At 57.6% G+C, this 114,333-nt stretch carries 102 protein-coding genes, 3 tRNA genes, 3 pseudogenes and 1 riboswitch (1 of these 109 only partly in view); of the genes and pseudogenes, 62 read left to right on the plus strand and 46 right to left on the minus strand.

Annotated features, from left to right (window positions below; all coding sequences use genetic code 11):
- From BHU62_RS11550 to clbS, 8 genes are all read left to right on the plus strand, one after another.
- Window positions 1-1,462, plus strand: a 1,462-nt coding sequence (locus tag BHU62_RS11550) for a SagB/ThcOx family dehydrogenase (protein ID WP_073532137.1), incomplete at its 5' end; no start/stop codon positions are given.
- The gene (gene clbL, locus BHU62_RS11555; protein ID WP_073532138.1) at window positions 1,455-2,918 is read left to right on the plus strand and encodes a colibactin biosynthesis amidase ClbL; all 1,464 of its coding nucleotides are present in this window, start codon (window positions 1,455-1,457) and stop codon (window positions 2,916-2,918) included. The genes BHU62_RS11550 and clbL, both read left to right, overlap by 8 nt.
- Before the next feature lie 61 nt (window positions 2,919-2,979).
- Window positions 2,980-4,419 carry a precolibactin export MATE transporter ClbM gene (clbM, locus tag BHU62_RS11560; RefSeq protein ID WP_073532139.1) on the plus strand — a complete coding sequence of 480 codons (1,440 nt, stop codon included), beginning with the start codon at window positions 2,980-2,982 and terminating at the stop codon, window positions 4,417-4,419.
- Window positions 4,416-8,783: a colibactin non-ribosomal peptide synthetase ClbN gene (gene clbN, locus BHU62_RS11565; protein ID WP_073532140.1), complete on the plus strand. Its 4,368-nt coding sequence runs from the start codon at window positions 4,416-4,418 to the stop codon at window positions 8,781-8,783. The genes clbM and clbN overlap by 4 nt, the downstream gene beginning before the upstream one ends.
- A gap of 29 nt (window positions 8,784-8,812) precedes the next feature.
- Window positions 8,813-11,272, plus strand: coding sequence for a colibactin polyketide synthase ClbO (gene clbO / locus BHU62_RS11570; protein WP_073532141.1), 2,460 nt, complete (start codon window positions 8,813-8,815; stop codon window positions 11,270-11,272).
- Between the two features lie 12 nt (window positions 11,273-11,284).
- On the plus strand, window positions 11,285-12,799 hold the full coding sequence (gene clbP, locus BHU62_RS11575) for a precolibactin peptidase ClbP (RefSeq protein ID WP_139282275.1): 1,515 nt from the start codon (window positions 11,285-11,287) through the stop codon (window positions 12,797-12,799).
- Complete coding sequence (gene clbQ, locus BHU62_RS11580) at window positions 12,792-13,499, plus strand: colibactin biosynthesis thioesterase ClbQ (protein ID WP_073532143.1); 708 nt, start codon at window positions 12,792-12,794, stop codon at window positions 13,497-13,499. Before clbP ends, clbQ begins: the two co-directional genes overlap by 8 nt.
- A gap of 45 nt (window positions 13,500-13,544) precedes the next feature.
- Window positions 13,545-14,057, plus strand: a complete 513-nt coding sequence (clbS, locus tag BHU62_RS11585; protein ID WP_073532144.1) for a colibactin self-protection protein ClbS — start codon at window positions 13,545-13,547, stop codon at window positions 14,055-14,057.
- A gap of 323 nt (window positions 14,058-14,380) precedes the next feature.
- Here the strand turns inward: clbS and BHU62_RS11590 are convergent.
- A tRNA-Asn gene (locus tag BHU62_RS11590) sits at window positions 14,381-14,456 on the minus strand.
- A gap of 62 nt (window positions 14,457-14,518) precedes the next feature.
- On the opposite strand from BHU62_RS11590, the gene BHU62_RS24930 reads away from it, so the two are divergent.
- Both BHU62_RS24930 and nac read left to right on the plus strand, forming a co-directional pair.
- Window positions 14,519-14,749 (plus strand): hypothetical protein, encoded by a 231-nt coding sequence (locus tag BHU62_RS24930; RefSeq protein WP_139282276.1) that lies wholly within the window; start codon window positions 14,519-14,521, stop codon window positions 14,747-14,749.
- 47 nt (window positions 14,750-14,796) lie between these two features.
- On the plus strand, window positions 14,797-15,720 hold the full coding sequence (gene nac, locus BHU62_RS11595; RefSeq protein ID WP_073532145.1) for a nitrogen assimilation transcriptional regulator NAC: 924 nt from the start codon (window positions 14,797-14,799) through the stop codon (window positions 15,718-15,720).
- A 38-nt stretch (window positions 15,721-15,758) separates the two neighbouring features.
- Here nac and BHU62_RS11600 read toward each other — a convergent pair whose 3' ends face one another.
- Together BHU62_RS11600 and opgB are read right to left on the minus strand one after the other, a co-directional pair.
- Window positions 15,759-17,222 carry an AMP nucleosidase gene (locus BHU62_RS11600; RefSeq protein WP_073532146.1) on the minus strand — a complete coding sequence of 488 codons (1,464 nt, stop codon included), beginning with the start codon at window positions 17,220-17,222 and terminating at the stop codon, window positions 15,759-15,761.
- 138 nt (window positions 17,223-17,360) lie between these two features.
- Window positions 17,361-19,664: a phosphatidylglycerol--membrane-oligosaccharide glycerophosphotransferase gene (gene opgB / locus BHU62_RS11605; protein ID WP_073532147.1), complete on the minus strand. Its 2,304-nt coding sequence runs from the start codon at window positions 19,662-19,664 to the stop codon at window positions 17,361-17,363.
- A 273-nt stretch (window positions 19,665-19,937) separates the two neighbouring features.
- Between opgB and BHU62_RS11610 the strand changes: the two genes are divergently transcribed.
- Window positions 19,938-20,678 (plus strand): transporter substrate-binding domain-containing protein, encoded by a 741-nt coding sequence (locus tag BHU62_RS11610; protein WP_073532148.1) that lies wholly within the window; start codon window positions 19,938-19,940, stop codon window positions 20,676-20,678.
- Here BHU62_RS11610 and BHU62_RS11615 read toward each other — a convergent pair whose 3' ends face one another.
- The 4 genes from BHU62_RS11615 to tenA are packed head-to-tail and all read right to left on the minus strand — an operon-like array spanning window position 20,679 to window position 23,834.
- Window positions 20,679-21,614, minus strand: a complete 936-nt coding sequence (locus tag BHU62_RS11615; RefSeq protein ID WP_073532149.1) for an ABC transporter substrate-binding protein — start codon at window positions 21,612-21,614, stop codon at window positions 20,679-20,681.
- 35 nt (window positions 21,615-21,649) lie between these two features.
- Window positions 21,650-22,417, minus strand: a complete 768-nt coding sequence (locus BHU62_RS11620) for an ABC transporter permease (RefSeq protein WP_073532150.1) — start codon at window positions 22,415-22,417, stop codon at window positions 21,650-21,652.
- Window positions 22,414-23,154 (minus strand): ABC transporter ATP-binding protein, encoded by a 741-nt coding sequence (locus BHU62_RS11625; RefSeq protein WP_073532151.1) that lies wholly within the window; start codon window positions 23,152-23,154, stop codon window positions 22,414-22,416. Before BHU62_RS11625 ends, BHU62_RS11620 begins: the two co-directional genes overlap by 4 nt.
- Window positions 23,151-23,834: a thiaminase II gene (tenA, locus tag BHU62_RS11630; RefSeq protein ID WP_060439568.1), complete on the minus strand. Its 684-nt coding sequence runs from the start codon at window positions 23,832-23,834 to the stop codon at window positions 23,151-23,153. Before tenA ends, BHU62_RS11625 begins: the two co-directional genes overlap by 4 nt.
- A 62-nt stretch (window positions 23,835-23,896) precedes the next feature.
- A riboswitch (TPP riboswitch) is annotated at window positions 23,897-23,999 on the minus strand.
- A 150-nt stretch (window positions 24,000-24,149) separates the two neighbouring features.
- Between tenA and BHU62_RS11635 the strand changes: the two genes are divergently transcribed.
- The 4 genes from BHU62_RS11635 to gap all read left to right on the plus strand — a co-directional run bounded on the left by BHU62_RS11635 (window position 24,150) and on the right by gap (window position 28,109).
- Window positions 24,150-25,172 carry an LLM class flavin-dependent oxidoreductase gene (locus BHU62_RS11635; RefSeq protein WP_073532152.1) on the plus strand — a complete coding sequence of 341 codons (1,023 nt, stop codon included), beginning with the start codon at window positions 24,150-24,152 and terminating at the stop codon, window positions 25,170-25,172.
- 13 nt (window positions 25,173-25,185) lie between these two features.
- Window positions 25,186-25,920: an SDR family NAD(P)-dependent oxidoreductase gene (locus BHU62_RS11640; protein ID WP_073532153.1), complete on the plus strand. Its 735-nt coding sequence runs from the start codon at window positions 25,186-25,188 to the stop codon at window positions 25,918-25,920.
- A 126-nt stretch (window positions 25,921-26,046) separates the two neighbouring features.
- Window positions 26,047-27,021: a GlxA family transcriptional regulator gene (locus BHU62_RS11645; RefSeq protein WP_073532284.1), complete on the plus strand. Its 975-nt coding sequence runs from the start codon at window positions 26,047-26,049 to the stop codon at window positions 27,019-27,021.
- Window positions 27,022-27,098: 77 nt separating this feature from the next.
- Window positions 27,099-28,109 carry a type I glyceraldehyde-3-phosphate dehydrogenase gene (gene gap, locus BHU62_RS11650; protein ID WP_073532154.1) on the plus strand — a complete coding sequence of 337 codons (1,011 nt, stop codon included), beginning with the start codon at window positions 27,099-27,101 and terminating at the stop codon, window positions 28,107-28,109.
- Window positions 28,110-28,160: 51 nt separating this feature from the next.
- On the opposite strand, the pseudogene BHU62_RS25395 reads toward gap, so the two are convergent.
- Window positions 28,161-28,508, minus strand: a pseudogene (locus tag BHU62_RS25395) (IS3 family transposase); the annotation flags it as partial.
- A gap of 250 nt (window positions 28,509-28,758) precedes the next feature.
- Here BHU62_RS25395 and BHU62_RS11665 point away from each other — a divergent pair.
- From BHU62_RS11665 to accD, 23 genes and pseudogenes are all read left to right on the plus strand, one after another.
- Window positions 28,759-29,673, plus strand: coding sequence for a LysR family transcriptional regulator (locus BHU62_RS11665; protein ID WP_073532156.1), 915 nt, complete (start codon window positions 28,759-28,761; stop codon window positions 29,671-29,673).
- 19 nt (window positions 29,674-29,692) lie between these two features.
- Window positions 29,693-29,980 (plus strand): annotated as a pseudogene (locus BHU62_RS11670) (hypothetical protein); the annotation flags it as partial.
- A 602-nt stretch (window positions 29,981-30,582) separates the two neighbouring features.
- Entirely contained in the window at window positions 30,583-30,990 is a 408-nt protein-coding gene (locus BHU62_RS11675; protein ID WP_073532158.1) for a hypothetical protein, read from the plus strand.
- A 279-nt stretch (window positions 30,991-31,269) separates the two neighbouring features.
- Window positions 31,270-31,554 carry a hypothetical protein gene (locus BHU62_RS11680; RefSeq protein ID WP_073532159.1) on the plus strand — a complete coding sequence of 95 codons (285 nt, stop codon included), beginning with the start codon at window positions 31,270-31,272 and terminating at the stop codon, window positions 31,552-31,554.
- Between the two features lie 106 nt (window positions 31,555-31,660).
- Window positions 31,661-32,329 (plus strand): hypothetical protein, encoded by a 669-nt coding sequence (locus BHU62_RS11685; RefSeq protein ID WP_073532160.1) that lies wholly within the window; start codon window positions 31,661-31,663, stop codon window positions 32,327-32,329.
- Window positions 32,322-33,071 carry an SDR family NAD(P)-dependent oxidoreductase gene (locus tag BHU62_RS11690; protein ID WP_073532161.1) on the plus strand — a complete coding sequence of 250 codons (750 nt, stop codon included), beginning with the start codon at window positions 32,322-32,324 and terminating at the stop codon, window positions 33,069-33,071. Before BHU62_RS11685 ends, BHU62_RS11690 begins: the two co-directional genes overlap by 8 nt.
- Before the next feature lie 20 nt (window positions 33,072-33,091).
- Window positions 33,092-35,296, plus strand: a complete 2,205-nt coding sequence (locus BHU62_RS11695) for a beta-ketoacyl-[acyl-carrier-protein] synthase family protein (protein ID WP_078062048.1) — start codon at window positions 33,092-33,094, stop codon at window positions 35,294-35,296.
- A 122-nt stretch (window positions 35,297-35,418) separates the two neighbouring features.
- Window positions 35,419-35,751 (plus strand): hypothetical protein, encoded by a 333-nt coding sequence (locus BHU62_RS11700; RefSeq protein WP_078062049.1) that lies wholly within the window; start codon window positions 35,419-35,421, stop codon window positions 35,749-35,751.
- Window position 35,752: 1 nt separating this feature from the next.
- Window positions 35,753-36,580, plus strand: a complete 828-nt coding sequence (locus BHU62_RS11705; protein ID WP_073532164.1) for a transglutaminase domain-containing protein — start codon at window positions 35,753-35,755, stop codon at window positions 36,578-36,580.
- Complete coding sequence (locus tag BHU62_RS11710) at window positions 36,580-36,975, plus strand: hypothetical protein (RefSeq protein WP_073532165.1); 396 nt, start codon at window positions 36,580-36,582, stop codon at window positions 36,973-36,975. Before BHU62_RS11705 ends, BHU62_RS11710 begins: the two co-directional genes overlap by 1 nt.
- 293 nt (window positions 36,976-37,268) lie before the next feature.
- Window positions 37,269-38,894, plus strand: coding sequence for a phenylalanine aminomutase (D-beta-phenylalanine forming) (locus BHU62_RS11715; protein WP_088776053.1), 1,626 nt, complete (start codon window positions 37,269-37,271; stop codon window positions 38,892-38,894).
- Between the two features lie 108 nt (window positions 38,895-39,002).
- Window positions 39,003-39,272 carry a hypothetical protein gene (locus BHU62_RS11720; protein ID WP_073532166.1) on the plus strand — a complete coding sequence of 90 codons (270 nt, stop codon included), beginning with the start codon at window positions 39,003-39,005 and terminating at the stop codon, window positions 39,270-39,272.
- Window positions 39,259-40,827: an AMP-binding protein gene (locus tag BHU62_RS11725; protein WP_078062050.1), complete on the plus strand. Its 1,569-nt coding sequence runs from the start codon at window positions 39,259-39,261 to the stop codon at window positions 40,825-40,827. Before BHU62_RS11720 ends, BHU62_RS11725 begins: the two co-directional genes overlap by 14 nt.
- Window positions 40,828-40,915: 88 nt before the next feature.
- On the plus strand, window positions 40,916-42,604 hold the full coding sequence (locus BHU62_RS11730; protein ID WP_073532168.1) for a non-ribosomal peptide synthetase: 1,689 nt from the start codon (window positions 40,916-40,918) through the stop codon (window positions 42,602-42,604).
- A gap of 194 nt (window positions 42,605-42,798) precedes the next feature.
- A complete protein-coding gene (locus BHU62_RS11735; protein WP_073532169.1) occupies window positions 42,799-43,206 on the plus strand; it encodes an ester cyclase in 408 nt (135 codons plus the stop codon).
- A 57-nt stretch (window positions 43,207-43,263) separates the two neighbouring features.
- Window positions 43,264-45,897, plus strand: a complete 2,634-nt coding sequence (locus tag BHU62_RS11740) for a polyketide synthase (RefSeq protein ID WP_073532170.1) — start codon at window positions 43,264-43,266, stop codon at window positions 45,895-45,897.
- A complete protein-coding gene (locus BHU62_RS11745) occupies window positions 45,890-46,204 on the plus strand; it encodes a Dabb family protein (RefSeq protein ID WP_073532171.1) in 315 nt (104 codons plus the stop codon). The genes BHU62_RS11740 and BHU62_RS11745 overlap by 8 nt, the downstream gene beginning before the upstream one ends.
- Window positions 46,201-49,104 (plus strand): beta-ketoacyl synthase N-terminal-like domain-containing protein, encoded by a 2,904-nt coding sequence (locus tag BHU62_RS11750; protein ID WP_073532172.1) that lies wholly within the window; start codon window positions 46,201-46,203, stop codon window positions 49,102-49,104. The genes BHU62_RS11745 and BHU62_RS11750 overlap by 4 nt, the downstream gene beginning before the upstream one ends.
- Before the next feature lie 22 nt (window positions 49,105-49,126).
- Window positions 49,127-50,851 carry a non-ribosomal peptide synthetase gene (locus tag BHU62_RS11755; RefSeq protein WP_073532173.1) on the plus strand — a complete coding sequence of 575 codons (1,725 nt, stop codon included), beginning with the start codon at window positions 49,127-49,129 and terminating at the stop codon, window positions 50,849-50,851.
- A 70-nt stretch (window positions 50,852-50,921) separates the two neighbouring features.
- Window positions 50,922-52,109 (plus strand): MFS transporter, encoded by a 1,188-nt coding sequence (locus BHU62_RS11760; protein ID WP_073532174.1) that lies wholly within the window; start codon window positions 50,922-50,924, stop codon window positions 52,107-52,109.
- Window positions 52,110-52,191: 82 nt separating this feature from the next.
- Window positions 52,192-52,905 carry a 4'-phosphopantetheinyl transferase family protein gene (locus BHU62_RS11765; RefSeq protein WP_073532175.1) on the plus strand — a complete coding sequence of 238 codons (714 nt, stop codon included), beginning with the start codon at window positions 52,192-52,194 and terminating at the stop codon, window positions 52,903-52,905.
- Between the two features lie 167 nt (window positions 52,906-53,072).
- Window positions 53,073-53,954, plus strand: coding sequence for a hypothetical protein (locus BHU62_RS11770; RefSeq protein WP_073532176.1), 882 nt, complete (start codon window positions 53,073-53,075; stop codon window positions 53,952-53,954).
- 536 nt (window positions 53,955-54,490) lie between these two features.
- A complete protein-coding gene (gene accD, locus BHU62_RS11775; protein WP_073532177.1) occupies window positions 54,491-55,405 on the plus strand; it encodes an acetyl-CoA carboxylase, carboxyltransferase subunit beta in 915 nt (304 codons plus the stop codon).
- Between the two features lie 286 nt (window positions 55,406-55,691).
- On the opposite strand, the pseudogene BHU62_RS25400 reads toward accD, so the two are convergent.
- The 3 genes and pseudogenes from BHU62_RS25400 to mtfA form a co-directional block, all read right to left on the minus strand.
- A pseudogene (locus tag BHU62_RS25400) lies at window positions 55,692-55,886 on the minus strand (Arm DNA-binding domain-containing protein); the annotation flags it as partial.
- A 110-nt stretch (window positions 55,887-55,996) separates the two neighbouring features.
- Window positions 55,997-56,072: transfer RNA gene (locus BHU62_RS11785), tRNA-Asn, on the minus strand.
- A 99-nt stretch (window positions 56,073-56,171) separates the two neighbouring features.
- Window positions 56,172-56,972, minus strand: a complete 801-nt coding sequence (gene mtfA / locus BHU62_RS11790; protein ID WP_073532178.1) for a DgsA anti-repressor MtfA — start codon at window positions 56,970-56,972, stop codon at window positions 56,172-56,174.
- A gap of 92 nt (window positions 56,973-57,064) precedes the next feature.
- Between mtfA and BHU62_RS11795 the strand changes: the two genes are divergently transcribed.
- Both BHU62_RS11795 and BHU62_RS11800 read left to right on the plus strand, forming a co-directional pair.
- A tRNA-Ser gene (locus BHU62_RS11795) sits at window positions 57,065-57,154 on the plus strand.
- Between the two features lie 280 nt (window positions 57,155-57,434).
- Window positions 57,435-58,115 carry a helix-turn-helix domain-containing protein gene (locus tag BHU62_RS11800; protein ID WP_073532179.1) on the plus strand — a complete coding sequence of 227 codons (681 nt, stop codon included), beginning with the start codon at window positions 57,435-57,437 and terminating at the stop codon, window positions 58,113-58,115.
- A gap of 9 nt (window positions 58,116-58,124) precedes the next feature.
- On the opposite strand, the gene BHU62_RS11805 is transcribed toward BHU62_RS11800, so the two are convergent.
- On the minus strand, window positions 58,125-58,559 hold the full coding sequence (locus BHU62_RS11805; RefSeq protein ID WP_073532180.1) for a DoxX family protein: 435 nt from the start codon (window positions 58,557-58,559) through the stop codon (window positions 58,125-58,127).
- Between the two features lie 217 nt (window positions 58,560-58,776).
- On the opposite strand from BHU62_RS11805, the gene BHU62_RS11810 reads away from it, so the two are divergent.
- The 3 genes from BHU62_RS11810 (at window position 58,777) to BHU62_RS11820 (ending at window position 61,010) form a co-directional block, all read left to right on the plus strand.
- Window positions 58,777-58,977, plus strand: a complete 201-nt coding sequence (locus BHU62_RS11810; RefSeq protein WP_073532181.1) for a hypothetical protein — start codon at window positions 58,777-58,779, stop codon at window positions 58,975-58,977.
- Between the two features lie 86 nt (window positions 58,978-59,063).
- Window positions 59,064-59,462: a type II secretion system pilot lipoprotein GspS gene (gene gspS, locus BHU62_RS11815; RefSeq protein ID WP_073532182.1), complete on the plus strand. Its 399-nt coding sequence runs from the start codon at window positions 59,064-59,066 to the stop codon at window positions 59,460-59,462.
- A 114-nt stretch (window positions 59,463-59,576) separates the two neighbouring features.
- Window positions 59,577-61,010, plus strand: coding sequence for an EmmdR/YeeO family multidrug/toxin efflux MATE transporter (locus BHU62_RS11820; RefSeq protein WP_073532183.1), 1,434 nt, complete (start codon window positions 59,577-59,579; stop codon window positions 61,008-61,010).
- A gap of 31 nt (window positions 61,011-61,041) precedes the next feature.
- On the opposite strand, the gene BHU62_RS11825 is transcribed toward BHU62_RS11820, so the two are convergent.
- The 4 genes from BHU62_RS11825 to pqqU all read right to left on the minus strand — a co-directional run bounded on the left by BHU62_RS11825 (window position 61,042) and on the right by pqqU (window position 66,276).
- Window positions 61,042-61,221 (minus strand): hypothetical protein, encoded by a 180-nt coding sequence (locus tag BHU62_RS11825; RefSeq protein ID WP_073532184.1) that lies wholly within the window; start codon window positions 61,219-61,221, stop codon window positions 61,042-61,044.
- A complete protein-coding gene (locus tag BHU62_RS11830) occupies window positions 61,218-61,403 on the minus strand; it encodes a hypothetical protein (protein WP_073532185.1) in 186 nt (61 codons plus the stop codon). The genes BHU62_RS11825 and BHU62_RS11830 overlap by 4 nt, the downstream gene beginning before the upstream one ends.
- A 214-nt stretch (window positions 61,404-61,617) precedes the next feature.
- Window positions 61,618-63,990, minus strand: coding sequence for a glucose/quinate/shikimate family membrane-bound PQQ-dependent dehydrogenase (locus BHU62_RS11835; protein WP_073532186.1), 2,373 nt, complete (start codon window positions 63,988-63,990; stop codon window positions 61,618-61,620).
- Between the two features lie 147 nt (window positions 63,991-64,137).
- Window positions 64,138-66,276, minus strand: coding sequence for a TonB-dependent receptor PqqU (gene pqqU, locus BHU62_RS11840; protein ID WP_415915709.1), 2,139 nt, complete (start codon window positions 66,274-66,276; stop codon window positions 64,138-64,140).
- Window positions 66,277-66,583: 307 nt separating this feature from the next.
- On the opposite strand from pqqU, the gene BHU62_RS11845 reads away from it, so the two are divergent.
- A complete protein-coding gene (locus BHU62_RS11845; protein WP_073532187.1) occupies window positions 66,584-67,573 on the plus strand; it encodes an aldo/keto reductase in 990 nt (329 codons plus the stop codon).
- On the opposite strand, the gene BHU62_RS11850 is transcribed toward BHU62_RS11845, so the two are convergent.
- Window positions 67,570-68,463 (minus strand): LysR family transcriptional regulator, encoded by an 894-nt coding sequence (locus BHU62_RS11850; protein WP_073532287.1) that lies wholly within the window; start codon window positions 68,461-68,463, stop codon window positions 67,570-67,572. The two genes, BHU62_RS11845 and BHU62_RS11850, sit on opposite strands and share 4 nt — an antisense overlap.
- Before the next feature lie 173 nt (window positions 68,464-68,636).
- Between BHU62_RS11850 and BHU62_RS11855 the strand changes: the two genes are divergently transcribed.
- On the plus strand, window positions 68,637-69,032 hold the full coding sequence (locus tag BHU62_RS11855) for a cupin domain-containing protein (protein WP_073532188.1): 396 nt from the start codon (window positions 68,637-68,639) through the stop codon (window positions 69,030-69,032).
- 6 nt (window positions 69,033-69,038) lie between these two features.
- Here the strand turns inward: BHU62_RS11855 and BHU62_RS11860 are convergent, their stop codons facing one another.
- From BHU62_RS11860 to gabD, 3 genes are all read right to left on the minus strand, one after another.
- Window positions 69,039-69,407: a glyoxalase superfamily protein gene (locus BHU62_RS11860; RefSeq protein WP_165384357.1), complete on the minus strand. Its 369-nt coding sequence runs from the start codon at window positions 69,405-69,407 to the stop codon at window positions 69,039-69,041.
- Window positions 69,408-69,429: 22 nt separating this feature from the next.
- On the minus strand, window positions 69,430-69,843 hold the full coding sequence (locus BHU62_RS11865; RefSeq protein ID WP_073532189.1) for a GyrI-like domain-containing protein: 414 nt from the start codon (window positions 69,841-69,843) through the stop codon (window positions 69,430-69,432).
- A 101-nt stretch (window positions 69,844-69,944) separates the two neighbouring features.
- Entirely contained in the window at window positions 69,945-71,420 is a 1,476-nt protein-coding gene (gene gabD, locus BHU62_RS11870; RefSeq protein WP_073532190.1) for an NADP-dependent succinate-semialdehyde dehydrogenase, read from the minus strand.
- Between the two features lie 210 nt (window positions 71,421-71,630).
- Between gabD and BHU62_RS11875 the strand changes: the two genes are divergently transcribed.
- From BHU62_RS11875 to BHU62_RS11895, 5 genes are all read left to right on the plus strand, one after another.
- A complete protein-coding gene (locus BHU62_RS11875; protein WP_073532191.1) occupies window positions 71,631-71,849 on the plus strand; it encodes a glycogen synthesis protein in 219 nt (72 codons plus the stop codon).
- Window positions 71,850-72,073: 224 nt separating this feature from the next.
- Entirely contained in the window at window positions 72,074-72,871 is a 798-nt protein-coding gene (locus tag BHU62_RS11880; RefSeq protein WP_073532192.1) for an alpha/beta hydrolase, read from the plus strand.
- A gap of 1 nt (window position 72,872) precedes the next feature.
- Window positions 72,873-73,244: a RidA family protein gene (locus tag BHU62_RS11885; RefSeq protein ID WP_049201377.1), complete on the plus strand. Its 372-nt coding sequence runs from the start codon at window positions 72,873-72,875 to the stop codon at window positions 73,242-73,244.
- A 58-nt stretch (window positions 73,245-73,302) separates the two neighbouring features.
- The gene (locus BHU62_RS11890) at window positions 73,303-74,490 is read left to right on the plus strand and encodes an aromatic amino acid transaminase (protein ID WP_073532193.1); all 1,188 of its coding nucleotides are present in this window, start codon (window positions 73,303-73,305) and stop codon (window positions 74,488-74,490) included.
- A gap of 20 nt (window positions 74,491-74,510) precedes the next feature.
- Window positions 74,511-75,908 (plus strand): amino acid permease, encoded by a 1,398-nt coding sequence (locus BHU62_RS11895; protein WP_073532194.1) that lies wholly within the window; start codon window positions 74,511-74,513, stop codon window positions 75,906-75,908.
- A 39-nt stretch (window positions 75,909-75,947) separates the two neighbouring features.
- Here BHU62_RS11895 and paaY read toward each other — a convergent pair whose 3' ends face one another.
- The 13 genes from paaY to paaA all read right to left on the minus strand — a co-directional run bounded on the left by paaY (window position 75,948) and on the right by paaA (window position 87,238).
- Complete coding sequence (gene paaY, locus BHU62_RS11900; RefSeq protein ID WP_073532195.1) at window positions 75,948-76,544, minus strand: phenylacetic acid degradation protein PaaY; 597 nt, start codon at window positions 76,542-76,544, stop codon at window positions 75,948-75,950.
- A 12-nt stretch (window positions 76,545-76,556) separates the two neighbouring features.
- Window positions 76,557-77,495, minus strand: a complete 939-nt coding sequence (gene paaX / locus BHU62_RS11905) for a phenylacetic acid degradation operon negative regulatory protein PaaX (RefSeq protein WP_073532196.1) — start codon at window positions 77,493-77,495, stop codon at window positions 76,557-76,559.
- Window positions 77,496-77,573: 78 nt separating this feature from the next.
- Window positions 77,574-78,881 carry a phenylacetate--CoA ligase PaaK gene (paaK, locus tag BHU62_RS11910; RefSeq protein WP_073532197.1) on the minus strand — a complete coding sequence of 436 codons (1,308 nt, stop codon included), beginning with the start codon at window positions 78,879-78,881 and terminating at the stop codon, window positions 77,574-77,576.
- Between the two features lie 15 nt (window positions 78,882-78,896).
- On the minus strand, window positions 78,897-80,102 hold the full coding sequence (gene pcaF / locus BHU62_RS11915; protein WP_073532198.1) for a 3-oxoadipyl-CoA thiolase: 1,206 nt from the start codon (window positions 80,100-80,102) through the stop codon (window positions 78,897-78,899).
- Window positions 80,099-80,539 (minus strand): hydroxyphenylacetyl-CoA thioesterase PaaI, encoded by a 441-nt coding sequence (paaI, locus tag BHU62_RS11920; protein ID WP_073532199.1) that lies wholly within the window; start codon window positions 80,537-80,539, stop codon window positions 80,099-80,101. Before paaI ends, pcaF begins: the two co-directional genes overlap by 4 nt.
- Window positions 80,536-82,065: a 3-hydroxyacyl-CoA dehydrogenase gene (locus BHU62_RS11925; protein WP_073532200.1), complete on the minus strand. Its 1,530-nt coding sequence runs from the start codon at window positions 82,063-82,065 to the stop codon at window positions 80,536-80,538. Before BHU62_RS11925 ends, paaI begins: the two co-directional genes overlap by 4 nt.
- 2 nt (window positions 82,066-82,067) lie before the next feature.
- Window positions 82,068-82,859: a 2-(1,2-epoxy-1,2-dihydrophenyl)acetyl-CoA isomerase PaaG gene (gene paaG / locus BHU62_RS11930; protein ID WP_073532201.1), complete on the minus strand. Its 792-nt coding sequence runs from the start codon at window positions 82,857-82,859 to the stop codon at window positions 82,068-82,070.
- Between the two features lie 3 nt (window positions 82,860-82,862).
- Window positions 82,863-83,636, minus strand: a complete 774-nt coding sequence (gene paaF, locus BHU62_RS11935) for a 2,3-dehydroadipyl-CoA hydratase PaaF (protein WP_073532202.1) — start codon at window positions 83,634-83,636, stop codon at window positions 82,863-82,865.
- Between the two features lie 8 nt (window positions 83,637-83,644).
- The gene (paaE, locus tag BHU62_RS11940) at window positions 83,645-84,703 is read right to left on the minus strand and encodes a 1,2-phenylacetyl-CoA epoxidase subunit PaaE (RefSeq protein WP_073532203.1); all 1,059 of its coding nucleotides are present in this window, start codon (window positions 84,701-84,703) and stop codon (window positions 83,645-83,647) included.
- 13 nt (window positions 84,704-84,716) lie between these two features.
- The gene (gene paaD, locus BHU62_RS11945; RefSeq protein WP_073532204.1) at window positions 84,717-85,214 is read right to left on the minus strand and encodes a 1,2-phenylacetyl-CoA epoxidase subunit PaaD; all 498 of its coding nucleotides are present in this window, start codon (window positions 85,212-85,214) and stop codon (window positions 84,717-84,719) included.
- A 9-nt stretch (window positions 85,215-85,223) separates the two neighbouring features.
- Entirely contained in the window at window positions 85,224-85,982 is a 759-nt protein-coding gene (gene paaC / locus BHU62_RS11950; RefSeq protein WP_073532205.1) for a 1,2-phenylacetyl-CoA epoxidase subunit PaaC, read from the minus strand.
- An 8-nt stretch (window positions 85,983-85,990) separates the two neighbouring features.
- Window positions 85,991-86,278, minus strand: a complete 288-nt coding sequence (gene paaB / locus BHU62_RS11955; RefSeq protein WP_073532206.1) for a 1,2-phenylacetyl-CoA epoxidase subunit PaaB — start codon at window positions 86,276-86,278, stop codon at window positions 85,991-85,993.
- Window positions 86,279-86,299: 21 nt separating this feature from the next.
- Entirely contained in the window at window positions 86,300-87,238 is a 939-nt protein-coding gene (gene paaA / locus BHU62_RS11960) for a 1,2-phenylacetyl-CoA epoxidase subunit PaaA (protein ID WP_201788370.1), read from the minus strand.
- A gap of 317 nt (window positions 87,239-87,555) precedes the next feature.
- On the opposite strand from paaA, the gene paaZ reads away from it, so the two are divergent.
- A complete protein-coding gene (gene paaZ / locus BHU62_RS11965; RefSeq protein ID WP_073532208.1) occupies window positions 87,556-89,622 on the plus strand; it encodes a phenylacetic acid degradation bifunctional protein PaaZ in 2,067 nt (688 codons plus the stop codon).
- Between the two features lie 41 nt (window positions 89,623-89,663).
- Here paaZ and BHU62_RS11970 read toward each other — a convergent pair whose 3' ends face one another.
- Window positions 89,664-90,557 carry a Kdo hydroxylase family protein gene (locus BHU62_RS11970; RefSeq protein ID WP_073532209.1) on the minus strand — a complete coding sequence of 298 codons (894 nt, stop codon included), beginning with the start codon at window positions 90,555-90,557 and terminating at the stop codon, window positions 89,664-89,666.
- Window positions 90,558-91,052: 495 nt separating this feature from the next.
- Window positions 91,053-92,606: a sensor domain-containing diguanylate cyclase gene (locus BHU62_RS11975; protein WP_073532210.1), complete on the minus strand. Its 1,554-nt coding sequence runs from the start codon at window positions 92,604-92,606 to the stop codon at window positions 91,053-91,055.
- Window positions 92,607-92,769: 163 nt separating this feature from the next.
- Between BHU62_RS11975 and BHU62_RS11980 the strand changes: the two genes are divergently transcribed.
- Complete coding sequence (locus BHU62_RS11980; protein ID WP_073532211.1) at window positions 92,770-92,964, plus strand: hypothetical protein; 195 nt, start codon at window positions 92,770-92,772, stop codon at window positions 92,962-92,964.
- A 16-nt stretch (window positions 92,965-92,980) separates the two neighbouring features.
- Here the strand turns inward: BHU62_RS11980 and BHU62_RS11985 are convergent, their stop codons facing one another.
- Entirely contained in the window at window positions 92,981-93,400 is a 420-nt protein-coding gene (locus tag BHU62_RS11985) for a VOC family protein (RefSeq protein ID WP_073532212.1), read from the minus strand.
- Between the two features lie 817 nt (window positions 93,401-94,217).
- Here BHU62_RS11985 and BHU62_RS11990 point away from each other — a divergent pair.
- From BHU62_RS11990 to BHU62_RS12000, 3 genes are all read left to right on the plus strand, one after another.
- A complete protein-coding gene (locus BHU62_RS11990; protein ID WP_073532213.1) occupies window positions 94,218-94,415 on the plus strand; it encodes a glycine zipper domain-containing protein in 198 nt (65 codons plus the stop codon).
- 14 nt (window positions 94,416-94,429) lie between these two features.
- A complete protein-coding gene (locus BHU62_RS11995) occupies window positions 94,430-94,678 on the plus strand; it encodes a GlsB/YeaQ/YmgE family stress response membrane protein (RefSeq protein WP_073532214.1) in 249 nt (82 codons plus the stop codon).
- A 95-nt stretch (window positions 94,679-94,773) separates the two neighbouring features.
- Window positions 94,774-95,163, plus strand: coding sequence for a YidB family protein (locus BHU62_RS12000; RefSeq protein ID WP_073532215.1), 390 nt, complete (start codon window positions 94,774-94,776; stop codon window positions 95,161-95,163).
- A gap of 3 nt (window positions 95,164-95,166) precedes the next feature.
- Here the strand turns inward: BHU62_RS12000 and BHU62_RS12005 are convergent, their stop codons facing one another.
- Window positions 95,167-96,099: a LysR family transcriptional regulator gene (locus BHU62_RS12005; protein ID WP_073532216.1), complete on the minus strand. Its 933-nt coding sequence runs from the start codon at window positions 96,097-96,099 to the stop codon at window positions 95,167-95,169.
- Window positions 96,100-96,209: 110 nt separating this feature from the next.
- Here BHU62_RS12005 and BHU62_RS12010 point away from each other — a divergent pair, with 110 nt between their 5' ends.
- Window positions 96,210-97,262, plus strand: a complete 1,053-nt coding sequence (locus BHU62_RS12010) for an SDR family oxidoreductase (protein WP_073532217.1) — start codon at window positions 96,210-96,212, stop codon at window positions 97,260-97,262.
- Between the two features lie 44 nt (window positions 97,263-97,306).
- On the opposite strand, the gene BHU62_RS12015 is transcribed toward BHU62_RS12010, so the two are convergent.
- The 3 genes from BHU62_RS12015 to BHU62_RS12030 all read right to left on the minus strand — a co-directional run bounded on the left by BHU62_RS12015 (window position 97,307) and on the right by BHU62_RS12030 (window position 99,574).
- Window positions 97,307-98,314, minus strand: coding sequence for an NAD(P)H-quinone oxidoreductase (locus BHU62_RS12015; protein WP_073532218.1), 1,008 nt, complete (start codon window positions 98,312-98,314; stop codon window positions 97,307-97,309).
- Between the two features lie 162 nt (window positions 98,315-98,476).
- Entirely contained in the window at window positions 98,477-98,686 is a 210-nt protein-coding gene (locus tag BHU62_RS12020) for a hypothetical protein (RefSeq protein WP_073532219.1), read from the minus strand.
- 510 nt (window positions 98,687-99,196) lie between these two features.
- On the minus strand, window positions 99,197-99,574 hold the full coding sequence (locus BHU62_RS12030; protein ID WP_073532221.1) for a hypothetical protein: 378 nt from the start codon (window positions 99,572-99,574) through the stop codon (window positions 99,197-99,199).
- Between the two features lie 366 nt (window positions 99,575-99,940).
- Here BHU62_RS12030 and cspE point away from each other — a divergent pair, with 366 nt between their 5' ends.
- Both cspE and dsrB read left to right on the plus strand, forming a co-directional pair.
- The gene (gene cspE, locus BHU62_RS12035; RefSeq protein ID WP_049201327.1) at window positions 99,941-100,153 is read left to right on the plus strand and encodes a transcription antiterminator/RNA stability regulator CspE; all 213 of its coding nucleotides are present in this window, start codon (window positions 99,941-99,943) and stop codon (window positions 100,151-100,153) included.
- Between the two features lie 317 nt (window positions 100,154-100,470).
- The gene (gene dsrB / locus BHU62_RS12040) at window positions 100,471-100,671 is read left to right on the plus strand and encodes a protein DsrB (RefSeq protein ID WP_073532222.1); all 201 of its coding nucleotides are present in this window, start codon (window positions 100,471-100,473) and stop codon (window positions 100,669-100,671) included.
- Between the two features lie 217 nt (window positions 100,672-100,888).
- Here dsrB and rcsA read toward each other — a convergent pair whose 3' ends face one another.
- Window positions 100,889-101,518, minus strand: coding sequence for a transcriptional regulator RcsA (gene rcsA, locus BHU62_RS12045; RefSeq protein ID WP_073532223.1), 630 nt, complete (start codon window positions 101,516-101,518; stop codon window positions 100,889-100,891).
- Window positions 101,519-102,316: 798 nt separating this feature from the next.
- Between rcsA and BHU62_RS12050 the strand changes: the two genes are divergently transcribed.
- Window positions 102,317-102,958, plus strand: coding sequence for a GNAT family N-acetyltransferase (locus tag BHU62_RS12050; protein WP_078062052.1), 642 nt, complete (start codon window positions 102,317-102,319; stop codon window positions 102,956-102,958).
- A 10-nt stretch (window positions 102,959-102,968) separates the two neighbouring features.
- On the opposite strand, the gene BHU62_RS12055 is transcribed toward BHU62_RS12050, so the two are convergent.
- A complete protein-coding gene (locus BHU62_RS12055; RefSeq protein ID WP_073532225.1) occupies window positions 102,969-104,384 on the minus strand; it encodes a pyridoxal phosphate-dependent decarboxylase family protein in 1,416 nt (471 codons plus the stop codon).
- A 101-nt stretch (window positions 104,385-104,485) separates the two neighbouring features.
- Between BHU62_RS12055 and BHU62_RS12060 the strand changes: the two genes are divergently transcribed.
- A complete protein-coding gene (locus tag BHU62_RS12060) occupies window positions 104,486-105,361 on the plus strand; it encodes a LysR substrate-binding domain-containing protein (RefSeq protein WP_073532226.1) in 876 nt (291 codons plus the stop codon).
- Here the strand turns inward: BHU62_RS12060 and BHU62_RS12065 are convergent.
- Together BHU62_RS12065 and BHU62_RS12070 are read right to left on the minus strand one after the other, a co-directional pair.
- The gene (locus tag BHU62_RS12065; RefSeq protein WP_073532227.1) at window positions 105,358-106,743 is read right to left on the minus strand and encodes a CoA transferase; all 1,386 of its coding nucleotides are present in this window, start codon (window positions 106,741-106,743) and stop codon (window positions 105,358-105,360) included. The two genes, BHU62_RS12060 and BHU62_RS12065, sit on opposite strands and share 4 nt — an antisense overlap.
- A 61-nt stretch (window positions 106,744-106,804) precedes the next feature.
- Window positions 106,805-108,988, minus strand: coding sequence for a glycoside hydrolase (locus BHU62_RS12070; RefSeq protein ID WP_073532228.1), 2,184 nt, complete (start codon window positions 108,986-108,988; stop codon window positions 106,805-106,807).
- A 499-nt stretch (window positions 108,989-109,487) separates the two neighbouring features.
- Here BHU62_RS12070 and BHU62_RS12075 point away from each other — a divergent pair, with 499 nt between their 5' ends.
- Complete coding sequence (locus BHU62_RS12075) at window positions 109,488-110,186, plus strand: MgtC family protein (RefSeq protein ID WP_025303346.1); 699 nt, start codon at window positions 109,488-109,490, stop codon at window positions 110,184-110,186.
- 243 nt (window positions 110,187-110,429) lie between these two features.
- Window positions 110,430-113,129 (plus strand): magnesium-translocating P-type ATPase, encoded by a 2,700-nt coding sequence (mgtA, locus tag BHU62_RS12080; RefSeq protein WP_073532229.1) that lies wholly within the window; start codon window positions 110,430-110,432, stop codon window positions 113,127-113,129.
- 48 nt (window positions 113,130-113,177) lie between these two features.
- Here mgtA and BHU62_RS12085 read toward each other — a convergent pair whose 3' ends face one another.
- Window positions 113,178-113,951, minus strand: a complete 774-nt coding sequence (locus tag BHU62_RS12085; protein WP_073532230.1) for a DUF3307 domain-containing protein — start codon at window positions 113,949-113,951, stop codon at window positions 113,178-113,180.
- 2 nt (window positions 113,952-113,953) lie between these two features.
- A protein-coding gene (locus tag BHU62_RS12090; protein ID WP_073532231.1) for a hypothetical protein crosses the window boundary here: on the minus strand, window positions 113,954-114,333 show its 3' portion. The gene runs 217 nt beyond the window's last position; 380 of the gene's 597 nt are visible here — the last part of the coding sequence; the start codon falls outside the window, past its right edge — the gene reads right to left on this strand; its stop codon occupies window positions 113,954-113,956.

Below are 114,333 nucleotides of genomic sequence, written 5' to 3' on the forward strand. Positions count from 1 at the left end.
TGTCGAATTAGGTGAGATCGAGCGCTGCATTGCTCGCCATCCTGATGTAGAGCAGTCGGTGGTGGTGGCGGTGGGCAATGCGCAACATCGTCGGCTGGTCGCTTTTGCCAAACTGCACGATCGCCACAAAGCGCAGGCATTGCACGCCAGGGAGGCCGAGGCCGCAGCGCTGGAGCAGGGCATTATTGTGAATCCGGCGCAGCGCCTGGCGTTCAAGCTCAAGGAATCGCATATTCGCGTGCTGAATGGTCCGGGCATTGCGTTGACGGTACCGGCGGATAGCGCACGTTACATCAAACGCCGCAGTTATCGCCATTTCAGCGGACAAAAAACCACGCTGGCACAGTTGGGGCAACTGCTGTCGGGCTTGGGGCAGATGCGTCTGCCTGGTCTGCCTTTTGCCAAGTATGCCTATGCGTCCGCCGGGGGGTTATACCCGGTGCAAACCTACGTGTACCTGCATCCTGAAAAAATCGAAGAAGGGGTTTCCGGTATTTACTACTTCAACCCGCGTGAGGGCAGCCTGATGCCGGTGGCGCCAGAGGTGGTGTTGAACAGCGCTTTCCACGCCGGTCCCAATCAGTCTATTGCCGATCGGGCGGCATTCACGCTGTTTATGGTGGCCGATATGGCGGCGATCGCGCCGCTCTATGGACAAGAGGCCGGTTGGCACTTCTCAGTGATGGAAGCCGGCACCCTCTGCCATTTACTGGAGGACGATGCGCCGCGTTACGGATTGGGGCTGTGTCAACTGGGGATGGCGGACTTTTCCGCGGTGGCATCGCACTTCCAACTATCGCCGCACCATCGCTATGTCCACTGCACCGTGGGGGGCGCGCTAGGGCAAGACGCGGGCAGCGCCGCCGCCTTGATGCGCGATTTCTCCACCTATGAGAAACCGAGCGAAACTGCCGCGCCGGTGGACATGCAGGGCTACAAAGACGCCATGCTTCACAGCCTGCGTCAGCAACTACCTGACTATATGCTGCCGAGCAACGTGGTGCTGGCGACCGATTTTCCCTTGACCGCCAACGGCAAGTTGGATCGACAAAAGTTGCAGCAGCAGGGCGAACAAATTGCCCACCAGCGCGACGGCGTGGCCCCTATTCAGGCGGACGGCGCGCTGCAACAGCGGCTGGTGGCGCTCTGGCAGGAGGTGCTCGGGGTGAGCGACGTGTCGATCGAGGACGACTTCTTCTCGCTGGGGGGCAGTTCTATCGAGTTAGTGCGCATTCAGCAGGCGCTGGAGGCACTTATCGGGCAGGAGATCCCCATTGTCGACCTGTTCCGTCTGCCAACCATTGCGGATGTGGCGCGTTATCTCAATGACCAACGGCACAACCTGCCTGAAGCCAGCGATGTCGTGCTGGCACAGGCCGAGGCGTCGCAGGTCGGTGCCGCGCGCGAGAATCTGGCGCTGCGGCGTAAGCGCGCTCAACAGGGAGGAAAGGGCGATGAGTGAGCAGAGCTACCGTAGTGCAGGGACGCTGTTGGCGCAGCTGGCGTCCGGGGAAATAACCTCCGTGGCGTTGGTGAATCACTATTTTGCTCGCATGGCGCAATTTAACGAGTCGTTGAACGCGGTGGTGCAGCAGCACCATGCGTTGGCGCTGGAGGCCGCCGCGCGCGCCGATCGCGAACGGCTGGAGGGGCGCGCGACGGGCGTGCTGCACGGATTGCCCTGCACCGTTAAGGAATCGTTTGACGTACAGGGGTGGTTAACCACGTCCGGCGCCCGCCATCTGAAAGATAACCGGGCGACGCAGGATGCTCCTTCTATCGCACGCCTGCGCGCTGCCGGGGCGATCCTGATGGGCAAAACCAATGTGCCGATGATGACCGCAGATTGGCAAACCTATAACGATCTGTACGGCACCACCCATAACCTGTGGGATAGGCAACGTTCACCCGGCGGATCGTCCGGGGGGGCTGCGGTGGCGCTGGCGGCGGATTTCACCCCCGTGGAGTTTGGCAGCGATCTGTTTGGCTCAATGCGCATTCCTGCACACTACACCGGCGTCTATGCCCATCGCTGTAGCCTGGGGTTGATGTCGGTCAGAGGACATGTGCCCGGCGGTGGCCCGCAAGCGACGAATGAGCCGGATCTCTCGACGGCGGGGCCCATGGCGCGCAGCGCGGCGGATCTGCGTCTGATGATGCGCGCGCTGAGCGCATTCTGGGTGGAACCGCCGCGTATTCCCGATTTTAGCCGTTATCAGGCCAAAACAAACTACCGCGTGTGCACGTGGTTTGGCGCACCCCACCATGAGATAGACCAACAGATCGCACAGCGTTTTCAATCATTTATCGAAAAGTTACGCGCACAGCCAGGCGTGGAGGTTGATGACGCTATGCCCGCCGACATCGATCCCGACGCGCTGTTTGATATGGCTGTCAAACTCAGCGGCCGACTGGTAGGCACGGCGCTCAATGGTCGCCAGCGCCTTACCGCCGGGCTGGCGGCGCTGGGCTTCAAGCTGGTGGGCAAGCTGGCGGATGTGCCTGAGGGGATGACGAGCTATTACCAGGGCATGCTGAACGACAGCGACGAACAGCTGCACACAGACAAACTCCGCCGCGAATACAGCCGGGTGATAGAAACCCTTTTCGCCCGTTATGACGTGTTGTTGACACCCGTCAGCCCGGTGCTGGCCTTTGCGCACATGCAGCAGCCGGTGCGTAAGCGCAAGCTTATCGTCAACGGCGAACCGCAGGATTACAACGAACATCTGTTCTGGAACATGTTGGCAACGGTTTTTGGTTTGCCTGCCACCGTCTACCCATTGGCGAAAACGACGGATGAACTGCCGTGCGGCATACAAATCATCTCCGGGCATTTTCACGATGATGTGACGATTAACTTTGCGGAGTTCTGCGAAAGCATCAGTGGCGGATTCACGGCGCCGGAAGGGTATTAAAGGCGGATATCGGTGACAGCGTCGCTAAAGGTGCGGCGCTTTTAATGAATAAGGAGCAGGTATGACGGTGAATAAGCTTGAGCCAGACAGCGGCACGCCGAACGATGAGCGGTTCGCGGTGGCGGGGATGTTTGACGGCTCGCTGTACAGATTACTCCTGCGCATGGCGTTGCCGATGTTTGTCGGTATGTTGACGCAGGTGACCTATGCCATTGCCGATATTTTTTGGCTGAGCCACATTGATGTCGCCAACAGCGGCATCATTGCTGGCGTGGGGCTGATTTTTCCCGTGGGGATGGGGTTATTCGCCATCGCCAACGGCATTCAAATCGGTATGGGATCGTTGCTGTCCCGCACCATCGGCATGCAGCGGTTGGATCGGGCGCAGCAGATTTTGTCGGTCGGTATCACCATCGCGCTATTTTTCGCGGTCGTGATCGCCGTGCTCGGCTATGTTTATGCGCAACCGCTACTGCGCGCGCTGGGGGCCACGGAGAGCATCATTGGCTACGCGGCGGACTTCTATTACTACTCGCTGCCGACCGTGTTCAGCATCATGTTGATTGGCGTCATGATGGGGTTGTTTCAGGGCGCGGGCAAGATCATGGTCATCATGAAGGCCTCGTTGCTGGGGGCGCTGGTGAATATCGTGCTCGATCCCATCATGATCTTTGTGTTCGATTTTGGTGTGAAAGGGGTGGCGTTGGCGTCGTTGCTGGCGCAACTGAGTGTGGTCGCCTATTTCCTCTACGCATTGATGAGGCTACGCCTCGGGCTGAGCGTGCGCATTGCATTACGGCCATTCTCCTGGCAAACCTACCGGGAGTTTCTCTCCGTCGGCTTGGCGCAGATGCTGATGCAACTGATCATTTCGATCGGCATCGTGATTTATAATTTTTTCATTGTCAGGTTGGACGTCAACGCGATGGCGGCATTTACGCTGACTGGTCGTATCGACTATTTCATCATGACGCCGATGCTGGCGATCGCCGCCGCGCTGCTGACCGTGGTGGGCCAGAACTGGGGGCGCGGCAATGTTACCCGCACGCTGGATGCCTATTGGGCCGCCGTCGCGCTGGCCTTCTCGATCGTTCTGGTACTGGCCGTCGCGCATATTGCGCTGGCACCCTGGATCTATCCCCTGTTTACCCACGTTGGCGCCGTCAGTGACTACGCGGTGCTGCAAACCCGCATTATGGCGCTGGCGCTGCCCTTTATCGCTGTCAGCATGTTGGCCAGCGAGTATTATCAGGCTATCGCCAAGCCATGGTATTCGGTGTTGCTGACGCTGATGCGTCACGTGTTTATTTCTGTCCCCGCCGTATACCTGCTGGCGTTTGTGTTGGATATGCGTATTACCGGCGTCTATTTTGGGGCGATGAGCGGCACTTTCGTGGCTGCGTTGTTGGCATGGCGTCTGCTGCGGATTTCACCGCGCCTGCTGCGATGGAATCAGGAGACAGTACGCGCCCAGCACCCTGACATGGAGGTGGCGCCATGACGCTGGGCAATCCGTTGTTGTGGCCACAGCAACAGTGCCACATCATTGACCAACTGTATCCTCATAGCGGCGTAAACACCATTGGCGGTGTGGTCGCCATTGAGGGGATTGTCGATTTGCCCCGGCTGCACGCGGCCATCCAGTCCGCCATTCGGCAATTTGATGCGTTGCGCATGTGGTTTGTCATGGGTGAGGGCGGTGAGGTGGTCAGTCAGGTGCAGCCTTATCGCTGGCGTGATATCCGCCATTTGACCTTTGCCCCGGACAGTGCTGAGCAGCGCTCACGCTCGGCGGCGAGCGAGGCATTCGTCGATAAATGGCTCAGCCGGCCGTTTACGCCGCTGGAGAACGATCTGTTTGAGTTCGTCACCTTTACGTGCGGCGAGCAGCACAGCGGCTATTTCTTTAAAGCCCACCATGGCATTGCCGATGGTTGGTCAATGGCGCTGTTGTCAAACCACGTCAAAAGAGCGTATGAACAGCCGGACACAGCGGATGATGCGCCGCCAGCCTATAGTGCATTTTTGGCGCAGCAGCAGTCTTATCAAAGGTCGTCGCGCTTCGCCGTCGATCGCGACTGGTGGCAGGGTTATATCGACGAATACCGCGACTGCTTTCCGGACAATTCCCCTATCGTTGCTACTGAGGGCATCAGTTGCTCCACCTGGCTCGAACCGGCCATGATTAACCGCCTCTACGGGCTGTGCGATCGTTATCGGTGTACGCTTAACACACTGTTTATTGCGCTGTTCGCCCTTTATCGCGCCAGAGTATGGGGGGAGGAAAAAGGCGTGTTAGGCGTGCCGTTAGCCAACCGGCATTCTCGCGAGGCGCGACGTTGCTTTGGCATGTTTACCAATCATCTGTCGCTGGCTTATCGACTGACGCGTACGGCTCGTTTCAGTGAACTGGTCGTCTTTTTCCAACGCGAACTGGAACGCGGCTTTAAGCACAGTAAATACCCCATTACCTTATTCAATCAGGATTTGGCGGAACGCGGCGGCGGACAGCTGCGGGCATTTGATTATTGCGTTAACTATTATAACTTTACCTATGAACGCCACATTGCGGGGGCCGCGCAGTACGTGGAGAGTTACTACAGCGGCGCGCAGTCCTACAAACTACAGATTGTTTTGCAAACTGTTAATAATCATAAAGAAAGCCTTAGGTTGAGTCTGGAGGCACTGCGCAGCGCCTTCACACCGCGCCAACTGACCGCGATAAAAAATGGCCTGCTGGATTTGGTCACGGCACTGGATGCACAGCCCGACGCCCGTTTAGGCGAGCTCGACGTCTATCCTGCGCCGCGCATCGCGTTGGCGGGCTGCGCAGCCCGGCCCGTGTTTTCTTCCCTGTTTGCGGCACAGGTTGCGGAACACGGCGATCGCACGGCGTTGTTCGATAATGAACAGTCTTTGACCTACCGGCAGTTGGACGAAGGCGTTGAGCAGGTGGCGCATTATCTACGCCAGCTCGGGATCGGGCGCGGTCAGGTGGTGGGGATTGCAGCCGAACACAGCGCCCAAACGGTGATGGCCATTTACGGTGTCTTGCGCTGTGGCGCGGCGTTTCTGCCACTCAATCCCGGGTTACCAACGGCGCGCCTGCACGCCATGTGCTGTAAAGCGCAGGTGGCGCATATCCTTTACGATCCGGCGATGCATGAACTGGCGCAGGCACTGGCGTTTCCCGCGACCAGCTTGACCGTGGCCTCAACGACCCCGGTGCTTGCTAGCGAGCCTTGGTCCGTCATTGAGCCGCAGGATCTGGCCTATGTGCTGTTTACCTCCGGATCGACCGGCGAGCCTAAGGGAGTGCAGGTCTCTCATGGCAATCTGGCTAACTATCTCCATTTCGCCGCCGAACGTTACTTTACAGCGCAGGACCGGGCTGCGCTCTACTCTTCGTTGTCCTTCGATCTGACCATCACCACGCTGTTCGCCCCCTTGTGTGTGGGCGCGAGCATCAGCGTTTGTCGGCACGCTGAGAGTGAAGCACTGCTGCGTATGGCCGTGGCTGAACAGCCCAACTCGGCTATCAAGCTTACACCTGCGCACCTGCAGCTGTTGTGTGTGGCTGGCATCGGCAGCGATCGGATTCGTACCCTGGTGGTCGGCGGGGAGGATTTCAAACGGGATCTGGCGCGTAAGGCGGCCGATCTCTTTCCTCAGGCCGCGATCTATAACGAATATGGGCCGACAGAAGCCACTGTGGGCTGCATGATCTATCGCTACACCGGGCAGGAAGCTGAGTCTTCGTTGCCCATCGGTGTGGCGATCGACGGCTGTCAGGTGGCGATTTGCTCCCCCTGGGGTTGCCCGGTGCCGGAAGGCGAGGCCGGCGAATTGGTGATTTACGGCGCGTCAGTGACGCAGGGATATATCGACGCGCCGCAACAAACGGCCGCAGCCTACCTTAATGATGCCAATGGGGTGACGATCGGTTACCGCAGCGGCGATATCGGTTACGCCATGGCCCCCGATATGCTGGCTTATCAGGGGCGTGATGACGATCAGATCAAAATCAACGGTTACCGCATTGAGCTGCGCGAAATCGAGCAAGCGCTGTTGAGCGCGCCTCTGGTGGAAAGTGCGGCGGTGGCGGTGATTGATGATGCGCAGGGGCAGCACAGCGGGTTGCTGGCCTGCGTGACGCCGTCATCCGTTGATGTGGCGGCCGTGATGCAACACCTGCGGCAACAATTGCCTACCTACATGCAGCCCCGTCAGTGTTGCGCCATCGCTCAACTGCCACTGTCGCTCAATGGCAAGGTGGACGTGCGCCAGATAGCCGCCGTGGCCCGAAGCGCCGCGCCTGCGCCGGGGGGTGAGCCGCAAGGGGACACGGCGATAAGGCGTGCGGTGCGGGCCTGCGTGGAGGGGGCGCTGGAGCAAACCGCGTTCGATGATGACGAAAACCTCTATGTCCTGGGATTGGACTCCATCAAGAGTATCCAGATTGCGGCGCAGCTCAGACGCCACGGCAGGACTATGCCAGCGGTACAGGTGATGGAATGTGGCACGGTGAACGCCATCTGCGTCTTTCTCGCCAATCATGCAACGGTGCCTCAATCCGCGCAGCATGACCTCAATACCCGCATCGATCTGCCCGCGTTGCGTTGGTTTGAGCAGTTGGCGTTGCCTGTGCCTGATGTTTATAACCATGTCATTGTGCTGCAAGCGTTACCGGGCTGTTCGATTGAACAGTTACACGACAGGCTGCATGCGTTAATCCAGCAGCAGCCCGCCTTGCGCAGTGCGCTCGACGCTGATGGACGGTTGCGGGTATGCGATCCTGATGCGTGCTATCCCAACGGGGCGCTAACGGAATACCCGGCGGGGCAGTGGACATTGGCGGCGGTGATCGCTCAGTGCAATAGCGCGCTCGATGTGACAAGCGGTCGCGTCTTCACGGCTGCCCTGTTGCGGGCCCCGCAGCCGGCGTCCAGCCGATTGGTGCTGTGTGCCCATCACCTGTGCGTGGATATGCACTCTTGGTATCTGATCCTCAGCGCGCTGGATGCCGCCAACGCCGTCAATGGCGTCAGCAACAGCGGCATCCTGCACTGGAACGACTATCTGGCGAGCAAAACGGTAGACGTCGGCACGCACAACAACTGGCGCGCGGTATGCCAAACGCCGCCGCCGCATTTCCCGTCCGTGTCACCGGCGGATGAGGCATTGCCTCGTACGCGCGCCTGGCGTGAAGACTTTCGCCACCCCTGCGTCGGCAGGCTGTTTGAATCCCGTGGAGATACCGCGTACAGCGCTGAAACCTATGTGCTGACGGCGCTGGCGCTGGCGCTGCGTCACTACAGCGATGAGGCGTGTTGCCGTATCGAGATGGAAGGGATGGGGCGCGGCTGCTGGCCCGATGAGCCTGATGTTGCGGACACGGTTGGGTGGTTCACCATGTTTTATCCTTGGGTGATCCCACTGCAGGGCGATGTGGCGACACTGTTGCCTGCGATCGCTGCCGATTTGGCAAAACGCACACACGGCGGGGGAGATTATGGCCTGCTGCAGATGCGCCATGCGCCGGAGGGCCTTCATGCGCAAGGCGTCCGAGTGAACTACATCGGCGTACAGGCGCAACCTCCGCTCCGCCATTTTCATATTGATCATTTGCATAGCGACATCTATACCGCGCCGGAGAACGCGCTTGGCTGCGTGCTGGAGTGGAATATTGCGCGCTCGGCGGCGGATGGCCTCTCCTTCCATTGCCGTTACGATCCTGCGCGCATTGCGTTAAATGACGTGCAACTGCTGCTGACGCGTTACAAGAACAGCCTCACTGCGCTGGATGCCTGGTTACGCCAACACTGCGCCACGCCGACGGGCACACCGACGCTGTGGGCGCTATGAACACGATGCCAACCCTTAAGGAACAAACAATGGCAAAGGATGAATTTACCTGCGGCCCGTTGGACGTTGCCATTATTGGCATGAGCGGCCGTTTTTCCGGTGCGGAGTCAGTGCCGGAGTGGTGGGACAAACTGTTGGCAGGCGAGGCGCTTACCCAGCCGACATGCACTGCAGATGACAGCGGGAACCCTTGGATCAGGCTGCGCAATATGATTGCCGATCCCTATGACTTCGATGCGGCATTCTTCAATATTCCGCCCGGCGAAGCCCTGTTGATGGATCCACAGCAACGGGTGTTTCTGGAGTGCTGTTACAACGCGCTCGAGCATGCGGGCTATATTCCCACGCAGCTTAAGCGGGTCGGCGTCTATGGAGCGGCCTATGCCAATAACTATTTTATCGACCGCGTTTATCCGTACCTGAAGAAGAGCGGAGATCGCCGCTATCTACAGGCGCAGATTGGCAACGAAAAGGATTACCTGTGCGCCCAGGTTGCCTACAAGCTGGGGTTTACCGGACCGGCGGTGAGCGTACAGACCGCTTGTTCCAGCTCGTTGGTGGCGGCGCATCTGGCGTGTGAAGGACTATTGGCTTTTCAAGCCGATGTTGCGTTGGCAGGTGGCGTCACCCTGGGCTTTTTACAGGCGGATGGCTACAGTCCGCAAGGCGATAAGTTGGTGTCGCAAGACGGACACTGCGCCCCTTTTAGCGCCGACGCGACCGGCACCGTATACAGCAGTGGTGCGGGCGTGGTGGTGCTGAAACGTCTCGAGGATGCGCTGCGCGATCGGGACAGGGTGTATGCGGTGATCAAGGGGGGCGCGGTGAATAACGACGGCGCGCGCCGATTGGGGTTTGTCGCCCCCAGCGTTGAGGGGCAGGTGGAGGTGATCAACACGGCGCTTGCCGCCGCCGAAGTCGCGCCGACCGATATCGCACTGATCGAAACGCACGGTACCGGCACCCCGTTGGGCGATGAGATTGAGTTGGAAGCGCTGTATCGGGTTTTCGCACCGGCATGCGCGCCGCACAGCATTCAGCTGGGTGCGGTCAAAGCCAACCTGGGGCATTTGGGGGTCGCTTCCGGTATCGTCAGCTTAATGAAAACCGCACTGACGCTGCATACCGGCGTAGTTCCCTCGCAGATCAACCTGGTACATAAGCATAAAAGGCTGTTGCAGCCGAGCTCGCCATTTTATCTCAGTGATTTAGTGACATCTGTACCGCAAACGAAACGGATTCATGCTGCCGTCAGTTCATTCGGGCTGGGGGGGACCAACGCACAGTTGATTTTGCAAAACTGGTGTGAGACGCCTGCACAAGCGGCGCAATGTAATGAGCGGCGCCTGTTTTTCTTTAGCGCCAAAACGGCATCGGCACTTAGACAACAGCTGGATGTTCATCACCATGCGCTGGCGACCTATGCCGAGGAAGATAAGGATCGCGTCGCCTACACGCTCGCGCAGCGTCGGGCGCATTTTCCGTATCGCTGCGCGTTGGCAGCGCACAGCCTGGCGGCGTTGTGCGCAAGTCTGGCGGAGCGGCGGCATGCCGACATGCCTTTTACGCCCATCAGTGCGGAAAACACCGTGGTGTTCCTCTATCCGGATCGGGACGATGCGCTGGAGAGTACCATGGCATACCTGCTTGCTCGTCAACCTGACTTGTGCAGTCGGCACCAGCGCTTATCCCACGACGTTGCGCAAATCTGCGTGCCGGCAGATTGGACACCCGCGTTGCGCCAGTTTATCCAGCAGGTGAGCCTTAGCGAATGGCTGATCGGACAAGGGATCTCGCCGGCGCAACACATCGGCTACCAGACGGGCGCAGCGGCGGCGCAGTATGTTGCGCGCACCCTATCACTGGATAACGCCGTTCAGCAGGTGATCGCGGCTGAGACGACACCGGGACAGATGTTAGCCGACAACAGCGACCTGCGTGAAACATTGGCCAATCTGGCGCTGACAGCGGGAACGCTGATGCTGGAAATCGGTCGTGCGGGGACGTTTTCCGCGTTGTATCACCAGCATGCGCAGTGGGTGGGGCAAACGGTGTTTTTCCCCGTGCTGGATACGGATACGCCTGAGGATGTTTTGCCGTTGTTGGCGGCGCTGTGGCAGCGAGGTGCAACGGTTCGCTTACCGGAAATGCATACCGCGCAGACTATCGGTTTACCCGGTTATTCGTTTGATCGCATCCGGTACGAAATTCAGGCCAGCGAAACGGAAGAAAGTGCGACGTTGCCGGTGAGTTATTTATCAGTCAGCGATTTTGTGGAAAAAACCTGGCGTTCGTTGTTATGCATTGATCGTTATGACGAACAAACGGTCATTTTCGAATACGGTGCGACCTCGATGCACATTATTTCTTTCGTCAATAGCTGCAACCACATTTATAAAATCGGACTGTCCGCTGCAGATATCTATGCCAGACCTGGTATCCGCGAGCACAGTGAATATATCTCCGAATGTGTTGATGATGTTTTATAGGGCGTTCACAGGATGACAACGATGGGACACATAAAACGTAAAGCGTTATATCGCCTCGCGTGCTGCGTGCTGCTGTTTATTTCTGCCATGGGCGCACTGGCGCAAGAACATGATCCCGTCGGTGCGCAAGATGAGCGCCTGGCGGCATTAATTCACCAGCGGATGCTGGAGGCCAAGGTTCCGGCGCTTTCCGTGAGTGTGACCATTGCGGGGGCGCGTGAGCGATTTGTCTACGGTTTTGCCGACGTGGCCGGCAAAAAAGCGAATGCGCTCGACGAGGTGTATGAGCTGGGATCGATGAGTAAGGCGTTCACCGGGCTGGTTTTGCAATCGCTGATGCGGGAGGGCAAACTCCGTCAGGAGGATGATATCGCTACTTATCTTCCAGATATGCGTTTGAGTTATAAGGGAAAACCTATCACCCTGACCGTGGCTGATTTCCTTTATCATACGTCGGGCTTGCCGTTTTCGACACTGGCACGGTTGGAAACGCCTATGCCGGGGATCGCTGTGGCGCAGCAACTGCGCGACGAGAATTTGCTGTTTGCGCCAGGTACGCAGTTTTACTATGCCTCTGCTAACTATGACGTGTTGGGGGCGGTCATTGAAAAAGTGACGGGAAAAACGTTTGCAGAGGCCATTGCAGAACGCATCACGCTGCCGCTGGGCATGTCCTCCACCGTGGCGGCGAGTGGCGACGTGACCATCGCCAACAAGGCGAACGGCTATAAACTGGGATTCGGCAAACCCGTTCTGTTCTCCGCCCCCCTTGCCCGTAACCATGTTCCTGCCGCCTATATTCATAGCACGCTACCGGATATGGAGATATGGATAGATGCATGGTTGCGGAGAAATGCCGTGCCAGCCACGCTGCGTGACGCGATGGATAACAGCTGGCGGGGTAATAGCGATGTCCCTTTCACCGCAGACAACCGGATATTATATGCCAGCGGCTGGTTTATCGACCAGAATCAAGGCCCTTACATCAGCCACGGAGGGCAGAATCCGAATTTTTCTTCCTGTATTGCATTGCGGCCGGAGCAGCAGATTGGCATTGTTGCGCTGGCAAATATGAATTCGAACCTGATATTGCAACTCTGCGCGGATATCGATAATTATCTGCGTATTAACAAGTACGCTGACGGTGCCGGTGATGCGATTGCCGCCAGCGACACCCTCTTTACCTACCTCGCGTTGTTGCTGTGTTGCTTGGTGGCGGCGGTGGTGGTGCGCGTGGCTTACCGTCTTTATCGCGCAACTGTCCGCAGCGCTGGAAAACAGCGGCGCCTACGCCTACGCGTGCGCGACTACGCCATTACCTTGGCGGTGCCCGTGTTCGTGGCCGCGGTGCTCTGTGCCGCACCGGGCGTATTTTCTCCAGGACTCGACTGGCGTTTTATCCTGCTATGGGGGCCATCGAGCGTGTTGGCGGTGCCAATCGGGATTGTTCTGTTGGCTTTCGTCTTGACATTAAATCATCAAATTAAACGAATTTTATTACACAGCAAGGAGCGGGGTGATGAGTAATATCAGTTTGTATTGTTTGCCATATTCAGGCGGATCTGCCGCCATGTACTATAAATGGCGTAGCGTGCTGTCGGACAATATCACCTTGCGGCCTTTAGAGCCTGCGGGGCGGGGTACGAGAATACGCCAGCCGCTATGCCCTACGATGGCGGACGCCGTCGCTGACCTCTATCAGCAATTTGCGAAGCACGATACGGGTGTGGAGTACGCTATTTTTGGACATAGTCTGGGCAGTATCATGGCTTTCGAATTGGTGCATTATATTCTCGAACATGGGCATGATATGCCACGCGCGCTGTTTTTTTCCGGCTGCCGCCCGCCCGATAGGGTCTCTCACGAGACAATACTGCATACCTTGCCCGATCAGGCATTTATGGAAGAGATCGCCAAGCTTGGAGGAACGCCGGTTGATGTCTTTCGCAATAAAGAGTTAATGGCGATTTTCACACCCATTATCAAAAATGATTATCGGCTCTATGAACAGTATGCCTTTCAGACCAAAGCACGTACGTTAACCTGCCCGATCGTACTATTTCACGGTGATGGTGACAGCCTGATCATGCAGGATGAATTACCCGCGTGGAAAAAATTCACCACGCAAGAGACGCGGACTATTATATTTCCTGGTGCCGATCATTTTTTTGTCGATAAACAGTTTGAACAGGTAGTGGATTATGTTAATCAGACGTTGAATCACTAGAAATAGCTGTGTAACCGATTTTTAACTATATAGGGAGTATGGTATATGGCTGTGCCGGAATCAAAAGATGAGTTAATTAAAGCCATCAACAGTAACTACTCGTTATTAAATAAGAAACTGGAGTCTATTGCGCCCAAACTTGCCTTTGAATCTCTGTTGGAAGGGCACGCCAAGGGAACTACGATCAGTGTGGCGAATCTGGTTTCTTATCTGATTGGTTGGGGAGATCTGGTGCTGCACTGGCATGAGCAGGAGGCAAAGGGGGAAACAATCGTTTTTCCTGAAGAGGGGTATAAATGGAATGAGTTAGGGCGTTTGGCACAGAAATTCTACCGCGACTATGGGGACATCACGGAATATGGCGCCTTATTGTTACGGTTAAAGGAAAACAAACAGCAACTCGTGACTTTGATCGAACAGTTCAGTAACGACGAACTTTACGGTAAGCCTTGGTATAATCAATGGACGCGAGGACGCATGATTCAATTTAATACTGCATCACCTTATAAAAATGCTACCGGAAGAATAAATAAGCTGAAAAAACAATTGGCTATATGATTAGGCTGGGGGCTTTGATGGGCCCCGGCTATCTTCAACGGCCAAGAGATGCGTCGCGCTTAGCGCGCACATGATCAAGCCTTATATTTGAATGGACCGATCCTGGCCATCGGGTTCGGTTTTTCCGCATTAATCATTCCACCGCTGTTGGTTCTGGCCGTCTTATGCTGCCGCGGAAAAATTTCACGTTGGACAAAGACGTATGCTGGCCATTCCATTATCGAACTGAAATGACCTCAAATCACAACACCAGTTGCGCCGTATGTGGAACGAAAGGCAGCAAAAAGCCCGCTCGGGTTTCCCTGAGCGGGCTTCTCTAAATATGGCTCCTCTGACTGGACTCGAACCAGTGACATACGGATTAACAGTCCGCCGTTCTACCGACTGAACTACAGAGGAATCGTGTGAACGGGGCGAATAATAGCGGGGTGCTTGCGGCTTGTAAAGCGCGAAAACGCCTGATGCGTTCGTTTGCTGCAAGATTGCCCAACCTGCTGCTTTTTCTCGCTTTTGTCGATTATCCCGCGCGCAGCGCCGCCGGATTGCCCGTTATTTGGGGCAGTTGCCTGCCGATGGTGCAACGGCTGCCCTGCGCTGTGGCGCGCCGCCCGGCGAACGGCTATTTTCCGCCGTGTATCCCGCTGCCGTGGCCATTTACCGATTCTGGCCCGGATCTTGCTGCGGTTGCATGACCGAATTTCGGCATTATCAATTTAGTTAGCGGCTCGCTGGAGGCACTATGAATTTCAGACGTCTGAAGTACTTCGTGAAAATCGTCGATATCGGCAGCCTGACCCAGGCCGCGGAGGTGTTGCACATCGCCCAGCCGGCGCTCAGCCAACAGCTGGCGACGCTGGAAGGGGAACTGAAGCAACAGCTGCTGATCCGCACCAAGCGCGGGGTGCAGCCGACCGAGGCCGGCAATATTCTCTATGCCCACGCGCAGACCATTCTGCGCCAGTGCGAGCAGGCGCAGAGGGCGGTCAACAGCGCCGGGCAGGCGATGAGCGGCCTGGTGTCTCTCGGGTTGGCGTCGGGCAGCACCGCGGCGCAGCTGGCGCTGCCGCTGCTGCAGAGCCTGCGCGATCAGCAACCGGGTATCCTGCTCAGCCTGCATGAAAACAGCGGGGTGGCGCTGGCCGGGCAGGTGGCCAGCCAGACGCTGGATATGGCGATGGTCTACGGCGCCAAAATGCCCACCGGGCTGCACGCCATCGCGTTGATGCGGGAAGATCTCTATCTGGTGGCGACGCGCGCGGTGCCGCATCCCGGCAACAGCGTCGAGCTGCTGGACGTGGCGCGGCTGAACCTGTTCTTGCCGCGCGAGGGCGATGCGGTGCGCAACCAGTTGGAAGAGGCGATGGCGCTGCGCAAGCTGGCGATCAACGTGGTGGGGGAGATCGAATCCTCGGGCGCGCTGAGCGCCGCGATCGCCGGCGGGTTGGGGGCGACCGTACTGCCGGAGTCGGTCGCGCGCGCGATGATCGGCCCGGCCAAGGCCTGGATGGCACGCATCAATGCGCCGACGATGTCGGTGCCGCTGTCGCTGTGCATGTCGGGCCAACAGGCGCTGTCCGCCCCGGCGCTGCTGGTGAAAGACCTGTTGCTGTCGATCGCCGGCGACCGCAGCCAGGAGAAACGCGCGTTGGCGCTGGTGCGTTGAGGACTGTAAACGGCCCGCCGCAGCGGGCCTGAAGGAGGTTACCGGAACGGCGGCTCGTTGAAGGTGCGCAGTTTGCGCGAGTGCAGGCGATCGCCCTCGGCGCGCAGCAGGTCGATGGCGCAGATGCCGATCTGCAGGTGTTCGGAGATCGCCCCTTCATAGAAGCGGTTGGCCTGGCCCGGCAGTTTTATTTCGCCGTGCAGCGGCTTGTCGGAGACGCACAGCAGCGTGCCGTAGGGTACCCGGAAGCGGTAACCCTGGGCGGCGATGGTGGCGCTCTCCATATCCACGGCCACCGCGCGGCTGAGGTTGAAGCGCCGCGCCGAAGCGGAATAGCGCAGCTCCCAGTTGCGATCGTCGGTGGTGACCACGGTGCCGGTGCGCAGCCGCTGTTTGACCTCTTCACCGGGCATGCCGCTGACCATTTTGGTGGCGTCGTACAGAGCGCGCTGCACCTCGGCGATGCTCGGGATCGGGATATCCGGCGGCAGCACCGAATCCAGCACGTGATCGTCGCGCAGGTAGGCGTGGGCCAGCACGTAATCGCCGATCGACTGGCTCTCGCGCAGGCCGCCGCAGTGGCCGATCATCAACCAGGCGCTCGGGCGCAGCACCGCCAGGTGATCGCAGATGGTTTTGGCGTTGGACGGGCCGACGCCGATGTTGATCAGCGTGATGCCCTGGCCGGTGCGCGAGATCAGGTGATAGGCCGGCATCTGGTGGTTTTTCCACGCCAGATCGGACACCGCCTGTTCGGGGGCGCTGGTTTCCGGCGTGATATAGGTGCCGCCGGCGCTGGAGAGCGCGACGTATGGGCTGGCCGGATCGGCGATCTGCGCGCAGGCCCAGCGCACGAACTCGTCCACATAGCGGGTGTAGTTGGTGAACAGCACGAACGGCTGGAAATGTTCCACCGGTGTGCCGGTGTAGTGTCGCAGCCGCGCCAGCGAGAAATCCGCGCGCAGCGCATCGAAATGCGACAGCGGGAAATGGTTGTCAGTGGCGTGATACAGGCCATCGGCGGTCTCGTCACCGATCTGCGCCAGCTCGGTGGTGGGGAAATGCTGCGCAATGCCGGCGCTCATCGAGCGATCGAGCGCCAGGCTGGAGCCGTCTATCACATAAGGGAACGGGATCTCCTGCTGCGATGGCGCTACTTCGATATGGGCGGCGTAATCGTGCTCCAGCATCGTCAGCTGCTCGGCCAGATAGTGGCGGAACAGCTGCGGCCGGGTCACGGTGGTGGTGTAGCTGCCGGGATGGGTGAAGCGGCCGTAGGCGCGGGTTTTGCTCGGGCCGGACTGCTGCCCGTCCCAGCTGACGCGCAGCTCGGGATACACGAACAGCCCGGCGGCGCGCGCCTGCGCATCCGGCAGGGCACCGTGGCTGATAAAGTCGCCGACCGCCTGACGCAGCGCGTCTACCGCGGCGTCATACAAGGCTTCCAGTTGATCGAGTGCCTGCTCGGCGCTGAGGCCGCTGCGAGGTGGGGCATAGCTCATACTTTCTCCTTGGATGTCCCGGCTCTGTGGCGGGGTTGCGGCGTTTCATCGTCACAGGTTAGCCGAAGAAGGGCGTAAAAGCTTGGTCGAAATCACGGGCGCGGCAAAGAAAACGCCGCGCCCGTTGGGCACCGGGGATCAGGAGGCGGGATCGGCCGCTTCGACCTTCAGCGACACCAGGCCGATGCCCAGCTTCTTCGGCGTAAAGCCGCCGCTGGCACCTTCTTTCGGCTCGGTGGGGGCCGGCGGCGTAATGCTGATCTTTTGCGCGCCGCGCGGGTTGTCGAAGCGCAGGGTGACGGTGCTGTCCTGCTCGCCGAGCGACACGAAGCGCTCTTCGTCGCCGACGCGCACCGAAATCGGCTCGCCGACGTTGTTGCCGTAGGCGCGGGCGCGCAGCACCAGATCGAAGGTGTGCGGCAGCGGAGCGACGTAATCGATGTCGACCGCCGGCGCCAGGTTGGCGTCGGACCAGCGGCCCCACTCCTCAACGCCGGAAACGCCGGTGATGGCTTTCACCTGTTCCGGCATGCCGGGCAGCATAAACTCGATGGCGTCCGCCCGGTACTTCATCGCCGTGTCGTCCACCTGCAGACGGGCGACGGCGTTTTGGTAATCGGCGACGCTGTCGGCCGCCGGGGCGTTAAAACTCACCTTGCCGCGGAAGCGTTCGCCGCTGGCCTGCACGATCTGTGGCGGTGAGGCCAGGGTGCCGGAGGCCACGCAGATGTCGGTGCTCAGCGCCAGCTGCGGTGCCCAGACCCGGCCGATCTCGTAGCATTTATCGACCCAGACGAATTTTTCCCCCGCCCCCAGCCCGGCCAGCTGCTTGCGCAGCGGGGTGGAGAGGTAGACGTTGAACATCGGTTCGATGCGGTTATCGTTCACCCGTAAAATGAACGGCACCTTGTAGGTAACGCCGGAGAAACTGAAGCTGCGTTGGCGGGTATCGACGCTGTAGTCGCTGATGCGGTTCGGCAGGCCCCACTGGTTGATCACCGCCGGTTTCCAGCCGTTGATTTTCTCTTCGATGTTCAGGAACACGGTAGACAGCGACGGCGCCGACAGGCTGCTGCGGCCAAGGCCGATGTAGTTGTCGCCACCCATCACGTCCAGCACCGTGGCACCGTTGTCCAGCGTGCTGCGCTTCTCGTGGCGCTGTTCCGCCTGCGGTCGGGTGCCGTCGATGATGAAGAACAGGTTGCGGCGCTTCTGTTTGGTCAGGGTGTCGTAGGCGGTGTTGTTCATCGCCAAATGATCGGAAGACACCACGATCACGGTGTTGTTGAAGTAGGGCGAGCGCTTGATCTTGTCGATCAGCGCGGCGATGTGCTGCTGGCTGCAGGCCACCGCGCTCAGCGAGCGGTTCTCCTTGTTCTGCCAGGCGTAAGACCGCTTGCTGCAGCCGGCGGAGATAAAGCCGTCCGGGTGATGGGTGTCGACGGTCAGGGTAAACAACGAGAACGGCTGGCGCTGTTTGGAGAGTTCGACGAACTTGCCGTACACCACGTCCAGTACGGTGTCGTCGTACCAGCCCCAGTCGTTTTTGTAGCTCGGATCGGCGACCTGCTCGCGCAGCTCTTTGAAACCGTAAACGTGGTCGAAGCCGTGGGATTTCAGGAAAGTGTCTTTACCGGCGAACGCCAGCTCGGCGCCCTGATAGAAATAGTTGCTGTAGCCGGCGGCCTTCAGCACGTCGCCCAGGCAGACGTTCTCCGGGTAGAAGGTGGAGACCGCGCTGGAGGCGTTGCCGTCGAAGGGGGCGAACAGCGGAATGCCGCACTGCGAAGCGACCATGCCGGCGATGGTATAGCCGGTGCCCGGCAGCTGCTGGGTGTTGCTGAAGTCGATGCTGTCGGCGCGCAGGGCGTTCAGCTCGTCGGCCAGATCGGGGAACAGTTCGTTATCGAAGTAGGTGCGCTCGAGGCTTTCGGCATAGATGTAGACCAGGTTCGGCCGTTTGCCCTGCACGGTCTTTTTCGGCGCCTTGTAGTAGGTGGTGAAATCGGCGGTATCGCCGACGATCTGGCTCTTGACCAGCAGCGAAATGTCCTGAAACGCCGGGGTGGTACCGACCGAAAACAGCGCCAGCAGCACGGCGACGATGCTGTAGGCCACGCTGCTGCCTTTGGCTCTGCGGCGCAGCAGGCTGCGGGCCAGCACGGCGAAGATAAGCCCCAGCGCCGCCAGCAGGCCGATAAACGGCAGCACGTATTTGCTGACGCCCGCGCCCTTCAGGCTACTGGTGACGGTGTAGATCACCGCGTCGGTGATGCCGTCGCCGGTGAAGTAGTTGCTGGCGATCAGGATGACGTTCAGCACCAGATAGCTGCCGAGCAGCGTCAGCAAAATGGCGAACCACCAACGGTTGGCGGCGGCCCGGGTGCGATAAATCAATATCGACGCTAAGAAAAGAACAAATGAAACGACTGCTAAAACCATCCGCCAAACCTTGTCTGATTGGAAAAAACTGTTGCTGCCCTGGTCTGCGCCGCTGAACCCGCCGCGGTGCGAAAAGTGAAGGGTATAGCCTATTGCCGGCGGCGGAGCAACGCGCGCTGTATCGCTACGGCCGACGATCGCCGGCTATTGTACATTTTTATGACAACCGTGTGACGTTAATCACTCGGGCGGCGAGATCTTGCCGCCCGGCGGTTTCGCTCTACGCTTAATGAGTGCCACGACGGCGCGCCCATCAGCCATTCAGGAGGAAGTATGCAGACGATTTCCGCAGCGGTTCTCGACGATCTGGCCCCGCAAGGCGTATTGCGCGCGGCGATCAACTACGGCAATCCGGTGCTGGCGCAGGCCGGGGTGGATGGTAAACCGCAGGGGGCTTCGGTGGCGTTGGCCACCGCGCTGGCCCGTGAACTGGGCGTGGGGCTGGAGCTGGTCACCTATGACGCGGCGGGCAAGGTATTCGCCGACCTGGACAGCGGCGCCTGGAACCTGGCGTTTATGGCCATCGAACCGGTGCGCGCGGCGCAGATCGCCTTCAGCGAACCGTATGTGATCATCGAGGGGACTTACCTGGTGGCGAACGACGCGCCTTACTTTGAGGTGGCGCAGCTCGACAGGCCGGAGGTGCGCATTGCGGTTGGCAAGGGTGCCGCCTACGATCTGTTTTTATCGCGCACGCTGCAGCAGGCACAGCTGGTGCGGGCGGCAACCTCCGCCGAGGCCATCGCGCTGTTTTTCGAACAGGGGCTGGAAGCCGCCGCCGGCGTGCGACAACCCTTGCTGGCCGCGGCGGCCACTCATCCTGGTTATCGGGTGCTGGCGGGGCACTTCACCGCTATCCGTCAGGCGTTGGCGGTGCCGCGGCAAAAAACGCAGGGCGCCGCCTACGTGAACGATTTTATCGAGCGCTGCAAAGCCAATGGGTTGGTGAAGGCGGCCTTGCAGCGCAGCGGCCAGGGCGAGGTGACGGTGGCGCCGCCGGCCGCCTCGGCGTGATCAGTTCAGCTCCACCGCGTACCGTTCTACCGGGGTGATTTTCTTGATCAGCTTATTGTCGAACAGGAACTGCTCGTAAGCCTGATAGCGGGCGCGATCCAGCTTCGCCGGATCGCGCGCGAACAGCGGCAGGCTGGCTTGCCATGCCTGTTTGTTCAGCTCGGTATTCAGCTCCGGGTGCGCCTTGGCGAACGCCAGCCAGGTGTCTTGCGGGTGCGCGTGCAGGTAGTCGCTGCCTTTCTTCAACGCGGCGAGGAACCTGCGAATTTTCGGTTCGTTCACCGCATCGCGGTTGGCGACGATGATCAGTTCGTCGTAGGCCGGCACACCGTAGTCTTCGACGTTGAACACCACCGGCTCCTTGCCTTGCAGCTTCAGCTCCAGCGCTTCGATGTTGCGATAACCGCCGATCACCGCATCGACCTGGCCCGCCAGCAGGGCGCTGGTCAGTTGGAAGTTGACGTTGATCAGCTTAATGTCCTGCGGCTTGAGGTGCTCGTGTTCGACCATGGTGGCCAGCGTCGCTTGTTCGATGCCGCTGACCGAGTAACCTACCGTTTTGCCCTTGAGATCCGCCGGCGACGTGATGTTTTTATCCAGCGCAATCACCGTATTCAGCGGCGTATTGATCAGCGTGCCGACGCGCATCAGCGGCAGGCCCTGATCGGCGAAGAAGTGCAGCTGCGGCTGGTAGGTGATGGCGAGATCGGCCTGTTTGGCGGCCACCAACCTCGGCGGCAGCGCCGGATCGGACGGCGGCACGATCTTGACGTCCAGCCCTTCGGCCTTGAAGGCACCGATCTGCTCGGCCACCATAATCGGCGCGTGATCGGGGTTGATGTACCAGTCGAGTACCAGCGTCAGCTTTTCGGCCGCGTCAGCCTGTCCGGTGATGGCGGCGCCGAGCAGCAGCCCGCAAACGGTTTGTTTGATCATGGTCGTTCCTTTATCCCTGGTTATGGTTGCAATCATCAGTCGTTTTCCGGCGCCCAGGCGATCAGGTGCCGCAGTAGCGCATCCACCGTGGCCCACAGCAGCACGGTCATCAGCACCAAAATAAACAGCGCGGCGAAGCAGACGTCGGTCTGCATGCGCGCGTTGGCGTTCAGCATCACGTAGCCCAGCCCTTCGGCCGAGCCGACCCATTCCCCGATGATGGCACCGATCGGCGCAACGGCGGCGGCCATGCGCAGGCCGGAGCCGAAGGCCGGCAGCGCCGCCATCAGCCGCACGTGCCGCAGCTGCGCCCAGCGCGAAGCGCGCATCGTGCGCGCCAGATCGAGATAGTCGTTGTTGACCCGGCGCAGACCGTCAAAAAAGGCCGACACCACCGGGAAGAAGATCACCAGCACCGCCATCGCCACCTTGGCGCTCATGCCGAAGCCGAACCACAGCACCAGCAGCGGGGCCAGGGCGAACACCGGTATCGCCTGGCTGGTGAGCACCAACGGCATCAGCCAGCGCTGCAGGCGCGGCGAGAAGATCATGCACAGCGCCAGCGCCGCGCCGAGCAACACGCCGAGCACCAGCCCGCTGACGATCTCCGAAGCGGTGACCAGCGTGTGCCAGGCGAGATAGCCGCGCCCCTCCCACAGCGCCTGCGCCACCGCGCCCGGCGTGGGCAGCAGAAAGGCGGGAATGCCGCTTTGCGCCGCCAGCCACCACAGCAGCAGCAGGCCGACGAACACCGTCAACCCGCGCCGCAGGCGGGTGAGGCCGCGTTCCTGGCTAAGGTTCATTGCGCCGCCCTCACCAGCTGTTGCAGCAGCTCGGCCTGGCTTTTCAGCAGGTCGGCGTCATCCGGCGCGCGCGGCGGCTGCCCGGCAATGAGGTGGGTATCGTCGAGGCCCAGCGGCCAGGGCGACAGCACCAGCAGCCGGTGGCTCAGGCGGCAGGCCTCCATCGGATCGTGGGTGATCAGCAGCACGGTGTTTTGCGCCAGCAGCTCGGCAGCCAGGCTCTGGATCTCGGCGCGGGTAATGGCGTCCAGCGCGGAAAAGGGTTCGTCCATCAGCACGATCGGCTGGCGTTCGTAGAGCGTGCGGGCGATGGCGGCGCGCTGGCGCATGCCGCCGGACAGCGCGGCGGGCAGGCTGCGACCATGAGTGGCCAGGCCCACGCGCTCGAGCAGATGCGCCGCCCACGCCCGATCCGGTGTTTCGCCGCGCAGCCGCGAGCCGAGGGCGACGTTCTCTTCGATGGTCAGCCACGGGTAAAGCAGATCTCTTTGCCCCATATAGGCGATGCGCCCGGCGATCGGCAGGCCGTCGCTGCCGCTCACCGTGCCCGAGGTAGCCCGCTCCAGCCCGGCGATGATCTTCAGCAGGCTGGTTTTGCCGGCGCCGCTGGCGCCGAGCAGGGCGACGAAGCTGCCGCCGGCGATGTCGAAGCTCAGCCGGTCGAAGACGATTTGCTGACCGAAACGCAGGCTGAGATCCCGCACCTGGATGCCGGGCGGGAGAAGCTGGGAGGTCATGAGGCGTTCAGCCCCATTTGCCAAAATGCCGATTCCAGCTGGGTAGCGGTGGTGAAAATCTGCGCCAGCTCGGTGAGGCGGCCTGGTGCGCCGCGCTGGTGGCCGACGGTCTCGAGCAGCTCGATGGCGGCACGCACGCCGGCCAGATAGCCTTCGTCGCCGTAGTTGCGGATCCAGGAGGCATAAGGATTGCCCTCCATCTTGGTGGCGGGGTCGTGCAGCAGCCGCAGGCCGATTTCGGCATAGCCGGCCACGCAGGGCAGCAGGCCGGCCAGCAGATCGAGGGCGTCGCCGGCATGGCCGATATCCAGCACGTAGCGGGTGTAGTTCATGGTCTCCGCCGCTTCCGGCTGGGCGGCGATCTGCGCTTCGCTCAGCCCCCATTCGGCGCAGTAGGCCACGTGCAGCGGCAGTTCGGCGACGATGCCGTTGAGCGAGGCGGTGGCGGCACGCATTTCCGGCAGAGTGCGCAGCTTACTGACCAGCAGCGCGTAGGCGCGGGCGAAGTGCAGCAGGAACAGGTAGTCCTGGGTCAGGTAGCGGCGAAAAGCGCGTTCGGGCAAGGTGCCGGCGGCCAGCTGCTGCAGAAACGGGTGATCGACGTAGTCCTGCCAGTGGCTGCCGGCTTGTTGGCGCAGCCGGCCGTAAAGACCGCTTTCGAACAGGGTGGTGATGGACATGGGACCTCCTTGAGTCAGTGGAGATCCGGGCACGCTGGGGTATGAACAGGCAACGGGTAATAGTGCTGTTGCCTAACCGTCCCTTCGCTGGCATGACCCAGATCAGGTTCAAAGGGTTCGGCTTGCACCATCTCAGCCCGTAACAGGACACCCCTCGGAGCTGCTTGTTATACGACATTTGTTTTTTGATTACAATCGCCGGGCGGCGCGGCGGCAATCGGTTCGTTTAGTGCGATCGGGGGCGATTTTGCTGGCGCAGGGCGCGCGATTTTTGTCACTGTAGGCCGATGATTTTGCCTTTGAGGACGATGCCCGATGAAAAAGATTGGTTTTCTCTCGTTTGGCCACTGGTCGCCTTCCGCCCAGTCCGGCACCCGTTCCGCGGCGGATGCGCTGCTGCAGTCAATCGATCTGGCGGTCGCCGCCGAAGATCTGGGGGCGGACGGCGCCTATTTTCGCGTGCACCATTTTGCGCGCCAGCTGGGATCGCCGTTCCCGCTGCTGGCCGCCATCGGCGCCAAAACCCAACGCATCGAGATCGGTACCGGCGTGATCGACATGCGCTATGAAAACCCGCTGTACATGGTCGAAGACGCCGGTGCGGCGGATCTGATCGCCGGCGGGCGTTTGCAGCTCGGCATCAGCCGCGGCTCGCCGGAGCAGGTGATCGACGGTTGGCGCTATTTCGGCTATGCCCCGGCCGACGGCGAGACCGACGCGGACATGGCCCGCCGCCACACCGAAGTGTTTCTGGAAGCGCTGCGCGGCGAAGGGTTCGCCGAACCCAATCCACAGCCGATGTTCCCGAATCCGCCCGGCCTGCTGCGGCCGGAGCCATTTTCCGCCGGGCTGCGCGACCGCATCTGGTGGGGCGCCGGTTCGAATGCGACCGCCGTCTGGGCGGCGAAGCTGGGCATGAACCTGCAAAGTTCGACGCTCAAGAACGATGAGACCGGCGAACCCTTCCACATCCAGCAGGCCAAGCAGATCCGCGCCTACCGCGCCGCCTGGCAAGAGGCCGGCCATGCGCGTGAGCCGCGGGTTTCCGTGAGCCGCAGCATCTTCGCGCTGGTGGATCAGCGGGATCGCAATTACTTCGGCGGCAGCGGCAAGGAGGGCGACCAGCTGGGGTATATCGACGCGCAGACGCGGGCGATCTTCGGCCGCAGCTATGCCGCCGAACCGGACGTGCTGATCAAACAGCTGGCGCAGGACGAGGCCATCGCCGAAGCGGATACATTGCTGCTGACCGTGCCTAACCAACTGGGCGTGGATTACAACGCCCACGTCATCGAATCGATTTTAACCCATATTGCGCCGGCGCTTGGCTGGCGTTAAACGGAGGCTTGGCATGTCACGTATTTTCATTACCGGCTCGGTGGACGGACTGGGCCGCGCCGCCGCGCAAACGCTGTTGGACGAAGGGCATCAGGTTATTTTGCATGCGCGTGAGCCCGGCCGGCTGGAGGCGGTGCGCGATCTGCTGGATCGGGGTGCGCAGGCGGTGCTCGGCGATCTGTCCGATGTGCAGCAGATCCGGCAGCTCGCCGAGCAGGTCAATCGCCTTGGCCGCCCGGACGCGGTGATCCACAACGCCGGTATGTTTACCGGGCCGCAGGTGATGCCGGTGAACGTCATTGCGCCCTACATGCTGACGGCCCTGATCGAACGCCCCGAACGTATCGTCTACCTGAGCAGCAGCATGCACTTTGACGGCGTGCCGGAACTGAACGGCGTGGATTGGCTCGGCGGCGCAGCCGGCTCTTATTCGGACAGCAAGCTGTTCGTCACCGCGCTGGCCGCCGCCGTGGCGCGCCTGTGGCCCGGCGTCATCAGCAGCGCGGTCGATCCGGGCTGGGTGCCGACCAAAATGGGCGGTGCGGATGCGCCCGACGATCTGGCGCTGGGGCATGTGACGCAGGCGTGGCTGGTGACCAGCGATGAGCCGCAGGCCCTGGCGTCCGGCAGCTATTGGCACCATCAGCAACGGTTCGATCCCCACGCCGCGGTGCATGACGAAGCGTTTCAGACGGCGCTGCTGGCGCAATTGGCGCGCGCCAGCGGGGTGAGCCTGCCGCAGGTTTGAGGGCAGTGATTTGCCGGCCCGTCGGTGCTTGCCGGCGGGCTTTTTTATGCCCGCAGGGTGAACCGGCGAGGCTTTTCTTATACAGTGGCTGTCTGACCTGTTTTGCTCTTTCTTCCTATTATCGCCATGCATACATTCCTGATTATCGTCCCTGAAGGGGGCATGCTGTTCGAAGCGGCGGGCATCGCCGATATCCTGATGCAGGCCAATCGCCTGAGCCCTGCCGAGGCGCCGCTGTATCAGATCGCGGTCGCCACCACGCAATCCCATCGGGTGGTGCACGGCCTGTCCGGGCTGAGCCTGTTGGCCGATCATCGACTGGCGGATCTCGATCCGGGCCTGCCGCGCGATACGATCATCGTCGCCGGCAAGGGGGCGACCGACGCAGAGGGCGCCCTGGTGGCGGATTGGCTGCGCCGCGCGGCGCCGCAGGCGCGCCGTATCGCCTCGGTCTGCGGCGGGGCTCTGCTGCTGGCCGAAGCCGGGTTGCTGGACGGGCGGCGGGCGACCACCCACTGGCGGCTGGCGGAAACGCTGCAGGTGCGCTTTCCACGGGTGCAGGTCGAGAACGGCCCGATCTACGTGCAGGATGGGCCGATCTGGACCTCCGGCGGCGTCAGCTCCGGCTTCGACCTGACGCTGGCGCTGGTGGAGGACGACTATGGCTTCGTGCAGGCGCGCGAAGTGGCGCAAGATCTGGTGATGTTTCTGCGCCGCCCCGGCGGGCAGGCGCAGTTCAGCCGCTACCCGCTCAACCAGGCCAAATCGCCGGGCCCGATCCGCGATCTGCAGTCCTGGATCCTGGAAAACCTCGCCGACGATCTCAGCGTCGATCGGTTGGCCGAACGCGTGGCGATGAGCCCGCGCAACTTTACCCGCGTATTCACCCGCGAGACGGGCATTTCTCCCGCCAAATTCGTCGAAGAGGGGCGGTTGCATACCGCCAGGCAGCGCCTGGAGCAGAGCGCGGAGGGCATCGAACAGATCGCGCTGGCCACCGGCTTCGGCAACGGCCTTAACCTGCGTCGGGTGTTTGAGCGGAAACTGCAGCTGACCCCGAGTGAATACCGTGAACGCTTCCATGCGCGCAAGTTGGCGTAAATTGATTGGTAAACGTCATTTACGCCGCTGCGGGGCAGGGCTAGATTTGAGGTAAAGCCCAAAACGAGGAGAGCATCATGGTGAGAGTAGGCATTAATGGCTTTGGCAGGATCGGGCGCAACGTGCTGCGCGCGGCGCTGGGGCGCAGCGATTTTGAAGTGGTGGCGATCAACGATCTGACGGACAGCAAAACGCTGGCACACCTGCTGAAATACGACACGCTTTCCGGCACGCTGGCGGCCAGGGTGGAAGCCGGCGACAACCAGCTGCTGCTGGATGGCCGGCCGATCCAGGTGTTTTCGCAGCGCGATCCCGCCGAGATCCCCTGGAGCAGCGTGGGCGTGGACGTGGTGATCGAAGCGACGGGCTTCTTTACCGATAAAGCCAAGGCGGAAGTGCACATCACGCACGGCGGCGCCAAGCGGGTGATTATCTCGGCGCCGGCCAAGAACGACGACATCACGCTGGTGATGGGGGTTAACGACCATCTCTACGATCCGGCGCTGCATAAAGTGGTCAGCAACGGCAGCTGCACCACCAACGGGCTGGCGCCCGCCGCGCAGGTGCTGCATCAGACTTTCGGCATCGAATACGGCTTGATGAACACCACCCATGCCTATACCAACAGCCAGGCGCTGCACGATCAGCCGGAAAAAGATCTGCGCGGCGCGCGGGCGGCGGCAGAGTCGATCGTGCCTTATTCCAGCGGCGCGGCCAAGGCGCTTGGCAAGGTGATCCCGGCGCTGGATGGTCGGTTGACCGGTTACTCGCTGCGGGTGCCGGTGCCGGTTGTCTCCATCGTCGATCTGACGGTGACGCTGAAACGCCCGGCGACGGTGGAGGAGATCAACGCCGCTTTCCGCGCGGCGGCGGCGTCCGGCCCGCTGAAAGGGATCCTGGGGTACAGCGATGAACCGCTGGTGTCGAGCGACTACCGGGGTGACGCGCGCTCGTCGATCATCGACGGGCTGTCCACGCTGGTGATCGGCGGTAACCTGGTGAAAGTGCTCGCCTGGTATGACAACGAGTGGGGCTTCTCCAATCGCTTGGTCGATTTGGCGCTGCTGATGGAAAAACGTGGGCTGTAAACGCCCGAGAGCAAAAAGCCCGCTTAAGTTTCCTCAAGCGGGCTTCCTCAATCGAATTATCTGAAAAAGCGGCTTAAATCCGTATCGCGGATAGCGTTCAGCCGTTTCAGTCAGCGCCTGGCTCACCGTTTCATCACGCCGTGTATCGGGCTGGTAACGGAACCCCGTCCTGCCCAGCGCTAACGCCCTGCATGCCTGGCGTAGTCTCATCGCAAATTGCGCGGTCAGATGGCCGACAAGCTTAGGCTTTTAACGCTTTTTCCGATGATGTCCTTCAGTACCCGGCTATCCGAGATAGTGGCCGCGGCACACATCTTTGGCGGTACATCCGGCTTCAACAAACTGCAGAACGGCGATGATCGGGTGCTCTTTACGTATGGCGATCTCCTCAGGGGACATAATCAGTATGTCGGAAGATCTCTAAAAATATATGGGCCGTTTAAATGGAATACTTCCTAAAATCTCACGTTTTTTGGACATGGCTAGCGAACAGAGGATGGAGGTCAGGCGTGCGCCATTGTGAACCAAGTCTGATGTTTTGTTAGCACAAAAAATAAGTTTAGCGCTGTTCGGTGGTTGAATTTATGATGATTTATTGTTGTCATTAAGTGAAATTTTTTTGTCACCCATAAACTTGGATGAACAGTCTATGAAACTTCGCCATCTGGAAATTTTCTACACCGTGATGACATGCGGTTCGCTTTCACGTGCGGCGGAATCACTGAACATCTCTCAGCCAGCCGCCAGTAAATCGCTGAAAAACGCGGAACTGAAGCTCGGTTTTAAGCTCTTTCAGCGGGTCCGCGGCAAGTTATTGCCCAGCCGCGAAGCGCTCGAGCTTTTCGAAAAGGCCCAGGGTATCTATCAGGATCTGTCTAACTTACGTTTACTGGCTGACAATCTGGCCCGCGATCCTCGGGCAAAATTCACCTTAGGCTGCTTACCGTGCCTGGGTTTGAGCCTGGTACCGGAAATCGCCACCGATTTCTATCAACAGAACAGCAATCTGGTGATGACATTAACCACCGAGCACACTGAGACGCTGGTCAAAAAATTGGACCTGCGCGAAATCGATCTTGCCCTGACGATGCAGCCCGTTCAGCAGGGTGAAATCATGGCCACGCTGATAGCCGAAGTGCCCTTAGTCTATGTTGACAAGGATTATCGGCAGGGCGCCGTCGAGATTGATAGCATTGACCAGCAGCGCTGGATTTCCCCTGGTCTACACTCGCTTTCCACCGCCATCGCCACTCGCCGGGTTTTTTCCACCCCCCGGCTGAACGTGGAGACCTGTTACATGGCGATGGAATTTGTGAAACGCGGAGTGGGATGCAGCATCACCGACATTTTCTCCGCCCGCCATAGTCTGCCGCCAGAGATGATCCATCAGATTTCACCGCCGATGAAGATTGACCTCTACCTGCTGCGTCGCTCTGATGCCACCCTCAGCCCTGTCACACAAAAATTTGTCGATTTCCTCTGCAAACAGCTACGTAGCCAGCTCAGGGAGATTAACCTGGAGTTATACCCTGAAAAAGAAAAGTCAATTGTTTCTCTAGTCTAAATGCTTTCATATAAGCGCCATGAATGTATCGGCGCTTATATCAGCTTATGAAAAAAGCATTGTGACTATCGGCGGCGGTGTGATTGGCCAGGCAACAGTCCAGGCATTAATTAAAAACGGTTATGAGGGCCCCCTGCTGGAACGCAGTCGTCAGCCGGTGAGGGTGGCCGGCTTTACCAACGGTGGGCAGTTGAGTGACCGCCGTGTGGCAGCGTTTGCCGACGGCGGCGCACCATTGCAGGGACTGAAAAGGATGGGAAAAGCGGGCTCTCCATTGAACATGCGCCTGTGGACGTCGTTTTCCCAATGTTCGGGTATGTAATATGTATGTAGTTTACTGGGTGATTAGTGTCATATGAAGATGTTGTCTATGCAGTGAAACCTAAAAACATCACGAACTAGAGTAGCATCTGAAATCCTTTAAAGAGATGGATGACCACCCGAGTTAATACGCTTTTAGTCTCGTGGGTTGTAGTCCCAAAGCGCCGAGAGGGGCGCAGGGGGGACGTTAAACATGCCCTAACTAAATACGGCGCTATAACCGAAGGCGCAGACCGTTACCGATAAGGGACGGGAAAAAACGGTATATATTGGTCGCGTGATCTTACCCCGCAATAGTGGACACGCGACTCAGTGAGCAAACTCTCAACCAGAGGTCGCTCACATGACAACTCTATCGTCGAGCCTCAAAAAACACGCAAGCAGTACCCCCTGAATTCCGCGAGGAAGTCCTTAAACTTGGGATAGCCGCCGCCCGCGAGCTTATATGAAGCTCAGCTCTACAACTGGCGAAGCAAACAGCAAAATAGGATCAGCGACCGTTTCGAGACCTTAAACCAAAGAAGCGGCATGGGCACTGCCAGGTGCCCTTTTGGATGTAGCGTAATACACAATAAGGAGTGCTATGATATGGTTCTACGAATTGTCTATTTAACATCAATGACCTCTGATATTCCCGTTCAGCTCGGTAATAAAATTTCTACCTCTTCACGCATTCTTCGCATTAAATATTTCGGTTCCGAAGGCAACACGTTTCTGTATGCTGCCTTAGTCCAATGCGCTGATCGTTCCTCCTATCACAGTTGGAATATCCCTGAGAGCAAAGTCGTTGCGGAAAAGAAAATATTGTTCAGTAAATTGCACTCTCCAATACTGAACCATTCCGGTGCGGATCTGCGTGACGTCGCTAATCGAAACCTGTTCAGGAAACTCAAAAAAGAACGTCGCAAGCAGAATAATAGGTCGTTGACCGAAGATAACTGGACCCAGTTCGTTCGCCGAAAAGAGGCCGTCCGCTTTGCATCCGTCGGTGTATAAATCGTATTTCCTCCTTATGTCCGCCGTGACGTGAACGAGTGTATGCCTATAGAGAGGTTGCGTCGCGCAAATGGGCAGTTAACGGCCCGTGAAAAATATTAGCTTAATCAAGCCTCCTGCTCTGTGAGGCATCAGATACATTACGCCGTTTGGCAGATTTATATCGAAATGAAGACAATCAACATAATACTTCAATATAATTGAAGGTATTATCTAATCACTTAATTCTTAACTAAGAATTTAATCTCACCCAATTAATTAAGGATAGGTAGGGAAATTATGAATAAAAATGAAATTATCACCAATATAAAAGAAAAAATTATCTTTGAAGATCTCGAACTCAGCGAGTGGGGGCATGAATTGTCAGACATTAAAGATGACACTCTTTTATTGTCAGAGGAAGGCTTAGCATTAGACTCTGTCGATGTTCTGGATATTTTCGTTGGGATCCAGAAAGAATACGGTATTGACTTGGGGACGATCACGAAGGAATTGATGGAAAAACATTGTCAATCTCCGCTGACCCTGGCTGAGTTGGTTATCGATAAATGTGGCGTTAGCTGAGAACCATCCGATAGATAGCTATTCAAGTCAGCTGAAATTGAGTTTTATTTCACACCCTAAATGTCTTGGGGGCTGATTTTTCAACCCGTAGGTAGTACTAGACAACATGAAAACACTCATTATAAAAAATTATCAATCAGCAATCGCTGATTGCTTAGAGGATAACCTCACTGAGGACGGCGTCGACGTGTTCTCATTGAATGATACCGATGATGTGAAAGAAGGTTGGGTAAAGAAGCTGGAAACGGATGGCCAGACCTACAACAATGTTATTGTTGATCTAAGATATAATGAAGAGGAGTGCTTGAGATCAATATTTAATGACGATGTCACCTATGGTGACAATAATATTTTCTCAAGCAGGTTAGTTGATGATATACATTATTTAATGAAGATGATAAAGCGAGTGGTTTTGACTAACATGAAGTTAGATAACTGCAAGTTTTTCTTTTTGTTAAAAGACGATTCGTTTGGTTACTTGGATGGGAATGATAGCTCACCCACATACAACGAAGCCGTGATATCAATGTCGAAATCTCTGGCAAAAGAATACTCTCGTTACAATATGTATTTCAACTCACTGGTTATTCAACCCGAGTTAAAAGAGCTAAACCTCAATAGGCAGAGCAAAGAGCTTTTAAAAAACTACGCATTAAAATATAAGTCAAATAGCTACTTGGATGTTTCTAATTTTATTTTATCGATGATTGAAAATAATTTCCCGATTAATGGGGCGACGATACGGTTAGGAAATGGAGTGGTTGACTATGTCTAAGAAAGTAGTACTCGTCACTGGAGGGGGAAGAGGGATCGGAAGAGCGATCTGTATGGAGTTCGTCTCTGAAAACACCCATGTGGCTTTGACGTATACACGTGATGCCCATAGCGCAGAGCAGGTCAGACAGACGCTGGAAGAAAACCATGTATCTTGTTCCGTGCATCAGCTGGACGTCCAAGACTTTCACATGTGTCAGTCAGTCGTCGAAGCGGTTGAACGAGAGTACGGGACCATTAATGTTCTGGTGAATAATGCCGGGGTGACGCTAAGTAAACAATTCGTAAATTGCGACGAAGCGGAAAACAAAGCCGTGTTGTCGACCAACCTTCAAGGCGTGATAAACATGACGCTGGCGACGGTACCCTCTTTGAAAAAGTCCACCAGGAATGATGAACCAGGGCGAGTCGTTAACATATCATCTAACACCTCTCTGTGCGGAAATGCAGGCCAGGTCGCTTACAGCGTGACGAAAGCTGGAGTGAATGGTTTTACTCGCTTATGTGCCAGAACGCTTGCCAGCCACAATATATTTGTGAATGCCGTTGCGCCGGGCTACATCGATACGGATATGACCCATGATCTTCCTGAAAGTACGTACTCCCACGTGTTGCAGGTGTCAGCGATAAAGCGAACAGGCTGCGTAAAAGACGTGAGTTCAATTGTGCAATTGCTGTGTGGTGACCACTGTAATTACATGACTGGCCAAGTTATCCATATTGATGGCGGGAAGTTTTGTTAGAGATTTAATAAGGTAGGATAATGAACGGTTCAATCGTAATTTCTGGTATGGGGCTATACACCCCACCTGTTACTGAATTAAACGAATTAACACGTTTTTCTACAGACCATCATCGGTTAATTAACAACCATGAATATAATGAGTTGGGGATTAAGAATGCAACCGTGTCCGTATTCGATAAAAAGTGTACGGAACCTTTTGGCAAGCAAGGTTGGGTGAATAATGCCTCCATTTTTGCCTTAAGAGCGGCGGAAGCCGCTGTCAAAGACGCGGGAATAAACCTGGCAGAGTACGATGCGAGTCGAATATCTGTCGTATTAGGCAGCTATAATTCCGGCACCGACAGCTATGTAAAAATGTTTAATAAGATGCTGAACAATGAGCAGGACACCGTATCGTACGGTGAACTGATGTCCTCAATGTTATCCCATTGCGGGAACGCCATTGCCGCGCGTTACAATATCCAAGGGAAGAAAATTATCGTATCTTCCGCTTGCTCTTCGAGCTTAACCGCAGTAGGGATCGCGACGGATCTGCTTCACTCCGATAAAGCGGATGTGGTGATTTGCGGAGGTTCTGATTGCGTTGATCTCCCCGTGGTGGCCGGCTTCAACAGCCTAAGTGCGTTAAATGAAGGCCGCTGCTCGCCGTTTTCTAAACCCGCAGGGATCAACTTAGGGGAGGGGGCGGGCATCCTCATACTCACCAAGAACAAAGATAATGCTCATAATAAGTGGCTAATCACCGGCTACGGGGCCTCCAGCGATGCGTATCACGAAACCTCCCCAGAGCCGAATGGCGTTGGGGCGATTCAAGCCATTGATGCGGCATTATCGGCTGCAGGCCTGAGCAGAAATGATGTCGATTTGATTTCAGCGCATGCTACCGGCACGGGGGCAAACGATATCCCAGAGTCAAAAGCGTACGAGAAATTATTTGGTCTCGATGTGCCAATCAGCGTAATGAAGCCATTTTACGGCCATACCTTAGGGGCATCTGGCATCGTAGAACTGATTAGTGTCTTGTCCTTGCTGGATGTGGGCATCACGCCAGAAAACAACAACCTGAGAGAGCTGCGAGAAGGGTGCAGCCCCATAAACCTGAACTACAGGGATTACCCTAGCGATAAAGTCCGTACCGTCCTGGCCAGCAGTTTTGGCTTTGGTGGCAGTAACAGTGCCGTTGTTGTGACTAAGCAAACGAATGAACGAGAACCCAAATACACTAAGTCAGCAATACCTATCCTGAAAGCAAGCGCGAATGACGGGGTGGCAAAGACGGTTATTGACACAACAATGGGCGTTGTTAAGGACGAATGCAAAATTCATTTGCAAGACAAAAGGTTCAAACGCGATTCACCGGAAATCAAATATTGCATCGAGTCGGTAGGCGATGTGATGAATGGTTTTGAACAGGCCTTACAAAGTAATGCCAGAGCAGGGGTGGTTACTGGCAACTCGCAACGCCCACAACGATGTCTAGAAAGTTTCCTAACGTCGATCTATGAGGGTGATCCCAAGTATGCAAGCGCGCGCCACTTTCCAGGACATATTGTCAGTGCCACTTGTGGTCAGGTGTCTATCGCGCACAAGATTATCGGTCACTCAACGGTGCTGTGCAGTCCGACAGCGGCGTTCGAGTATACCGTGGATCTGCTGAGAAGTGATACGCAAGATTTTATGATTGCCTGTTCAAGTGACGATGTGACACCGGTTCAAGAAAATCTTATTCATCAATTTATTGCCGCGCCAGACTATACGATGGCCAAAGGAAGTGCGGCCCTTCTTCTTTCGAGCCGGGAGCAACTTTCCAAATGTGATCATGCGCCCGCAGCGTGGGTTCGAAGCATGCTTCATTCGTCCTACAACGGATTGGTACTCAGGAATGATGAAAAGTTCTATCGCCTCCTGGAACGACTCATCCTCGAATCTTGTGAAGAAGCCTGCATTAGTTTGACTGAAATAGAGCTGTGTCTCGTATCAAATGCGTTGGTGGACAACGGCATCGTCGACGGGGTGAAGCACGTGTTGAGCCAATACCACCCCCATCTGGTTGTGGAGAGTAAGAATGACAAGAGGCTCTCATCCGACTTTATGACACATATCGTTGACGCAACGGAGATGATTTCGACGGGCGTCAAGAGCAATGTATTGGTGATATCCATTGATCTGTCTTCTAATGTGGGAGCATGCATCATTTCTGGTAAAGACTGTCTGGTGAGGTAGTTTTTATTAATGAAAAGGATAGGCAGTGCTTTGATTTTATTGTAGAGAGTGAAGCGTTCTGCCGCCTTTCCATTCAAATTCTGCTTTCTGATTGAATATTATAAGGTCTTGGGGGGAGGGTTATGAGCTACAAAAATACGCATGGGGCTATTATTGACACCGTCTCTAATGGATCATTCTCTATGCTATTTAACAGCGACTGTCTTTTTTTTGAAGGGCATTTTCCTAATAACCCGGTTGTTCCGGGTGTGCTGTTGTTAGATACCATATATGGCAATCTGCTCAAAATAGGGACATCGGATATTGTTGGGATTGATAATGCACGGTTTTACAATACCGTCCTGCCCAACGAAAAAGTCATCGTTAAAATCAATGATATGCCGGGTAAAGTCGTTTGCACCGTCAAAAATGACACAGGCAAAGTACTCAAAGTCAGTTACATAAAAGCGCAATAATATGATCGATTACTCAACTCAATCAGATATTACGGCCTTAGGCGATGCGGCGTCTCATCTCGACGTGGATGGAGACTCTCTCCTGAGTATTGCTCAACGTTGTCGGAATCTTGTCGAGCATCAAAGCGGTGTCAATGCTCACAAGATCCCTTTGTTCCGGCACAAAGACTACGAACTGCGAACGGTTACGGAAGTCCTACAAGAAGCGAAGAGACGAGGGCTGGATTCAAGAATAGAGAATCCTTTTGAAAAGAAAATAATTGGCAATTGCCAAACCATTTCATTGCTATGCCTTGGCATCATGCGTGAGTTGTCGATCCCGGCACGCTATCGATTCTGCCTGTGTGAATATTTTGAACCCAATTCCTATGCGGAACACATAGTCCTTGAATACTGGTGTGCTTCAAATGAAAAATGGCAGATCCTAGACCCAACTGTCACGCACGAGATCGTTGAGAAAAACCAAACTCAACCCTTTGTCGATTTTGAATTCGATAACATTCCGAGAAACAAGTCCAATCTCTTTACCGATCTCTGGAAAAAGTATCGGTGCGGTGATTTAGATCTCGATGCCATTCACCATCGTTCGTACAGAAAGATCCTTGGGCTAGAACGATTCGTGTGGAGGACGCTGCAGGACGTTTTGGCTTTACATAAAGTGGAACTGTTTTACTGGGACTACTTTGACTTTAAGCAGTATGTGAACGAACCTCAATTAGTGGACGAGATCATTGAAAGTATCGATGAAAGTCAAAAAGAGATGAACAGCATTAATCTTGAATTTGAAGGGTTCATTAACTTCCATCCGTATCAAAGAGATTACAAGTAATGCTAGATTTTATGAAGGGGGCTCATGCTCAACCTTTTTCTTTTATTGGAACTGTTGAGGATATGTCAGAGCATGAAATGACGGCTAGGGCGGATTTCTCTGAAGAGAAGACATACAAGCAGTGTTGCCAGAACGCATGGCCTCTGATTGTCGAATCATTAGCTCAGGCAGCTGGCATTCATATAAAAAACCGACTGGATCCTGATTACAATGGCTATTTAGTCGGTTTGGATGATCTCCATGTTCAGCAATCTGGCGATATTATGCCCGACTACCGCTTAGTCACAAAAATGGTCAGCCGTCTTGATAAGAAATATTTATATCACTGCGAAGCGTTCACCAGCACCAACCACTCGATCCTATCTTGTCACATTCTGCTGTCTAACTCAGATTGAAACTGATTCCCTTAATGGGCATCCCAGGAACGTGAGTATTCCAATTCGATGAAAATTGCATTGAATGCAAAGCGCAGCGCTGTTAACCCGTTAGTCTGCACGGTTTGAGATGTATTTTAATTTAAAATACGGAGTTTTATTTTTATCATGTCGTCAGAAAAAACTTACAGTTAACACATGTAACGGGTCTCTACGTTTATAACGCGTCGACATTAAACGAAAAACCGCCCAAGCTGCATTTATATTTAAATGCGGCGGGGCTAATGCTAGTAGAAAATAATTGGTGGATGAACATGAGTATTGCAAACGAAAGTTATAATAAATCTGTTGTTTCTCGTGAAGAAAACGTGTCTCAAGTTGAAATGACAAGCTTCCACATCTCATCGGGTAAAGATGTTTCCTTGGAGGAGATCGCATACGCGGCGAGGCATCATCAACCTGTCACCGTCGATGAGGGCGTCGTAAATAGGGTAACAAAATCGCGCGACATCCTGGAGAAGATGGTGTCAGACGACCGAGTGATTTACGGCGTCAATACGAGTATGGGGGGGTTCGTCAACTATATCGTTCCTATTGCTAAAGCCAATGAGCTACAGAACAACTTAATTAATGCCGTCGCAACCAATGTGGGGAAATATTTCGACGATACGACGGTCCGGGCCGCGATGCTGGCGCGCATCGTCTCATTGTCTCGTGGCAATTCGGCCATTTCGATCGCTAACTTCAAGAAGTTAATCGAAATTTATAACCAGGGGGTAGTCCCCTGCATCCCTGAAAAAGGTTCGCTAGGGACAAGTGGCGATCTGGGGCCGCTGGCAGCCATTGCGCTGGTTTGCACAGGCCAGTGGAAAGCGCGTTATCAAGGCGAGCAGATGAGCGGGGCCGCAGCGCTCAAAAAAGCGGGGATCTCGCCGATGGAGCTCAGCTTTAAAGAAGGCCTGGCCCTGATCAATGGCACGTCAGCCATGGTGGGTTTAGGGGTATTACTGTATGACGAAGCGAAACAGCTATTCGACACCTACCTGACCGTTACCTCGTTGTCGATTGAAGGTCTACACGGGAAAATGAAACCGTTTGAACCCGCCGTACACCGCATGAAGCCGCATCCAGGGCAGCTTGACGTTGCCACCACCATATGGGACACATTGGCTGATTCGTCGCTGGCCGTGAATGAGCATGAAGTCGAAAAGATGATTGCTGAGGAAATGGATGGCTTAGTCAAAGCAAGTAATCATCAGATCGAGGACGCGTATTCGGTCCGTTGTACACCTCAAATTCTTGGACCCGTTGCGGATAGCCTCAAGAATATTAAACAGACGTTGATTAACGAGCTGAACTCTTCCAACGACAACCCGTTGATTGATCAAACTACCGAGGAGGTATTCCATAATGGGCACTTCCATGGTCAATACGTATCAATGGCCATGGATCACCTGAATATTGCGCTGGTGACGATCATGAACCTGGCCAACCGTCGCATCGACCGATTTATGGATAAGTCCAACAGCAACGGTTTACCCCCGTTTCTGTGCGCAGAAAATGCGGGATTACGTTTGGGGCTGATGGGCGGCCAATTTATGACCGCGTCGATTACCGCCGAATCCAGAGCTTCCTGTATGCCGATGTCAATACAGTCGCTTAGCACCACCGGAGACTTTCAAGACATTGTCTCCTTTGGATTGGTTGCCGCACGCCGCGTAAGAGAACAGTTAAAGAATCTCAAATATGTGGTCTCGTTCGAATTACTGTGTGCTTGTCAGGCTGTCGATATTCGTGGCGCTGCCGGCTTATCGAAACGAACGCGTGTGCTCTACGAACAAACTCGCACGCTTGTGCCTTATCTGGCAGAAGATAAAACCATTACAGATTACATCGAATCCATTGCTCACACCGTGTTAACGAAAAATCGCGATATTTAACGATGGGAGCGATAACGATCGTGACTTAGCCCTCTAAGCCGATCGTGTTGCTGACTTAGGTGATCCGCGGTAGCGGATCACAGAACGAATGATCTTGGATAGCCGAATATGGAAAAGCATGAGATTGAACAAGTGCTAAAAAATCAAATTAGGGTAATAAACCACTGCGGTGATAGCGTAGAGATTGCCGGAGAGACTAAATTAAGGGATATCCTCGATTCGGTGGATATTCTTCAGTTTGTCTTCAACATAAATAAAGAATATGGCCTGTCATTTGGCAATAATATTGGCGATGAAAAGTATTTAACCACGTTAGACAAAGTGGTCTCCTGGGTGCACTCTGCAATCAATAAAAAGGCCGAAGATGACAGAAAATAACCTATTGTCGATGATAAGGCGATTTAAGGGCAATGATAATATTGCTTATTACGATTTTGAAAGGGAAATGACATTTTCAGAGCTGTATTTGGAAATGGTTATGATAATGAATTACCTTGAATCAAGGGGCGTGACTCAAGGTAAAACAGTTGTTTCATTTTTGGATAAATCATTTTCAGAGTATGCTCTTTTCTATGCGTGCTTATTGCAAGGCGTCGCGTTCTGTCCATTAGATAAAAGCCTGCCCGCCAATCGTTTGGCGATGATCATGTCAGATCTTCAACCTGATATGATCATGGCGGAGGATTCCTATATAGGCGAAGAGAACGCCTTTAGGCAAAAGTTGTTAATTCCACATGAGTGTATAGTATCTAATGGCAGCACCAGTGCATTAATCGGCGATGATACCCGCTATGAAAGCAATGTGACGGATATCGATATGGATACCGTTGCGTACATCATCTTTACTTCCGGGTCGACGGGGAAGCCTAAAGGGGTTCAAATCACGCACGAGAATCTAAATTTTTTCTTAGGCGCGCTCTATCCTCGGTATGTGAGTGAGCAATCAGAAAATTATCTGTCAATTGGTCCATTGTATTTCGATATGACCATACTCGACAGTATTGTGCCACCTTTGTATGGGCACTCGGTCTACTTGTATAAGGCGCCTTTCATTCCAGCGATTTTCTCTGGCATCATTGAGAAATATCAGATTACTCGGTTGAGCTGTGTCCCTTCCGTGCTAGAAATACTTTTACCTCAGCTTAACGAAGCGACGGGGTTTGAGCAGCTTCACTCTCTGAACCTAATCCTGTTTGGCGCTGAAAAGCCCCACGGGCAGTCTATAAAGACATTACTGGAAAACATTCCTGATCTGAAAGTCATTAATGCATACGGCCCGACAGAAGGGACCATGTGTTGCTTTTCTTCAGAGATCACTCTCGATAGCTTAGTTGGCGACATCAGTATCGGTAAGCCATTTGATGGCACCCAATACCTGCTCGACACCCGCTCTGGTTTCTCAACTTCCGGAGAGGGGAAGCTATTGATATCCGGCAAGCAAGTGATGAAAGGATATATTAATCAATCGCAAGTTGATGACCCGTTTATATTTGTTGGTGATGCTCAATATTATTGTACCAATGATGTTGTTAAAGTGGATGATGAGGGCGTTTTCTACTTCCTTGGCCGTTCGGATGATGAGGTGAAGCTGAATGGATTTAGAGTTCACCTTCAGGATGTCGCGGAGAATATCAAGAATACACTGAATATTGGCGATATTTTTCTACATAAGCACACGGATAACAACAAAGACTACTTGGTTCTTTCATACGAGAATACGTTGCAGGTTAATCCTGAGGAATGTATTTTCTTATTAAGAAAGCGATTGCCGAAATATATGATTCCAAATGTCTTTGCCGTTTTTGATTCACTGCCTAAGCTGAGAAACTCAAAGTTAGACAGGAAGAAAGTCAAAGATTCCGTGAACTCAGAGTTCGCCCGTACCAGGGAATGTCTGGCCGATAAAAAACTTATCTCATTACATATTAAATGACACAACTTTTGTCCTGCTGAGTCTTCACTCGGAGGCGTAAAAGACTTTTGCGCATTACAAACGATCAAAAAATAAGGAGGGGGAATCGGTGAGCGACGCTGACTTGAAAAGTTTGCTGCGTACGGTAAGAGCGTATGGTGAACATAAAAACGCGATCGTATTTAATGAGGTAGCGTATTCTTATAAGGAGTTGGATCGGCACATTGGAATCTGCAATCAAGCAATTTCACACAGCGATATAGCGGTCATTATCAATGTCAAAGATAAACTGAAAGCCATCGTGCTGATGTTATCTGCCATAGACTGTGGCGTGACATTTATACCGGTTGATGGCGACCGACCCCGTTCGTTTTTGACTAAGATCGCGACGAAGTTCCCTCAGGTTCGCGTGATTAATGACGTGTGTTTCGATACCGGGCAGATTGACTCACACATCCTGACGCATCATGAGTGCGTGCAGGCACTTCCTCGCGGTGTTGAGCAAGGGGTGATGTCAATCATGTATACATCTGGCTCCACGGGGGAACCCAAAGGCGTACAGGTCAGGGCGAGTTCCGTGCTCAACTTGCTGCATCGACCCTCTTTCATTTCGTTAAGTTGTGAAGACGTTGTGGCGTCTTATTCGTCGTTGTCTTTTGATGCGTCCACCTTCGAAATTTTTACCCCTTTGCTCTCCGGCGGCACGCTGGTGCTGTTGGATAAAATGGTGGTATTGGATGAAGTGCGTCTTCTTCATGCCATTGAGCAATACAACGTATCCTGTATGTGGATGACGGCCGGCCTCTTCAGGAGTCACATGTTGTCCGGTGATTGCCGCGCATTAGCACGTCTCAGACATCTGATCGTCGGTGGAGATAAAGTGGATTTTCACGCTGCGGTGGCATTTTTGGAACGTTCACCCAGGACGCAGCTATACAACGGTTACGGGCCGACTGAAAACACCGTTTTCACCACCGTTGCGAAGTTAGACCTCGACAAGTTGAAACGTGAGAAACGGATCCCAATAGGCAAACTGGTTGAAGGCGGGGATTACCTGCTCTTCGATGAGCTTACCGGAAAATACCGCAAATCCGGCATTGGCAGACTGCATGTGACGGGGAATGGGCTGTCTGTGGGCTACCACGATAACCCCGTTGAAACCGGGAAGGTGTTTACGATGATTGACGGTGTTCGGTATTACGACACCGGTGACATTGTCGAGTGTACACTGGAGCAAGAATTTTATTTTCTGGGCCGGCAGGACCGCCAAGTTAAACTGAATGGGCACCGAGTCGAATTAGATGACATTGAAAAGACCATAGAAAGCGATAAGTCTGTTGTGAAAGCACTGTGCTTTTTATGGAAGAACCATCTTGTGTCTTTGATCGAAATACAGGATAACACGGCTGGCCTCGATGCGATCACTGCCCGACTGCGAACTCAATTAAGCCCTTTCTCTTTCCCGGACTTTTTTATTGAAAACACGCAGTGGCCACTCAATAAGAATGACAAAATAGATACTAAGTACCTGGTCAATAACACGATAAAAAATCTGGAAATGCGTCAAAGCGACTCCGCCGGACTGTCGGTTAAGCGTGTCGCTGAACAGGTGTTGGATAAGCCTGTTGAGCAGCTTGATATCGGTTTGTTTGATCTTGGCTTTGATTCCTTATCTATGCTCACGTTTAGTCATAAACTGAATGAGCAATTTGATATTAAAATCAATCTTCTTGACCTGTATACCGCAGGAACTTTGCAAGGTGTGGATAGCTTGGTTGCCGCCAAAGTGAATGCCTGAAACAGGTTTTTATGTTGCTGTTCGCGGTTAATGCCATTGAGTTTTTTAATTTTTCTTGTTGCGGCTATGTATTTTAAATTTTAATCAGAGGCATTGTCTGCTGGGGTGTTAATTACCCGGTGGTAAGTTTTTCTTGCTGATTTATCAATCTAAAAAATCGCCAATATTGGGCGTTATACAAATGGAGCTGTATTATGACTGAATATAATGAAACCGAACTGAAGCACATTGAAATTGTAAAGTCACTGTACACCGATGTTTTTGATACAGGCAACTGCCCGGTGGTTAACGACTATTACCATAAGGGGGCGAAGTGCCATTTAAGAGGTAAAACGCTGCAGGTTGAAGAGATGAAAGGGGGGATGGCTGAATTTGTTGAAAAACACGCGTCGATCTCAACGTCGATCGAATCGATCTTTGCTGTCGGTGACCGCACCTATGCTCGCCTTAATCGGCAGGCCACGTTGAAAGGTGAAAGCCAGCCCCGTGATATTGAAATCATGGTAGAAAAACGATTTGTTGATGGGAAAGTCGCAGAGCTATGGTTCATGGTCGATGACGAAATGTACAGCGAAATTTGGCTAAAACAACAGTCAGCATAATCCGATAACCTGGGCATAGGATGTATATCCTATGCCTATGACAACAGGTAACATAAAATGGATATAGCGATTATTGGCTTCTCTTTTCTCTTGCCTGGTGCAAGTAATATGGAAGAGCTGGACACGTTGTTGGAATCTGGTCAGGATGCGCTGACCGACCCGCTCTCCTCCGACAATCATCGTGACGGTTGGGTCAGCCGGGCGGGTTACGTGCAGGGAGCCGACCAGTTTGACTACGACTTGTTTGGGATGTCACTGCGGGACAGTTACATTATTGAACCTCAACAACGCATGTTCATTCAATGTGCATGGCGCGCATTGGAACAGGCTGGCTACAACCCGACACGCGGTGCCCTGAATGTCGGTGTTTACTCCTCATCTTCCGATAGCCATTACCCCTCTTTTCTTGCAGATAGCCAATTGGCGCTGGATAAGTACGATCCTTTCGAGATAGAGATTGGCTCGAACAAAGAACAACAGTCGTTGCGATGCGCATACTTGTTCGATCTGCAAGGTCCGGCCGTAGGGGTACAGTCGGCATGCTCAAGCGGCTTACTTTCTGTCCATATGGCGATGCAAGGTATCGCTATGGGGGACTGTGATATGGCCATCGCAGGCGGAGCCTGCCTGCCTTATCCTCTTCATTCCGGGTATCAGTACCAACCGGGCATGAATCTGTCGCAAAGCGGTGTTTTAGCCTCTTATTCTCACACTGCAGATGGCATGGTGCCCGGGTTTGGTTGCGTGGTGTTTGTACTCAAAGCCCTCGAGCGAGCCCGCAGCGATAAAGACACTGTATATGGTGTGCTGACCGCAAGCAGTATCAACAACGACGGAAGAGCGAAATCAAGTTATACCGCGCCGTCAACCCGTGGTATCGCAAGAAACATCCAAAATGTGCTTGCGAAATCGGCGTTGGCGGCGAAGGACATCGACTTTGTTGAAGGTCACGGGTCGGGGACCAAAATTGGCGATGTCCTGGAAGTCGCGGCACTGAAAAAAGCCTTTATGAGTCAGGAACTGGCAACCAATAACACGGCCCTGTCGTCAGTCAAAGCCAATATTGGCCACCTGGATGTCGTTGCCGGCCATGCTGGCTTGTTAAAGTCTGTGCTGCAAGTGTGGAACCATAAGTTATACCCGGCAGCCAATTTTTCATCGCTAAATCCGAATTTGCAATTGGAACGGACGCCTTTCTATATCCCCTTAGAAAGCCGTCGAAAGGAAAATTTAACGGGCCTGGTTAACTCTTTAGGCATCGGCGGAACCAACTGTGCGTTAATCATTCGTGGGGATGTGTGTTCTGCATTGGCCGAGGAAGGCGCGTCGCAGACAGTTGTCGTCATGATCGGTGCAGACAATGGTGGACGCCTGCAGCACCTGCTATGTCAGCTCCAGGAAGAATTAAAGAACGCCTCTCATTCGCTGGAAGATGTGGCGTACACCATGACAAGACGTTCTGTGGGCAAGAGCTGCACTGTGGCGTTTGCAGTTGCTTCACTTAACGAACTTCAAGAGCAAATTGCCGCCAGATTGCGCTCAGGCGTTGTCGGTCATCCGCTGGACGTGTGTCTAAATGAGTATACGGGGAAAGCGATCGCGATCAACGCGAGCGAAGTTGATGCCAAACGTGTCGTCAGGCTCGAGTCCACCCCTAAGCCGCAAACCAAAGTAGACGACGCGCAGCGAGAAGAGACGATAGACAACGCGGTTCTTTGCGAAGAGGCCCTGCGTAAGATTTGGCTCGAGAATTTTATGCTTGACTCGATAAACCAGGAAGATAGCTTTGTCGACCTGGGGGGGCATTCTATCCTCGCACTGTCATTGGTCACCGATATCAATACCGCGCTTGATCTTACTTTGACGATGGACTGGGTTGAAAAATATGATGTTTTCAGTGCCCAACTGAAAGAACTGAATAGATTGGTCAGAACTCAAACAGCATCTTCGCTGATAAAAACGCTTTTTGTTCCGTCCGGTGAAACACGGGCAACGCTTATATTGATTCATGCCTCTATTTCCGGCGTGGAAATATACAAAAAACTGTCGAAAAGTATTGCCGGCGACATTGAGGTTCTCGGGGTCGACTCATACAATCTCTATAATGAAAATAAAATAATCTCAATGGATAAACTCGCGAAAATGTATGCGGATGATATTTTTGCGAGTGTGAAAGATACCGCCACTCCCATTTTCATTGGAGGTTGGTCATTAGGTGGGTTATTAGCCAGGAAAATAACGGAACTGTTAAGCGGAAAAGTTGCTGTGAAAGGCAATATATTATTGGATTCGGTTCTGTATTCTCCTGATAGTTCAGTGCTCTTTACGGATGACTATCTCTCCTACTTTATGGATCTTAGCTGCTTTTCGAATTCGATTAGCGGGGATGAAAGAGCAAGAGAGAGTCTCAAGTCGTTATTTGACATAGAGAGAGGTATGGTTAAAGCGTTTGAGGATCCCAGGATAAACTTACCCCTGCTCAACATCGTGGCGACGTCTCCTCTTGTACAGATTAAAAACAGCATGCTCTCCCGTGTATTCGAGTCGTTGAAAAAGGCCAACAACAACTGGCCAGTAAACGACTTAATGATGGTGAGGGAAGTCAACACGGATCATGTTGGAGTCGTGTCCGAATTAAATATTGATAAGGTTTCAGGATTCATTCGGGAGTTTTTAGAACAGAATGTATAAGCATATCATCTTGTTTAAATTCAAAGAATTTATTTCCAAACCGGATGCGCTGAAATTACTTCATCAGCTAGGTGAGTTGAAAAATAGAATTCCTTATATCAAAAAATACAGCTATGGGATGAATGATGGTGATAATGCGAACAATTCAGGCTTTGAGTTCGCATTTGTTATGGAATTTAGCTCGAAACAAGACAGAGACGCTTATCAAGTCAATCATCACCATCAAACGTTTATTCATGAAACATTAAATTCTGCTATTTCAGAGGCAATTGTCTTCGATATGGCCGTGGTCGAGGAAGAGAGATGAAAGATAAAATCGCAGTGACAGGAATGTCCGGACTGTTTCCAGAGGCCAACGACTACCACCAATTTTGGGACAACCTGTGTCATGGGCGGGTGTCCTATCAGTCATATACCGATCAAGATGGACACATCAGATCGAAGGGGCTGTGCCCGGATCCCGAAACGTTTGATGCGCAGCGCTATCGTCTTTCTGAGAAGGAAGCGTTGGTCATGGATCCGCAGTTGAGAAAGTTCATCGAACTGGTCGACTCGGCGCTGCTTGATGGCGAATATCACGACCCAGCCACGCTGGGGACGGTTGCCGTGATAGCGACGCAGGGCAGCAATCATACCTACCATGATCAACTGCAAAAAAGCGTCGCAGAAGGTCAGGTTGAAGCGCCTAATGCGCTGCTCCTCAACCTCAATAAGGGGGCCGATTTTATGGCTACCCGTGTCGCCCATATATTTAACTTTCAGGGGCCGTGTTTCAATCTGCAATCCGCCTGTTCTTCATCATTGACCGCGATTGTTGAAGCCTGTTGGATGCTGCAAACAAAACGTTGCGATACCGTGATTTGTGGTGGGGTGCATATCTCCTATCCGCTGGCGATGGGCTATAAGTATGAACCTGGGTCCATTTATTCTCAAACAGGCATTTGCCGGCCTTTTGACCATCATGCTGATGGCACCGTTCCCTCCGATGGCGGGGGCGTGGTCATTCTTCGGCGGCTTCAGGATGCCGAAGAGAGCGGTGACACTATCCATGCCGTGATTGCGAATGCGTTGAGTAACAACGACGGGAGGAACAAGACCAGTTTTGCCGCCCCTTCGGTCAACGGTCAGTGGCAGCTGTTGTCTCAAATCTACCGCCATTCGGCCATCAACCCTCGTCAGCTGCAGTTCATCGAATGCCATGCAACAGGAACGGTCGTGGGCGATCCCATGGAAGTTCAGGCACTCAGCCAATTAATGGACAGTTACGCTGCGGACGCCACGTTATCCCCGGTGGTCGTGGGGTCGGTCAAAGGGAACATCGGCCATCTTTTCTGGGCGTCGGGCATCGCTTCCTTGATCAAATCTGTGCTGGCACTCAAACAAGGCGTTTACCCCGGAACGTCCAATCTGTCTCAGCTCAATGCATTACTCCAGGAGACGGAGAAACAGCATTTATTGTTTACGGCGGACAATATTCCATTGGATCCTGGCAAGCCCTCCCTGGCCGCTATTAGCTCGATGGGCGTGGGGGGGACCAACGCCCACATTGTGCTTGAAGGTTACGGCAAAGCACGCCCCCAGGCACCGAAGAAACCGGCCCGCCGGGAGACCCAGGGCAGCGTGTATTCATTCTTCTCTCAAATGGCAACAATAAAAGATGCCCGCTGTGAGAAGGAGGCCATCAGGCCGTCTCCCTCTGGAGAACAGACGCGGGTTACGCCGTCCTCATTATTGCCTCAGATCCTGTCTTTCTACCAGCGAGTGCTTGGGGAGGATGAGGTTTACCCAGACAGTGACTACTTCGATCTGTATGGCGATTCGGTGACGGCTGTTGAACTCCTCGCGTTGTTCAAATCAGAGTTAGGTATCGATGTCACGACAGAAACCATCTACAAGCACTCGACGCCCGAGGCATTAGCGAATGCGATTGTCAGGGAGGCGTCGTCTGCCGCCCAGCCTGTACCGGATCGCCAATCGATGAGTGACAATGTCCACCCACACGGTGTGTTGTCACCTTATCAACAGCGTTTTTATTTATTGGAAAAACTGCAGCGAGGCGATCGCAGTCAATATAATGTGCCGATATGTGTCGAGATCCCGCAGGCGTTTCCGCTAGAAGCCTTCACGCAAACGTTGGATAAAATTCTTGCGCAGCTCCCTCAATTTAGTCACCAATACAAGATAACCAAAGAAGGCGTTGCACTGGCGGCCAAACGTGCACAGATCGTTGAAACGCGCTCGGTGGAGGTGCCTGCAGAGGCTTCGTTGCCGGTGCCACTGCAGGCCGTGTATGAGCAACGATTTGATCTCGAGATGGGGCCGCTTTGTCGGGTAACGACGCTTCGACATGGCGCTAACAGGCTGCTGGTGCTGAATTTTCATCACATCGCGATCGATGGGACGGGTTTGCACAACCTGTTGGAAGTCTTGTCCGAGGCGAGGGAAGAAAATGGGCCGCTAAACAGCGTCCGTCTGCCTCAGCACGCGGAGCCTGGCATGTCCAACGCCAGCCTTGCGTTCTGGCAGAACGCTCTGAATGGCGTTACGCAGACGTCATTACCGCGCGATCCCACTCGCGCTTTAAATGCGGAGAGATTGAGCACCGGGACGGTGGTCTCGCGCCTTACAGCAGAACGGGTTTCAAAGGTTCACCATATAGCCAGGACCCATAAGAAATCCCTCTTTGTCGTGCTCTATGCGCTATTCAATACCACCTTGTCAGAATTCCTCGATACCGCCGTTGTTTGCACAGGGATGACGCTGGCCAATCGGTCGGAATCCGATAGGGCCGTGATTGACTGCCGAATGAATAATATTCCCGTTGTCGTCAATTGCAGGTCGGGGCAGTTCTACGAGATCCTGAATGAGACGGATAACGCGCTGAAGAACAGTTTGCCTCATGCCCACGTGCCTTTAGATAGAATCTCGTCCCTGGCAGGGAGAAACGGTCAAGGTGTGTATGACATTCTTTTTATGTATCAGAACCAAAACAAAGGCAATGTTCTAAAGTATCGGCAGTTTACGCTTCCTGAATATTCGACGCGCTACCAACCGGTGTATGGCAATTTGACAGTCAATCTTGTGCCTGAGAAAGAGGGGCTCGCGATCGAGATGATGTTCAATCAAGCGGTCTACTCCAGGGAAACGGTGGCAAGCCTTATGTCTACGTTGGTGTCCAATATAGACAGCGCCTTGCTCAATCTATAAAACCTCCACGAGATGAAAAATAATGAACTCTACATTTATCGAAAAGTTTGAATCTATCGCGGAAGTATTCCCAACGAACATTGCACTTATTGCGGGTGACAATGCAATTAATTACGCTCAACTCCAACAAAAGGCAAAGCGGGTTGCCGTCGGTATCCAGGCTGAAATCGATGACAAGGTGGAAGGCGTGGTGCTGTGTTTACAGAGAGATGAGTCGCTCATCACCACAATATTAGCGTGTCATTATCTGGGGATCCCGTATATTCCCGTTGATCCGCGGACCTCAAGCGAGAAGATCGATCATATTCTTTCTCAAGCGCGCTATTTGTACATCAGCAATGTGAAGACCAGCCAATGCCAAGAAACAGTTGACGTCAACAGGCTGTCGCAGACGAATGCCCCGTTTGAGCACGAGAGGCTGTCGCGCACGTCTCAAGAGGCCTATCGAATATATACCTCTGGCTCAACCGGCGCACCTAAAGCGGTCATGGTCAGCCATATTGGATGCGCTAACGTAATTACATACTTTTGCTCTTTATTGGCATTCAAGCCCGAACAAACGTGGTTATCATCAACGTCGATTGCCTTTGACATTTTCTTCCTCGAATACTCCGTACCATTGTCGAGTGGTGGCACCTTAATATTGCTGACAGATCAAGAAATCTACTCGCCGCAGCAGGTCGCAAGGCAAATCATGCGTTGGTCGCCTTCCGTCTACCAGGCGACGCCTTCGCTATTCAAAGGTCTCTTAGCCTACATGGATAAGGGGTGGCAATTCCAAAAAGTGTTGGTGGGTGGCGAATCTCTATCGCCACAACTGTCTTCATCGCTGTTTGAACGAAGTGACTGGTTGTGCAACGTGTATGGGCCAACAGAAACCACCGTTTGGTCCAGTGCGCATGTCATTCGGCAAGGAGGGGACACGCGTATTGGGCGGCCGATACGCCACACCCAGCTCTGGGTATTGAACGAACATCAGCAAGAGTGCGCGCAAGGTGAGCCGGGGCGTATCTATATCTCCGGGGATGGCCTGGCTTTGGGCTACTTTAATAACCCTGAGTTGACGGCGAGAAAATTCACCGAGGTACGCATCGGGGGTGTCAATCGACGGATGTATGATACCAATGATATTGGTTATGTAGATAACGAGGGCATCGTCAATTTTCTTCACAGAGAAGGCGGGTTTATCAAAATCAATGGGTATCGGGTGGAGCCTGCGGAAATTACGGACACGTTTGAAGCGATAGAGGGCGTGTCAGGTTCTGCGGTCATTCCTCTTCATGACGATCTGACGGATTCAGCAAAACTGATCGGCTGGGTGGAGTGCTCGGGGTTGACTGAGGCGGCGATAAGGGCATGTCTTGAGTCAACGTTGAGCCACTATTTGGTCCCCCATCATATTTTCACTATCTCGGCATTGCCTTATACGTTGAGCGGTAAAATCGATGCAAACAGGCTTGAAGAAATGAGCCTCGAGCTTTTGAGTAGGGCGCCTGGGGCAAGTGTCTCCGTATCTCTGGGCGAGCCATCAGCGCTGGCATCCCACCCTGTGGGTAAAATCCTGGGCCAATATATGGATATCACCCGGATGTCAAAAGACGATAACTTCTTTGAACTGGGGTTAACGTCGATGCAAGCCATCTCTCTTCATATCGACATGCTTGAGTTGTATCCCAACTTAGAACTACACGAAATCTTTGATCGGCCATCTTTTAATAAGCTGATAAACGAACTGGAATGCATATAATTTTAATCTGAGTCTATTCAGACTTATCGGCACGTTCGCTCGGCCAATAAGTCTGAACACTGGAGACAACATGAACGACTCTCACGCGCTTGAGAAGAAAGTCATCTGGTTGATGGCGCTTATTCAATTTATTAATGCTGTAGATTTTATGATCGTTATGCCACTCGGGGCGGATTTTGCCCGTGCGTTACAGATGTCGGCGGCAAATATCGGTTATCTTGGGGGCGGTTACACCTTAGCTGCCGCCGTCTCTTCACTGCTGCTGGCGAAGTACATCGACAGGTTCGATCGCAAACGGGTCGTGTTAGTTATGTTGCTTGGGCTGTCAGTGGCCACCTTGATGTGCTCGCATGCCTGGAATATGCAAAGCTTAATGTTTGCCCGCATTGTTGCAGGCGCTTTCGCAGGCCCATTAGTCGCCATCTCTCTCGCCATTATGACGGACTGTGTCCCCGCAGAGCGCCGTGGTCGGGCCATGGCCACCGTGATGGGGGCTTTTTCTATTGCCGCGATTGCTGGCGTGCCTTTGGGTCTCAAGCTGGCAAGTTGGTATCACTGGTCCACGCCTTTTTACGTGGTCGGTGCTTCAGGGATGCTGGCGGCAGCGATGGTGGTGGTATTGCTGCCAAGCCTTAAGGGGCATCTGCAGGGAACGGCGTCCAGGCCGCCAGATGTGTCCCTCCTGGCATTGATGGCCAATCGCCGGGTTTTACTGGCGATTTCCTCGCTAGGTCTGGCCGTATTAAGTACGTTTCTTCTGTTGCCGAATCTGGCCGTTTGGCTGCAACTCAACGCCGGCGTTGCTCGGGATGATTTAAGTCTGTATTACCTGATCGGGGGTGGGGCCAGCGTGATCGTGCTACAAATTGTTGGTCGTATGATTGACAAGATGGGGGCGCGCGCTGTCGTGATGGGGCTCGCAGTCGGCATCTTTGTGGTGATTTTCGACGGTTTTATGCATGTTCCGCTCTTACCGCCTTTGGTTATTTTTACTGCATTTATGGCGTTGACGGCAACGCGAACGATTGCCGCAGCCACAGTCAATACTACCGTCCCTGAGCCTAACGTAAGAGCGGCTTTTATGTCTCTGCAAAGCATCTGCCAACATGTGTTTAGTGGTTTGGCTGCCATCCTTTCGTCCTGCATCCTGGTTGAAGAGCAGCAACAGCTACACAACCTTGAGATATTGGCCGCCTGTGCGTTAGCCCTCACGCTCGTACAGCCACTGGTCTTGCAGCGATTGCTCAAGCAGCAATAGCGGCCTCCAGCCACGCCTGACTTCTCGGCACGACTCAGGCATGTCTCGATGCGTGCCGCTTATCGGGTTAAGGAATTGGCGCATGCCTCCATTTTTGAACGCCAGTCAGAGGGTGGTTCCTCCTCTGTTTAGGCATTTGGTATTATGGTACAACGCCTTTGATTTCAGGCGCTTCGATGAGTCGCTTTTCTTGGATTTCGGTATGGAATGCCCCGCGCCTCTAACAAGAGCGGGGCCAAAAAGAAAGGCCGAGTACTTTGCTGGCCGACTGGCCGCCAGACGCGCACTCCAATTTCTTGGCTGCGAAACACTCGCTCTTCCAATGGGGGAGCATCGGCTTCCTCAGTGGCCTTCGGGTTACCGTGGGTCCATTTCTCACACGCGAGCATTAGCGGTGTCGGCTGTCTGCCGGCACGATCGCTATCAGGCTGTGGGTATTGATACAGAAACGGTGTTCACGGCCGATCAATGTACCAAGCTAATGAGAGCCATCGTCTCTGAAGCCGAATGGAATGACGTGATTCGAGGCGGTTGCGCACTTGCTCAGCCGCAGTTGACTACTCTGATTTTTTCAGCCAAAGAAGCCTTGTATAAAGCGCTCTATCCTCACACGCTGTTGTTTCAGGATTTCAGTGCCGCCAGGCTGACGCGGGTATGTGAAGAATCGGCACAGTTTCAGATTGAACTGACCTGTGACTGGAGTGGGCGCTATAGCACAGGCACTCATTTTACCGGGTGGTTCCAGTTTTTTGCTCATACCGTTGTCACGGTGATTGCTGATGGTTACCACAAGTAAACTGACCGCGCCCATGAAAAGTTTTACGCCATGACCTTCCGTTATATTTGAATGACGTTAAAGATGAACTGCTGTTATTTTTTCTGACATCGGGTGTGTCGCTCTTTTCTGCGTTTTTAAACATGACGCCAGGGGCGGCCACACCAAAAAACAGATAGGAAATAATTTTGAACTCTGAAAATACGACGTTGCTGTATACTGAGCGCCAATCGACAGAATATGACGATTATTATCGTGATATTCCCGATTCTGTGGGCGAGATATTTAAAGTGGCAAGAAATATAGTAGAGCATTATAAAGGGGTTAATAAATATAAGATAAGCCCGGAAAGGTACAACGACATTGATATCAATCAGCCTGAAGTCATACTGGGCAGATTGTCCAACTCTGGGGTGACATCCATTACCAACCCGATCCCCTTTGAACATAAGCTCGTCGGGCATTGTTTGACCATCGCTATCATGGCGCTCGACATGATGAGGTACAAAAACATCCCTTCACGATTACGCTACGCCTATTGCACTTACTTCAGTCAGGATATTTACCCTGAGCAAATTCTGATTGAATACTGGTGTGAGGACAGAAACGCATGGTTATTGGGGGACCCCTCGATGAACCAGGAAGTGCTGGATCACAATGAGATTTCTGTCAGCGTGGACTTTTGCGACGTGGATACCACACTTTCTCAGCCGATCCACTGGGTTTGGCGTCAGTTAAGGCAAGGACAGCTGGATTTCACTATGTATCGTGGTATCCATGACAAGCAAGAAAAAAGACAGATATTAGAAGAGGTGGCTCGGATATTTGTGAATGACCTGGCAACCATAAACAATCTCTTATTATCGGTTTATGATTACGTCCTGGCCCCGTATCAGTCTGACCATCTCAGTGAAGAGCTGTTTCAATATCTGGATGAGATTGCAGATGAAATGATCGCCTCGCCAGGTTGTCTGATTGCTTACGACGAATCCAATCTTATCCGATGCCAGCCGAGAGTGGTGGTGAGAAAAAGTGTCTTCAGGAAAGAGGAGCAAGTATTTGAGCTCTAAGCGCACTAGGTACACATCGGGTTATCGCCTGGCACCGGCCTCAAACCGGTGCCTTGCGTAAGCTGCTTTAATGCGCACATCCTTCGCTATCTGCTTCAGCCCCTAACTGCTCATCCATCATTCTGCCCTGATGGTTGTTTAGGGTACCGGGGCGTTGTTTGTCAAATAATGCAGGTTAAATGAGGTGGTGACCTGTCCTACCGCCACTTTGTCGTCTATGTCTATAACGTGGTGGGCGAACTGCCCATTGTGCAGGAAAACTTAACATTTATGATTGTCGCGATCGGTTACTCTGTCGGTTTTTCCGGGTGGGTTGAAATGATCCGTGATAAGCGCGTGGCGGCACAATGGGCGAAATAACGCCACGAGCGTCGTCAAGCAGGGGACCGAGAGGGGTTAGACCACTTTTCTTTCCCATGTTTCTGTCTCTTATGTTTTAATGTGCAACATTTCATGGCCTGTAAGCGGTAAAAATAGCATTACTGGCTGCTTATGGTAAAACTAGCATCGACTAGGTTCAGGAAAAAAGGTTATCAATGAGCTGGATTGAACGAATTAAAAGCAACATAATTTCCACCCGCAAGGCCAGCATCCCGGAAGGGGTATGGACCAAGTGCAGCAGCTGCGACCAGGTTCTGTACCGTGCCGAGCTGGAGCGCAACCTGTCGGTTTGCCCGAAGTGCGATCACCACATGCGTATAGCCGCGCGCGATCGCCTGCACAGATTGCTGGACGAAGGAACGCTGGTGGAATTGGGGAGCGAACTTGAGCCGAAAGACGCGCTGAAGTTTCGCGACGCTAAGAAATACAAAGACCGCCTGGCCTCTGCGCAGAAAGAGAGCGACGAGAAAGACGCGCTGGTCGTGATGAAAGGCACGCTGTACGGCATGCCTGTGGTCGCGGCGGCATTTGAGTTCTCCTTTATGGCTGGTTCAATGGGTTCTGTGGTCGGTGCGCGTTTTGTCCGCGCCGTCGAGCAGGCGCTGGAAGATAACTGCCCGCTGGTGTGCTTTGCCGCATCCGGTGGCGCACGCATGCAGGAAGCGCTGATGTCGCTGATGCAGATGGCGAAAACCTCTGCGGCGCTTGCGAAGATGCAGGAGCGGGGGCTGCCGTACATCTCCGTGTTGACTGACCCGACCTTGGGTGGCGTGTCCGCAAGCCTTGGGATGCTTGGCGATCTCAACATCGCCGAACCGAAAGCGCTGATCGGCTTTGCCGGGCCTCGCGTTATTGAGCAGACCGTGCGTGAAAAGTTGCCGCCGGGTTTCCAACGCAGTGAATTCCTGATTGAAAAAGGCGCGATCGACATGATTGTTCGCCGGCCGGAAATGCGCTTCAAGCTTGCCAGCATCCTGACGAAGCTGATGAATCTCCCGGCGCCGAATCCAGATTCGCCGCGCGAAGACGTGGTGGTACCGCCGGTACCGGCTCAGGAACCTGATGCCTGATAATGCAAAGGGCAGGGCCACCAGGCGCTGCCCTTTTTGCTTTTCTTAACCGTTAACCACCGCGGGCATCATGGAAAAGACGATATTCCTCTCGCCACGCCGCTTTCTTATCTTGAACATCTCTGCATACAAAAACGAGCGATCTTGGGTTAACGCGCGCGATGTGGCGACACGCATGGGGCGTCATTCGTCTTCGCCGTGGCGGGCAGCCATGGAATCCATCCTGATGCCGTGTAAGCGCCAGTGAGACCCGTTCTGGCCCGTTAAGCGGGATACTGACACCTCAGCCGAGGCGTGATGCTTTTCTATTGATACGATATTTGAGATGCCAGAGACGTGAAGCGCCTGGATTTACTAAAAGGTATAGACCGTGGGAGTTGGAAATTTCAAAGGGTTTTACGGATGGCTTTAAACTGCGGATTTTTGTGTCATTAAGGGGTGTTTTTTGGGGGGCTTTGTCATCGAGCTCGCTGACCTTCAAATTCTTCCGGTGCAGAGGAAAAACTAAAAATGCACCGGTAAGATTTTTCGCGCTGACTTATTGAATCTAAATCACATAAAAATTCGCAAAGAGGCGTGAAAGCGAGAATTTGGCTCCTCTGACTGGACTCGAACCAGTGACATACGGATTAACAGTCCGCCGTTCTACCGACTGAACTACAGAGGAATCGTGTGAACGGGGCGCATGATATCCAGCTGCCCCAGGTGTGTCAACGCTAAATTTCCCCAGGCGGTTCGACTGCTCGGTATCTGAGCAATGCACCCGTCATCCAAGCAATGGCGCGTCGGTTTCGGCCTGGCTGCGCAACAGGCGCGCCAGCGGATCCTGGCGGTAGAAGCGGCAAAAGTGCTGATACAGCGCGGGGAAGCGTCCGGCCAGCAGCTCGGGGGCGCTGAAAAAATACTCCGACAGCACGGCAAAGCACTCGGCCGCATCGGTGGCGGCGTAGGCGTCCATGCTGGCGGCCTCTTCGCCGACCAGGTCGATCTCGTCCTGCAGGCTTTCCATCGCGGCGTGCAGGTCATGTTCCCAGGCGGCCACCTCGCGCAGCGGGATCGGCGGCACGCCGGTGGCAACGCCGCCGTTGCGCATATCCAGCTTGTGCACCGCTTCGTGGATCACCAGATTGAAACCGGAGAGATCGAACGAGTCCTGCACGTCTTGCCAGTTGAGCACGATCGGCCCCTGTTCCCAGCTCTGGCCGGACTGCACCACCGGCCCCGAATGCACCAGGCCGATCTCGTCTTGCCATTCGTCTTCCACCACAAACGGGGTGGGGTAGAGCAGGATTTCATTGAAGCCGTCGAGGCACTCCGCGCCGAGCTCCAGCACCGGCAAGGCGAACAGCAGGGCGATGCGCGCCTGCATTTGCGAGGTGAGCTGCAGCCCCTGCAGCGGCACGATGCGCTTTTGCTGCAAAATCTGCCCGGCGACGGCCACCAGCCGCTGTTGCTCCTGCGCATTCAGCGGCGACAGCAGCGGGATCGCCAATGCGTCCTGCCACTGGGCCTGGACGTCTGCCTGGGGTTGAGAAGGTTGAGTCGCTTTCCACGGCCATTTAATCATCAGGTTGCTCGTAAACTCATCACTTGAACGTTCAACTGCATGCTAGTGCTGTAAAAATGCCGCAAAAGCGGGCATGATAGCAAGCGTTGTTAGGAGAGATGCCGGAGCGGCTGAACGGACCAGTCTCGAAAACTGGAGTAGGGGCAACTCTACCGGGGGTTCAAATCCCCCTCTCTCCGCCACTATTCAATCACTTACGAATAAATCTTTCAACGATCCCCATCACAGTAAAGCCACCGTTCTTATCGGCTGCCGTCCCTTATTTTCCTGGCCTGACCCTTTGCCGCTGCTGCCGCTATCAAACCGTCATTTCGTCTTGATGTTCCTCATGTTGTGATCGCCACCCCGGCTTGCGCCATTTTCCCGGTTTTGCTCATCCTGCCGCGCGATGCGGTGTTGTGTTGTTGGCCGCGGGTAAGGTAATTTGCTGATGGCAATGATGACTGACGCGGGGCAACGGACATGAACGAAAAAATCGACTATCACATCGAGAAATACCATTTCGTGCCGCTGGATGAGGCCCCGCGGCTGGCGCACCAGTGGAGCGAGGTGCTGAATGAGTGCCGCCAGACGCAGGCCGGGGCGGAAGAGCGCCTGCGCATTGCGTTGCTCAACGTGGACTATGTGACCAGCTTTGAGTTGCCTTTCCGCTTATTGCTGGTGCGGGCGCCGCAGCTGATCGCCGGCATGCGCGATGAACTGCAGATCAGCCAAAAGAGTGTGGTGTTCAACGGTAAGCGTTTCGGCTGTGTTTATAGCCTGAAAAGCGATTTGAGCGGCGTGCCGGAGGCCTTTCAGTACAGCCTGTCGACCCGCATTCATCGCCAGGCCTCATCGGGAACCGACGCGCTGCCTTACCGCGAAATCGCCAAAACGCTCAAGGCGCCGCGCGAGCGGCTTAAGCTGGCGTTGGAGCAAGGGTTGCGGGTCACGGCGCTGGACGGATTGTTCTGGTTCGGCATACAGCGCATCGCCGCCGAGGTGCGCAGGCTCAGAAAGGCCGGCATGGCGATCGTGACGGCGGAAACGGAGATCTTCGACACCCTGACCGGCACGACGCGCAAGGTACCGGTGTACCGGCTGGCCGATCGTGAGTTGCTGATTCAGAAGAGAGGAGGTTCGAATCAGGAACCTCCTTATTGATAGTACTGCTTACCGATAAGCCTCATCCCGCACGATCGCGTATCTGCCGCTGCCCAGCAGCAGGATGACGAGCCCCCCTATAAAGAACACCAGCTCGTTTTCAATCCCCCAGGCGCCGACATCGGTGACGGTAAACACCTTGCCGGTGCCGACCATCAAGAATGCCACCACCAATGTAAAGGCGTAAACCAGCGCGGCGGGGCGGGTGAACAGCCCTAAAATAATCAGTATCGGTGCCAGGATCTCGCCCACATACACGCCATAGGCGATGAAGGCGGGCAGCCCTTGCTCCTGCAGCGCGCCGGCGATCCAGCCGACGCCATGCTGAATTTTCGCCACGCCGTGAAACAGCATCAGCCCGCCGAAGGTCAGCCTGAGCGCCAATTTGCCTGCGTCCGGGTGGTCAAAAAGGCGAGTGAATGCCGCATTCAGTGACTTAACCATGGCCTTTCCTCCTGAATAGGAATGATTTTCAATCAATATATCAGTCGGGTGGATGCGGAATATGTTCTGGATCAGTAAAAAGGCGGGCTTTGCGCGGAATTGTCGGGCGAAGGTTGGCGAGATATCTTCCCGGCAACGCAGGCTGTCCCCGCGACCAAAATCGCGGTAAAATGCAGCAGTTGACCTTATCGCACGCTATCAGGCCGTCGTACTCGCTATGAAAATGCGCAAACCGCGCCGTCCGCCTGGGCGGTGGATCTATTACATCCTGCATGAAGACATGCTGTGGCCCTGCCCGGTCAAATGGGAGTGGGAGAGCGGTTATAACGCCTGGTTGCCGTTTTACTATTCTCCCACGCTGGAGTTCATCGCCGGCAATCCCGCCCGCGCCACCAAGGTCAGCAACGGCCGGCGTTAAGCGGGCATCGCGTGCTGCCCGCCTTGCCGCGTGACATTCGCTCACCTAAGATCATTTCATCACCCACAGGTATTCCGGGAGCTCCCATGTTTACTCTGTTTCGCACTTCTCTTTGCGGCGCGGTGGCGTTGCTGTTGCTTGCGGGTTGTCAGCAGACGGCGCATAAGCCGCCGCCGCCGTTGCAGGCGCAGTTGGATCACATCGCTTCGATGCTGGCCGGCGGGCACTTCCTGCGCGTGGACTGCGGGCGCAGCGATGTGCCGGACGACGTGAAGCTGCAACGCACCGCGATGCGCGCGGCGCAGCACCGCGGTTGGGACACCCATGCGGCGGGATATCGGCAACTGCCGGCGCTCACCCAGGCGCGTTACCTGACACTGCAACAGGATAATCAGCTGCTGACGGACAAATGCGCTGCGCTCAGCCGCAGCACTGCGCGCTTTATCGCGGCGGCCCAGGCCGATCAGGAAGACTACATGGAGTAGCGCTGCGATAAGCCCTTCGGGCGCTCGTCGCGGGCGCCCAAAAATTCTTTGCAGGATAACGGTTTATCGATCATCATTTGAAATGATGTTTCACTTTTATCCCGCGAGCCCATCTTGAACCTGTATGCCGCACTGCGTCAGCGCGTGGAAAATACGCCCTGGCACGCCAAACGTAAAAGTTACCGCGTGCTGTTCTGGCGCGAGATCACGCCGCTGGCGGTGCCGATCTTTCTGGAGAACGCCTGCGTTCTGTTGATGGGGGTGCTGAGCACCTTTCTGGTGAGCTGGCTGGGCAAAGAGGCGATGGCCGGGGTAGGGCTGGCGGACAGCTTCAACATGGTGATCATCGCCTTTTTCGCCGCGGTGGATCTCGGTACCACCGTGGTGGTGGCCTTCAGCCTCGGCAAGCGGGATCGGCGGCGGGCGCGTGCGGCGGCGCGCCAGTCTCTGGTGTTAATGACCGGCGTGGCGCTGCTGTTGGCGGCGGGCATTCATCTGGCGGGCGAGCAAATCATCGATGTGATCGCCGGTGCGGCCTCGCCGGAGGTGAAAGCGCTGGCGCTCTCCTACCTGCAGACCACGGTGTGGAGTTACCCGGCGGCGGCGATTGCGCTGATCGGCAGCGGCGCGCTGCGCGGCGCGGGCAACACCAAGATCCCGCTGCTGATCAACGGCGGCATGAATATTCTCAATATCATCATCAGCAGCATCCTGATTTACGGCATGCTGGGTTGGCACGGCCTGGGCTTCATCGGCGCCGGGCTAGGGCTGACGATTTCCCGCTATATCGGCGCCATCGCCATTCTCTATGTGTTGGCGATCGGTTTTAACCCGGCGCTGCACATCACGCTGAAAAGCTATTTCACCCCGTTGAAAATGAACATCCTATGGGAAGTGCTGGGTATCGGTATCCCCGCCAGCGTCGAATCGGTGCTGTTCAACGGCGGCAAGCTGTTGACGCAGATGTTCGTCGCCGGCATGGGCACCAACGTGATCGCCGGTAACTTCATCGCGTTCTCCATCGCTTCGTTGATCAACTTGCCGGGCAATGCGTTGGGATCGGCTTCGACCATCATCGTCGGCCGGCGGCTGGGCAAAGGGGAGATCGGTCAGGCGGAGCGGCAGCTGCGTCATATTTTCTGGCTGTCGACCATCGGACTGACCGCCATCGCCTGGGGCACGGCGCCGTTGGCCGGGGTGTTCGCCGCGTTTTATACCTCGCAGGATGACGTCAAAACGGTGGTGAAAACCCTGATTTGGCTCAACGCCGCCTTTATGCCGATCTGGGCCGCCTCCTGGGTGCTGCCCGCCGGGCTGAAAGGCGCCCGCGACGCCCGCTTCGCCATGTGGGTGACGATGCTCGGCATGTGGGGCTGCCGCGTAGTGGCCGGCTATGTGCTCGGCATCGAGCTGGGCATGGGCGTGGTGGGCGTCTGGCTGGGGATGTTCCTCGATTGGGCGGTGCGCGGCGCCCTGTTCTACTGGCGGATGATCAGCGGGCGCTGGCTGTGGAAATATCCGCGGGCCCGGCGAGCGGATGCCGGATAGCGCTGCGCTGACGGGCGTCATCAGAACGGCGTCAATACAATAGCGTCATCGCACTGAAAAACAGCAGCGTCAACACGATGATGATGGCATTTTGTGTGGCTTTGCGCACCAGCCTGCCGGCGCTCAGGCGGCTATCGACGGCGTAAAGCAGCGGCACCATCAGCAGCACGTAAGCGAACATCAACAGGGCGGTAAAAGGCTGCACATTCATTCAGGCGGCTCCTGTGCGTCATCATGGCCGATCAGGTGCACCAGCACGGCCTCTGTTTGGTGGGCGAGACTGACAAAGGTCGGGTTGGCAGGGGAAGGCGGTATGAACGCCAGGCCGGCGCGCCGGGTCTTTGCCGCCGCTTGCAGAATTTTCTTGTGGTGCCTTTGAGTGTGACTGACCATGCGCCTCCGAATAAGGCCGCCAGCAGGCGGCTGTTTTGCCGATTAAGGCGGAGAAGGATTGTCGGCCGCTGCCGGGGCCAACGCAGTCATAATATTGCGAATGATAATTATTATCAATGATGCAATGGGAAAATCAAGAGGGATGGCGTGCGGGCGGAACGATAAAGAAAAAGCACGCCTTGCGGCGTGCTTTGCATTGGGCTAACTGCGGCGGTTACTTCTGATCGGGCAGGGCGTAAGCGACCACATAGTCACCCAGCTTGGTGCCGAAGGAACCGTGGCCGCCGGCGAAGATCAGCACATACTGCTTGCCGTTGACCTCATAGGTCATCGGTGTCGCCTGGCCGCCGGCCGGCAAGCGCGCTTCCCACAGTTTTTCACCGTTGGTCACGCTGAAGGCGCGCAGGTAGTTATCCGCAGTGGCGCCGATGAAGAACACGTTACCGGCGGTGGTCACCGGGCCGCCCAGCATCGGCATGCCCATTTTGAACGGCAGCGGCAGCGGTGAGCTATCGCGCACGGTGCCGATGCGTTTTTTCCACACGATATCGTTGGTTTTCAGGTCAACGGCGGAGATGTAACCCCAGGCCGGCTGTTTGCACGGCAGGCCGAACGGTGACAGGAACGGGTTCAGCGTGACGCCGAACGGAACGCCGTACTGCGGCTGGATACCGGTTTCGGTACCGCTGCCGCCTTTGTCGTCTGCCGGCGGTTCAATCGGGTTGCCTGGGCCGCGCGGGATCAGTTTGGACACGAACGGCAGCGCGATCGGGTTGGCAATGGCGATTTCGCGATCGGTATCGACGGCCAGGCCGCCCCATTCAAACATGCCCAGGTTGCCTGGGAACACCAGCGTGCCCTGCTCGGAAGGCGGGGTGAAGGTGCCTTCATAACGCAGGCTGTGGAACATCACGCGGCAGACCAGCTGGTCATAGATGGTCGCACCCCACATGTCCGCACCGGTCAGTTTCTTCTCAGGACGGAAGGTCAGCTCGGAGAACGGTTGGGTCGGTGACAGGCGATCGCCTTTGGCCGGGCCTTGCGGCACCGGTTTCTCCGGCGCCGGCACCACCAGTTCGCCGTTGGTGCGGTTCAGCACGAAGATGTTGCCGGTTTTGGTCGGCACATAGATCACCGGCACTTTTTTACCGCTCTTGTCGGTAATGTCCGCCAGGGTCGGCTGCGCCGGCACGTCCATATCCCACAGGTCGTGGTGTACCGTCTGATAGAACCAAACCAACTTGCCGGTGGTGGCGTTCAGCGCCAACAGGCCGCTGGCGTAGCGCTCCATTTCCGGGGTGCGGTTGCCGCCCCAGATATCCGGCGTGGCGACGCCCATCGGCAGATAGACGATATCCAGCTTGGCGTCATAGGCGGCAGGCGCCCAGGCGTTAGGCGAGTTCGGCACAAAGTGGTGTTCGTTTTCCGGAATGGCGTTGGGATCCTTGTTGCCTGGATCAAACACCCACAGCAGTTTGCCGCTGTTGACGTCGAAGCCGCGGATCACGCCGGAAGGCTCACGGGTCGAGTAGTTGTCGGTCACCGCGCCGGTGACGACGATCACTTTATCGGTGATCACCGGCGGCGAGGTTGGCTCATAGCGGCCCAGCGTCGCATATGGCATTTTGGCCTGCAGGTTCAGCTCGCCGTTGTCGGCGAAGTCCGGGCACGGTTTGCCGGTTTCGGCATCCAGCGCGAACAGACGGCCGTCGTTGACCGGCAGAATGATGCGGCGGGCGCACATCGCCGGTGTGGCGTCGCTTGCAGCGCCCGCGGCGGCTGCGGTTTCGTGATAAGACACGCCGCGGCAGGTGATGTGCTGGAAGGTCGCGTTGTACTTCAGCTGCGGATCGAATTTCCACTTTTCTTTACCGGTGGCGGCATCCAGTGCGAACAGCTTCTGGTGCGGCGTACACATGTAAAGGGTATCGCGGATCTTGATCGGCGTGACTTCGTTGGTGATCTCACCCGGATCGTTGGCGGTTTTCAGATCGCCGGTCTGGAAACGCCAAACCTCCTGAAGCTGACCGACGTTTTTGTCGTTGATCTGGCTCAGCGGCGAGTAACGGGTGCCTTCCTGGGTGCGGCCATAGGCCGGCCAGTCGGCGCCGGTGGTGTCTTTCGGCTGTACCTGCGCGGCGTCGAGAGTGCCGTTGATCTCTTGCGGATCATTAAACACGGCATAGGCCAGCGCGATGACGGTGATCGCCAGCGCCGCGCTCAGCGCGCAGTAGGCGAATTTGCCGTTGGCGACCAGCTTGCGGTAGATAAACGGCAGCACCAGCCACAGGCCGAAGAAGAAGGTGACGTCAAGACGCGGCGTCAGTGCCCAGAAGTCCGGCCCGACTTCCCACAAGGCCCATAGGGTGGTGCCCAGCAAGAACACGGCGTACAGCAGCAGCGCGGTGGCGCGGCGGCGGAACAGCAGCCAGGAAGTCGCCAGCAGCACCAGCCCGGCGATGATGTAATACAGCGAACCGCCCAACTTGGCCAGCCAGATGCCGCCGCCGAGCAGATAAAGCCCGCTCAGGGCGGCAAACAGCGCCGTTATGACGATAAGCGGCGATAGTGACGCTTTATTTTGCATAGCAATACCCTTACCAAAAATGAAAGTCCCCGATTTAGAGATTAAGCCAAATCGGAAAAAACACGCGGTTTCTCCCTAATATTTCAGCGGGAAGCCGCCAGGGTGACGTAAAACCCATCCCGTCTTTTAACCTTAAGGTGCTTTGCCTTATTCAAAGCGGTAAGACAGAGTGGCGCCGCCACCCCAGTTGCGACCCGGCGCCGGCTCGAAATAGCGGCCTTGGCCTTCGTTGACGATCACCGAACCGACGTAACGGCGATCGAACACGTTGTCTACCCGGCTGAACACGTCCAGCGCCCAGCGGTTCCAGGTAAAGCGATAACCGGCGTTTACGCCGGCCACGGTGTAAGAGGGGGCCTGCGCGCTGTTGGCGTCGTTGGCCTGAATGTCGCTCATGTAGCGCAGCTCTGCGCCGGCGTGCCAGCCTTCCGGCGGCGCAAAGGCCAGCGAGGCGTAGCCCATGTTGCGCGCGATGCCCGGCAGGCGATTGCCGGCGGGGGTACAGCCGGATTTGCCGCACATTTCGCTGCGGTAGGTGGCGTCCAGCAGCGTCCAGGCCATATGCAGGCGCCAGTCCAGCGCAAACTCTTGATCCAGCGCCAGCTCCAGGCCGCGCCGCCGGGTCTTGCCGGCGTTGGCGTAGGTAGTATTTGTGTATTGGCTTTTCGCCACCACCAGCTCGTTGTCGGTATTGGTCTGGAACAGGGCGGCGCTCACCAGGCCGTTGCCGAGGCGCCGCTTGCTGCCCAGTTCAACGGTATCGCTGGTGGACGGCTGCAGGCCGAGGTTGAGGCCTGGCTGGCCGTCGGGGCGGTAGGAGAGTTCGGTGGTGGTGGGGGTTTCAAAGCCGCGGCCTGCGGAGAGATAAACGTTCCACGCCGGGCTGATCTTGTAGTTGAGCGAGCCCATCGGCAGCCACTGGTGGTAGCGTTTGCTGCCGCTGTCGTCGCCGTTGCGCGGCGTGATGTAGTAATCGGTCGAGTCGAAGCTGACCGTGCTGTAGCGCAGGCCGGCGTCCAGCGTCCAGTGCGGCGTCAGTTGCCAAGAGGTTTGCAGGTAAGGATCCAGGTTCCAGATGCGGTTCTTCTCGTTGCGCCGCTGGTTGCCTTTCTCGCCGTAGTCCACTGTGCCGTCTCGCAGAATAAAGTTTTCGAACCCCTGGCGGCGTTCGGTCATGGTTTCATAATCCAGACCGCCGATCAGTGTTACCGGTAACGATGCGAGAGTATCCTCATGCTTCCAGCGAGTGTCAATGCCCTGATATTTTCTTTCCAGCACGATCACCCCGCCGGCGTGGGCAGGATTGAGCTGTAGTTCTCTGCGAAACGATTGGTACTGCGTGGTGTGGCGCTCGCCGTGGTAGGCGGTCAGGGTCAGTTCGTCGCGCTCGCTCATCTGGCGTTGATAGCGCAGACCGGCCTGGGTCTGGTCGAGCGATTTGCGGGTGTTGAATTGATCCGCGCGCGGCGCCTGGCGCGGGTTTTCCTTCCATTCCGCCTCGGTCAGGCCGCCCGGATCGCCGGCGTCAATCGAGACGCTGTTGAACATCAGCGTCAGGGTGCTGACGTCGTCCAGCCGCACGCCGAGCTTGCCGTTGCCGAGGTTTTTCCGCGCGGCGCTGTGATCGCGGTAGCCCTGGGTGGTAAAGCGGGTGCCGGAGATGGCGTAGTTGACGTCGCCGGCCTGGGTGCCGTCGCCGGTGGCGCCGGTCGCTTTCACCCCGTAGCGCCAGGTGTTGTCGCTGCCGAAATAACCGCCGGCTTCCAGCGTCGGCGGCTGGGTGCCGGTAATGGTGTCGATGTTGATCACCCCGCCCGAAGCGTTGCCGTACAGCGCGGAATAGGGGCCGCGCAGCACTTCGATGCGCTCGACGGAGTTGATGTCGATGTTGGAGGTTTGTCCCTGGCCGTCGGGCATGGTGGCGGGAATGCCGTCGACGTACATGCGCACCCCGCGCACGCCGAACATCGAGCGGCTGCCGAAGCCGCGCACCGAAAGCTGCAGATCCTGCGCATAGTTTTGCCGATTTTGGATCTGCAGGCCCGGCACGCTACCGAGGTTTTCCGACAGGTTAATCTGCGGCGCGGCGTTGCGCAGGTCTGCGCCGTCGATCACGCTGACGGAGACCGGCGATCCCAGTTCCGTCAATCCGGTGGGTTGCGCCATCACCACCAGGGTGTCGCTCTGTTCTTCGCTTTTTTCTGCCGCCGACGCCTGGCTGATGAACATAGGCTGCAGCAATAGCATCGCTACCGGAGTAAGCACGGCGCTTTTTTTATTGGTCATGGGGTCAATCTGCCACTGGTATGAAAAGGAAATCGAGAATCAATTCAGAGTTAGCCATCTGTCGCTCCATCTACATGACGCTAAACGAAAAGGGGAAGGCATCCTGACGTCAGTATAGAGTATCTCGGGCAGGAACGTTCCCGGAAAAATCTGCAGTCCGCAGCGGCGGCTCACCGATTCATGAGCCTGGTTCATAAGCCCAAGCGTATTTCACCCCATAGTCATTGTGGCCGTCGTCTTTTACAGTCATCACACCAGAGCGGCGTCGCGTCAGGCGGAGCCGGTATCAATCAGCGGGAGAGTGAAGATGCAAACACGCAAGTTGGGGCGCGAAGGGCTGGAAGTCTCGGTATTGGGGTTGGGCTGCATGGGGTTGAGCTTTGGCTACGGCCCGGCCACCGATAAACGACAGGCGATCGATCTGATCCGCGCCGCGGTTGACGAGGGCGTGACGTTCTTCGATACCGCCGAGATTTATGGTCCGTTCACGAACGAGGAATTGCTGGGCGAAGCGCTGGCACCGGTGCGCGATCGGGTTGTTATCGCCACCAAGTTCGGTTTCGATCTGCCGCAGCCGGCGGGGCAACAGGTGTTGAACAGCCGCCCGGAGCATATTCGTCGGGCGGTGGAAGGCTCGCTGAAGCGCCTGCGGGTAGAGACTATCGATTTGCTGTATCAGCACCGCGTCGATCCCGAGGTGCCTATCGAGGAGGTGGCTGGGACGGTGCAGCAACTGATCCGCGAAGGCAAAGTGAAGTACTTCGGCTTGTCGGAAGCCGGCGCGCAAACCCTTCGGCGTGCTCACGCGGTGCAACCGGTCACGGCGCTGCAAAGCGAATATTCGCTGTGGTGGCGCGAGCCGGAGCGTGAAATCTTGCCGACGCTGGCGGAGCTGGGCATCGGTCTGGTGCCGTTCAGCCCGCTCGGTAAAGGCTTCCTCACCGGCGCGATCACCGAGAACACGGCCTTCGACAGCGGCGATTTTCGTAACGTGGTGCCGCGATTCAGCGCCGAGGCGCGCCGGGCCAATCAGGCGTTGGTGAACGTGCTGGGGCAGATAGCGCAGCGCAAGGGCGTGACGCCGGCGCAGATCGCCCTGGCCTGGCTGCTGGCGCAGCAGCCGTGGATCGTGCCGATCCCGGGAACCACCAAGCGCCACCGGCTGGAAGAAAACCTCGCGGCGGCGTCGGTCGCGTTGGCGGCGGACGAACTGGGTGACATTGAGCGCGCGCTCTCCGCTATCGACGTGATCGGCGACCGCTATCCGGCGCATCTGCAGAAAAACGTCGGGCGTTAAGCCCGGCGCCGCAGCGCCTCAATCAGCAGCGCAAAGGCGGTGGTGTGCTGCCTGCGGCTCGGATAATAGAGGTAATAGCCGGGAAACGGCGGGCACCAGTCGTCCAGCGCCATCTGCAACCGCCCGTCGGCCAGCGCGTCGGCGACGGTGTCTTCCGGCACGAAGGCGATGCCGAGGCCGAGCTGTGCGGCATCGATCCGCTGGCGCAGGCTGTTGAAGGTCAGTTGCCCCTCGACCCGCACTTTGAGCTCGCGGCCATCGCGGGCAAATTCCCAGGCGTACAGCCCGCCCAAGGTGGGCAGGCGCATGTTGATGCAGCGATGGTTTTGCAGCGCTTGCGGCGTAGCGGGGAGGCCGTAACGGGCGAAATAGGCGGGCGAAGCGACGGGCACCATGCGCATGTCCGGCCCGATGCGCACCGCAACCATGTCCTTTGCCACCTGTTCCCCCAGCCGGATGCCGGCGTCGAAACGCCCGGCGACGATGTCGGTCAGGCTGTTGTCGACGGTGATTTCCACGTTGATATCCGGGTAATCGACGAGAAAAGTGCGCAGCACCGGCCACAGCACCGCATCCACCGCGTGTTCGCCGGCGGTGATGCGGATGTTGCCGGCGGGCCGATCGCGCATTTCACCCAGCGCGTTCAGCTCGCTTTCAATCTCCGCAAAGCGCGGGCCAATGCTGTTGAGCAGCCGCTCACCGGCCTCGGTGGGGGCGACGCTGCGGGTGGTGCGCGTGAGCAAGCGCAGCGCCAGGCGTTCTTCCAGCCCGCGGATAGCGTGGCTGAGCGCCGATTGGGAAACCCCAAGCTGCGCCGCCGCTTTGGTGAAGCTGCGTTCCCTGGCGACCATCAGGAAAGCGATCAGATCGTTAAAGTTTTCTTTCAACATACCGGCACCGGAGAGCAAGGTTAGGGCGCTGCCGCGCGTAGATTCATGAATTGAGCTCATAGCTCCTTGCGCATTTTACCCGCTAGTCGCCGGAAAAGCAGGAGGCTATCTTGGCATCACTGGCTCATAACTATCAGCGTCGGCTTCGAGCGCCGGCGCGGAGGACACGACAGATGAAAATACAACGCAGCGGTTCACTGCCTTCGCAGCGCGGTTCGGCAGAATATTTTACCGGGCAGGTACGCATCGACGCACCCTTCGCCGGTGACGCGCCGGCCAGGGTAGGCGGCGCGACCGTCACCTTCGAACCCGGCGCCCGCACCACCTGGCATACCCATCCGCTCGGCCAGACGCTGCTCGTCACTCAGGGGCGCGGCTGGATCCAGATGTGGGGCGAGGCGACGCAGGAAATGTACCCCGGTGATATCGTCTGGATCCCGGCAGGCGTCAAACACTGGCACGGCGCGACGCCGGATACCGCCATGACCCATATCGCCATCGCCGAAGCGGTGGACGGCAGCCCGGTGACCTGGCTGGAGCCGGTTAGCGAGGCGGAGTACCGGCAATAAGGCCGCTCAGGCCTCGTGGCTCTGCTCGCAAAACCGCAGGCGGTTGCCGAACGGATCGGTCAGGTTCAGCTCTTTGCCCCAGTCGACAACCTCCAACCCCGGCCGGGCATAGCGGTAGTTTTTGGCCGTGAGCTCCCGGTGCAGCGCGTCGATATCGTGCACCGGGATGAAAATAGCGGCGCCGGGCGTGCTGTCGCCATAGTGTTCGCTCAGGTGCAGCGTCAATCCGGCGCGGGTCACCTGCATGTACAGCGGCAGATCTTCGCTGAAACGGTGCTCCCACTCCAGCGTGAAACCGAGAAAGTCCAGATAAAACTCTTTGGCCTTGTCGACCGCAAAAATGCGCAGGATCGGAATGGCAGGGGAGAAGGTGATCATCGTCGATCTCACTGTTACGTTAGCGGCAGCCGATATGGATATCGACCGCCTCGGGGCCGGTATAGGCTTCGAAGTCGGTCAGGAAGCGGCGTTCGATTTCCGGGTGTTGCTCGAAATAGGCCCAGATGGCTTGCCAGCCTGCGATAACCGCCGCCGGCATGGCGCCACGGGCCTGGAACACCAGATAGCGGCCGGGTTGGATGTGCAAACCGCTCTCTGCCGCGCTGCCGGCGGTGACGTCAAACGGCCCGCCGGCGTCGGAGGCGTAGTTGGAGTAGACCCCATAGACCGGCGTGGCGGGCGAGGTGGCGAAAAAGTCTGACCACAGCGCCGGGATTTTTGCCGTCTCGGGCCGGGTTTCGTCCTGATTGGTGGTTCTGACCGTTTGGCCGGCGACGTAAAAGCCGGGCAGCTGTACCACGAGAGGTTGCATACTGGAAATTCCTTTTAACCGTTCGAACGAGAGGCCTAAAGGTAGCAAAGGCTTTCCGGATCCGCCAGACAGGGCCCCCGCAGACGCGGAGGCCGATCGCATCAAGCGCCCAAACCGCCAAGGCACAGGTATTTGATCTCGAGATAGTCCTCGATGCCGTATTTTGAGCCTTCACGGCCTAAACCGGAATGCTTCATGCCGCCGAACGGCGCCACCTCGGTGGAGATCAGCCCTTCGTTGATGCCGACAATGCCGTACTCCAGCGCTTCGGCCACGCGCATCACCCGGCCGATGTCGCGGCTGTAGAAGTAAGCGGCCAGGCCGAACGGCGTGTCGTTGGCCAATTCGATGGCTTCGGCTTCCTGGCTGAAGCGGATCAGGGGCGCCACCGGGCCGAACGTCTCCTCGCGGAAGATTTTCGCCGTGCGCGGTACGTCGGTCAGGATGGTCGGGGTGAAGAAATTGCCGCCCAGCGCGTCAGGTTGGCCGCCCAGCAGCACCGATGCGCCGTGCTCGACGGCGTCGGCGATATGCTCGCGCACTTTCTCTACCGCGCTTTGGTTAATCAACGGGCCGATGGTGACGCCGTCATCCAGGCCGTTACCGACTTTCAGCTGGGCGACGGCGGTTTTCAGCCTGGCGGCGAAGGCGTCGTACACGCCGTCCTGTACCAGAAAACGGTTAGTGCAGACGCAGGTCTGGCCGGCGTTGCGATATTTGGAGGCGACTGCGCCGGCCACGGCGGCATCCAGATCCGCGTCGTCGAACACGATGAACGGCGCGTTGCCGCCCAGCTCCATACTGGTTTTCTTGATGGTGGGCGCACACTGGGCCAGCAGCTGCGCGCCGACTTCGGTGCTGCCGGTGAAGGAGAGTTTACGCACATCCGGATTGGCGGTGAGTTCGCCGCCGATGCCCTTGCTGGGGCCGGTGATCACGTTGCACACCCCGGCGGGCAGCCCGGCGCGCTCCGCCAGCACGGCGATCGCCAGCGCCGAGAACGGGGTCTGGCTGGCGGGGCGGATCACTCCGGTGCAGCCCGCCGCCCAGCCGGGGCCGGCTTTGCGGGTGATCATCGCCGCCGGGAAGTTCCACGGGGTGATGGCGGCGAACACGCCGATCGGCTCTTTCTGCACGATGATGCGGCGGCCCGCCTGGGGCTGCGGAATGGTGTCGCCGTAGACCCGTTTGCCTTCCTCGGCGAACCATTCGATAAAGGAGGCGGCATAGGCGATTTCGCCGCGGCTTTCGGCCAGCGGTTTGCCCTGTTCCGCCGTCATGATGCGCGCCAGGTCGTCCTGATTTTCCATCATCAGTTCAAACAGCCGGCGCAGCTTGCCGGCGCGCTCTTTGGCGGTCAGCGCGCGCCAGGCGGGCAGCGCTTTCTTGGCGGCGGCGATGGCGCGGGCGGTTTCTTCGGCGCCGAAGGCCGGCACGTGGCCGACCAGCTCGCCGTTGGCGGGGTTATGAATGGCGATCGAGCGGCCTTCTTTGACCGGTAGCCATTGCCCGTCGATGTAATTGGCCTCGCGGAACAGCGTGGGATCTTTGAGGGTGGCGCTGATGCGGGTGCTCATGGGTCTCTCCTTTGCTGAGTTCAACAGAATGGTCTATTCCATACGGCTACCCTTTACCCTAGCAAACTTTGCTGCCGCCGTTTGCCGCAGAGGCGACAAGATGACGGTTTTCACCATGAGCACCTTCTGTACAAAAAATATCCGTCACCGGGTCAATACTGAAGGCGCAGGCATATGACCCTTTTCGATGTGATTAAAAGGAGTGTGCGAATGATGAAATCAGTGGATAGACATCTCGCGGCCTACGGCGGCAGCGAAATGGATTTTTTGGCGTCGAGCATCGCCCTGATGGAATGGCAAGGGCGGCAGATTGACGCCGGGCAGGTGGCCGGCAATATGTCGGAGCAGCAAAGCCGCCTGTTCTTTGCGCGGTTGCGTTATTTTCGTCAGCTTTATCAGGCCGCATCGGCGGCTGAACACAGCCTGTAATTCCCCGATTCAGCCCCGCCGCAGCGGGGCTTTTCATTTCAGCGGCGCCACGCCTCGCTCGCCGCGAGGGAAAATAAGCGCAAAAAGTTTCATGGGTTAAACTTTTCCGCCGCCTGTGTTGTTTTATTTTACCGGGCGCGCATTGCTGATATACCCGTCTTGACAATAATTTTGCCGGTGCTAATAGTTAATTCACATCTTAAATAATAAACGAAGTTTAATATATGAAACAACTTGCGGGGAGCTATGACAACGGCGCTACGGTGGATAATGAAGACGCTATTTTGACTTCACTCCAAACGCGCAGTGCGGCTATTTATAATCAGACGCGTCATGAAAAGAATATGGCTTATGGTGAAAGCGAGCGCGAGACGGTTGATTGGCTCTATTCTGCAAAGCAGCACCAGGGGACGTTAATTTTTATTCACGGCGGCTATTGGCAATTCTGCGACAAGGCGGATTTTGCCTTTATCGCCGCCGGGCCGTTGGCGTTGGGCTTTGACGTGGTGCTGGTGGAATACGCGCTGGCGCCGGCGGTGAATCTTGACGCAATTTGTCGGCAGGTGGGGGCGGCGCTTGATGCCATTCAACGCCGTCTGCCGCCGCACTACGCCCATCCGGTTTACCTGTGTGGCCATTCCGCCGGCGGGCATCTGGCGGCGTTTTGGCAGCAGCATGCGTTGGTGGATGCGGTCTTTCCCATCAGCGGCCTGTTCGAGCTGGCACCGCTGCAAGAGAGTTATGTCAACCGGGCGCTGCAGCTGAGCGCCCGGCAGATTGAAACGCTCAGCCCGGCGCGCCACCTGCCGGCGCGCAGCAAGCCGCTCACGCTGTATTACGGCGCGGCCGAGTTGCCGGAATTGATCGGCCAGTCGCAGCACTATCACGCGGTGCTGCGACAACGCGGGGTGCCGGCCGACCTGGTGGCGGTGCCCGGTGCCAACCATTTCACCATTCTGGATGCGTTGTTCGCCGCCGACGGCGCGCTGCTTCGCCAACTTGATCATCATGGGGAACACTGACATGCGCGAGATCGTAGAGACCGGGCTACCGGATATCGGCCAGCCTTTTTCCTGGGCCACCCGGGGCGGCGGCATGCTGTTTACCGCCCACGGCCCGGTGCGTGCGGACGGCAGTATCGAGACCGGCGCGCCGGAGCGACAGATTGCGCTGACCTTCGACAACCTGGCGCAGACGCTGAAGGCGGCGGGTAGCCACAGCGATAAGGTGCTGCAGGTAATCGTTTATCTCACCGACGTCAACGACGTTAAATTGCTCGATGATATTTACCGGAAATACTTTAATTATCCTTATCCCAATCGCTCCACGGTTATTGTCGAGAAATTAGTGGTGCCGGGAATGAAAATAGAAATTACCGTCAGCGCCATCGCCTGATTTAATTTCTCATTAAGTCCGTCTTTATATTAATTCAATAACGAGTTAAGGATGCGTCATGTTTAAACAGATTGCACCTTCTGCAGCCGATCCGATTATGTCGCTGATGGAAGCCTATTTGCAGGATCCCCATCCGAAAAAAGTGAATTTAGGCATTGGGCTCTATTACGACCAGCAGGGGAATATTCCGCTGATGCAGGCGGTTGAGGCCGCCGAGCAGCGTTTGCTGGCGCTGCATCGCCCGCACGGCTATCCGCCGATCGAAGGTTCGCCGCAGTTCGCCCGCCAGGTGCAGACGCTGCTGTTCGGCGAGCGGCAGGCGGCCGATATCGCCACGGTGCAGACCGTCGGCGGCTCCGGCGCGCTGAAGCTGGCGGCGGATTTTCTGCGCCACTTTCTGGCGCGCAGCGAAATTTGGGTGTCCGATCCCACCTGGGCCAATCACTGGGCGATTTTCGAAGGCGCCGGGCTGCGCGTGAATACCTATCCCTACTTTGACGAAGCGGCGGGCGGCCTGCGCTTTGCCGCCATGCTCGACGCGCTGGACAGTCTGCCGCCTGGCAGCGTGGTCTTGCTGCATCCTTGCTGCCATAACCCGACCGGCACCGATCTGACGGCGGAGCAGTGGCGTGCCACGCTCACCGTGCTGCAGCGGCGTAATCTGCTGCCGCTGTTCGACATTGCCTATCAGGGCTTCGGCGACGGGTTGGAGGAGGACTGCTTTGCGTTGCGCGAAGCGCTGAAAACCGATCTGCCGTTTTTGGTCTGCAACTCGTTTTCCAAAAACGTGGCGCTGTACGGCCAGCGGCTGGGCGCGCTGTCGGTGCGCTGCGCCGATGTGGAAAACGCCGCCAACGTCAAAGGGGCGTTAAAAACGCTGATCCGCCGCAGCTACTCCTGCCCGCCGACGCACGGTAGCCAGATCGTGGAAACCCTGCTCGGTGATGCCGAACTCGGTGAGCTTTGGCGCCATGAACTGGCGGAAATGCGCGTGCGCATCAAGCAGATGCGTGAGCAGCTGGCCGCCGGCCTGGCGCGGGGCGGCTCTTCGCTGGATCACCGGCGCATACGCGATCAGCGCGGCATGTTCAGCTATACCGGCCTGAACGAAGCGCAATTGCAGACCCTGCGGCAACGCTACGCCATCTATCTGGTTTCGCCTGGCCGCATGTGCCTGCCAGGGCTTAACCCCGGCAACATCGACTACGTGACCGGCGCCATCCTCGACGTCACCCGTACCGCCTAACTTCGCTCAGGAACTCAGCCATGCCACAGATGAATGATTTTGAGCATATCGCCCGCCGTCAGGGCGGGTTGAACAAGCATCTTACCGCCGGGCAGATGTCGATGCTGGCGATCGGCGGCGCCATCGGCACCGGGCTGTTTCTCGGCAGCGCCTATGCCATTCAGATGGCGGGGCCGTCGGTATTGCTGAGCTATCTGATCGGCGGCGTTATTGCGCTGCTGCTGATGGGCAGCCTGGCGGAAATGACCTCCGAACACCCGACGCCCGGCTCGTTCGGCGACTACGCTGAATTCTACCTTGGCCCGCTGTTCGGCTTTCTGGTGCGCTACTCTTACTGGTCCTGTGTGGTGCTGGCGGTGGGCACCGAAGTCACCGCCATCGGCATGTACATGCAATTCTGGTTCCCGGCGACGCCGACCTGGCCGTGGGTGTTGCTGTTCTCGGCGGCGGTGATCGTCATCAACGTGATCGGCGTGAAGTCGTTCGGCCAGGTGGAATACGCGCTGTCCACCGTCAAAGTGACGGCGATCGTGGCGTTTATTCTGATCGGCATCGGCATTCTGGCGTTCTCGGGCAACCCGGCCTACGGTCTGCGCAACCTGACCGCCGGCGGTTTTATGCCGTTCGGCGTCAAAGGCATGTGGTTCGCGGTGATCGTTTCCATTTTCAGCTACCTGAGCATTGAAATGATCGCGGTGGCCGCCGGCGAGGCGAAAAACCCGGTGATTGCGGTGAAGGCGGCGTTCAAGGGCACCATCGTGCGGCTGTTCATCTTCTATATGTTGTCGATCGCCTTGATGCTGGCCATCGTGCCCTGGCGCCAGTCCGGCACCGGCGAAAGCCCGTTCCTGATGGCGATGAACGTGATCCATCTGCCCGCCGCCGCCGGTATTTTCAACTTTATCGTGCTGGTGGCGGCGCTGTCGGCGATGAACAGCCAACTGTACATCACCACCCGCATGATGTTCTCGCTGTCGCGTGCCGGGCAGGCACCGGCGGCATTGGGGCGCGTCAGCCGGCGCGGCATTCCGGTCAATGCGCTGGCAATGTCGTGCATCGGTATCGTAGTGTCGATCGTGCTGAGCCTGGTGGCGCCGGAAACCTCGTTCGCCGCCATGATGTCTATCTCGGTGTATGGCGCCTGCTTCACCTGGCTGATGATTTTCGTCACCCACCTGTTCTTCCGCCGCAGGCACCGGCACACTCACCTGAAATTCCGCATGTGGGGGTTCCCTTATACCACCTTGCTCGGCGGCGGGCTGATGGCGGCGCTGATGATTTCGACGGCGTTTACCGAATTCTTCCGTATGACGCTGTGGTTCGGCATTCCGTTCACCTTGCTGCTGGTGGTGGCCTACCGCTTCCAGAGCCGCCGCGCGCCTGCGCCGTCACCACTCAAGACACCGGAAGTGGAGTAATGCGGGGGGGGGGGCTGAGGCGTGCCTCAGCCCCGGGGATTACAGCCGGCTTTTCGGGATCAGGTGGTCGCCGAAGCTCAGGCGTTGGCGGCCCGGCTCAATTGCGGTCAGCGGCGCCACTTCGTGCAGCGAGGATTTGCAGCGCTGCACCAGATCCTGATACTCGCGGGTGCCGGCGACCTTCCAGGCCAGTTCCTGTTCGGTCAGATCGCGCAGCACGCGCGCCGGGCTGCCGACCACCAGCTTGTTGGCTTCGATTACCGCTGCGGCTTTGACGAACGCCATCGCGCCGACGATGGTGTTCTCGCCGATCTCCGCGCCGTCCATCACCACCGCGTTCATGCCCACCATCGCGTTGCGGCGAATGCGGCAGCCGTGCAGGATGGCGCCGTGGCCGATATGACCGTCTTCTTCCACCACCGTGTCCTGCTGCGGGAAGCCGTGCATCACGCAGTTGTCCTGAATGTTGGCACCGTCGCAAATCACCAGGCGACCGAAATCGCCGCGCAGGCTGGCGTTCGGGCCGATGTACACGTGCTTGCCGACGATCACGTCGCCGATCAGCACCGCCGTGGGGTGCACGTAACTGCTGGGGTCAACGACCGGCGTCAGGCCGTCAATCTGATACACAGGCATAGCGTGGGTTCCTTAAAGTGTAGGGTCGCGCGGCAGGCCGCCGAAGCGCCGATAGTAGCCGGCGGCCGGCGCGGGCAGGGCGCCGATGGTGGTTTCCGCCAGCGCACTGACGTACTCCGTCGCGGCGCGATCGACCTGCTGATAGAGATTGATGCACAGATTGCGGGCGATTTGGCCCTCCCACTGCGCGGGCAGCAGCGCGTCCGGCAGCAGCGGGTCTTTCAACACCACGCGACGGAAGAAGTGAATCAAGAGTAGCTTAATCTGGAAACAGCGCAGCGGCGTCAGCGCCGCCGGGCCGGCCTCGCGCAACAGCGCCATCAGCGGCCGGAAGGAGACGATAAACTCGTGATAACCGGCCGCCACCTCGCTCAGCGACCAGCAGTCGGCCACCAGGTTTTGCAGGGTTTGCTCGGAACGGTTGTAGGGGTAATCGGCGCGGAAGTAGATCACCTGCTCGCTGGCGTTCAGTTCGCCGAGCAGCGCCGGCACGTCGGTCTGCGCATGGGTGGGGGCCGCCATCAGGTTGTTGGCGATTTGCCCGAACCCGAGCCAGCCCAGCTCTTTCTTCAGCCGCGCGCGCTCGTTTTTTTCGGCGTTTTCCAGCAGCAACAGCTCCCACTTGCCGTCCCAGGCGGGCTGTTCGCGCAGATAGATCTTCGATTCGGCATGGCGGAATTGGCGCATCCCCTGTTCGGTCACCCGGTAGAAGCTGCGGCGACCTATTTTCTCCACCGCCAGCCAACCCTCTTTCTGCAGGCGGAACACCGAGGTGCGCACGAAACGATCGCCGAAGCCGAAGGCGTCCAGCAGCGCGCTCAGGCTGCCGAGCCACACTTCGCCGCCACGGTGGCTGAGTGCGTCGCCGTACAGCGAAATGATCAGCGAGGTGCCGCTGATCGGCTGCGCGTCGACGGCATGGCGAATGAACTCATCCAGTTTATGTTCCATATTTTTCCATGGGTTAGCCTTCGATGAGCCACAACATTACCATAATTTGGGGCGGCGTCATCCGTGACGCCGTGCGCCTCAGCGCGGCCGCAGATCGACCACGCGCTGCGCTTTGCCTTCCGAGCGTGGAATATCGCCGCAGTTGGCGATGCTGACGTCGGTGCTGACGCCGATGATCGATTTGATATGGTGACGCAGTTGGTGGCAGATGTCGCAACGCTGCTGATGGCTGAGGCTGAGCGCTGACTCTTTCAGCTCGACGCACACCGCCAGCGTGTCCAGGTGCCCGCTGCGGCTGACCTGCAGCTGATAGTGCGGCGACAGCTGCTCGAATTGCATGATCTGTTCTTCCACCTGCGACGGGAAGACGTTGACGCCGCGGATGATCAGCATGTCGTCGGAGCGGCCGGTGATCTTGCCCATGCGGCGCATCTGGCGCGCGTCGCCCGGCAGCAGCCGGGTAAGATCGCGGGTGCGGTAGCGGATCACCGGCAGCGCCTCTTTGGTCAGGGTGGTGAACACCAGTTCGCCGTGCTCGCCGTCCGGCAGGGTGATGCCGGTTTCCGGGCAGATGATCTCCGGCAGGAAATGGTCTTCCCAGATGGTGGGGCCGCCGCCGCTTTCCAGACACTCCATCGCCACGCCCGGCCCCATCACTTCCGACAGGCCGTAAATATCCAGCGCCTTGATGCCCATGCGGGTTTCGATTTCGTGGCGCAGGGCTTCGGTCCAGGGTTCGGCGCCGAAGACGCCGAGCCGGAGCGAGCAGCCGCGCGCGTCGCCCCCCATCTTGCGTTCCAGCTCGTCGATCAGCGTCAGGCAATAGGACGGCGTCACCATGATGATGTCGGGTTTGAAATCGAGGATCAGCTGCGCCTGGCGCTCCGTCTGGCCGCCGGACATCGGGATCACCGTCGCGCCGAGCCGTTCCGCGCCGTAGTGCGCACCCAGGCCGCCGGTGAACAGGCCGTAGCCGTAGGCGACGTGTACCTTGTCTTTGGCGGTGGCACCGCCGGCGCGCAGGCAACGGGCGACGATATCGGCCCAGTTATCGATGTCGCGCTGGGTGTAACCCACCACCGTCGGGCGGCCGGTGGTGCCTGATGAGGCGTGGATGCGCACCACTTGTTCCATCGGCACCGCGAAGGTGTCGAACGGGTAGTTGTCGCGCAGATCCTGCTTGGTGGTGTAGGGGAAGCGCGTCAGATCGCTCAGCTGCTTGAGATCGTCGGGGTGCACGCCCGCCTGGTCGAACTTGCGTTTGTACATCGGCACATTGTCGTAGGCGTGGTGCAGCGTCCATTTCAGACGCGCCAACTGCAACGCTTCAATCTCATCGCGCGAGGCGAATTCAATGGTATCGAGGGGCTGTGGATTTATTGTCATGGTTAGCCTCAGGGGTCAGACACGCTCAATGATCATGGCGATGCCTTGGCCTACGCCGATGCACATGGTGCAAAGCGCATAGCGGCCGGCTCGCCGTTCCAGTTCAAACAGGGCTGCCAGCGCCAGACGCGCGCCGCTCATGCCCAGCGGGTGCCCCAGAGCGATCGCGCCGCCGTTGGGGTTGACCTGCGGTGCATCGTCCGGCAGGCCAAGCTGACGCATCACCGCCAACGCCTGGGCGGCGAACGCTTCGTTCAGTTCGATAACATCCATCTGCGCCAGGCTCAGCCCGGCGATTTCCAGCACCTTGCGGGTGGCCGGCAGCGGGCCGATGCCCATCAGCCGCGGCTCCACGCCGCAGGTGGCGGTGGCTACGATGCGCGCGCGCGGCGTCAGCCCCTGGCGCGCCGCCATCGCTTCGGAGGCGACGATCAGGGCCGCCGCACCGTCGTTCAGGCCCGAGGCGTTGCCGGCGGTGACGCTGCCGGGTTGGCGGAACGGGGTTTTCAGCGCCTGCAGTTGATCGAAGGTGGTGTCGGCACGCGGGTGTTCATCCTGGCTGAACAGGGTGACCGCGCCTTTTTTGCCGGTGAGGCTGACGGGGGCTATCTCCTGCGCCAGATGGCCCAGCGCCTGCGCCCGAGCGGCGCGCTGCTGGCTGCGCAGCGCAAAGGCGTCCTGATCGGCGCGGCTGATATTGAACTGCGCGGCGACGTTTTCAGCGGTCTCCGGCATCGAATCGGTGCCGAACTCGGCTTGCATCCGCGGGTTGACGAAGCGCCAGCCGAGGGTGGTGTCGTACAGCTGCGCCTGGCGGCTGAAGGCGCTGTCGGCCTTGCCCATCACCAGCGGCGCGCGGGTCATCGACTCCGCGCCGCCGGCCAGCAGCAGCCCGGCGTCGCCGGCTTTGATACTGCGCGCCGCCATCGCCAGCGCATCCAGGCCCGAACCGCATAAGCGGTTCACCGTGGTGCCGGAAACGCCGACCGGCAGCCCGGCCAGCAGCAGCGCCATGCGTGCCAGATTGCGGTTGTCTTCCCCGGCCTGATTGGCGCAGCCGAGGATCACGTCGTCCAGCAGCGCCCAATCCACCTGCGGATGGCGTTCCATCAGCACGCGCAGCGGCAGGGCGGCGAGATCGTCGGCGCGCACCTGTGCCAGTGCGCCGCCATAGCGGCCGATCGGGGTGCGCACGCCGTCGCAGATAAATGCCTGATTCATGCCTGATCTCCTAAAATGCGGTGGCCGAGGCGGTGCGCGCGGCCACGGAACCAGGCGACGGTTTTGCCCAGTTGGTTAACGATCTCGACGTCGTACAGCCCGGTGGCTTTGCCCTGATGACGCACCTCCGCGCTGGCGGTAAGTCGATCGCCGGCCAGCGCCGGGCGGATGAAGTCGATGCTGCAGCCGGAGGCCACCGCCGCCAGCCCTTGGCTGTTGCAGGCGTAGGCGAAAGCGGTGTCCGCCAGGCTGAACAGTTGGCCGCCGTGGCAGGTTTGGTGGCCATTGAGCATCTGCGGGCCGACGGTCATGCTGACCTGAGCGAACCCGGCGTCGACCGCATCGATGTGCATCCCCATCGCCTGAGCGCAGGTGTCTTGCTGGAACATCTGTTCGGCGCAGCGCTGAGCCAGCGCGCGCGGCGTATTGGCGTTCATCGATCGGCTCCTGGGAAAGCGGCGGGGGAAGCATAGCGGCGCAGCAGCGGCATCGGGCGATAGCGCGCTTCACCATAATGGCGTTGCAGGTTTTCCAGCGTCGCCAGAATGTGGCGCCAGCCGAGGGCGGCGCCCCAGGCCAGCGGCCCGCGCGGGTAGTTGACGCCGCGCAGCATCGCCAGATCGGTATCTTCAGCGCTGGCGACGCCTTTGTTCACCACGTCGAGCGCTTCGTTGGCCAACATGGCCAGGGTGCGCATCGTCAGCAGGCCGGGGTAATCCGGCAACGGGATGACCTGCTTGCCGAGGGACTGCAGCAGGCGAATCGCTTTGGCATTGTGTTGCGCGCCGTTTTGCGCTGCGCAGCTGATGGCGATGGCAGGGGTGTGTGTATAGTCGGCACAGAGATCGAACAGCACCACGGGCGTTCCACGTTCGTCGGCCAGTTGGTCGGCGGTTTTACCATTGGTTAACATCAGTGTAACGTCATCGATCGTGACGTGCGGGCTGGTCTGGCCAGGTTGTTTGATCGCCGCCGCATTTTCGCTTAACAGTTGTGCCAAATCGGCCAGCGACGACCAGTCGCCGTGCAGCGTAACGCGTTGCGGCAGCGCGGCCTGCGCCGGCGGCGCAAACGCGATCTCGGCGGCGGGGCGCTGCGCGTCATAGCGGTAGAAGCCGCGGCCGGATTTGCGGCCCAGGCGCCCGGCGGCCACCAGTTCCTGCTGTACCAGCGAAGGGGTGAAGCGCGGATCCTGGTAGAAAGCCTGATACACCGATTCAGTCACGGCGTAGTTGACGTCCTGGCCGATCAGGTCGGTCAGTTGCAGCGGGCCCATGGCGAAACCGCCGGCGTCGCGCAGCACCGCGTCCAGCGTGGCGGCGTCGGCCACCCGTTCCTCCAGCGCGCGCAGGGCTTCGGCATAGAACGGCCGCGCCACGCGGTTGACGATGAATCCCGGCGTCGAGCGGCACAGGACGCCCTGTTTGCCCCAGCGTTGCGCCAGCGCCTGCAATGCGGCGAGGGTCTCGGCACCGGTTTCCAGACCGCTGACGATCTCCACCAGCTTCATCAGCGGCGCCGGGTTGAAGAAGTGCAGCCCGGCCATGCGTTCCGGGTGCTGCAATGCGCCGGCGATGGCGGTGATCGACAACGAGGAGGTATTGCTGGCGAACAGCGTAACGGGCGAGCATACCGCTTCCAGATCGCGGAACAGGCTCTGTTTAATCGTCAGGTTTTCCGCCACCGCCTCGATCACCAGCGCGCAGTCGGCCAGTTGCTCGAGCGAATCGGCGCGTTCGAGGCGCGCCAGCAGCGCTTCGGTGGTTGCGGCGTCGGCCTTGCCGTTGTCGACCCGCTGCCGCAAACGGCGCGCGAGTTCGTCGATCGCGCGTTGGGCGGCGGCGGGGGCGATATCGAACAGCTGCACCGGGTGGCCGGCGGCGGCGGCCACCTGGGCGATGCCGATGCCCATGGTGCCGGCACCGATCACCGCGACCCGGCCGCTAAGAAGGGGCGCGTTCATGATTATTTCCCGCTGAAGTTTGGCGTGCGTTTGGCGAAGAACGCGCTGACGCCTTCACGATAGTCGTCGCTGCGGCCGCCCAAGCGTTGCAGATCGCGCTCCAGATCGAGCTGCTGATCGAGGCTGTTGGTGGCCGAGCTGTAGATGGCTTTCTTGATCAGCCCCAGACCGTAAGTCGGCTGGGTGGCCAGATGGCGCGCCAGCGTTTGGCTGCGATCGGCCAATTCCTCCGCCGGCACCACCTGCCAGATCATGCCCCACTCCAGCGCCTGTTGGGCGCTGATTTTGTCACCCAGCATAGCCATGCCCATCGCGCGGGCGTGGCCGGCCAGCCGCGGCAGGAACCAGCTGCCGCCGGAGTCCGGCACCAGCCCCAGACGGCAGAACGACTGAATGAAGCCGGCATTGTCGGCGGCGATGACGATGTCGCACGCCAAGGCCAGCGCGGCGCCGGCGCCGGCCGCCACGCCGTTGACCGCGCACACCACCGGCTTCGGCAGGGCGGTCAGGCGGCGGATCAAGGGGTTGTAGAAACGTTCGACCGACAGGCCGAGATCCGGCGCCTGTTGATCGGCGCTGACGTTGCGATCGTTGAGATCCTGCCCGGCGCAGAAACCGCGCCCGGCGCCGGCGATCAGCAGGCAGCGCACGTTGTCGTCGCGCTCGGCTTGCGTTAATGCCTCGCTCAACTGGCGATGCATTTCGTCGTTAAAACTGTTGAGCCGATCCGGTCGGTTGAGGGTCAGCGTCAACACGCCGGCGTCGAGATGACTGAGAATCAATGCGTTATCCATAAATCAGCGCCCCTGATAGTTTGGCGTACGTTTTTCGAAAAAGGCGGCGATGCCTTCGCGGCGATCGTCGGTGGCGGCCAGGGTGACAAACTGTTGACGCTCCATCGCCAACCCCTGGCTAAGGCCGGTTTCCTCGGCCTGTTTCAGCGCCTGTTTGGCGGCGCGCAGCGCCAGCGGCGCCTGACGACTGATGCGTTCGGCAATCTGTTGCGTGCGTTCCAGCGTCAGGGCATCGACGCACACTTCGCTGATAAGGCCAGCCTGCAGCGCGGTGCGGGCGTCGATGGCCTCGCCGGTCAGCACCATCTGGCTGGCGCGCGACTTGCCGACGCAGCGGATCAGGCGTTGAGTGCCACCGGCCCCCGGCATCAAGCCGAGGGTGATCTCCGGCAGGCCGAAGCGAGCGCTTTCGCCGCCGATGACGATGTCGCAGGCCAGGGCCAGCTCGCAGCCGGCGCCCAGCGCATAACCGTTCACCGCCGCCAGCAGCGGCTTGCTGAACTGCGCCAGCCGTTGCCACAGCTGCGGACGGCGATCCGCCAGCGCGGCCGGCAGATCCTGTTGTTGCAGCTCGCGTAGATCGGCGCCGGCGGCGAAGAAGCGCGCCGCGCCGGCGAGCACGACGGCACCCACGCCGCTGTCGGCGTCGGCCTGTTCCAGCAGATAAACCAGCTGCTCCAGGCACGGCGTGCTCAGGGCGTTGCGCGCATCCGGGCGGTGCAGCGTCAGCGTGACCACGCGGTGTCGCTGTTGGCGCAAAATAAACGGAGTGTCCATCTCGGCTCCTAGACGTCGAAATCCAATACCACGCCATCGCCTTTCGGCCACGACTGGCAACTCAATACGTAGCCCGCCGCCAGCTGATCCGGCTCCAGGCTGTAGTTGACGCCCATCTCCACCTGGCCGGCCTTCAGACGGCATTTGCAGGTGGCGCACACGCCGCCTTTACAGGCGTAGGGCAGGTCGGCGCCCTGGCGCAGCGCGGCGTCGAGGATGCTGTCGTCCTGTTCGCCGACCTCGATATCCAACCGGCGGCCGTCGAGCAGGATCGCCACCCGGGTGGCGTTGCGATCGCCGCTGCTGCGCGGGCGGGCGGCGAGGCCGCTGGTGTTGAAGCGTTCGCTGTGGATGTGGTTGGCCGGCACGCCGGCCTGCTCCAGCACGGTTTGCGCGTCGTCCATCATCGATTCCGGCCCGCAGATGAAGGCGTGGTCATAGTCGCGGAAATCCAACAGCGCACCGCCGATCGCCGTCAGGCGCTCGCGATCGATGCGGCCGCTGAGCAGCGGGCTGTCGAGGTTCTCCTGGCTGAACAGGTACAGCTGCTGAAAACGTTGCGGGTAGCGGTTTTTCAGATCCGACAACGCCTCTTTGAACATCATCGAACGGCTGTTGCGGTTGCCGTAGATCAGGGTGAAACTGCTGCCCGGTTCGAGCTGCAGCGTCGCCTTGATGATCGACAGCATCGGCGTAATGCCGGAACCGGCGGCGATCGCCAGGTAGTTGCCGTGGCGTTCCGCCTGCGGCTGATAGCCGAAGCGCCCTTGCGGCACCATCACCTCCAGCGCGTCGCCGACCTTCAGCATGCGGTTGACGAAGCCGGAGAAACGGCCCTGATCGATCGCCTTCACGCCGATCTGCAGCAGGCCTTCCTGCGGTGAACTGCAGATGGAGTAGCAACGCCGCAGCTCTTCGCCGTTGATCAACGCCTTCAGCGTCAGGTGCTGGCCGGGGGTATAGCGGTATTGGTTTTGCAGCTCTTCGGGCACGCGCAGGGTGATGGCTACGGCGTCCGGCGTTTCGCGCTCGATGGCGGCGACGTTCAGGCGATGAAAGACCGTCATGGTGTCAGCGCTCCTATATGCATTTGAAATAATCGAACGGTTCCCGGCAGTCGCAGCAGCGGTACAGCGCTTTGCAGGCGGTGGAACCGAACTCGCTGATCTTCTCGCTGTGGGTGCTGCCGCAGCGCGGGCAGGCCACCGGGCCGTGGGCGTGCGGCCGATCGCAGGTGTGGCCCTGCGGCGGCGCCACGCCGTATTGCCGCAGCCGCTCGCGGGCGTCGGCGTTCATCCAGTCGGTGGTCCAGGCCGGGCTGAGGCGAATGTCCACCTGCACCGGGCTGAAGCCGGCGGCTGCCAGCTGCTGCTCGATGGCGTTGAGCAAGAACTCGGTGGCCGGGCAGCCGGAATAGGTTGGGGTGAAGGTCACGCGCCAGCCGTCGCCGTCGCGCGCTACGTCGCGCACCATGCCCAAATCGGTGATCGACAGCACCGGCAGCTCGGGATCGCTGATCTGTTGCAGACAGTGCCAGATTTGCGGAATTTCGGCGGGTTGCAAACGGGTGACGTTCATTGCGGCCTCCTACCACTGGCCGTTTGGATAGGCGCGCTGCAGGAACTGCATCTCTGCCAGCAGCGGGCCAAGATGTTCGCTGTGCCGCCCTTGCTTGCCGCCGTGACGGAACGCCTGTTCGGCCGGCAGCGCCAGCGTCGCCTGGCGCAGTGTCTCTTCCACCTGCGCCTGCCAAGGGGCCTGCAGCGTGCGCGGATCGACGGCGATGCCTTGTTCCGCCAGTTCAAGCTCCAGCGCGTCGGCGTGGAACAACTCGGCGGTGAAGCGCCACAGGTTATCCAGCGACTGCTGGATCTTACGGTGGCTGATGTCGTTACCGTCGCCCAGGCGGATCATCCAGCCGTGGCTGAAGCGCAGGTGATAATCGGCTTCCTTCAATGACTTGGCGGCAATGGCGGCGATCTGCGTATCGCGACTGCAACTCAGCGCCCGGTGCAGCTGCACGTGGTAGGCGTCGAGCAGGAATTGGCGCACCAGCGTGTCGTTGAAACCGCCGTTCGGCTGCTCTGCCAGCAACAGGTTATGAAACTGGCGTTCGTCGCGGCCGAAGGCCAGGCTGTCTTCGCTGCAGGGCGGGCCCGCCCGTTCGGCGGCGTAGCCGAGGAAGTTGCGCGCCTGGCCGAGCAGATCGAGCCCAATGTTGGCCAGCGCCAGATCGATTTCCAGCTCGGGCGCGTGGCCGCACCAGGCGCAAAGGCGCTGGGCGAGGATCAGAGGCGTGTCGCCCTGACGAAGCAAATAGCTGATGCGCGGATCGTTAACCGTCATGGTCGCCTCTACATGTTCTTGATGCCGTCGGGAATGGTGTAAAACGTCGGATGACGGTAGATCTTGTCTTCGGACGGCTCGAAGAACGCGCCGCGATCTTCCGGCTGCGAGGCGATCAGATGGCGGGATTGCACCACCCAGATAGAGCAGCCTTCGTTACGGCGCGTGTAGGCGTCGCGGGCGTTTTCCAGCGCCATTTGGTCGTCGGCGGCGTGCAGGCTGCCGACGTGGCGATGCGCCAACCCTTGTTTGCTGCGGATAAACACTTCATACAGCGGCCATTCAACGTGGCTCATGATCTCGGTTCCTTATGTTGGCTATGCGGCGGAGGCGGCGTTTTTCGCCGCGTGGGCCATGGCGCCGTCGCGCACCCAGGCGCCGTCTTCCCAGGCGCGACGTTTGGCCTGCAGGCGTTCGTGGTTGCATTGGCCGCGCCCTTTGATCACCTCATGCAGTTCGCTCCAGTCGATTTCGCCGAAGCGATAGTGGCCGGCGGCGGCGTCCCAGATAAGACTCGGGTCCGGCGCCGTCATGCCCAGCGCCTCAAGCTGCGGCACGGTGTTGTCGACGAATTTCTGCCGCAGCTCATCGTTGCTGTGGCGTTTGATTTTCCACGCCATGCTCTGGGCGCTGTGAGGGGAGTCGGCGTCGCTTGGGCCGAACATCATCAGCACCGGCCACCAGAAGCGATCGATGGCGTCTTGCAGCATGGCGCGCTGCGCGTCGCTGCCGTTGGCCATCGCCATCACCGCTTCGTAGCCTTGGCGCTGGTGGAAGCTTTCCTCTTTGCAGATCTTCACCATTGCCCGCGCATAGGGGCCGTAGGAGGCGCGGCACAGCGCCACCTGGTTGACGATGGCGGCGCCGTCGACCAGCCAGCCGATCACGCCGATATCCGCCCAGTTAAGCGTGGGGTAGTTGAAGATCGAGGAATACTTCATCTTGCCGTCGAGCATCTTTTGGTAGATGTCCTGGCGCGAACAGCCGAGGGTTTCGGCGGCGCTGTAGAGGTACAGGCCGTGGCCGGCTTCGTCTTGCACCTTGGCCAGCAGCACCGCTTTGCGGCGCAGCGTGGGGGCGCGCGTCAGCCAGTTGGCTTCCGGCAGCATGCCGATGACTTCGGAGTGGGCGTGTTGGCCTATCTGCCGAATCAGGTTCTGACGGTAGGCGTCCGGCATCCAGTCCTTGGCCTCGATGGCGATATCCGCCGCGATCTTGTCGTCGAAATGCTGCTGATACTGTGCGTCAGTTGTCATGCTTGCCTCTTGGTGATTCGTGTTTTTCACATTAATTACAAAAATGTGAATCACTTTAACTAACCATAAGGCTACAAACTGATAACAAAAAGATCAAACGTGATTCATGTGGTTTTGCGAGGTTACTCACAGGGTGCATTGTTAATTGATTGATTTATAATAATAAATAAAGGCGTAAACTTTATGTTTACGGCAGGGGAAACGGTCTGTAAGCGCCTTTTGTTCTTTTTTTGTTAAAATTTGGTTTGGCGTCGACTGGCATTTATGTGATACGTAATTAAGCTGTATGGTGAAAATTTATGAATTTCGGAGGGCACATGCAGCAGTTACACAGTTATCTTTCTGGCGCCTGGGTGTATGGGCAGGGAGAGAGCCGCGAGATCCACCACGCCGTAACCGGCGAAGCGTTGTACCAGGTCTGCTCCGACGGCCTGCCGTTGGCGGCGAGCCTGAGCTATGCGCGCAGCCGCGGCGGCCCTGCGCTGGCGCACATGACGTTCCAGCAGCGCGCCCAAATGCTGAAAGCGGTGGCGAAACATCTGCTGGCGCATAAAGAAGCGCTGTATCAGATTTCCTACCAAACCGGGGCGACGCGCAACGACGGCTGGGTCGATATCGAAGGTGGCATCGCTACGCTGTTCGCCTATGCCGGCATGGCCGGTCGCGAGCTGCCGGACGATACGCTGTGGCCGGAAGACGAGCTGATCCCGCTGTCGAAACAGGCGCAGTTCGCCGCCCGCCACGTGTTGACTTCGCGTCCCGGCGTGGCGCTGCACATCAACGCTTTCAACTTCCCGTGCTGGGGCATGCTGGAAAAACTGGCGCCGACCTGGCTGGCGGGCATGCCGGCCATCATCAAGCCGGCCACCGCCACTGCGCAATTGACGCAGGCGATGGTCAGGTTGATCGTCGACAGCGGGCTGGTACCGGAAGGGGCGCTGCAACTGGTGTGCGGCGGCGTCGGCGACATGTTTGCGCACCTGGATTACCAGGATGCGGTGACCTTTACCGGTTCGGCGCAGACCGGGCAGCGGCTGCGCGCGCACCCGCGCCTGTTGGAGAAATCGATCGCGTTCACCATGGAAGCGGATTCGCTCAACTGCTGCGTGTTGGCGGAAGATGTGACGCCGGAGATGCCGGAGTTTGCGCTGTTTATCAAAGAGGTGTGCCGCGAAATGACCGCCAAGGCGGGGCAGAAATGTACCGCGATTCGCCGCATCATCGTGCCGGCAGCGCAGGTGACGGCGGTGCGTCAGGCCTTGTTGCAGCGCCTGGCGGGGGTGACGGTGGGTGACCCGCAGCTGGAGCAGGTGCGCATGGGGGCGCTGGTCAGCCACGAACAGCGTGACGATGTGCAAAGCAAGGTGGAATTCCTGTTACGCAACGGCTGCGAGCCGCTGTGCGGCGCGGCGCTGGATAAGTTGGAAGTTCTGGGCGACGGTGCGCGCGGTGGCGCATTTTACCCGCCGACCTTGCTGTATTGTGCCGATCCGTTCACCCATCAGGCGGTGCACGGCACCGAGGCCTTCGGCCCGGTGGCGACGCTGATGCCGTATGCGGATACCGAGCAGGCGATTGCGCTGGCGCTGTTGGGGCAAGGCAGCCTGGCGGGATCGCTGGTGACCGCCGATCCGGCATTGGCCAAACGCTTTATTCGCGCGGCGGCCTGTGCCCACGGCCGCATGTTGATTTTAGATGAGCAGGCGGCGGCGGAATCCACCGGCCACGGCTCGCCGTTGCCGATGCTGGTGCACGGTGGCCCAGGGCGTGCCGGCGGCGGTGAAGAGTTGGGCGGGCTGCGCGCGGTGAAACACTATATGCAGCGCACGGCGATCCAGGGCAGCCCGGCGATGCTGGCGGCCATCGGTGGCGAATGGGTGCGCGGTGCGCCGGTCGTCGAGCATCCGGTGCATCCGTTCCGTAAATACTTCGAGCAACTGCAGCTGGGCGACAGCCTGTTGACCGCGCGCCGCACCGTGACCGAAGCGGATATCGTCAACTTCGCCTGCCTGAGCGGCGACCATTTCTACGCGCACATGGACAAGATCGGTGCCGCCGACTCGCTGTTCGGCGAGCGGGTGGCGCACGGTTACTTTGTGGTGTCCGCCGCGGCAGGGCTGTTTGTCGACGCCGCCGTCGGGCCGGTGATTGCCAACTACGGCATGGAAAATCTGCGCTTTATCGAACCGGTGAAGATCGGCGACACCATTCAGGTGCGGCTGACCTGCAAGAAGAAAATCCGCAAGCCGCAGAAAACCGCCGAAGATCGGCCGCACGGCGTAGTGGTGTGGGATGTACAGGTGTTGAATCAGGAGCAACAGCCGGTGGCGCTGTACAGCATTCTGACGCTGGTGGCGCGCCAGCAGGGGGATTTCGAGGCGTGATGCGTTCGCCGCCGCCGGAGTTGCCGGCGGCGGTGGGCCATTCAGATCAGCGGCTGACTGCGCAGCTGCTCCAGCACTTTCAGCGGTGAACGCTGCGGATCCTGCATTTTATTCACCGGCAGCAGGAAGGTTTGCTCCAGCATAAACTGGCCGCCCATCGCGGCGTGCGGCGTTTGATCCGAGAAGCAAATCCAGCTGCTGCCCGGCGGAAACTCCAGCGCCAGCTGTGGGCCCCGTTGCTGATAGTCGCCGTCGGCCTTCATGGCGTCATGCAATTGCAGCATCAGGTGGTCATAATGGCTGCGGCGGGTTTTGGTGATGCGCACCTGATGCTGCAGCCAGCTGCTTAACGCCGAATAGCGGGCCAGACGCGGCATGAAGCGTTCCGCCAGTTCAGGGAAAGGTTCGCCGACGCGCCATTGACGATTCTCACCGTGCGGGTTGATGTTGGTGAAAATGCGCAGAATGCGCTCGCCGTAGTTCGGGCGCGAAGGGAAAGCGTCAACGTGCAGCCGGCTGTCGTCTTTACGCCAGGAGCTGTTCGCCCGCCAGGCGGAAACCGGATGCAACCGCAGGCTACCGGTCGGGTGGTGCAGCGCCTCTTGATACTCGGGCAACAGCCCGGCGATCAACTGACGGCAAGATTGGTAATAGCGTTCCAGCAGGTGCTGAACCTGCTGCCGGCGTTCCGCGACGGCGACGCCGGTCAGCTTGCCGGACAGCGGCTGATAGCTGATGTTCTTGCGCTTCGGATCGACCAGCGCCGGATCCAGCAGCGGCATTTCCTGTTCAGCCAGCGTGAAGGCCAGTTCAGGCAGAAACAGGACTTTGCCCTGTTCCAGTTCACTGACCGCGCTGGACGCTTCTGCCGCCGCCCATTGTTGCAGCGGCAGTGTCAGTACGGCCTGTTCACGCATGATATCGCCAGTAGGCATGAGATCTCCTCGCAAATCTATATCGCTTTATTCCCGCCTTTCAGGTTGCCGCGTGGTTGGCTGCACTGGTTTGCGCAGTGGCTGGCTGGAGCGACGCCTGGAATATCTGCGTCGGTCACCCAATTGCAACGTGAAATTTATGGGTTCTATTATGGATTTATCAGCAGGGCGCATTGCGCCGAAGCGTGCGATGGCTTCCTGATATTTAGAATAATCGGGTTAAGGGTATCACCCGCAATGCCAATGAAAAGTAAACGGTGCTTAAACGAGGCCCGGCGTAGGCACGAATAATCAAAAAAGGCACGAATTGCCCGTTTATTAGTGTGTTTTTTATCTAATTGAATTTTAATGGAAATAAATAGCCTGGTTATTTTTTACCGTTATTCTATTCAGAAAGTGAGATAAGACAGGCGGGATAATGTTTCGGAGGGAAATTATTTCATTATTGCCGGGCAAATAATGCGGGCCGCTTGTACGCAGCGGCCCGATTATTGATTAAGCACCGTAAATGCAGTTTTTGCCTTTTTTCTTGGCTTGATACAGCGCGCTGTCCGCCTCATTGATAAAGCTAATCGGCGTATCGTTGTACATATGCGGTACTTTGGCGCAGATGCCGATGCTGATGGTAACGATGCCGTGCGGGTTGCCTTGATGGGGGATCTTCAGATCGCGCACCGCGTTGATGACGCGTTCGGCAAAAATCAGCGCGCCCTGGACGTCGGTGTCCGGCAGGATAATCCCCATCTCTTCACCGCCGTAGCGCGCCAGAATGTCGTTGCTGCGGCACGCCAGGCCCTTCAGCGTTTGGCCGATCTGCTGCAGGCACTGATCGCCGGCTACATGACCATAGCTGTCGTTGTACTGCTTGAAATAGTCGATATCCAGCATCAGCAGCGCCACGCTGCGGTAGTTGCGCGAGGCTCGCGCCAGCTCATTTTTCAGCGCAATATCAAACTGGCGGCGGTTAGCCAGGCCGGTCAGGCTGTCCAGCAGCGCCAGTTCTTCGAGCATTTGATTGATGCTGGTCAGCTGATCGCGGGTGTGCATCAGCTCGGCTTCGGTTTGCATGCTGTGCTTGATTTGCCGCAGCAGCACCAGACCCATCGCCAGCAGGATAATCAGTAGGGAGAGGCCGCCCACGGCGAACAGACCGGCATCGCTGCGCCAGTCCGCCAATGCGTCGCGTTTCGACAGCCCGGCGGCGATCACCAGCGGAAAGCGGTTGACCCGTGAATAGCCGTAAATGCGTTCCACTTTATCGTACAGCGAGGTGATGGTGGCATTACCGAATTCTGAATGCGGCAAAATCTCGCTGAACAGCACGCCTTTGGCGATGTTTTTACCGATCGACGCCGCCGAGTAAGGGCGGCGGTAAAGGATAGTGCCGTCCGCCAGCAGCAGGTTCAACGAGGCGTCGGTGTTGAGGGCGAAGCTGTCGTAAAACTGGCGGAAATAGTCGACGTACAGCGTCGCCAGCACCACGCCGCCAAAGCTGCCGTCCGGGTTATTGAAACGCCGGGAAACGGGGATGATCAGATCGCCGGTGGTGCGGCTGCGGATCACCTTGCCGATGTACAGACCGGCGCCGTTGCGGTTTTGATGATATTTGAAGTAATCGCGATCGGCGTTGTTGGCATTTTTGATGAATTTACCCGAGGACGTCGCCAGCCAGCGGCCGCGAGAATCGTAGATAAACAAGCCGTGCAACTGCGGCAGGTTGCCGACCTGCGTTTGCATGACCCGTTGCAGCCGCGTTTGCTGCGGCTGGCCCAACCCGTCGGTCTGGATGCGCTCGGTCAGGTCGAGCAGGTTGCCGTCCACCTGCATGAAGGTATCGTCAGCGTGTTGCGCCAGAGAGCGGGCGAGGTTGGCGGATTCATGTTCGGCGCTGCGCAGATCGCGCTGGTGTGCGTTCCAGATTTGCCAGCTGTTAAAAACAATCAGTGTGGCGGCAACGATGATGACAAACACGCCGGCCTGAAATAATAATGGAGAGTTTTTAACGCTGCGCGGCGGCACGGCATCCTGTATGGGTTGCTGCTGAGTCATGTCACCCTTGTTATGCGATTTCTATTCAATTTGAGTTAAGAGCAATCCTATATTTTATGCATAAATGCGCCAGACCACTAGCCCTTAACGCGGCGATGCCGGGAAAGGAAGGTCATAACCTGTGTCAACGGCGGCGCGGACAGCCTACGGAGCGAGAACGTTGATGTCGGATTACATCATTATCGGTTTACTGACGCTGGCGGCGTATTACCCGATCACGTTAGGGGGGCTGGCGGTGATGATGTTCTTCGCCTGGCGGCGGCGCCAGTCGCCGTACTGGCGGCTGGGCCTGGTACTGTTGATGTTGTTGTTCGCGCTGTTCGCCAAAACCGCTTACGATTGGCACCACTACAGCTAGCGGCGCCAGGGCGGGGCTATTCGACGTTGATCATCCAGTTGACGCCGAATTTGTCGGTCAGCATGCCGAATCCTTTGGCCCAGAAGGTCGCTTGATAAGGCATCGTTACCTGGCCACCTTGCGCCAGGTTGTCGAACAGTTTGCGCCCTTGTTCTGCATCGCTGGGGTTCAGCGACAGTGAGAATCCCTTGTGGGAAGGGGCGCCGCTCTCATCTTGCGGGCAGCCGTCGGAGGCCATCAGCACGCCGTCGCCGATCAGCAGACGCGCGTGCATGATCGCTTCGGGGTTGGCCTCCTGCGGCCCGCCTTGCCTGGCTTCTTCTGGCATGTCTTTGTAACGCATGACCATTTCAATTTTGGCGTTCAGCTGTTGTACATAGAAGTTAATCGCCTGCTCACAGTTACCGCTGAAAAACAGATAGGGTTGTACCAGCATGACAGTGACCTCGGTTGTGGCCCGACAGGCAACGACCGGCCCTCGGGCGGGAAGAAAAGGTTGCAGGCGGCAATGATTGCCGTCGGTGACTTATTAGTGTAGTTCCCTTGGCGCAGAATGCTTGCGCGAGGGGGATCGGCTCATCGCCTTGCGTATTCGGCCTGGCGCGAAAGGCGCTATCGGCGGAAGTTCCCCGTGCGGCTTCCTTATCTATCCTCCCCTCGCACCTTAAGAAAATTTGTTATGAAAATCATGATAAAACGTCATCTCGGGAATGAATTTTTCCATTAAAACGGTTTTGACGCTTTATTTAAGTGCGGGCGGAAAGCGGAATGAAATGAGATTTTTACCGAGGGAAGGGCGGGTATTTTCCGCTATTTCAACCGGCTGGCGCCGCTGAAAAATAAAGACACAATTAAGCGCATCGCAAAAGTGACAATCGCTATGTAACCTTAAAAAAACAGTGACGCAGCGGAACCATCCCAGACGGCGGCCAACGCGTAGAGCAGAGCGAGAATCAGGACAAACGGCGCATTGAACATGGCATTTCCTCCACACTGTTAACATAAAGTTTAGTCTGGCGAGATGACAGTTAGATGAAATTTGATTGTTTTTCGCACAGCCAAATTCAGACTGACGGAAATGGGTAAACCGCTGATTTTTTACTATAGTCATAGTGTGAAGTAATGCGTTTGTCGCCGTATGCCCTGCATTGATCGGCTGTGGGCGGGTTGCTCAGAGCAAGATCGTGGGCGGGCGGCGCCGGGCGTGAAACATGTGACGCAATTCTCAGAGGGTGGGTCTGTAAGGATTTGACATGTCATATGCAAATGACGAAGAAAACGGTGTTGAGCAACCGAGCGACTACGTTAAAACCACTGCCTGCCAAATGCGCAGCGGTGTAAAAGCGGCGCTCGAGCAATCATGTGCCTGCATCAAGGATAATCCTTGGGCGGGGATAGGCGCCGGCGCCGTCGTGGGCCTGGTAATAGGATTTCTGTTAGGCAAAAGGTAATAGGGAGAGTAAAGATGGGCATCATTTCCTGGATCATTTTTGGTTTAATCGCCGGTATCCTGGCCAAATGGATTATGCCGGGCAAAGACGGCGGCGGCTTTATCATGACCGTTATACTGGGGATCGTGGGTGCCGTCGTCGGCGGCTATATCAGCACCTTCTTCGGTATGGGGCGCGTTGACGGCTTTAACCTGGGCAGCTTTGTGGTGGCGATAGTCGGTGCTCTGGTGGTGCTTTTTGTCTACAGGAAGATCAAAGGCTAAGCAGCCGTTGCTCAACAGGGTCGCCACGGCGGCCCTTTTTCGTGAAATCAATCCAGCGGCGCGGCGTTGGCCGCGCCGGCTGAAAGGGGAAAATCATGGGTCTGTTCGATAGCGTATTGGGTAACATTCTGGGCGGCGGCGCCAGCGGCAAAGGCATCGACTATATCGCCATCATGCAATGGGTCGAGCAACAAGGCGGGCTGCAGGCTATTTTGGATAAATTCCGTCAGGGGCAGTTTGGCGATATCGTCGGCTCCTGGCTCGGTAATGGCGAAAACCAGCAGATTACCGGCGATCATGTGCAGCAAGCGCTGGGCAGCGAAGCCATCAATCAACTGGCCGAAAAACTGGGTGTCGATCCGGCTCAGGCGTCCAGCACCATTGCACAGTTCCTGCCTACGTTGACGGATGCCGCCTCGCCAAACGGCGAAGTGCAGCAAGACGGCAATGAACTGGGCGAGATGGTCGGTAAGCTGTTCAAATAATGCTCATGCTCCCGGCGCCTGGCCGGGGGCATTCACCCCGCTGATTCCCTCGATCTCCGTCAACGCCAGTTGCAAATACGTCACCCAGGCGCGCACCTTCTCCGGAATAAAACGCAAAGCGGGGTAGACCGCGTGCAGCGCCATCGGCGGGTAGCGGTATTCCGGCAATACGGGCACCAGCGCACCCGTCGCCAACTGTTCACCGATCAGCGGCCGTTGCGCACCGCCGATACCGGCCCCCGCCTCGATGGCCGCCAGCAGCGACAGGGTATTGTTCGCGCGGAACGTTGGCCGCAAAGCGACCATTTCTGCGCCGCGCGGGCCGAGTAGGGTGAGCGTGTCGCCATCGTTCAAACCGCTATAACGAACATGGGCATGTTCTGCCAAATCCGCCGGCGTGTGCGGAGTGCCATGCCGCGCCAGATAAACCGGTGACGCCACCAGTAGACGTTGTAACTCCCCCAGCCGTTTTGCCACCATGCCGGGCGCGTGTAATTCGCCAAAGCGCAGCGCCACGTCGATGCCTTCGCCGATCACGTCGGCGCGGCGATCGTCCAGCAGCAGCTCGATGGTGAGCGCCGGATGTCGCTGTTGAAAAGCGATCGCCAGCGGCGTGACATGCCGTTGTCCGAATCCGGTCGGCGCGTGAATACGCAGATTGCCCTGCAGCAGACGGTGTTGGCCGTGCAGCGCTTCTTCCGCTTCGTCGACCGCTGCCAGAATCGGTTTGAGGCGCTGATAGTAACCATTGCCGGCATCGGTCAGGGTCACCGCTCGGGTGCTGCGAAAAAGCAGCTGCGCGCCAAGTTGCTGCTCCAGGCCGGCGATTTGCTGGCTGACCGCCGGCTGCGTCAAACGCAGATCGCGAGCGGCGGCCGATAGGCTGCCCAGCTCCGCCACCCGCATGAAGGTTTTCATGGCGTTCAGCTTATCCATGTCGATCTCACCTCTAAATTTTTCTTATTAGTGTTAGTGGCAACTCGCCTCTACCGCAAGTGTTTCTAATTAATGACACTCAGGACATCGATAACCAGAGGAGTGGCAATATGAATGCAAAGCGACAGGCGTTAGTGGTCGGCGCCAACGGCGTGATCGGACGCCGATTGATTGAAGAGCTGACCGGGCAAGGCTGGCAGGTGGTGGGGGTATCGCGCCGGGGCGGGCAAGAGGCGCCTGGGGTGCGTCACCTAAACGTTGACTTGCTGGATGAGGCGGCGACGCGCGACGCGCTGCGGCCGCTGACCACCATCAGTCACGTTTTCTATGCCGCCTATCAGGATGCACCGGATTGGGCGGGGCTGGTGGCGCCGAACCTGCAGATGCTGCAACACGTCGTTGAAGGGCTGGAACCGATAGCGCCGTCGCTGGAACATATCAGCCTGATGCAGGGGTATAAGGTGTATGGCGCCCATTTGGGGCCGTTCAAAACCCCGGCGCGTGAAAGCGACGCCGGGCATATGCCGCCGGAGTTTAACGTGGCCCAGCAGCAGTATCTGGAGCAGCGCCAACTCGGTCAGCGCTGGCGCTGGAGCGCCATTCGCCCTAGCGTGGTGGGCGGTTTCTCGCTCGGCAATCCGATGAACCTGGCGTTAAGCATCGCGGTGTATGCGTCGATCGGCAAAGCGCTCGGGTTGCCGCTGCGTTTCCCCGGTAAACCGGGTGCTTACCACAGCCTGTTGGAGATGACCGACGCCGGGCTGCTGGCGCGCGCCACGCTGTGGGCGGCGACCGAACCGGCGGCGGCCAATCAGGCGTTTAACATCAACAACGGCGACCTGTTCCGCTGGAGCGAGATGTGGCCGAAAATCGCCGCTTACTTCGGGATGGAATGCGCACCGCCGCTGCCGATGACGCTGGAGAGCATGATGGCGGACAAAGCACCGTTGTGGCGGGAGCTGGTGCAACGGCATCAATTGACCGAATCGGACTATCGTGCGGTGGCCGGCTGGCGTTTCGCCGACTTCGTCTTTTCCTGGGACTACGACATGTTCGCCGACGGCAGCAAGGCGCGGCGCTTCGGTTTCCATTCGTTTGTCGAAACCGAAGCCATGTTTTTCTCGCTGTTCGACGAGTTCCGCCGCCGCGGCGTCATTCCCTGAAATCGGCCAAGGCTCCCCCGCTGCGCGGGCGGCGGGGGAAAGGGTCAGAACGTCAGCATGATCTTGCCGATGTGTTCGCTGGACTCCATCAGCGCGTGCGCGGCGGCAGCCTGCTCAAGCGGGAAGGTTTTAAAGATTTGCGGTTTCAGCACGCCGCGTGCCAGCAGCGGCCAAACTTTCTCCCGCAGTTCGGCGGCGATCTGCGCTTTGTCCGCGACGCTGCGCGAGCGTAACGTCGAACCGGTATGGGTCAGGCGTTTCAACAGCAGCGGCATCAGGTTGAGTTCCTTCACCACGCCATGTTGCGTACCGATCTGTACGATGCGGCCTTCCATCGCCGCGGCCTGATAATTCTTGGCCACATAATCGCCGGCGATCAGATCGACGATCACGTCGGCACCTTTGCCGTTGGTGGCTTCTTTGGTGCGTGCGACAAAATCTTCGCTGCGGTAATTAATCGCGACGTCGGCGCCCAGCGCCAGGCTGGCCTGACGTTTCTCTTCAGAACCGACGGTGGTGATCACCTGCGCGCAGAAGGCTTTCGCCAGCATGGTGGCAACCGTGCCGATGCCGGAGGTGCCGCCGTGGATCAACACGGTTTCCCCGGCTTTGAGGTGCCCACGCTGGAACACGTTGACCCAAACGGTGAAGAAGGTTTCCGGCAGCGCGGCGGCCTCGGTCAGGTTGAGGCCCGCCGGTACCGGTAGCGCATTGCTTTCGTGCACGGTGCAATACTCCGCATAGCCGCCGCCGGCGATTAAGGCGCAGACCTTATCCCCGAGGGCGAAGCGCGTCGCGCCCTCACCGAGAGCCACCACTTCACCGGCGATTTCCAGGCCGGGAATGTCCGACGCGTCGGGCGGCGGCGCATAGTTGCCCTGGCGCTGCAGCACGTCGGGACGGTTAACGCCGGCGGCGGCGATTTTCACCAGAAGCTCACCCGCTTGCGGTACGGGCAATGGACGTTGGGTGACGACCAGAACCTCGGGGGCGCCCGGTTGGCTGATCTCAATCGCCTTCATGCTGCCGGGCAGCGGTGCCTTTGCTGACATTGTCACTCTCCTCATCGTGGCGGGTACGGCTATCCAGGCGGATACTGTCCGCAGTAGTAAAGTCTGCTGTTAGCTTAGCGAAATCGAATGAGGAGCGCGTGGTCGAATAGAGCGGTTTTGCGAGGAAAAAGGGGGAGAGCCGCCGCGATGGGCGGCATGGCGTCAATCGTTGGGGGGGATGCGGAACCCTTTCAACGACACGATAAAGTGTTCTTTCCCTTTGGAGATCTTGGCGCCTTTATCGCACCACAGGCTGGCAAGCTGGAAGAAATCGTCGCTGTCGATATCGTAGGCCAGCTCGATTTTCTTGGCTGTTCCGGCACGGATCAGCTGTTCTGCTTCCTGATGGTTTGCAGCTTTAATTATGGTCATGGGCGAAATCCTTGGTGTTAAGCCAGTGCGGATAATCGCGGATCATCATATGGCTGTATTGTGACAATTTTGTGATGAAACCATGACAGTAACGAATGCGCAGCCGACGGTGGCCCGCACATTCGCTGTGGAAGTGCATTGTCGATTAGCGATCGTGCAGGCGAACAAAAGCTCTTTTCTTTTGAGATTTAAAGTGCTTATAGAGCGCGTAACCCGCAATGCCGGCCAATGCGGCCAGGAGGGCAAGGGATCCTGTAGCCATGAACGTTACCTCCGAATAAGAATGGCAAGGAGGGGTATTTGTGACATTCATCACGTTGAGGGGCAATGAGACCAATCTGTAATCGGGAGCGGCGTCATGACGGATGAACAAAAAAAAAGCGCCTATAGGGAGGCGCATAAAAATTTGCAACACAGCTTGTTGTGTTCAACACCAGGAGGAGTGGTGAACTGAGGCTATTCTAAGCAGCGGCGGTGGCGGTTGATATAGGCATTACTCCGAAAGCGCCATTACCAATCATAGCCCAGCTGAATGTTGTAATCGGGATCCTGATTGGTGGAATAAGGATCGGATTGACGGCGCCGATCGGTTTTCTTTACCGGACCATCATGCGTTGGATAGGGTTTGGCACGCGGTTTGCTGCAGCCAGGGTGATCGCACTCGATGCCGACACTGAAACCGCTTTTGTCTCGCGCCTCTGCCCAGGTCACCGGCGGTTTGGCCGCCTTTGGCGCTGGGCCAGGCGGTGCGGGAGGTTTGGGGGCGGGGGCGACGCTGGGATCGGGGGGATGATAGTTCAGTTCCAGCGCGCCAAGTGGGGCGCTACAAGCCGCAACGGCCAGCAGGACGGCGCGGCTGATGGTCGGCAATGTGAGCCATCTCGACATGGCAAATCTCCTGGATGATTACGTCAGGCAACTATAAAACAGCGTAACGATAATTACTATCATTAGTCGCGTGGAGGCAAGGGCCGCATAACGGTGCGCAGGGGTCAAATCCTGTGCGTTCGACAGCGGTTAACGGCGCTGCGTGGCGAAAAGGGTTGCTATTGCCGCCCGCTCATGAGTTAATGATAGCCGGCCTGTGGTACAGACCTATTTATGCACGACATTTTGAGTAAAGTAGTTCAAATTTAAAGCGTTATCCCGGATAGCCCTTCTCTGACGAATTTCCTTTCCAGTGCCTCCATAAGTAACTGATGACCGGCTACATCGCCCATGGCGGCTTACATTTATTATTGAAGGAAATTAGACATGTCTAACCTGATCAAAGGTCAAGTGAAGTGGTTCAACGAAGCTAAAGGTTTTGGTTTCATCACCCCTGCAGACGGCAGCAAAGACGTATTCGTACACTTCTCTGCTATCCAGGATCAAGGCTTCAAGACCCTGGCTGAAGGCCAGAACGTACAGTTCTCTATCGAGAACGGCGCGAAAGGTCCATCTGCGGCTAACGTTACCGCTATCTAATCGGCATTTATCGCTGATTTAAAAAACCCGCTGCGGCGGGTTTTTTTGTGCCCGCAACTTGGCCCTGCGCAAAAAAAAGCCCGCAAGTCTGCGGGCAAAAGTTCCTTGTTACTCTTCATTTGCGAGCGCCTCTCTGGGGGGAAGCGCCTGAGAACAGGCTACGCGACGCCTGCTTAAGATTCTGCGGCCAAAATGTCAAGAAAGTGAAAATCCCGCTGACTGCTACGCTGATAGCAAAGGTTGACTGCGCCGGTGCGGTGTCCTTCTCCCTTGGTTTTGTAATACACTGACATCAATCACAAATAAGGGGAAAGGGTATGCAGGTTAACGATCGGGTGACGGTAAAAACAGACGGTGGCCCGCGGCGTGAAGGCGTGATACTGGCCGTAGAAGTGTTCAACGAGGGCACCATGTACCTGGTTGCTCTTGAGGACTACCCGGCGGGAGTATGGTTCTTTAATGAGATCGACAGCCGTGACGGCACTTTTGTAGAGCCCTGTCGCGAACAGGGGCGGTAACCTGGGTTAGCCTCATTAATTTGCTAATGAAATTGTCCATAATGAGACTATTTCATTGCGATAGGATTTATTCTATCAATGATAAAAAATACCCGTTGCGCTAGAGGGGGGATAACGCAGCAGGTGTTTTTTTGTTGTTCCAACGGTCGATATCCGGATTAAATAACTGCCGGGTATTTAACGGCTGGCAAAACAGAGTGGGGGCGTTCTCTGTTGTTCAACGGCTATTGACAAATATTCCACTGGTCAGCGTGTCGGTCAAACGAACAACATGATAAATGATCTGCTTGTTGTGCGTTTTTATTTTTCGCTTGATGTTTCCCTTGTGGGAAGAGACCGTTTTGGCTTTTATTTGCATCTGGTCTGATATCTGGATGGTGCCTTGACCGGACATCCACATGCGCAACATGTTTGATTCGGTCTGGCTCAACGTCACTGGCGTTTGATCCAGAGAGGATTTCTCCGTTCGCAGGGATTTTTTCTCGAGATAGTGACTAAGTAGTTGATTCATAGTCTCTGGTTTGATGGATTTTGACGATATAATGACGTTCTTACGAACATATAAATAATCGTCGAAATGTACATTGGTAATAGCCATAAAGATGAAGAATAACGTATCCGGGTGCAGCGAAATCACCCGTTTTATTCGCTCGGTGGCGTTTGCTTCATGGATGAAGCAGTCCTCGTTAATAAACACCAGGCTGGGATTCAACTTGCTGCATTTTTCATGCAGGGTGTCAATATCCCCGATGGCGTTAATATGGCGTTTCTTCACGCCATGCGAAGTCAGATAGTCGGTTAAACCCAATCTGGTATAGCTACATGAATCCATAATGATCGTTGGCATATCGCACCCCCACTTAAATCCGTTTTACTGCGGTAATATGAGAAAAAGCCTAAAAAGCCGAAAGGCAAAAAATGAAGCAATGATTCAGTGTAGCGTGTGTTCTATCAATAAATGCGGCGGCACTCAATGATATTTTCATACTAAACTTATTAATCACATGAATCTATAAGTTTAGCTTAAGTCAGTACGTTCTGCTGGTTGCCTGGCTTCGGCAGGATGAGGCTGATTTGCGCTTGGCGCCCGCGCCTGTAGGCATCTCTCGTCTTGATTCTGCTCATCATGTCACGAAACAAAATTTTAGTTTGCTAGGAAAAGTCTTAAAAAAAATTCATGTGTTGTTTTTTTGAAGACTTTGAGCACATTTTTTGGTCGCTCAAAAAGTGAGCTTTGTGAGTGTCTTTTTATTTTATATATAAAAATCATGGCTATATAATTATTTTTTGCTTTCATGATAATGATAATCACTCTGTTTTTTATCGTGCCAACAAACAAAAGTTAACATTATGACCAAAATGTGTAGCTTAATTGTTGCTATAAATCACCGTTTTACAATGGGTTATATGGATATTTATTTCATTTGAAATCATTTTTGTGAATGCTTAATGGGGATTGAGTGATTTTTCTAAACTATCGCCCTGCTTGCCTGGCAAGCAGAGCCCACTGGCAGGTCGGAGTTGTCTCAGGCCGGCGTTGGTTTTACTTTGCATCTCCCCCTTTTAAAAACAGGACGTAGCGGTGAGACGGAATCAATATGGGCAGCCGATAGGTGATGCCCTCGATCGCTGGCAGCCGGCAGGCATGCCCGGGCTCAAGCTATTACAGGGGCGGTTTTGCCGTCTGGAACCGCTGAACATCGAGCGCTGGGGCGATGAACTCTATCAGGCTTATCAAAGCGCGGAGGACGATCGCGACTGGACCTATCTGTTTTGGCAGCGGCCGCAGACGCGCGATGATTTCCAGCGTTATCTCCAGGCTCAGGCGTCCAGTGCCGACAGAAATACGATGGTGGTGATCGATCGGGCCCGCGGCCGTGCTGTGGGAACCTGCGCGTTTTTGCGTATCGATCCCGCCAACGGCGTGGCTGAACTGGGCACCATCAACTGGTCGCCGCTGATGAAGCGCAGCGCGCTCGGCAGCGAGGCGATTTTCCTGATGCTGCGGCATCTGCTTGACGATCTTGGCTATCGGCGCTGCGAATGGAAATGCGATAGCCTCAATCTGCCCTCGCGCCAGGCGGCTGAACGTTTTGGTTTCCGCTACGAAGGCACCTTCCGCCAGGCGGTCGTCGTCAAAGGGCGCACGCGCGACACCGACTGGCTGTCGATTGTCGACGGAGAGTGGCCGGCGCTGCGCACAGCGTTTGACGCCTGGCTGTCGCCGGACAACATCGGCGATGATGGGCGGCAAGGGCGGCGTTTGCAGGCCTTCCAACTCGGATAACGCCCGATGCTTACGCGCTCTCCGCCAGGCAATGACGCAGCGAGCCCAGCGCCAGCCGGATGTCCTGTTCCTCCGTCATCCAGTTGACCAGTGCAGCGCGGATCCCCGGCTGATTGTTATAGTACGTCGGGGTGCAACGCACCACGCCGTGCCGGTTAAGACGCTCGATAAAACGATCGCGTGCCGCCTCGCTGTCACCCTGCGGGCGGCTGAGCGCGAAGCACACCACGTTCAAATTCACCGGCGCCAGCAGATGGAAACCGTCGTCCGCCATCAGCGCCGCCCCCAACGCCTGCGCCAATGTGACGTTGCGCTCGACGATATCCCGTATGCCGCTGCGGCCATAAGCTTTCAGCGTCAGCCAGAGTGGCAGAGCGCGGAAGCGTCGCGAATTTTCCGGCGTCAGGTGCAGATAGTTATCCGGCCGCAGCGTCGGCGCCTCCAGATAAGCCGAATGGTTCTGAAATACCTGCATCTGCAGATCCAGATGGCGGGTAAGTTGGATCGCGCTGTCATAAGGCACGTTCAGCCATTTGTGCGCATCGACGGTAATGGAGTCCGCATGCTGCCAGCCCTCGAGCCTCGGGGCGTACAGCGGTGAGCAGGCCGCCACGCCCCCGAAGGCCGCATCGACATGCAGCCAAAACGGATAGCGTTCCCGCAGCGCCAGCAGACTTGGCAGATCGTCGAAGGCGACGGTGTTGACCGTGCCGGCGCTGGCCAGCACCAGCGTTGGCGCGCCTTCGCCGGCGGCAAGCTGCCGTTCCAGCGCCGCCATATCCATGGCTTCAGACTCCGGCAGGCTGGCGACGATCGTCAACGCCTCGCGGCCGATGCCGAGCATGCTGAGCGCTTTCACGCTGCTGGAGTGCGGATTGGCCGCCAATACCCGGATAGGGCCGAGCGCCGCCAGGCCCTGCCTGGCGATATCCACACCTTGCTGCCGGCCCAGCCACTGTCTGCCGATGGCCAGCCCGGTGAAGTTGGCCATGGTCGCGCCGCTGACCAGGCTGCCGCTGAACGTTTCCGGCAGGCCCAGCAAGGATTTCAGCTGCGTCACGGCGGCCAGCTCGATCGCGGCGGCGACGGTATCATGGCTGAGCTGACTATTTTGGTCTGTCACGCTAACCAGCCAATCCGCCGCGACCGCCGCCGGGGTGCCGCCGCCGGTGACGAAGCCGAAATAGCGCGGGCCGGCGCTGGCGGAAAGGCCTGCCTGATAACGTTGCCAAAAATCATCCAGCGCCGCCAGGGCGCCTTCGCCGTTTTCCACCAACCGATCGTCGCCCGGTTGCAGCTGCTGTTGCGCGAGCGGTGGGCAGATGGACCGTTGTTCCAGTCCGGCCAGAAAATCTTCCGCCAGCTGGCGGGTGTGGTCGAGGATCTGTGGAAACTGCGCGAGATCCTGTTGTAAACGCGGGTGCATGGTGGCTCCGAGAATGTCAGGGATGATGGGGGAAACATAGCGTATTTGCACTCTGGTCAAAATCGATGAAAAATGGCCTTTTTGGATAATCTGGCTAACCAATGATGAGTGAACGCATTCCCTTGCATGTCTTGCCGACCTTCGCGATCGCTGCCCGGTTGGAGAATTTGCGCGCTACGGCGCAGCAGGTGCATTTGACGCACGGCGCGGTCAGTCAGCAAATTCAGCTGCTGGAGCAGGCGGTTGGTTGCCCGCTGTTTGAAAGACGCGGGCGCGGTTTGCGTCTGAATGCCGCCGGGCGGGAAATGCTGGCGGCGGTGGAGCCGGCGTTGCAGGCGCTGCAGCAGGGTGTCACCCGCGCCCGGCGTGCGGGAGCAAGCCAAACGTTGCGCATTAGCGTGCTGCCGTCTTTCGCCCATTACTGGTTGTTGCCGCGCCTGCCGGCATTTCACGAGTCCTGTGCCGATATCGCGCTGGATATCGATGCGTCGCTGGCGCTGCAGGATCTGTCGCTGCGTGGGTTCGATGCGGCGATCCGCATCGGCGGTGGCCAGTGGGCGGGCTTGCAGGCGCAGCGCATCGCGCCGGGTGACGTGCTGCCGGTCGCTTCGCCGGATATGGCGCGGCTGTGGCGGACAGCGTTCGAGAGCGGTGGAGATATCCCGTTGCTGGAACACGACGTTACCCCCTGGCGTGAGTGGTTCAAGACGCAGCGCTGCCCGGTGGGCGGACGGCAGCTGGCGTTGTTCAACGATGCCGGGTTGTTAATCCGCGCGGCAGAGCAGGGGTTCGGCATCGCGCTGGCGAAAAAGCTGCTGGTGCAGGATGCGATCGACACGGGGAGGCTGGTGGCGCTGGCCGCGCCCTGTCGCCTGAGCGATGACGACGTTTATCTGGTGTGGCCGCAGACCGCCGGGCTGACGCCGGCGGTCGAACGCTTACTGCAGTGGCTGCAGCAGCAGTTGGCGACGGTCTAGCGGCGCAGCCACTGCGGTTGCGAGGTGCCGAGCGCAGTGGCCGGCAGTGTCCATTGCAACGCGGTGCCTTGCAGGCTTAGCGGTGCCTGCAGGCGCTGCGCCGCCCCCCAGTGGGTCAGCTCGCTTTCCGGATCCTCGTCGGCGGGGCCGGCCGGCGTCAAAGGTTCCGGTCGATAATGCGCAGGATAGGGATGCGCCAACAGCAATTGTGCCGTGCGCGCCAGCGACAACCGGGCGCAGTAGCCGGTGCCGGCGCTCAGGCGCTGCGCCATACCGGTTAGCACCGCTGCCGCCATTAAATAGCCGGTGGCGTGATCCAGGGCCTGTACCGGCAGCGGCACCGGCAAACTGGCGCTGCGCCAAATCATGCCCGCCTCCGCCAGCCCGCAGCTCATTTGCACCAGACTGTCGAAACCGCGGCGGGTGCGCCACGGCCCGCTCCAGCCGTAGGCATTCAGGCAGACGTCGATCAGGCCCGGCGCCAACGCGCGTCTTTCCTCCGCGCCATAGCCGAGCTTCTCCAGCGCACCGGCGCGATAGCCGTGCACGATCACGTCGGCGTTTTTCAGCAGGTGTTCAAAAGTATGGCGATCGTGCGCATTGGTCAGGTTGAGGCGCGCGCTGCGTTTGCCCAGCATCACTTCGTGTTCGATACCGGGTTCATCCCAACCGTAGGGATCGATGCGCAGCACGTCGGCACCCAGACCGGCGAGAAAACGGGTGGCGACCGGCCCGGCGAGAATGCGCGTCAGATCCAGCACCCGCACGCCGTGCAGCGGCCGGGCGACGGGCAGCGGCCAGCCCGGCGGCGGCGCTTCCGGCTGCCGAGAGGCGTGGATCAACGGTTCCAGCGCCACGCTCTTGCCCTGAATATGTTGACGCCATGCGGCCGCCGAGCGCATGTGGGCCGCGCAGCCGCCGGCCTCGATCACCGCTTGCTCCAGCTCGCTTTTTTTCCAGTTCAGCACGCGCGCCGCCAGCGAGCCTTTATCCGATGCTTGGCCCAGTACCTGTTCCACCGCCCGCCGATGGTGCGGCGCATTGGTATGCAGGCGTATCCAGCCGTCTGCCGTCTCGTAGTCGCCGGCCAGTGCGTCCCAGGCCGCCGGCAACGTCCAGCCCAGCGGACGCAATGTCCAACCGAACCAGAGCGAGGCCAGGCGTTGATCGGCCCAAACCTGTGGCGCGGCGGCGCCCTCGCGGCGAAGCAACTCGGCGCAGGCCAATCCGGCGGCGATCCAGGCGGCGGTAGCCAATTCGGTGACGGGAAAAGCCGAAGGCAATGCGCCGGCACCGCTTATGATTAGCCGGTCGCAGGGCGCGGGGCGTTGCCTCAGGCTGTGCCAAATCTCGTCGAGCAGAGTGTGGATCAGAGGCGTCATTGGCCGCTCCTAGCTGATAGACGGAAACATAGCCTAGCGTAGCCCACCGCCGGCGACCTTGCTAAGGCGCAACCTCGAGCGTGCGGCCGTCGGCCAGTTTGGCGCGCAAGCTGTGGGCCGCCACCCCGGCGAAAGGCTGGGCGCTGAAGTTGGCGGTCAGCGTCGAGCCGTCGCTGAACGTCGTCTGTTGCACCCAGCCATCCCGATCGAGCCAGCGGAAGTCGGTCAGCGCTTTGTCCCACAGTGCCTGATGCAGCGGCCGGAAGGCGGCGTCGGCGCGTTTGATCGCCGGCAAGCGGGCCGCCAGGGTGGCGCGGCTCAGGTGGAACATCGGCGCGGTGTTGTACAGCTGGCTGAGCAGGCTGCGGGTGGCCTGAACGTCGCTGAACTTCAGATTGTCGTAATTCCAGTGGTGGCTGCTGACGATCGCATCGTGGAAAACGGCCTGGTACAGCGGCAGGCGGTAACGCGGATCAAATTCGACCGTGCGATAGGGCTGCTTCACCTTGGCGGGGCGGAAGAAAAACGCGGGTTGGGCGTTGGGCCACCAGGCGCCGAGATAATAAGGCGAGGATTTATCCTTATTCATCTGTTTGTCACCCCAGCCGAATCCCCAGGTTTCCATGCCGTGGGCGAACATCAGGCTGCGGGCGGTCACCGCGTTGCCGTCCTCCGAGCCGAGCGGCAACTTCAGGGTGGCGCTGAACCAGGCCAGCCGGGCGTTGCGCGCCTCGGCCATCTGCGCCGCGCCGGTCGGGTGGTCAGGCTGATAGTCATCGGACACCATGCCGGTGCCGTCCACGTCGAGAAACAGGCTATTCAACCCGGCCAGTTGCACCAGCTCGCGCATGCGCCGTTGAGAATAGGGCAGCACGCAGCCGGGGTTGAGGTAGTAACCCTGTTTGCCGAAGCCGGGCTTCTTGCTGCCGTCGGCGCGCACGATGGCGCAGGTTTCCCGCAGCGCCGTCGGCAGTTGTGCGGTGAGCCAGCTGTCGTTAATGCCGCGTGCAATGGCGGTATCGTAGGAGTCGTAGCTGGCGATCAGATAGCCGGCCGCTTTGGCGGCGGCCACCGCCTGCGGGTGCAGGAAGGCGGCGGTCCAGTTGTCGGTGCCCAGCCACAGGCGCGGCAAGCCGGTCTGGCGCAGCGCGTCGATCAACGGTTTGGCCAACCCTTGCCCCCAACTGTCCGCCGGGGTTAACCAGCGTCCCAACTGACGTTGCGCCAGCGCCCGCACCGCGGCGGCCTGGCGCTGCTGCGCCTGCAGAAAATCGGCATCATCCGGCGTGGCGCCCAGCGGAATTTGCGCCGTCAACGCCTGGTTGATGCCGTCGATAAGAGGCTGTTGCTGCCAGCCCTCCGGTGCTTTTCCCGCCAGCCGCTGCAGGGTGTTTCTACTTTCGGCATCCATCTTTTGCCGCAGCGCTTCGGCAGCGGGAGAGGCGAGGTAGTGCAGTAGCCCTGGCCAATCTTTGACATCTTCCGCCGCCAGCAATTTGTCGCCCCACAGGTAGACATGGGTGGCGCCGATCAGCTTCTCTCCTGCGGGCGCCTGCTTTATTTTTTCGCGCAGGCTGCTGAATTGGCCGCTTTGCTGCAGAACCTCGCGGTAGCGGCGGGCACCGGACAGCGGCGTGTCGCCGACGTGCAGCAGCACCTCGAACGCCTGTTGCTGATTAAAGCGATTGAACTGATGCTCGGTGCGCATCTCCAGCTTTTCCTGCGCTGCGGCGAAGGTGACCCGGTTGCTGAACGGCGTCAACATCAGCCAGCTGTAAACCTTGCCCTGCTGTTGCTGGCTCCACAGCGGCAGTTTCAGATCCCAGTTGGTATCCAGCGGCGTCATTTCCGCCGTCAGGTAATTGCGCCAGATCGCGTTGTCCAGCGGGATGCGGCTGCCTTCGCCGATCGGCAGCAGCAAGGTCTCCGCCTGTGGCGGCAGACGGTACCAGTTCAGGGTTTGCGGCCGATCGCTGCTGAAGCTCAGGCGCAGATCGCCGCCTGCCAGACGGGCGCTGACGTTTACCGCGCTTTGCGGCCATCGCCAGCTGGCCTGCTGCGGCGACTCGGCGAGATCCGCCACCTGTTGCGCGGGTTGCGCCAGATTGACCGGCACAGAGCCTGCGGTAATGCGCAGCGTGGCGGGATCGAGTTCAAATTGTACATCGCCTTGCCGCAGCAGCAGGGCATCGGCGGGAAAGCTGACGAGCAGCGCGAGTGCAAACGGGGAAAGCCGTTGTTTCATCGTGGCGTCCTTGAAGGATGAAAGAGGGCAGTTTACCGATAAGCGCGCCGTATCCCAACGTCTCTGCCCCCCATTTGTGACATCGGAATATAATCGACATATTCCAGTTTAATTTCCGTTTAATAAATTAGCCTTTACTTCATTAACCGTCGTCACTATACTCAGCCAAAATTTCAGCGGAGAAACCCAATTGGACAGTTGCAGTTGTAATAAAAAAATAAGGCAAGCTGACTAATCCTCTTCTGATTTGTTGCTTGCCGTTATCGGCGGGCGGCACCCCTCTCCAGTTATTTCTGAGCTGTGCATACCCGAATAAAAAACGTTTCCTGATGCCTGACGGTTTCAGGTGAGTTGAGTTGGACGTTATTATGGTATTTTGCAGCCACAGCCTTTTCCCTCCAGGCACGACACGCTGATTCGCTGATTTATTTTCAGCGCGATTTCGCGTGTGCTAAACAGCACATGATTTTATCTCCTGCGGTTAATTAAGGGGAAAGTCATGGCTATGACTCCTTTCGTTTTAAATTTATTACTGGCGATGTGCCTGGGTGCGGTGATTGGTGCCGAACGCCAATGGCGCCAACGCATGGCTGGCCTGCGCACCAATGCGCTGGTGGCGACCGGCGCGGCGGTCTTTATTCTTAGCTCGATGTCCACCGATCCGGCCAGCGCCGGCCGCGTGGCCGCGCAGATCGTGTCCGGCATTGGCTTCCTCGGCGCCGGCGTGATCATGCGTGAAGGGCTGAACATTCGCGGCCTCAACACCGCCGCCACACTGTGGTGTTCGGCGGGGATCGGCGTGCTGTGCGGGCTGGGCCAGCATTGGGATGCGGTGGTCGCCACGCTGGTGATTCTGTGCGCCAATATCCTGCTGCGCGAAGCCGCACAGCGCATCAACCTGCAGCCGCATCAGCAGGCAACCGATCTGGAACTGTGCTACCGCATTCAGGTGACCTGCGGCGAGCAGGATGAAATTTTGGTGCGCACCCTGATTCTGCAGGCGCTGAACGGCGTCGCCTTGCGGCTGCAATCCTTGCGCAGCGCCGATATATCCAGCCCAGGGCAATTGGAAGTGTGCGCTGAAATTACCGCCACGCCGGCTGCACAAAAAGAAATTGAGGGTATTGTCTGCCGCGTCAGCCTGGAAAAAAGCGTGAGTGCCGTTCGCTGGCGCGTCGCGTCCGAATTACCGGTCTGATTAATTATATAAATATTTACTAACTTGATTATATGTTCAGGTTTATTCGGGTGCGCCTGAATAACGCGGAGCATTAAGGAGGCGTTATGGACGATGACCCCGGAAGGGAAATGATTTCTGCGTGGCTGACAGGGTAATCACGCTATTCAGTCACGCTAATTAAAAAATTCCAATCTGTGCAGAGTCACCTGTTTATCGGGCGGGTTCTCCCTGTGCGCAGAACGAAAATAAGAGAATAGCGTTATGACTCAAATTAATGAAAGAACGCGTCGCCGTGATAAAGACGCGGTGACTTACGCCATTGCGGAAGAGGCGGCCAACAGCATCGCCCAAACGCTGGCGAACCTGAAATGCAACCGCAACGGCTTGACCCAGGACGACGCCGATGAGCGGCTGGAACAGTTCGGCGCCAACCAGGTCGCCCACGACAAGGCGCCGCATGCCTTGATCCAGCTGATCAAGGCCTTCAACAACCCGTTTATCTTCGTGCTGATGGTGCTGGCTGCGATCAGTTTCTTTACCGATTATTGGCTGCCGCTCCAGAGCGGTGAAGAAACTGAACTCACCGGCGTCATTATCATTCTGACCATGGTCACGCTGAGCGGTTTGCTGCGTTTCTGGCAGGAATACCGCACCAACAAAGCGGCGGAAGCGCTGAAATCGATGGTGCGCACCACCGCCACGGTACTGCGCCGCAGCAGCTACAGCGCGCATCCGCTGACGCTGGAAGTGCCGATTCGCGAACTGGTGCCGGGGGATATCATTCAGCTTTCCGCCGGTGACATGGTGCCGGCCGACGTGCGCCTGATCGCCTCGCGCGATCTGTTCATCAGCCAGGCGATTTTGACCGGCGAAGCGATCCCTATCGAGAAATACGATGCCATGGGCAACGTGGCGCAGAAGTCGAGCGAAGGGGAAGTATCCAGCGAGAACGCGCTGCTTGAACTGGCCAACATCTGCCTGATGGGCACCAACGTTGCCAGCGGCACCGCCACGGCGGTAGTGGTGGCGACCGGTGGGCGCACCTACTTCGGCTCGCTGGCCAAGTCGATCGTCGGTTCGCGGGCGCAAACCGCGTTCGATCGCGGGGTGAACAGCGTCAGCTGGTTGTTGATTCGCTTCATGCTGGTGATGGTACCGGTGGTGTTGCTGATCAACGGTTTCACCAAAGGCGACTGGAGCGAGGCCGCACTGTTTGCACTGGCGGTGGCGGTCGGCCTGACGCCGGAAATGCTGCCGATGATCGTCAGCTCCAACCTGGCAAAAGGGGCGATCGCCATGTCGCGCCGCAAGGTGGTAGTGAAGCGCCTGAACGCTATTCAGAACTTCGGCGCCATGGACGTGCTCTGCACCGACAAGACCGGCACGCTGACCCAGGATCGCATCATTCTCGAGCACCACATCGACGTCAATGGTGCCAGGGATAACGAGGTGCTGCACCTGGCCTGGCTGAACAGCTTCCATCAGAGCGGCATGAAGAACCTGATGGACCAGGCGGTGATCCGCTTCGGCCGCGGCAAACCGGGAATTGAAGCCCTGGGGCGTTTCAGCAAGGTGGATGAGCTGCCGTTCGATTTCGTGCGCCGCCGTCTGTCGATCGTGGTGGCGGATGAGAATGGCAAGCAGCAGCTGATCTGTAAGGGCGCGGTGGAGGAGATGCTGGAGATCGCCACCCACGTGCGTGAAGGCGATAAGACGCTGGAACTGGACGAAGCGCGCCGTGCGGCGCTGCAGGCGCTGGCCCGCGAGTATAACGAAGACGGTTTCCGCGTGCTGGTGCTGGCGACGCGCGAGCTGGATGCGCAACGCCCGGCCGAACCGCTGAGCGTGGCCGACGAGCGCGACATGGTGGTGCAAGGGCTGCTGACCTTCCTCGATCCGCCGAAGGAGAGCGCGCAGCAGGCGATCGCCGCGCTGCAGGAAAACGGCGTGACGGTGAAGGTGCTGACCGGCGACAACCCGGTGATCACCTGCAAGATTTGCCGCGACGTGGGGCTGGAGCCGGGCGAACCGCTCTCCGGGCTGCGCATTGAACAGATGAATGACGAAGAACTGGCGCGTGAAGTGGAGCAGCGCACGGTGTTCACCAAGCTGACGCCGCTGCAAAAATCGCGGGTGCTGAAGATGCTGCAGGCCAATGGCCACACCGTCGGCTTCCTCGGTGACGGCATCAACGATGCGCCGGCGCTGCGCGACGCCGACGTCGGGATCTCGGTCGACACCGGTACCGACATCGCCAAAGAGTCGGCAGACATCATCCTGTTGGAAAAGAACCTGATGGTGCTGGAAGAGGGGGTGATCAAAGGGCGCGAGACCTTCGGCAATATCATCAAATACCTGAACATGACCGCCAGCTCCAACTTCGGCAACGTGTTCTCGGTGCTGGTGGCCAGCGCCTTTATCCCGTTCCTGCCGATGCTGGCGATCCACCTGTTGATCCAGAACCTGATGTACGACATTTCCCAGCTGTCGCTGCCGTGGGACAAGATGGACAAAGAGTTCCTGCGCAAGCCGCGCAAGTGGGATTCCAAAAACATCGGGCGCTTTATGCTGTGGATTGGGCCGACCTCATCGATCTTCGATATCACGACGTATGCGCTGATGTGGTACGTGTTTGCCGCCAACAGCGTGGAACACCAGGCGCTGTTCCAGTCCGGCTGGTTTATTGAAGGGCTGCTGTCGCAAACGCTGGTGGTGCATATGCTGCGCACCCAGAAGATCCCGTTTATTCAGAGCACCGCGGCGCTGCCGGTGTTGCTGACTACCGGGCTGGTGATGGCGCTCGGCATTTATATTCCGTTCTCGCCGCTCGGCGCCTTGGTTGGCCTGCAACCGCTGCCGTGGGAATACTTCCCGTGGTTGGCCGCTACGCTGGTCAGCTACTGCGTGGTCGCGCAGATGATGAAACGTTTCTATATCCGCCGCTTCGGCGAGTGGCTGTAAGCCGCCTCGGCGTTCACTTCAGGGGCGAAATGCTTCGCCCCTGTACCGCTACAGCAGTTTGTTGACCAGCAGGCCGAGCATGATGGTCAACGTGAAGGAAAACAGCGTGCCGAGCAGCACATACTCGGTACGCATCTTATCGTCGCTCTGGCGCAGATCGCCGAAACGGAAGATGGACTTGGCCGCCAGTAAAAAACCGATCGCCGGGATTTGCCCCAGCAGTACAAAGGTCAGGATCAGCGTTCTCTCCAGATAGCCAATTTGTTTGCCCGCGCGCAGCAGCGAGTCGTTGTCGGCCTTGGCGGAAGGCGGCATTTGCGGCGTCCAGCGCGCCAGCAGCTGCCCGATCAGAATGCTCATCGGCAGATAAATCAGGCTGTAGGCCACCAGCACCAGACCGGTTTGCCAACTCCCCAGTTGCCGCCCCAGCGCGGCGAGCAGTTCAGCGGCATTCGGCGTCAACCCCAGCCACAGCAAGGCGATCACCGCCAGATGCAATCCCTGATCGAGCAGGAAACTGCGGGCCTGGCTCAGGCGGGTCAGCGCGGTGACTTTCAGCAAATCGATCAGGTAGTGACTGATGGCGACGACCAGCAGGCTGGCCAGCACCTGAAGCGAAGAAAGCCCGCCGTGCAACAGGCCGAAACCGGCCACCGCCCAGGCGGCTAACACCCCGTGCAGCAACGCGTGCAACACCAGAAAACGCGAACGCGCACGATGTTGGATTTTATCCTCTACCCAACTCAGCGGCTGCAGCGGAAAATCCGCCAGCAGATGGACGATCAACAGCCAGGCCAGCAAAGGCGCATAGGTCAGATCCATAGTCAGACGATCCTGTTAATGGCGTGAATAAACCGCATGATTTCCTCGTAGGCCGCGCGTTTCAGCGCGGCGGAGACCGTGGAGGCGGCTTTTTGCAGCTGGTCCGCCACGGCGGCGCCGCTGTCGGCGAAAACTCTTGCCTGAACGATGCGCGCTTCGGTCTGCGACAGACGGCCAATCACATGATCTAACATCGGCAGCAGATCGCTGACAATGGCGTTTGTCCGAACGTTGTCGGTTTTCAGAGCCAGCCGGCAATTTTTCGCCATGGCGTCCAGCGCGCTGCCGGAGTTGACAAAGGCACTGCCGTAACCGGCGGCGTCGGACCGTTGGCTACCCAGCCCGACGGCGATGCGCGCATCCCAGTGCGCGGCGCCCATCG

Origin of the sequence: Serratia marcescens, from assembly GCF_001902635.1 — a bacterium.
GTDB classification, from domain to species: Bacteria; Pseudomonadota; Gammaproteobacteria; order Enterobacterales; family Enterobacteriaceae; genus Serratia; species Serratia marcescens_F.

Bases quoted from the DNA above. Each gene is read 5' to 3' on its own strand.
- mgtA (WP_073532229.1), top strand. From the start codon at position 110,430: ATGACTCAAATTAATGAAAGAACGCGTCGCCGTGATAAAGACGCGGTG.
- paaK (WP_073532197.1), bottom strand. From the start codon at position 78,881: ATGACAATAAATCCACAGCCCCTCGATACCATTGAATTCGCCTCGCGC.
- BHU62_RS11895 (WP_073532194.1), top strand. From the start codon at position 74,511: ATGCCACAGATGAATGATTTTGAGCATATCGCCCGCCGTCAGGGCGGG.
- BHU62_RS11600 (WP_073532146.1), bottom strand. From the start codon at position 17,222: ATGAGCTATGCCCCACCTCGCAGCGGCCTCAGCGCCGAGCAGGCACTC.
- BHU62_RS11720 (WP_073532166.1), top strand. From the start codon at position 39,003: ATGGAAAAGCATGAGATTGAACAAGTGCTAAAAAATCAAATTAGGGTA.
- BHU62_RS12000 (WP_073532215.1), top strand. From the start codon at position 94,774: ATGGGTCTGTTCGATAGCGTATTGGGTAACATTCTGGGCGGCGGCGCC.
- paaF (WP_073532202.1), bottom strand. From the start codon at position 83,636: ATGGACACTCCGTTTATTTTGCGCCAACAGCGACACCGCGTGGTCACG.
- gspS (WP_073532182.1), top strand. From the start codon at position 59,064: ATGTTTACTCTGTTTCGCACTTCTCTTTGCGGCGCGGTGGCGTTGCTG.
- BHU62_RS11985 (WP_073532212.1), bottom strand. From the start codon at position 93,400: ATGCTGGTACAACCCTATCTGTTTTTCAGCGGTAACTGTGAGCAGGCG.
- BHU62_RS11620 (WP_073532150.1), bottom strand. From the start codon at position 22,417: ATGAACCTTAGCCAGGAACGCGGCCTCACCCGCCTGCGGCGCGGGTTG.
- BHU62_RS11865 (WP_073532189.1), bottom strand. From the start codon at position 69,843: ATGCAACCTCTCGTGGTACAGCTGCCCGGCTTTTACGTCGCCGGCCAA.
- BHU62_RS11800 (WP_073532179.1), top strand. From the start codon at position 57,435: ATGAACGAAAAAATCGACTATCACATCGAGAAATACCATTTCGTGCCG.
- BHU62_RS11705 (WP_073532164.1), top strand. From the start codon at position 35,753: ATGATCGATTACTCAACTCAATCAGATATTACGGCCTTAGGCGATGCG.
- BHU62_RS11750 (WP_073532172.1), top strand. From the start codon at position 46,201: ATGAAAGATAAAATCGCAGTGACAGGAATGTCCGGACTGTTTCCAGAG.
- paaX (WP_073532196.1), bottom strand. From the start codon at position 77,495: ATGGAACATAAACTGGATGAGTTCATTCGCCATGCCGTCGACGCGCAG.
- BHU62_RS11680 (WP_073532159.1), top strand. From the start codon at position 31,270: ATGAATAAAAATGAAATTATCACCAATATAAAAGAAAAAATTATCTTT.
- BHU62_RS11755 (WP_073532173.1), top strand. From the start codon at position 49,127: ATGAACTCTACATTTATCGAAAAGTTTGAATCTATCGCGGAAGTATTC.
- BHU62_RS11855 (WP_073532188.1), top strand. From the start codon at position 68,637: ATGAAAATACAACGCAGCGGTTCACTGCCTTCGCAGCGCGGTTCGGCA.
- BHU62_RS12030 (WP_073532221.1), bottom strand. From the start codon at position 99,574: ATGTCGAGATGGCTCACATTGCCGACCATCAGCCGCGCCGTCCTGCTG.
- BHU62_RS11700 (WP_078062049.1), top strand. From the start codon at position 35,419: ATGAGCTACAAAAATACGCATGGGGCTATTATTGACACCGTCTCTAAT.
- BHU62_RS12055 (WP_073532225.1), bottom strand. From the start codon at position 104,384: ATGCACCCGCGTTTACAACAGGATCTCGCGCAGTTTCCACAGATCCTC.
- tenA (WP_060439568.1), bottom strand. From the start codon at position 23,834: ATGTCCATCACCACCCTGTTCGAAAGCGGTCTTTACGGCCGGCTGCGC.
- paaI (WP_073532199.1), bottom strand. From the start codon at position 80,539: ATGAACGCCAATACGCCGCGCGCGCTGGCTCAGCGCTGCGCCGAACAG.
- clbM (WP_073532139.1), top strand. From the start codon at position 2,980: ATGACGGTGAATAAGCTTGAGCCAGACAGCGGCACGCCGAACGATGAG.
- paaA (WP_201788370.1), bottom strand. From the start codon at position 87,238: ATGACAACTGACGCACAGTATCAGCAGCATTTCGACGACAAGATCGCG.
- BHU62_RS12050 (WP_078062052.1), top strand. From the start codon at position 102,317: ATGCCCGGGCTCAAGCTATTACAGGGGCGGTTTTGCCGTCTGGAACCG.
- BHU62_RS11990 (WP_073532213.1), top strand. From the start codon at position 94,218: ATGTCATATGCAAATGACGAAGAAAACGGTGTTGAGCAACCGAGCGAC.
- clbN (WP_073532140.1), top strand. From the start codon at position 4,416: ATGACGCTGGGCAATCCGTTGTTGTGGCCACAGCAACAGTGCCACATC.
- clbP (WP_139282275.1), top strand. From the start codon at position 11,285: ATGACAACGATGGGACACATAAAACGTAAAGCGTTATATCGCCTCGCG.
- paaY (WP_073532195.1), bottom strand. From the start codon at position 76,544: ATGCCTGTGTATCAGATTGACGGCCTGACGCCGGTCGTTGACCCCAGC.
- pcaF (WP_073532198.1), bottom strand. From the start codon at position 80,102: ATGAATCAGGCATTTATCTGCGACGGCGTGCGCACCCCGATCGGCCGC.
- BHU62_RS11665 (WP_073532156.1), top strand. From the start codon at position 28,759: ATGAAACTTCGCCATCTGGAAATTTTCTACACCGTGATGACATGCGGT.
- BHU62_RS12070 (WP_073532228.1), bottom strand. From the start codon at position 108,988: ATGAAACAACGGCTTTCCCCGTTTGCACTCGCGCTGCTCGTCAGCTTT.
- BHU62_RS12060 (WP_073532226.1), top strand. From the start codon at position 104,486: ATGATGAGTGAACGCATTCCCTTGCATGTCTTGCCGACCTTCGCGATC.
- BHU62_RS11675 (WP_073532158.1), top strand. From the start codon at position 30,583: ATGGTTCTACGAATTGTCTATTTAACATCAATGACCTCTGATATTCCC.
- BHU62_RS11760 (WP_073532174.1), top strand. From the start codon at position 50,922: ATGAACGACTCTCACGCGCTTGAGAAGAAAGTCATCTGGTTGATGGCG.
- clbO (WP_073532141.1), top strand. From the start codon at position 8,813: ATGGCAAAGGATGAATTTACCTGCGGCCCGTTGGACGTTGCCATTATT.
- BHU62_RS11850 (WP_073532287.1), bottom strand. From the start codon at position 68,463: ATGTTGAAAGAAAACTTTAACGATCTGATCGCTTTCCTGATGGTCGCC.
- BHU62_RS12020 (WP_073532219.1), bottom strand. From the start codon at position 98,686: ATGACCATAATTAAAGCTGCAAACCATCAGGAAGCAGAACAGCTGATC.
- BHU62_RS11995 (WP_073532214.1), top strand. From the start codon at position 94,430: ATGGGCATCATTTCCTGGATCATTTTTGGTTTAATCGCCGGTATCCTG.
- BHU62_RS11740 (WP_073532170.1), top strand. From the start codon at position 43,264: ATGGATATAGCGATTATTGGCTTCTCTTTTCTCTTGCCTGGTGCAAGT.
- nac (WP_073532145.1), top strand. From the start codon at position 14,797: ATGAATTTCAGACGTCTGAAGTACTTCGTGAAAATCGTCGATATCGGC.
- paaD (WP_073532204.1), bottom strand. From the start codon at position 85,214: ATGAACGTCACCCGTTTGCAACCCGCCGAAATTCCGCAAATCTGGCAC.
- BHU62_RS11925 (WP_073532200.1), bottom strand. From the start codon at position 82,065: ATGAACGCGCCCCTTCTTAGCGGCCGGGTCGCGGTGATCGGTGCCGGC.
- BHU62_RS12075 (WP_025303346.1), top strand. From the start codon at position 109,488: ATGGCTATGACTCCTTTCGTTTTAAATTTATTACTGGCGATGTGCCTG.
- BHU62_RS12010 (WP_073532217.1), top strand. From the start codon at position 96,210: ATGAATGCAAAGCGACAGGCGTTAGTGGTCGGCGCCAACGGCGTGATC.
- BHU62_RS11885 (WP_049201377.1), top strand. From the start codon at position 72,873: ATGCGCGAGATCGTAGAGACCGGGCTACCGGATATCGGCCAGCCTTTT.
- paaB (WP_073532206.1), bottom strand. From the start codon at position 86,278: ATGAGCCACGTTGAATGGCCGCTGTATGAAGTGTTTATCCGCAGCAAA.
- rcsA (WP_073532223.1), bottom strand. From the start codon at position 101,518: ATGCCAACGATCATTATGGATTCATGTAGCTATACCAGATTGGGTTTA.
- mtfA (WP_073532178.1), bottom strand. From the start codon at position 56,972: ATGATTAAATGGCCGTGGAAAGCGACTCAACCTTCTCAACCCCAGGCA.
- BHU62_RS11810 (WP_073532181.1), top strand. From the start codon at position 58,777: ATGAAAATGCGCAAACCGCGCCGTCCGCCTGGGCGGTGGATCTATTAC.
- BHU62_RS11725 (WP_078062050.1), top strand. From the start codon at position 39,259: ATGACAGAAAATAACCTATTGTCGATGATAAGGCGATTTAAGGGCAAT.
- BHU62_RS11645 (WP_073532284.1), top strand. From the start codon at position 26,047: ATGCATACATTCCTGATTATCGTCCCTGAAGGGGGCATGCTGTTCGAA.
- BHU62_RS11880 (WP_073532192.1), top strand. From the start codon at position 72,074: ATGAAACAACTTGCGGGGAGCTATGACAACGGCGCTACGGTGGATAAT.
- paaC (WP_073532205.1), bottom strand. From the start codon at position 85,982: ATGACGGTTAACGATCCGCGCATCAGCTATTTGCTTCGTCAGGGCGAC.
- BHU62_RS11685 (WP_073532160.1), top strand. From the start codon at position 31,661: ATGAAAACACTCATTATAAAAAATTATCAATCAGCAATCGCTGATTGC.
- BHU62_RS11980 (WP_073532211.1), top strand. From the start codon at position 92,770: ATGTCGGATTACATCATTATCGGTTTACTGACGCTGGCGGCGTATTAC.
- BHU62_RS11715 (WP_088776053.1), top strand. From the start codon at position 37,269: ATGAGTATTGCAAACGAAAGTTATAATAAATCTGTTGTTTCTCGTGAA.
- paaZ (WP_073532208.1), top strand. From the start codon at position 87,556: ATGCAGCAGTTACACAGTTATCTTTCTGGCGCCTGGGTGTATGGGCAG.
- clbL (WP_073532138.1), top strand. From the start codon at position 1,455: ATGAGTGAGCAGAGCTACCGTAGTGCAGGGACGCTGTTGGCGCAGCTG.
- BHU62_RS11695 (WP_078062048.1), top strand. From the start codon at position 33,092: ATGAACGGTTCAATCGTAATTTCTGGTATGGGGCTATACACCCCACCT.
- paaG (WP_073532201.1), bottom strand. From the start codon at position 82,859: ATGGATAACGCATTGATTCTCAGTCATCTCGACGCCGGCGTGTTGACG.
- BHU62_RS11765 (WP_073532175.1), top strand. From the start codon at position 52,192: ATGCCTCCATTTTTGAACGCCAGTCAGAGGGTGGTTCCTCCTCTGTTT.
- BHU62_RS11825 (WP_073532184.1), bottom strand. From the start codon at position 61,221: ATGAATGTGCAGCCTTTTACCGCCCTGTTGATGTTCGCTTACGTGCTG.
- BHU62_RS11975 (WP_073532210.1), bottom strand. From the start codon at position 92,606: ATGACTCAGCAGCAACCCATACAGGATGCCGTGCCGCCGCGCAGCGTT.
- BHU62_RS11970 (WP_073532209.1), bottom strand. From the start codon at position 90,557: ATGCCTACTGGCGATATCATGCGTGAACAGGCCGTACTGACACTGCCG.
- BHU62_RS12065 (WP_073532227.1), bottom strand. From the start codon at position 106,743: ATGACGCCTCTGATCCACACTCTGCTCGACGAGATTTGGCACAGCCTG.
- BHU62_RS12085 (WP_073532230.1), bottom strand. From the start codon at position 113,951: ATGGATCTGACCTATGCGCCTTTGCTGGCCTGGCTGTTGATCGTCCAT.
- BHU62_RS11835 (WP_073532186.1), bottom strand. From the start codon at position 63,990: ATGCAAAATAAAGCGTCACTATCGCCGCTTATCGTCATAACGGCGCTG.
- BHU62_RS11610 (WP_073532148.1), top strand. From the start codon at position 19,938: ATGCAGACGATTTCCGCAGCGGTTCTCGACGATCTGGCCCCGCAAGGC.
- BHU62_RS11615 (WP_073532149.1), bottom strand. From the start codon at position 21,614: ATGATCAAACAAACCGTTTGCGGGCTGCTGCTCGGCGCCGCCATCACC.
- BHU62_RS12015 (WP_073532218.1), bottom strand. From the start codon at position 98,314: ATGTCAGCAAAGGCACCGCTGCCCGGCAGCATGAAGGCGATTGAGATC.
- BHU62_RS11640 (WP_073532153.1), top strand. From the start codon at position 25,186: ATGTCACGTATTTTCATTACCGGCTCGGTGGACGGACTGGGCCGCGCC.
- accD (WP_073532177.1), top strand. From the start codon at position 54,491: ATGAGCTGGATTGAACGAATTAAAAGCAACATAATTTCCACCCGCAAG.
- cspE (WP_049201327.1), top strand. From the start codon at position 99,941: ATGTCTAACCTGATCAAAGGTCAAGTGAAGTGGTTCAACGAAGCTAAA.
- BHU62_RS11710 (WP_073532165.1), top strand. From the start codon at position 36,580: ATGCTAGATTTTATGAAGGGGGCTCATGCTCAACCTTTTTCTTTTATT.
- paaE (WP_073532203.1), bottom strand. From the start codon at position 84,703: ATGACGGTCTTTCATCGCCTGAACGTCGCCGCCATCGAGCGCGAAACG.
- BHU62_RS11830 (WP_073532185.1), bottom strand. From the start codon at position 61,403: ATGGTCAGTCACACTCAAAGGCACCACAAGAAAATTCTGCAAGCGGCG.
- BHU62_RS11635 (WP_073532152.1), top strand. From the start codon at position 24,150: ATGAAAAAGATTGGTTTTCTCTCGTTTGGCCACTGGTCGCCTTCCGCC.
- BHU62_RS11890 (WP_073532193.1), top strand. From the start codon at position 73,303: ATGTTTAAACAGATTGCACCTTCTGCAGCCGATCCGATTATGTCGCTG.
- opgB (WP_073532147.1), bottom strand. From the start codon at position 19,664: ATGGTTTTAGCAGTCGTTTCATTTGTTCTTTTCTTAGCGTCGATATTG.
- BHU62_RS24930 (WP_139282276.1), top strand. From the start codon at position 14,519: ATGCGTTCGTTTGCTGCAAGATTGCCCAACCTGCTGCTTTTTCTCGCT.
- BHU62_RS11745 (WP_073532171.1), top strand. From the start codon at position 45,890: ATGTATAAGCATATCATCTTGTTTAAATTCAAAGAATTTATTTCCAAA.
- dsrB (WP_073532222.1), top strand. From the start codon at position 100,471: ATGCAGGTTAACGATCGGGTGACGGTAAAAACAGACGGTGGCCCGCGG.
- clbS (WP_073532144.1), top strand. From the start codon at position 13,545: ATGGCTGTGCCGGAATCAAAAGATGAGTTAATTAAAGCCATCAACAGT.
- BHU62_RS11625 (WP_073532151.1), bottom strand. From the start codon at position 23,154: ATGACCTCCCAGCTTCTCCCGCCCGGCATCCAGGTGCGGGATCTCAGC.
- gabD (WP_073532190.1), bottom strand. From the start codon at position 71,420: ATGAGCACCCGCATCAGCGCCACCCTCAAAGATCCCACGCTGTTCCGC.
- clbQ (WP_073532143.1), top strand. From the start codon at position 12,792: ATGAGTAATATCAGTTTGTATTGTTTGCCATATTCAGGCGGATCTGCC.
- BHU62_RS12005 (WP_073532216.1), bottom strand. From the start codon at position 96,099: ATGGATAAGCTGAACGCCATGAAAACCTTCATGCGGGTGGCGGAGCTG.
- BHU62_RS11690 (WP_073532161.1), top strand. From the start codon at position 32,322: ATGTCTAAGAAAGTAGTACTCGTCACTGGAGGGGGAAGAGGGATCGGA.
- gap (WP_073532154.1), top strand. From the start codon at position 27,099: ATGGTGAGAGTAGGCATTAATGGCTTTGGCAGGATCGGGCGCAACGTG.
- BHU62_RS11735 (WP_073532169.1), top strand. From the start codon at position 42,799: ATGACTGAATATAATGAAACCGAACTGAAGCACATTGAAATTGTAAAG.
- pqqU (WP_415915709.1), bottom strand. From the start codon at position 66,276: ATGACCAATAAAAAAAGCGCCGTGCTTACTCCGGTAGCGATGCTATTG.
- BHU62_RS11875 (WP_073532191.1), top strand. From the start codon at position 71,631: ATGATGAAATCAGTGGATAGACATCTCGCGGCCTACGGCGGCAGCGAA.
- BHU62_RS11805 (WP_073532180.1), bottom strand. From the start codon at position 58,559: ATGGTTAAGTCACTGAATGCGGCATTCACTCGCCTTTTTGACCACCCG.
- BHU62_RS11845 (WP_073532187.1), top strand. From the start codon at position 66,584: ATGCAAACACGCAAGTTGGGGCGCGAAGGGCTGGAAGTCTCGGTATTG.